The following is a 111431-nucleotide window of genomic DNA, read 5'->3' on the forward strand; positions in this document are numbered from 1 at the left end:
TCCCGGCCGAAGTGCCCGTAGGCGGCCGTGGCGGCGTAGATCGGGCGCAGCAGGTCCAGGTCCCGGATGATGGCGGCCGGGCGCAGGTCGAACACCTCGGAGATGGCCTGCTCGATCCGCCCGGGGTCCACGGTGGCCGTGCCGAAGGTCTCCACGAACAGGCCCACCGGCTCGGCCTTGCCGATGGCGTAGGCCACCTGCACCTCGCAGCGGGCGGCCAGCCCCGCGGCCACCACGTTCTTGGCCACCCAGCGCATGGCGTAGGCCGCCGAGCGGTCCACCTTGGAGGGGTCCTTGCCGGAGAAGGCGCCGCCGCCGTGGCGGGCCATGCCGCCGTAGGTGTCGATGATGATCTTGCGGCCGGTCAGGCCCGCGTCCCCCATCGGGCCGCCGATCTCGAACCGGCCCGTGGGGTTGACCAGCAGCCGGTACCCGTCGGTGTCCAGCTTGACGCCGCTCCGGGCGAGAGCGGTCAGCTCCGGCTCGACGACGAACTCGCGGATGTCCGGGGCCAGCAGCGCGCCGACGTCGATGTCGGAGGCGTGCTGGGAGGAGACCACCACGGTGTCCAGCCGCACCGCCTTGTCCCCGTCGTACTCGACGGTCACCTGCGTCTTGCCGTCCGGGCGCAGGTAGGGGATGGTGCCGTTCTTGCGGACCTCCGACAGCCGGCGCGAGAGCCGGTGGGCCAGGTGGATCGGCAGCGGCATCAGCTCGGGCGTCTCGTCGCAGGCGTAGCCGAACATCAGGCCCTGGTCGCCGGCGCCCTGCCGGTCCAGCTCGTCCTCATCCCCCTCGACGCGGCTCTCGTAGGCGGTGTCCACCCCCTGGGCGATGTCGGGGGACTGCGCCCCGATGGAGACCGACACCCCGCACGAGGCGCCGTCGAAGCCCTTCTTGGAGGAGTCGTAGCCGATGGCGAGGATCTTGTTGCGCACCAGGGTGGGGATGTCGGCGTACGCGGCGGTGGTGACCTCGCCGGCCACATGCACCAGACCGGTGGTGATCAGCGTCTCCACCGCCACCCGGGAGGCGGGATCCTGCTCCAGCAGGGCGTCGAGGATGGTGTCGCTGATCTGGTCGGCGATCTTGTCGGGGTGACCCTCGGTCACGGACTCCGAAGTGAACAGGCGGCGGGACACATCGCTCCCTGGGTTTGCAGCGGCTGCTGGCTGACTTGGTGTGCGGATCCGGTCGTCGGGCTGGCCCGAGCGCGGTCCGCCGTCAGTTTATCCGCAGCTCATCGCGGATCCGCCAGGACGTCTCGCACTCCGACACACGACCAACGTGCCACACGACTCCCGCGAAGGGGAGAGGCCGTGCCCGGCGGGGGCCCGAGGCCCAGGTGGCACGGCCATGCGGACCTCCCGCCTCCGGTCTCACCCGGCGTTCAGCATGTGGACGACCTTGTCCCACACCGTGTCGGCCAGGGCCTCCTTGGGGCCGTGCGGCACGGGTGTCTCGCTGCCGTCGGCGCCCAGGACGACCGCCTCGTTCTCCTCCGCGCCGAAGGTCCTGTCCTCCCCCACCTCGTTGACGACCAGCAGGTCGCATCCCTTGCGGGCGAGCTTGGCCCGTCCGTTGGCCAGGACGTCGTCGGTCTCGGCCGCGAAGCCGACGACCACCTGCCCGGGGCGGGCGGCGGAAAGTTCGGCGAGCTCGGCGAGGACGTCGGGGTTGCGGACCAGGGCGACCGGTTCCGGTTCCCGCCCGTCCCGCTTCTTGATCTTTCCCTGGGCGTATCGGGCGGGCCGGAAGTCGGCCACCGCCGCGGCCATGACCACCGCGTCCGCGTCCTCGGCGGCCTTCAGCACGGCCTCCCGCAGTTGCACGGCGGTACCCACCGGCACCACGTCCGCGCCCGCGGGGTCGGGCAGGGAGGTGTTGGCGGCCACCAGGGTCACCCGCGCGCCGCGCGCCACCGCGGTGCGGGCCAGGGCGTACCCCTGCCGGCCCGAGGAGCGGTTGCCCAGGAAGCGGACCGGGTCCAGTGGTTCGCGGGTGCCGCCCGCGCTGACCACGACGTGCCGGCCGGCCAGGTCGCGCCCGGGCGCGGCGCCGCGGGCCAGGAGCCGGCGGCAGACCTCGAAGATCTCGCCGGGGTCGGGTAGGCGCCCCTTGCCGGTGTCCTTGCCGGTCAGCCGTCCGACCGCGGGCTCGATGACGACCGCGCCGCGGCGGCGCAGGGTGGCCACGTTCTCGGCGGTGGCGGGGTGCTCCCACATCTCGGTGTGCATGGCGGGTGCGAAGACCACCGGGCAGCGGGCGGTGAGCAGGGTGTTGGTCAGCAGGTCGTCGGCGAGGCCGTGGGCGGCCCGGGCGAGGGTGTCGGCGGTGGCGGGCGCGACGACGACCAGATCGGCCTCCTGTCCGATGCGCACGTGCGGGACCTCGTGGACGTCCTCCCACACCCCCGTGGTCACGGGGTTGCCCGACAGCGCCGCCCAGGTGGGCTCGCCGACGAACCTCAGCGCCGAACCGGTCGGTACCACCCGCACGTCGTGGCCGGACTCCGTCAGCCTCCGCAGCAGCTCGCACGCCTTGTAGGCGGCGATGCCGCCGCTGACCCCCAGGACCACCCTGGGCTTGTCGGACCTGTCCATCCCTCGCCTCTCCCCGGCTCGGCGGCCCGTCGGCCGCTCACTCGCTCACTGTCGCGCGTCGGCGGCGGGCACGTCGGGGACGCTTCCGCCGGTACCCATGACACACCACGGGCCCGGCAGCGCGGCTGCCGGGCCCGTGGCGGTGGTGCCGTCGTGCGGCCGGCCGCCATGGGCGGCCGGGGCCTCACTGCGTCGGGTTGTCGACGGCCTCGGAGGTCAGCAGACCCGCGTTGATCTCGCGGAGCGCGATCGACAGCGGCTTCTCGTGGACGTGGGTGTCCACCAGCGGGCCGACGTACTCCAGCAGGCCCTCGCCGAGCTGCGAGTAGTAGGCGTTGATCTGGCGCGCGCGCTTGGCGGCGTAGATCACCAGGCTGTACTTCGAGTCGGTGGCTTCGAGCAGCTCATCGATCGGCGGGTTGATGATGCCCTCGGGCGTGTTGATGGGAGAGGACACGCTCTACCTTCCGCTGCGGTGGATAAGACGGGCAGTGATCCGGCCGGGCCCCGGTACGGGATGCCTCCTGCCGGTGTCCCGGATTCCGGCGGCTGTCCTGCCCGGCCCTCCGGTGACGACTCCGGTGACGATCACGAAACCTTCATCAAGGCTAGCAGCTCGTGGCTGACGTCCTCGACGGAGGTGTTGACCAGGGTCACGTCGAACTCCGACTCGGCGGCCAGTTCGACCCTGGCCGCGGCCAGCCGCCGCTCGATGACCTCGGGGGACTCGGTGCCGCGGCCGGTGAGACGGCGGACCAGCTCCTCCCAGCTGGGCGGGGCCAGGAAGACGAGCTGTGCCTCGGGCATCGACTCGCGGACCAGCCGCGCGCCCTGGAGGTCGATCTCCAGGAGCACCGGCTCTCCCGCCTCCAGCCGCTCCAGCACGGCCCGCCGCGGAGTGCCGTAGCGGTTGCCCGCGAACTCGGCCCACTCCAGCAGCTCGCCGTTGGCGACCAGCTTGTCGAACTCCTCGTCGTCCACGAAGAAGTACTGGACACCGTGCCGCTCGCCGGGGCGCGGTCTGCGGGTGGTGGCGGACACCGAGAGCCAGATCTCCGGATGGACCTTGCGCAGATGAGCGACGACCGTGCTCTTGCCGACCCCGGAGGGGCCGGAGAGCACGGTCAGTCGCGGACGTTCACTCATACGGCGATTATCCCGGTTCCCAGGCAGACCTGGAAACGTCAGGCGGAACCGCCGCCGAACTCACGCTCCAGGGAGGCGATCTGGTTGGATCCCAGGCCGCGCACCCGGCGGCTCTCGGAGATGCCGAGCCGCTCCATGATCTGGCGGGCCCGGACCTTGCCGACGCCGGGCAGGGACTCCAGGAGGGCGGAGACCTTCATCTTGCCGATGACGTCGTTCTCCTGGCCCTGCTTGATGACCTCGTGGAGCGAGGCGCCGGAGTGCTTCAGTCGGTTCTTGACCTCGGCGCGCTCCCGGCGAGCCGCGGCGGCCTTCTCGAGCGCGGCTGCGCGCTGTTCAGGGGTAAGGGGCGGAAGAGCCACGCCTACGTCACCTCGGATGTCGAACTGGTCGGATATTGGTCGGTGAGGAACCTAGTGGCCCCGCACCTGCGGAGCAACGAGCAACACGTCCCCCGGCGCCCCCCGGACCTGCGAGGACCCCGGAATTCGCGGTGCTCTCGTCGGAGACTAGCGGCCCATCGCGCCCGAGTCAGCGAGAACGGGGGAAAAGTCCTGGTCAGACTTGAGCCGACCTGGACATTTCCGGACAAATGGGCGCGACTGAAGGGTTGATTCCGCGGGGTGCCCCGGTTTTTCCGGACCCTCCGGTTCTGCCCCGGCTGATCAGCCCAGGACCTCCCGCAGCGCGTCGGCCTCCCCGGCCGCGGCCTCCCGCAGGGCCCGCGGTGAAGGCCCCCGGCCCAGGACTCCCCGGCTGATGCTCGGCACCACGTTGCGCACCGCACCGCCGAAGACCCTCGGCAGGTCGGCCGCGGTGGCGCCCTGCGCCCCCAGCCCCGGCGCCAGCAGCGGGCCGTTGACCGCCAGGTCCGCGCCGGCCTCCCCCAGCGTCGCCCCGACCACCGCGCCGACCGGGCCGAGCGGATCGGCCCCGGCGTTCTCCCTCGCGATGTGGTCCAGCACCGTCTGGGCGACCGACGCACCGCCCCCGGCGGTGGCCCGCTGCACCTCGGCGCCCTCCGGGTTGGAGGTCAGGGCCAGGACGAAGACGCCCGAACCCGCCGCCCGCGCCGCGTCCAGGGCGGGGCGCAGCGAGCCGAAGCCCAGATAGGGGCTGACGGTGACGGCGTCGGAGAACAGCGGACTGCCCGGATCCAGGTAGGCGGCGGCGTAGGCGGCCATCGTGGAGCCGATGTCGCCGCGCTTGGCGTCGGTGAGCACCAGGGCGCCGGCCGAGCGTGCGTCGGCGATCGCCCTCTCCAGGACGGCGATCCCGCGCGAGCCGAAGCGCTCGAAGAAGGCGGACTGCGGCTTGAGGACGGCGACCCGGTCGGCGAGGGCGTCCACCACCGTGCGGGTGAAGCGCTCCAGGCCCGCCACGTCGTCGTCCAGGCCCCAGGCCGTCAGCAGCGCGGCGTGCGGGTCGATGCCGACGCACAGCGGACCGCGGTCGTCCAGGGCGCGGCGCAGCCGGGCGCCGAACGGCTCCGGGGCGCCTGGGGCCTGCGCGGCCTGGGGGGCTTGGGGAGCCTGCGGGGCTTGGGGAGCGGTCATCGGGGGGTCACCTTCCGGGTGTCGGCGCCGACGGCCTCGGCGAGGGTGGCGTACGGACTCGCGGCCAGGCGCGCGGCCAGGCCCCGGTGGACTCGGCGGCACCACAGCGGTCCCTCGTAGACGAGGGCGCTGTAGCCCTGGACGAGGGTGGCCCCGGCCAGGATGCGCTCCCAGACGTCGTCGGCGGTCCGCACCCCGCCGACGCCGACGAGCGTGACGCGGTCGCCGACGCGGGCGTACAGGCGGCGCAGCACGGCCAGGGAGCGGTCCTTCAGCGGCGCGCCGGACAGCCCGCCCGCGCCGATGGCCTCGATCTCGGCGCGTCCTGTGGCCAGGCCCAGGCCGTCGCGGGCGATGGTGGTGTTGGTGGCGATGATGCCGTCCAGGCCCAGTTCCACGGCGAGGTCGGCGACCGCGTCGACGTCCTCGTCCGCCAGGTCCGGGGCGATCTTGACCAGCAGGGGGACGCGGCGGCCGGGCACCGCCTCGTCGGCGGCGGAGCGCACCGCCGCCAGCAGCGGGCGCAGGTGCTCGGTCGCCTGGAGGTTCCGCAGGCCGGGGGTGTTGGGCGAGGAGACGTTGACGACGAGGTAGTCGGCGTACGGGGCCAGCCGGGAGGCGGAGAGCGCGTAGTCGCCGGCGGCCTCGCTCTCGGGAGTGACCTTGGTCTTGCCGATGTTGACGCCGACCGTGGTGGGGAAGACGGCCCGGCGCCCCGCCAGGCGGGCGGCCACGGCGGCGGAGCCGTCGTTGTTGAAGCCCATGCGGTTGACCAGGGCCCGGTCGGCGACCAGGCGGAACAGCCGGGGCCCCGGGTTGCCGGGCTGGGGGTGGGCGGTGACGGTGCCGATCTCGACGTGGTCGAAGCCGAGCATGGTGAGCCCGTCGACGCCGACCGCGTTCTTGTCGAACCCGGCGGCCAGCCCGAAGGGGCCGCGCATCCGCAGACCGAAGGCCTCGGTGGCCAGGGCGCGCCGCTGTGCCCGGCCGGGGGCCGCGACGGCCGCGACGAGGGCGCGCAGGCCGGGGACGCGGACGGCCGTCCGGATCAGGGCGAACGCCAGGTGGTGCGCCCGCTCGGGGTCCAGGCGCCTGAGGATCAGGTGGAACAGAAGGGGATACATACGGGTCTTCCGTGCGACGGGCCGGTACGGGATCCGGTGGCGGTGCCCGGTGGCGGGGCCCGGTGGCGGGGTGCTGCGGGGCGCTCTCGCGGTGAGGGGGACGCCGCTGCCGGCGTCCCCCTCACCTCCGGTCACTTCCCGCGGGCGGCTGTCAGGTGTTCCGCGTGCTCCTGCAGGGAGCGGACCCCGACCTCCCCTCGCGAGGTGGCCTCGATGCCCTGCACGGCGGCGGCCAGCGCCTGGACCGTGGTCAGGCAGGGCACGGCGCGGGCGACCGCGGCGGTGCGGATGTCGTAGCCGTCCAGGCGGCTCCCGGTGCCGTAGGGGGTGTTGACGATGAGGTCGACCTCGCCGTCGTGGATGAGCTGGACGATGGTCCGCTCCCCGTTCGGCCCCTCGCCCTCGCTCTGCTTGCGCACCACGGTGGCGTCGATGCCGTTGCGGCGCAGCACCTCGGCGGTGCCGGAGGTGGCCAGCAGCTCGAAGCCCATCGCGACCAGCTCACGGGCCGGGAAGATCATCGAGCGCTTGTCGCGGTTGGCCACCGAGACGAAGGCCCGGCCCTTGGTGGGCAGCGCGCCGTACGCGCCCGCCTGCGACTTGGCGTAGGCGGTGCCGAAGACCGAGTCGATGCCCATGACCTCGCCGGTGGAGCGCATCTCCGGGCCGAGCACGGTGTCCACGCCGCGGCCCTGGACGTCGCGGAAGCGGCTCCAGGGCAGCACGGCCTCCTTCACCGAGATCGGCGCGTCCAGCGGCAGGGTGCCGCCGTCGCCGCTCGCCGGCAGCAGGCCCTCGGCCCGCAGTTCGGCGATGGTCGCGCCCAGCGAGATCCGGGCGGCGGCCTTGGCCAGGGGTACGGCGGTGGCCTTGGATGTGAAGGGGACGGTGCGCGAGGCGCGCGGGTTGGCCTCCAGCACGTAGAGGATGTCCCCGGCCAGCGCGAACTGGATGTTGATCAGCCCGCGCACCCCGACGCCGCGCGCGATGGCCTCGGTGGAGGCCCGCAGCCGCTTGACGTCGTAACCGCCCAGGGTGATCGGCGGCAGGGCGCAGGCGGAGTCGCCGGAGTGGATGCCGGCCTCCTCGATGTGCTCCATCACGCCGCCGAGGTAGAGCTCGGTGCCGTCGTAGAGCGCGTCGACGTCGATCTCGATGGCGTCGTCGAGGAAGCGGTCGATCAGCACCGGGTGCTCGGAGATCAGGCCGGCGTGGCGGGTGAGGTAGTCCCCCAGCGAGGCCTCGTCGTAGACGATCTCCATGCCGCGTCCGCCCAGCACGTAGGAGGGGCGGACCATGACCGGGTAGCCGATCCCGGCGGCGATCTCCTTGGCCTCGGCGAAGGAGAAGGCGGTGCCGTACTTGGGCGCGGGCAGCCCGGCCTCGACCAGCACCCGGCCGAAGGAACCGCGGTCCTCGGCGAGGTGGATGGCCTCCGGGGAGGTGCCCACGACGGGGACGCCGTTGTCCTTGAGCGCCTGGGCCAGCCCGAGCGGGGTCTGGCCGCCGAGCTGGACGATGACGCCCGCGACGGGGCCGGCCTGCCGCTCGGCGTGGACGATCTCCAGGACGTCCTCCAGGGTGAGCGGCTCGAAGTACAGCCGGTCGGAGGTGTCGTAGTCGGTGGAGACGGTCTCGGGGTTGCAGTTGACCATCACGGTCTCGAAGCCCGCGTCGCGCAGCGCGAAGGAGGCGTGGACGCAGGAGTAGTCGAACTCGATGCCCTGGCCGATGCGGTTGGGGCCCGAGCCGAGGATGATCACCGCGGGCCTGGTGCGCGGGGCGACCTCGCTCTCCTCGTCGTAGGAGGAGTAGAAGTACGGGGTCCTCGCGGCGAACTCGGCGGCGCAGGTGTCGACCGTCTTGTAGACCGGGCGCACCCCCAGGGTGTGGCGCACCTCGCGGACGACGTCCTCGCGCAGACCCCGGATCGCGGCGATCTGGGCGTCGGAGAAGCCGTACCGCTTGGCCTCGGCCAGCAGTTCGGGATCGAGGCGGCCGGCCTCGGCCAGCTCGTCGGCGATCTCCTTGACCAGGAAGAGCTGGTCGGTGAACCAGGGGTCGATCCTCGTGGCCTCGAAGACCTCCCGCGGGCTCGCGCCGGCCCGGATGGCGGCCATGACGGTGTTGATCCGGCCGTCGGTGGGCCGCCGGGCGGCGGCCAGCAGTTCGTCCTTGTCCCCGAGTCCGGCCACCGGGGTGGCGAAGTCGAACTGGCTGCCCTTCTTCTCCAGCGAGCGCAGCGCCTTGTTCAGCGCCTCGGGGAAGTTGCGGCCGATGGCCATCGCCTCGCCCACCGACTTCATGGTGGTGGTGAGGGTGGAGTCGGCGGCCGGGAACTTCTCGAAGGCGAAGCGCGGGACCTTGACCACCACGTAGTCGAGCGTGGGCTCGAAGGAGGCCGGGGTCTGCTCGGTGATGTCGTTGGGGATCTCGTCGAGGGTGTAGCCCACGGCCAGCTTGGCTGCGATCTTGGCGATCGGGAAGCCGGTGGCCTTGGAGGCCAGCGCCGAGGAGCGCGAGACGCGCGGGTTCATCTCGATGACGATGACCCGGCCGTCTGCGGGGTTGACGGCGAACTGGATGTTGCAGCCGCCGGTGTCGACGCCGACCTCGCGGATGACGGCGATGCCGATGTCGCGCAGGGTCTGGTACTCGCGGTCGGTGAGCGTCATCGCCGGGGCGACGGTGATGGAGTCGCCGGTGTGCACGCCCATCGGGTCGAAGTTCTCGATGGAGCAGACGACCACGACGTTGTCGTTGCGGTCGCGCATCAGCTCCAGCTCGTACTCCTTCCAGCCGAGGATGGACTCCTCCAGGAGCACCTCGGTGGTCGGGGAGAGCGTCAGCCCCTGGCCGGCGATGCGGCGCAGTTCGTCCTCGTCGTGGGCGAAGCCGGAGCCGGCGCCACCCATGGTGAAGGAGGGGCGCACCACGACCGGGTAGCCGCCGAGCTCCTCGACGCCGGCCAGGACCTCCTCCATGGAGTGGCAGATGACCGAGCGGGCGGACTCGCCGTGCCCGATCCTGCCCCGGACCGCCTCCACGACCTCCTTGAACTGGTCGCGGTCCTCGCCCTTGCGGATGGCCTCGACGTTGGCGCCGATCAGCTCCACCCCGTACTTGTCCAGGGTGCCCGCCTCGTGCAGGGAGATGGCGGTGTTGAGCGCGGTCTGGCCGCCCAGGGTGGGCAGCAGGGCGTCGGGGCGCTCCTTGGCGATGATCTTCTCGACGAACTCCGGGGTGATCGGCTCGACGTAGGTGGCGTCGGCGATCTCCGGATCGGTCATGATCGTGGCCGGGTTGGAGTTGACCAGGACCACCCTCAGGCCCTCGGCCTTGAGGACCCGGCACGCCTGGGTGCCGGAGTAGTCGAACTCGGCGGCCTGCCCGATGACGATCGGGCCCGAGCCGATGACCAGGACGCAACGGATATCGGTGCGCTTAGGCACGCTGGCCCTCCATCAGGGAGACGAAGCGGTCGAACAGGTACGCGGCGTCGTGCGGCCCGGCCGCCGCCTCGGGGTGGTACTGGACGCTGAACGCGGGCCGGTCCAGCAGGCGAAGGCCCTCGACCACGCCGTCGTTGAGGCAGACGTGGGAGACCTCGGCGCGCCCGTAGGGGGTGTCGCCGGGGCCGTCGAGGGGGGCGTCCACGGCGAAGCCGTGGTTGTGCGCGGTGACCTCGACCTTGCCGGTCGTACGGTCCTGCACGGGCTGGTTGATGCCGCGGTGGCCGTACTTGAGCTTGTAGGTGCCGAACCCCAGGGCCCGGCCGAGGATCTGGTTGCCGAAGCAGATGCCGAACAGCGGGGTGGAGCGCTCCAGCACCCCTCGCATGAGGGCCACCGGATGGTCTGCGGTGGCGGGGTCGCCGGGGCCGTTGGAGAAGAACACCCCGTCCGGCTCCACCGCGTAGACGTCCTCGATCGTGGCCGTGGCGGGCAGCACGTGGACCTCGATGCCGCGCTCGGCCATCCGGTGCGGGGTCATGCCCTTGATGCCCAGGTCGACGGCCGCGACGGTGAAGCGCCTGGTCCCGATGGCCGGGACGGTGTACGCCTCGGTGGTGGCGACCTCGGCGGACAGGTCGGCGCCGGTCATCTCGGGGGCGGCCTTCACCCTGGCCAGCATCGTGGCCTCGTCGGCGACGGCGTCGCCGGAGAAGATGCCGACCCGCATCGCGCCGCGCTCGCGCAGGTGGCGGGTGAGCGCCCGGGTGTCGACACCGCTGATGCCGACGACGCCCTGGGCGGTCAGCTCCTCGTCCAGGGTGCGCACCGAGCGCCAGTTGGAGGGCACGCGGGCGGGGTCGCGCACCACGTAGCCGGCCACCCAGATCCGCTTCGACTCCGGGTCCTCGTCGTTGACGCCGGTGTTGCCGATGTGCGGGGCGGTCATGACGACCACCTGCCGGTGGTAGGAGGGGTCGGTCAGGGTCTCCTGGTAGCCGGTCATGCCGGTGGAGAACACGGCCTCGCCGAGGGTCTCGCCCATGGCCCCGTAGGCGCGGCCGCGGAAGGTGCGGCCGTCCTCCAGGACGAGTACGGCGGGCACCCTGGAGGCTTTGCGGGCGGAGGTCGTCATCGTGCGCCTTCCTCGTGGTGCGTGGTGGCGGCAGCGTCGGTGGTGCCGTGGGGATCGTCCGCGGCGCCGGTGGCGCCGGGTGCGCCGGCCGTGCCGGAGCCGCCGCCGGACATGGCGCGCAGCTCCTCCAGCCAGGCGGCGTGCTCGGCGGCGCGGTCGGAGCGGAAGCCGGAGTCCAGCAGGCGGTCGCCGTGCTCCCAGGTGATCACCAGCAGGCCGTCCTCGGTGAGGACCTTGCCGGCGATGCCCTTGTCGAGCCGGGCGCCGCGCAGCCTGCCGGCCGGGATGAAGAAGTCGTTCGCTCCGGGCCGCACCACGTGCACACCCTGCTCGGTGAGGGTGAGCTCGGCGCGGCTGCGGGCGCCCAGGCCGTGGGCGACGATCCGCTCCAGCCACTGCCCGGCCGCGGTGGAGCCGTGGTAGCGGCCGGTCATGGTCAGCCTCGGCTCACCGGGGCCGGCGGGCGCCTGGGGCAGTTCGGGGAGGTCGGACTGGAGCACCGAGCGCCACTTCCAGCCCTCCCTCATCAGCCAGTACACCAGGGCGACGACCAGCAGGAGGCCGATCACCCAGGCGATCCGGGGCGCCCAGTCGGTGACCTGCTGCGACTCGGGCGCCGCGGCGTGGCGGATGGCGGTTGGTACCGGTGAGAGGTTCATACGAGCTTTCCGTCCATGACTGTCGCCCTGCCCCGCAGGAACGTGTGTGTGACACGGCCCGGCAGCTCGCGTCCCTGGTAGGGGGTGTTGCGGCTGCGGGAGGCGAAACGTGCGGAATCCACCGTTCCACGGTAGGCCGGATCGACCAGGGTGAGGTTGGCGGGCTCACCAGCCGAGACGGGCCGTCCCTGGCCGGCCAGGCGCCCGATGGCCGCGGGGCGGAAGGACATGCGGTCGGCGACGCCGGCCCAGTCCAGCAGTCCGGTCTCCACCATCGTGTGCTGGACGACGGACAGCGCGGTCTCCAGGCCGACCATGCCCATGGCGGCCGCGCCCCACTCGCAGTCCTTGTCCTCGTGGGGGTGGGGGGCGTGGTCGGTGGCGACGCAGTCGATGGTGCCGTCGGCCAGCGCCTCGCGCAGGGCCCTCACGTCGGCCTCGGTGCGCAGCGGCGGGTTGACCTTGTAGACCGGGTCGTAGGAGCGCACCAGTTCGTCGGTGAGCAGCAGGTGGTGCGGGGTGACCTCGGCGGTGACGTTCCACCCCTTGGACTTGGCCCAGCGCACGATCTCCACCGATCCGGCGGTGGACAGGTGGCAGATGTGCAGCCGGGAACCGACGTGCGCGGCCAGCAGCACGTCGCGGGCGATGATCGACTCCTCGGCGACGGCCGGCCAGCCGCCCAGGCCCAGCTCGGCGGAGACCGTGCCCTCGTTCATCTGTGCGCCCTCGGTCAGGCGGGGTTCCTGGGCGTGCTGGGCGATGACGCCGTCGAAGGCTTTGACGTACTCCAGCGCCCGGCGCATGATCACCGCGTCGTCCACGCACTTGCCGTCGTCGGAGAAGACCCGCACCGAGGCGGCCGACTCGTGCATCGCGCCCAGCTCGGCGAGCTGCTTGCCCTCCAGGCCGACGGTGACGGCGCCGACCGGCTGCACGTCGCAGTAGCCGGACTCCCGCCCCAGCCGCCAGACCTGCTCGACGACGCCGGCGGTGTCGGCGACGGGGAAGGTGTTGGCCATGGCGTGCACGGCGGTGTAACCGCCAAAGGCCGCGGCCCGGGTGCCGGTCAGCACGGTCTCGGAGTCCTCGCGGCCCGGCTCGCGCAGATGCGTGTGCAGGTCCACCAGGCCCGGCAGCAGGATCTGCCCGTCGGCCTCGACCACCTGGGCGCCGTCGGCGTCCAGGCCGGCGCCGACGGCCGCGACGGTCTCGCCGTCGATCAGGACGTCCAGCGCCTGGCCGCCCAGCACCTTCGCGCCGCGGATCAGGGTCTTGCTCATGGGTGTCACTTCTCCTCGGTACGGGCGGTGGTGCCAGTGGTTTCGGCGGTGCCGGCGGTGCCGGTGGTGCCGCTGCCGCCAGCGTGCTCGGAGCCGCCGAGCAGCAGGTACAGGACGGCCATGCGGATCGAGACTCCGTTGGCGACCTGTTCGGTGACGGTGCAGCGGCCGGAGTCGGCGACCTCGGCGGTGATCTCCATGCCCCGGACCATCGGCCCGGGGTGCATCACGACGGAGTGCTCGGGCATCCGCTCCATGCGCTGCACGTCGAGGCCGTAGCGTCGGGAGTACTCGCGCTCGGTGGGGAAGAAGGCGGCGTTCATCCGCTCGCGCTGGACGCGCAGCATCATCACGGCGTCGGACTTCGGCAGCACGGCGTCCAGGTCGTAGGAGACCTCGCAGGGCCAGCCCTCGACGCCGACCGGCAGCAGGGTGGGCGGTGCCACCAGGGTGACCTGGGCGCCCAGGGTGTTCAGCAGGTCGACGTTGGAGCGCGCGACCCGGCTGTGCAGGATGTCGCCGACGATCGTGATCCGCCGGCCGGCCAGGTCCCGGCCGAGTCCGGCGTCCGGGCCGATCAGGCGGCGGCGCATGGTGAACGCGTCGAGCAGCGCCTGGGTGGGGTGCTGGTGGGTGCCGTCGCCGGCGTTGACGACGGCGGCGTCGATCCAGCCGGAGGTGGCCAGGCGGTAGGGGGCTCCGGAGGCCCCGTGCCGGATGACGACGGCGTCCACGCCCATCGCCTCCAGGGTCTGGGCGGTGTCCTTGAGGGACTCGCCCTTGGAGACCGAGGATCCCTTGGCCGCGAAGTTGATGACGTCGGCGGACAGCCGCTTCTCGGCGGCCTCGAACGAGATACGGGTGCGGGTGGAGTCCTCGAAGAAGAGGTTGACGATCGTGCGGCCGCGCAGCGCGGGCAGCTTCTTGATCGGGCGGTCGGCCAGGCGCGCCATCTCCTCGGCGGTGTCGAGGATGCGCACGGCGTCGTCGCGGGTGAGGTCGGCGGCCGAGATCAGGTGACCGGAAGTCCGGGGGTTGCCCCCGGGGAAGAGCGGCATCTGGATGTGCTCCGGTGTGTGGAGGTTTCGAGGCGTGCGGGCGCGCGGACGCGGCCGCGGGGCCGCCGGGCCCGGGAGGACGGGAGCGGCGCAGGGGGTGCGGAGGTGCGGAGGCAGGTCCGGGAAGGGAGTGGAGGGGCGCTACCGCTCGCCGGACGGGGAGGCCCCCGCCTCACGACGCTCGCCCAGGAGCACGCCGTCGCGGCCGTCCTCCTCGGCGAGCCGGACCTTGACCGTCTCCCGCAGCGACGTGGGGAGGTTCTTGCCGACGTAGTCGGCGCGGATCGGCAGTTCGCGGTGGCCGCGGTCGACCAGGACCGCGAGCTGCACGGCGCGGGGCCGGCCGATGTCGCCGAGCGCGTCGAGCGCGGCCCGGATGGTGCGGCCGGAGAAGAGCACGTCGTCGACCAGGACGACCAGGCGCCCGTCGACGCCCTCGGCCGGGATCTCGGTGCGGGCCAGGGTGCGGGCGGGGCGCATCCGCAGATCGTCGCGGTACATGGTGATGTCGAGTGAGCCGACCGGCAGCGGGCGGCCGGTGATCTCCTCCAGCTTGGCCCCCAGCCGCCTGGCCAGGTGCGCGCCGCGGGTGGGGATGCCCAGGAGGACCACGTCGTCGGCGCCCTTGGCGCGCTCGACGATCTCGTGGGCGATGCGGGTGAGGACCCGCGCGATGTCCGGCGCCTCCAGTACGGGGCGGACCGGGGCGGAACCGTTGCCGTCCAGTTCTCCCATGGATGTGTCCACGGTAAACGGACCTCCTTCCCCGCCTCACGGGACGGGCCTTAAAGGACGTCGGATGGTGCGCCGTCAACGGTACCAGCCTGTCCGGGGCTGTTCGGACGGGCTGCCCGGAAGGCTGTCCGGGCGTTCGCTCCGGGCGCCCGCCGGGCCGCCGCGCACCCGGGTGCGCGGGCCCGCGCCTCCCGCGCACCCCCCGGTATGGACCGGCCCGGCTTGACGCCGTACATTACGCTGCGTAACATCACAGTGAGTTACGAAGACGTCCTCCGGGGAGCCATATGTCCAGCGAATACGCCAAACAGCTCGGGGCCAAGCTCCGCGCCATCCGCACCCAGCAGGGGCTCTCCCTCCACGGTGTCGAGGAGAAGTCCCAGGGCCGCTGGAAGGCGGTCGTGGTCGGCTCGTACGAGCGCGGCGACCGTGCCGTGACCGTGCAGCGGCTGGCCGAGCTGGCGGACTTCTACGGCGTCCCGGTGCAGGAGCTGCTGCCGGGCAGTACGCCGGGCGGAGCCGCCGAGCCGCCGCCGAAGCTCGTTCTGGACCTGGAGCGGCTGGCCCACGTGCCTTCCGAGAAGGCGGGCCCGCTGCAGCGGTACGCCGCGACGATCCAGAGCCAGCGCGGCGACTACAACGGCAAGGTGCTGTCGATCCGCCAGGACGACCTGCGCACCCTCGCCGTCATCTACGACCAGTCGCCCTCGGTGCTGACCGAGCAGCTCATCGGCTGGGGTGTGCTGGACGCCGACGCCCGTCGCGCGGTCCAGCACGAGGAGGCCTGAGGCCCCCCCGCGGCACCGGCGCCACCGGGCGGGACCTTCCGTGCGAGGGTTCCGCTCCCGGTGGCGGTCGCGTTCCGCGCCGTTGCCCGGGGGATCCCGGACGGCGAGGGGCCCGGGACACCCGACGGGTGTCCCGGGCCCCTCGCCGCTTCTGGGGACCGTGAGGTCCTTGAGATACGGCCGCCCCGGCCCGAACCGCTCAGACGCGCTTCAGCGTCGGTTTGAGTTCCTTCAGCCGGCCCAGCAGGCCGTTGACGAAGGTCGGGGAGTCGTCGGTGGAGAACTCCTTGGCGAGCTGCACCGCCTCGTCGATCACCACCGCGTCGGGTACCTCGTCCTCCCAGATCAGTTCGTACGCGCCGAGCCGCAGGAGGTTGCGGTCCACCGACGGCATCCGGTCCAGCGTCCAGCCGACGGCGTAGGTGGCGATCAGCTCGTCGATCCGGTCCGCGTGCTCCGCGTACCCCTCGACGAGCTGCATCGTGTACTCACCGACCGGCGGCTGCCGCTCGTCGGTCCGCGCGTGCCGGATCCAGTCCGCCAGCACGGCCGTCACGGCGCTGTCGCGCTGGTCGGCCTCGAACAGGATCTGGAAGGCCCGTTTACGTGCCTTGCTGCGGGCTGCCACGGTTAGCTGTTCACCCGGCCGAGGTACTCGCCGGAGCGGGTGTCGACCTTGATCTTCTCACCGGTGGTGATGAAGAGCGGAACGCCGATCTCGTAGCCGGTCTCCAGCCGGGCGGGCTTGCTGCCGCCGGTGGAGCGGTCGCCCTGGACGCCCGGCTCGGTGTACTCGATGACCAGCTCGACGGCGGCGGGCAGTTCGATGAACAGCGGGTTGCCCTCGTACACGGCGACCGTGCACTCCTGGCCCTCCAGCAGGTAGTTGGCGGCGTCGCCGACGACCTCGGGGGTGATGGGCATCTGGTCGTAGGTCTGGGTGTCCATGAAGACGAAGTCGGCGCCGTCCTTGTAGGAGAACTGCATGCCGCGCCTGTCCACGGTGGCCGTCTCGACCTTGGTGCCGGCGTTGAAGGTCTTGTCGACCACCTTGCCGGAGAGCACGTTCTTGAGCTTGGTGCGGACGAAGGCGCCGCCCTTGCCGGGCTTGACGTGCTGGAACTCGACTACGGACCAGAGCTGGCCCCCGTCGAGCTTGAGCACCATGCCGTTCTTGAGGTCGTTCGTGGTGGCCACGGTCGCGGAATCTCCTGAGACTGCTGCTGCGGAAGACCGAAGGACCACGCCCCCGTGTCACAGGGCGAGCAGTTCCTTGGTCGTGATGGTGAGTAGCTCCGGTCCGCCGTCTGCCTGCGGGCGGACGACGAGCGTGTCGTCGATCCGGACGCCGCCCCGTCCCGGGAGGTGGACCCCCGGTTCGACGGTGACCGGCACACAAGCGTCCAGTTTACCCATGGCCGCGGGCGACAGCCGAGGGTCCTCGCCGATTTCCAGCCCCACGCCGTGCCCGGTGCCCGGTTCCAGGACGTCACCGTACCCGGCCGCCTCCAGCGGATGGCGGGCGGCCCGGTCGACCTCACGGTACTCCGTCCCCGGCAGCAGTGCCTCCCGCCCGGCGCGCTGGGCCGCGAAGACCAGCTCGTACAGCTCGATCTGCCAGTCGGCGGGGGCCGGGCCGATGACGAAGGTGCGGCCGATCTGGCAGCGGTAGCCGCGGTAGCGGGCGCCCAGCCGCACGCTCAGGAAGTCGCCCTCCTCCACCCGCCGGTCCCCGGGCCGGTGGCCGGGCAGGCCGGAGTTGCGGCCGGTGCCGACGCAGGTGGGAAAGGCCGGGCCGTCGGCGCCGTGGTCCATCAGGCGCCTCTCCAGCTCCAGCGCCAGATGGCGTTCGGTGCGGCCCACCAGGATGGACTCCAGCAGCTCGCCGAGTGCGTGGTCGGTGATCTCCGCGGCGACGCGCAGCGCCGCCAGCTCCTCCTCGTCCTTGACCAGGCGCTGCTGCTCCACGGCGCGGCCCAGGCCGGTCAGGCGCAGCCGGGGCGCGGCCGCGGCCAGGGCCCGGTGCCGGGCCACGGTGAGGTCGTGCTCCTCCACCGCCAGCAGGGCCGTTGTGGTCCCGGCAGCCGCCAGTTCGGCGGCGGCGACGGCCGGGTCGGGCGCGTCCCCGGGCAGGACGGTGCAGCGCAGGTCGCCCGTGGTGCACGGCGGCCCGGTGCGTCCGTCGGTGACGGGCGCGGCCGGGCTCAGCAGGGTGTCGCGGCCGTCCGCCCCGAGCAGCAGGACCGCTCCGGGGACGGACCAGCCGGTCAGATAGCGGACGTTGGCGGGCCGGGAGACCAGGGCGGCCTCTCCGCCCGCCGCCGTCCAGCGGTCGCGCAGTCGGCCGCGGCGGGCCACGTACACCTCGGACATGCCCCTGAGCGTACGCAGCGTGACACGCGGTGGCGTCCCGACACGTCCGGACCGCCCGCCGTCCGGACGCCCCTCCGTACCCGCTGCCGGCCCGGCCGTACCCGCTACCAGCTCGGCGGGCTGGTGAGCGCGCGGGCCACGGCCTCGTCCAGCAGCCGTGCGGTGGTGGCCACGTCCTGCCGGGAGTTGTCGATGATCGGCAGCCCGGAGCCGTACCAGCCGGCCATCCGGCCGTGGATGCGGGCGACCTCCTCGTCCGACAGCCGGCGGTTGCCGGTGCGCTCGGCGTTGCGCTCCAGGACGACCTCCAGGCCCGGCAGCAGCACCACCGGGATCAGGCCGGGGCCGACGTGCCGCTTCCAGCCGCCGAGGCCGACGACGGGCCGGTCGGGGAAGACGGCGTCGTCCAGGATGCAGGAGATGCCGTTGGCCAGGAAGTTCCGGGCGGCGAAGCCGCAGGTGCGGCGGGCGAGACGGTACTGCGCCTCGGAGTGCTCGTTCCAGCCGGACTGGGGGTCGGCGAAACCGGAGCGCACCCATTCGCGGACGTCGTCCAGGCTGATGTGCGCGGTGGGCACACGGCGGGTGTCCGCCCAGTACCGGGCGACGGTGGTCTTGCCGGCGCCGGCCGGGCCGATCAGCAGGACGGCGACGGCGGCGGTGTGCACGGCCTCCACCGTGACGGGGCCGGCGGCCGGGTCGGCCGTGTCCGATATCTGCACCGGTGCGCCGGGCGGCAGCCGGAGGTGGCCGGTGGCGTCCGGGGCCTGGGGCGGGGGCGCGGGGGTGGGCGCGGAGGCCGGGGGCGGCCCGGCGGGAGGCGCCGCGGGCGGGGCCGCCGGCGGTGCGGCGGGCGGGGCCGGGCGCGAGGGAGGCGGAGGCGGGGGCGGGGGGACCCGGTGGGGGGCGTTCCAGCCGGGGTGGGCGGCGGACTGCGGGTGCGCGTGGGGGTGTGGCGGGTGTCCCTGCTGGTGTCCCTGTGGGTGTCCTTGCGGGTGTCCTTGCGGGGAGCCCTGGGGGGAGCCCGAGGGCGGGACGGGCCGCTGCGTCCCGTACTGCTGCATCCGGTCCCAACTCCGTTTCCGTCCGGTGTGCCGGCCGGGCGCGGTGGGCCCGGCCGGGCGTCACCTCGTCCGTCCGGCACCGAACGGTACCTTCCCCCGGCCGGCGCCGTGTGAACGGTCGGCGGTTCGAAGTGGTGCCCGCGGCCCGTCCCGGCGCGTCCCGGCCCCTCAGCTGTGCGGCCGGTCGCCCGCCAGGGCGCGCAGGGCCAGCTCGTAGGAGCCGATGCCGAAGCCGGCGATGGTGCCGGAGGCCACGGCCGCCACGACCGAGGTGTGGCGGAACTCCTCGCGGGCGTGGGGGTTGGAGATGTGCACCTCGATCAGCGGAGCGGTGCGCTGGGCGGCGGCGTCGCGCATCCCGTACGAGTAGTGGGTGAACGCGGCGGGGTTGAGGACGACCGGGAGGGACGCGTCGGCGGCCTCGTGGAGCCAGCGGATCATCTCGCCCTCGTCGTTGGTCTCGCGGACCTCGACATCCAGCCCCAGTTCCCCGCCCAGCTCCGTGCACCGCTCGACGAGCCCGGCATAGGAGGTGGAGCCGTAGACGTCCGGCTCACGGGAGCCCAGACGGCCGAGGTTGGGACCGTTGAGGACCAGGACCCTCCGGGGCGCGGCGGCGCTCACGCGGCGATCTCCGCGTGGGCGGCGAGCAGCATCGCCGGGTCCGGCCCCTCCAGCACGGCGGGCCGGGCCAGGCCGTCCAGGACGATGAAGCGCAGCCGGTCGCCGCGGGTCTTCTTGTCGACCTTCATCGTCTCCAGCAGCTTGGGCCACTGGTCGCCCCGGTAGGTGACGGGCAGACCGACGGCGGTGAGGACCGCCCGGTGCCGGTCGGCGGTGGCGTCGTCCAGCCGGCCGGCGATGCGGCCCAGCTCGGCGGCGAAGACCATGCCGACGGCGACGGCCGCGCCGTGCCGCCAGTTGTAGCGCTCGTTCTTCTCGATGGCGTGGGCCAGGGTGTGCCCGTAGTTGAGGATCTCCCGCCGGCCCGACTCCTTCAGATCGGAGGAGACCACCTCGGCCTTGACCCGGATGGAGCGCTCGATCAGCTCGGAGGTGTGCGGGCCCGCGGGGGTGCGGGCGGCCTCGGGATCGGACTCGATCAGGTCCAGGATGACCGGGTCGGCGATGAAGCCCGCCTTGATGATCTCGGCCAGGCCGCTGACGTAGTCGTGCACCGGCAGCGACTCCAGCGCCGCCAGGTCGCACAGCACACCGGCCGGCGGGTGGAAGGCGCCCACCAGGTTCTTGCCCTCAGCGGTGTTGATGCCGGTCTTGCCGCCGACTGCCGCGTCCACCATGCCCAGCACCGTGGTGGGCACCGCGATCCAGCGCACCCCGCGCAGCCAGGTCGCCGCGACGAAGCCCGCCAGGTCGGTGGTCGCTCCCCCGCCGACGCCGACGACGACGTCGGTGCGGGTGAAGCCGGAGGTCCCCAGCGCCTTCCAGCAGTACGCGGCGACCTCGGCGGTCTTGGCCTCCTCGGCGTTGGGCACCTGGATGGCGATGGCCTCGTACCCCTGGCCCGCCAGGTCCTCGCGCAGCACCTCGCCGGTCTCGGTCAGAGCCTCGGGGTGGATCACCGCCACCCGGCGGGCGTCGGGGCCGACCAGGTGCGGCAGTTCGTCCAGGAGCCGCTGTCCGACGAGGACGTCGTAGGGCGCGGTGCCCGCGGTGCCGCCGACGGCGATGCGGGTGGGAGGTGTGGTGGTCATGTGTCCTTCAGCTCGAGTGCGTCCAGGACCGCCTGGGCGGTCTCCTCCGGGTCGCGGCCGGCGGTGTCGACGACCGCGCGGGCCACCTCGGTGTACAGCGGGCGGCGCTGCTCCATCAGGGTGCGCCACTGCTTGCGGGGGTTGACCGCCAGCAGGGGGCGCGGGGCGTCCAGTCCGACGCGTTTGACGGCGTCGGCCAGGGCCACGTCCAGGAAGACCACGGGGAGCCCGGCGAGCAGCTCACGGGTGCCGGCGTCCATGACGGCGCCGCCGCCGAGCGAGAGCACTCCGTCGTGCCCGGCCAGGGCCGCGCGTACCGCCTCCCGCTCCAGCTCGCGGAAGTGCGGCTCCCCGTCGTCGACGAAGATCTCGGCGATGGCCTTGCCCGCCGCCGCCTCGATGTCCGCGTCGGTGTCGCGCAGCGCCACTCCCAGCCTGCGGGCCAGTACGGCGCCCACGGTGGTCTTGCCCGCGCCGGGCGGGCCCACCAGGACCACGGCCGGGCCGGCCTCCCGCGGCCGCCCGGCGCTCACCGGATCTCCAGGTTGTCGAGGAAGCCGGTCACGTTGCGGCGGGTCTCGGCGACCGAGTCGCCGCCGAACTTCTCGGCGACCGCGTCGGCCAGCACCAGCGCGACCATCGCCTCGGCGACGATCCCGGCGGCCGGGACCGCGCACACGTCCGAGCGCTGGTGGTGGGCGCGGGTGGCCTCGCCGGTGGTCACGTCCACGGTGGCCAGCGCCCGCGGCACGGTGGCGATCGGCTTCATCGCCGCCCGCACCCGCAGCACCTCGCCGGTGGACAGCCCGCCCTCGGTGCCGCCCGACCGCCCCGAGGAGCGGCGCACCCCGTCCTCGGTGGGCACGATCTCGTCGTGCGCCCTGGATCCGGGCACCCGGGCCAGCTCGAAACCGTCGCCGACCTCCACGCCCTTGATGGCCTGGATGCCCATCAGCGCTCCGGCCAGCCGGGCGTCCAGCCGGCGGTCCCAGTGCACATGGCTGCCCAGCCCGACCGGCACCCCGTGGGCGACGACCTCGACGACGCCGCCGAGGGTGTCGCCGTCCTTGTGGGCGGCGTCGATCACCTCGACCATCGCCCGGCTCGCCTCCTCATCCAGGCAGCGCACCGGGTCGGCGTCCAGCCGTTCCACGTCCCCGGGCCGCGGCAGCGTGCCGGCCGGGGCCTCGGCGCCGCCCAGCGCGACGACGTGGGAGACGATCTCGATGCCGGCCGTCTGCCTCAGGTACGACCGGGCGACCGTGCCCAGTGCCACGCGGGCGGCCGTCTCCCGTGCCGAGGCCCGCTCCAGGATCGGCCGGGCGTCGCCCACGCCGTACTTCTGCATTCCGGCCAGGTCGGCGTGGCCGGGGCGGGGCCGGGTCAGCGGCGCGTTGCGGGCCAGCTCGGCCAGCTCGGCCTCGTCCACCGGGTCGGCCGCCATGACCTTCTCCCACTTGGGCCACTCGGTGTTGCCGATCATGATCGCGACCGGGGAGCCCAGGGTGAGCCCGTGCCGCACCCCGCCCAGGAAGGTGACCTCGTCCCGCTCGAACTTCATCCGCGCGCCGCGACCGTAGCCCAGCCGCCGTCGCGCCAGCTCGTCCGCCACCATCTCCGTGGTGACCGGCACGCCGTAGGGCAGTCCCTCCAGCGTCGCCACCAGTGCGGGGCCGTGCGACTCCCCCGCGGTCAGCCAGCGCAACCTGCTCAACGGTGCTCCTCAGTCCAGGCCCGTACGTGCTCGGTCCCGATCCTTTCACGATCGCACCGCGGGACCGGCCGTCCGTCCAGCAGGCGGGACGCCCGTCTCGGCTGCCGGGCTCCCGCTCCGGTGTGTCAGGCCGTGCGCGCCGCCAGCGCGGCCTCGCCCGCCGCGCGCATCGCGGCCAGCGGGGCCGGGGAGCGGCCGGTCATCATCTCGACCTGGAGGACCGCCTGGTGGACCAGGAGGTCCAGACCGCCCAGGACCCGCCCGCCGCGCGCGGACCAGGCGGCGGCCAGCGGGGTCGGCCAGGGCTCGTAGAGGACGTCGAAGAGGGTGCCGGGCCGCTCGGGCACAGCACCCGCCAGGGCGTCGGCGGCGCCCGCGGGCGTGGTGGCGATCACCAGTGGCGCGGTCAGCGCCCGTGGCGCGTCCGCCCAGTCGGCGGCCGTCACCGCCACGCCCAGCCGCTCGCCCCAGCCGCGCATCTCCTCGGCCCGCTCCCGGCTGCGGACGTACGCGGTGACCTCTCCGGTGCAGATCCGGGCGAGCGCGGCGAGCGCGGAGGAGGCCGTGGCCCCGGCGCCCAGCACCGCGGCGTGCGGAACGCCGTCCACGCCTCGTTCGCGCAGCGCGGCGATCATGCCGGGGATGTCGGTGTTCTCTCCGAGACGGCGGCCGTCCGCGGTGAAGACCACGGTGTTGACGGCCCCGACCGAGGCCGCGGTGTCGCCGATGTCGTCCAGCAGGGGGATGACGGCCCGCTTGAGCGGCATGGTCAGCGACAGCCCGGCCCACTCCCCGCCGTCCGCGGCGAGCTTCTCCAGGAACGGCGCGATGCCGTCCTCGTCCACCTCGAAGCGGTCGTAGGACCAGCCGGTCAGACCCATCTCCCGGTAGGCGGCCCGGTGGAGCACCGGGGAGAGCGAGTGTGCGATGGGTGACCCCAGGACCGCCGCGCGCCTTCCGGCCGGACTCACTGGCCCTCCCCGTTCTTCTCCTGCTCCGCGTTGTACCTCTCCACGTGCCGGCTGTGCTCCTCGTAGGTGTCGGAGAACACCGTGTTGTCCTCGGTGATCGACACGAAGTAGTACCAGTCCCCCTCGGCCGGCTCCACCGCCGCGTGCAGCGCCTCGGCGCCCGGGCTGTTGATCGGGCCGGGCGGCAGACCCTTCTTGGCGTAGGTGTTGTAGGGGTGGTCGAACTTGGCCATGGCGCTGGGCGAGGGCACGTCCAGCGTGTACTGGTTCTTGGCGTAGTTGTAGGTGGAGTCGAACTGGAGATAGCCGTTGGTCTCGGTGTTGCCCGGCTTCAGCCGGTTGTAGACCACGCGGGAGACCTTCACGAAGTCGTGCTTGTACTTGCCCTCCGCCTGCACCAGGCTGGCGACGGTGAGCACCTGGAGCGGCGACTCCAGCCCGAGCCGCTCCACATGGCCTTCCAGGTCCGCCTTCTCGAACTCCCGGTCGGCCCGCTCCACCATCTTCCTGAGCAGGTCCTCGGGCTCGGTCTTGTCGCCGACCGTGTACTTGGACGGGAAGAGGAAGCCCTCGGGGTTGCCCTCGGCCCACTCGGGCAGGCCCAGGTCGGCCTTCTCGGCGGCCTTCTTCGTGCTGCCCTCCTCCAGGCCGAGCTTCTCGTCGATCAGCGCGTAGATCTCCGAGGCCCGCTTGCCCTCGGCGATGATCAGGGCGTTCTGGCTGGAGGGGTCGAGCATCATCTCGATGGCCGCCGCCGAGGACATCTCCTTGCGGAGCATGTAGACGCCCGGCTGGATGCTCTGCGCCTTGGCGTTGGCCTGGGACGCCTCGACGAACCCCTGCCGGCTCTTGACCACTCCGGCCTTCTCCAGGATGGCGCCCATCCGGGCCAGCGTGCTGCCCTCGGGGATCTCCACCTGGATGTCGCCCTTGCCCTGACCGGAGAAGTCGGGCGCTGCGGCGAAGTGGCTCTGGTAGAAGTCGTAGGCGAAGTAGCCGGCCGTGCCGACGCCGCCGACCAGGACGAGGGCGACGGTCAGACAGGCGACGCCGTTGCGGCCCTTCCGGCCGCCCCTGCCCTTGCCTCTGCGTCCGGACCGGCCGTCGGCCTCGTCGTCGTACTCGTCGTCGCCGCCGTCGCCGTCGTCCGAGAAGAAGGCGTGCTCACCCTGGTCCGGGCCCGGGTCCCAGCCGGTCTCCTCGTCGGGCCCGGGGCCGGGGTCCGGCTCGTCACGGCGCCGTTCCCGCCGGGACCGCGGGGGCTGCTGCCCGTACTCCTCGTGCTGCCCGGGCTGTTCGGGGTGTCCGTGCTGGTCTGGGTGTCCGTGCTGTTCGGGGTACTGCGGGTGGGCGCCCTGGTTTCCGGGGTGACCGCTGTGGTCCGCGTACTGTCCGCCACCGTACGGATCGCCCTGGTGCTGCTCCTGGTGTCGGCCGTAGGGATCGCCCTGCTGCTGGTGCTGCTGGGGGTGGTGCCCGCCGTACGGATCGCCGTACTGCTGCTGGTGCTGGTGACCGTACGGGTCCCCCTGCTGCTGTCCCTGGTGCCGGCCGTAGGGATCGCCCTGCTGCTGGTGCTGCTGGGGGTGGTGCCCGCCGTACGGATCGCCGTACTGCTGCTGGTGACCGTACTGCTGTCCGCCGCCCTGGGTGTCCCAGTCCTGCTGCCCGTAGCCGGGCTGCTGGTGGCCCTGGTGCTGCTGGTGCTGCTGCTGGTGCTGTTGGGGGTGGTACTGCTGCTGTCCGCCGTAGGTGTCCCAGTCGCCGTGCTGGGCCCCCTGCTGGGGTCCGTGGTGGGCTCCGTCGTTCCACCCCTGGTCCCCGTAGAGGGGGTCGTCGGGGTGCCACGGTTCGGAGCCGGTGCCCCGGCCATACTCAGTCATCGATCCCCTAGAGCCGTCGGACGGCAGCCGGTTGCGGTACGCGCGGACGCCGCTGTCCGAACTGCCGTCTCCGGCGTACGGCTCGGTGTTCGAACGGCGCCGTCCGAAGCGGAACGTTACCGTACCGCTATCGGCCGCCCGCCCCGACGCACTCCCCCGGGGCCCGGCCGGACACCCTCTCGGTCTCCAGCGCGCTCTGCAGGATGACCACGGCCGCGGCCTGGTCGATCCGGCTGCGTCCCTTCTTCGAGGAGACGCCCGAGGCGCGCATGGACTGGGCCGCGGTGACGGTGCTCATCCGCTCGTCCACCAGGCGTACCGCCACCGGGGCGACGGCCTCGGCCAGCCCCTGGGCGAAGGCCCGTACCCGGGCCGCGGCCGGGCCCTCGCGCCCGTTGAGGGAGCGGGGGAGCCCGACCACGACCTCCAGCGGCTCGTACTCCGCGACGAGTTCGGCCAGCCGGCGGCGGGCGGCCGGGACGTCGCGCCCCGGCACGGTCTCCACCGGTGTGGCCAGGAGCCCGTCGGGGTCGCAGGAGGCGACCCCGATCCGGGCGTCCCCGACGTCGACGGCCAGCCGCCTGCCGCGCCGCATCAGGCGGCCGCCACCAGGCGCTCGACGGCGGCGACGGCCTCGTCGACGGCCTCGGGGTTCTGGCCACCGCCCTGGGCGACGTCCGGCTTGCCGCCGCCCCCGCCACCGAGGGCCTTGGCGGCGGCGCGGACGAGGTCGCCGGCCTTCAGACCTCGGTCGCGGGCGGCGTCGTTGGCGGCGATGACGGTCAGCGGACGGCCGTTCGCCACCGAGAACAGGGCCACCACGGCCGGGCGTCCGCCCTGGATGCGGCCGCGCACGTCGAGGACGAGCTTGCGCAGGTCGTCGGCGGTCGTGCCGTCGGGGACCCGGGCGCCGACGAACGCGGTCCCGTTGACGTCGCGGGCGGAGGAGGCCAGGCCCGCGGCGGCGGCCAGGACCTTCTCGGCGCGGAAGCGCTCGATCTCCTTCTCGGCGTCCCTCAGCTTGGCGAGCATCCCGGAGATCTTCTCCGGCAGCTCCTCGGGACGGCCCTTGAGCAGGTCGGTGAGCTGGGAGACCACCGTGTGCTCGCGGGCGAGGAAGTTGTAGGCGTCCACGCCGACCAGGGCCTCCACGCGGCGCACGCCGGAGCCGATGGAGGACTCCCCCAGCAGCTTCACCAGACCGAGCTGGGCGGTGTTGTGCACATGGGTGCCGCCGCACAGCTCCTTGGAGAAGTCGCCGATGGTCACCACGCGGACCCGGTCGCCGTACTTCTCGCCGAACTCGGCGATGGCGCCCTGCTTCTTGGCCTCCTCCATGCTCATCACCTCGGCCATGACGTCGAGTTCCCGGGCGAGGACCTCGTTGATCCGCTGCTCGACGTCGGTGAGGACGGCGCCGGGCACGGCGGTCGGCGAGCCGAAGTCGAAGCGGAAACGGCCCGGGGCGTTCTCGGAACCGGCCTGGGCGGCCGTCGGGCCGAGCGCGTCGCGCAGCGCCTGGTGGGTGAGGTGGGTGGCGCTGTGGGCGCGGGCGATGGCCCGGCGGCGCGTGACGTCGATGGCGGCGTACGCCGAGGCTCCGACGGTGACCTCGCCGACCTGGACGGTGCCCTTGTGCACGGTGACGCCGGGAACCGGCTGCTGGACGTCGCGGACCTGGATGACGGCGCCGGAGTCCAGGCGGATGCGGCCGGTGTCGGGCTGCTGTCCGCCGCCCTCGGCGTAGAACGGGGTGCGGTCGAGCACGACCTCCACGTCGTCGCCCTCGGAGGCGGCCGGCGAGGGCAGGCCGTTCACCAGCAGGCCGACGACGGAGGTCTCGCCCTCGGTGTCGGTGTAGCCGGTGAAGACGGTGGCCCCGGCGGTGTCGGCGACCTCGCGGTAGGAGCTGAGGTCGGCGTGGCCGGTCTTCTTGGCCCTGGCGTCGGCCTTGGCGCGCTCCCGCTGCTCCTTCATCAGGCGGCGGAAGCCCTCCTCGTCCACGGACAGGCCCTGTTCGGCGGCCATCTCCAGGGTGAGGTCGATGGGGAAGCCCCAGGTGTCGTGGAGCAGGAAGGCCTTCTCGCCGGGCAGGACGGCCTTGCCCGCGGCCCTGGTCTCGGTGACGGCGGTGTCGAGGATGTTGGTGCCGGCCTTGAGGGTCTTGAGGAAGGCGGCCTCCTCGGCGAGCGCGACGGTCTCGATGCGCTGCCGGTCGGTGAGCAGCTCGGGGTACTGCTCGCCCATGGTGCGCAGCACGGTGTCGACCAGTTCGCCGACGACCGGCCGGTCGGCCCCCAGCAGGCGCATGTTGCGGACGGCGCGGCGCATGATGCGGCGCAGCACGTAGCCGCGGCCCTCGTTGCCGGGGGTGACGCCGTCGCCGATGAGCATCACGGAGGTGCGCATGTGGTCGGCGACCACGCGCAGGGAGACGTCGGTGCCCCCGGCGGCGCCGTAGCGCACGCCGGTCAGCCCGCCGGCCGTGTCGATGACCGCCCGCAGGGTGTCGGTCTCGTACATGTTGCGCACGCCCTGCAGGATCATCGCCAGGCGCTCCAGGCCGAGCCCGGTGTCGATGTTCTTGCTGGGCAGCTCGCCGAGGATCGGGTAGTCCTTGCCCTGGCCCGGTCCGCGCTCGTACTGCATGAAGACCAGGTTCCAGATCTCCACGTAGCGCTCGTCGTTGACGGCCGGGCCGCCCTCGGGGCCGAACTCCGGGCCGCGGTCGTAGTTGATCTCGGAGCAGGGACCGCAGGGGCCGGGCACGCCCATGTCCCAGTAGTTCTCCTCCTTGCCCAGGCGCTGGATCCGCTCGGCGGGGACGCCGACGACGTCGCGCCAGATGCGCTCGGCCTCGTCGTCCTCCTCGTAGACGGTGATCCACAGCTTCTGCGGATCCAGGCCGTAGCCGCCCTTGTCCTGCGGCGTGGTGAGCAGCTCCCAGGCGAGCTTCGCGGCGCCCTCCTTGAAGTAGTCGCCGAAGGAGAAGTTGCCGCACATCTGGAAGAAGGTGCCGTGGCGGGTGGTCTTGCCGACCTCCTCGATGTCCGGGGTGCGCACGCACTTCTGCACGCTGACGGCCCGCTCGTACGGCGGGGTGGCCTCGCCCAGGAAGTACGGTTTGAAGGGCACCATTCCGGCGGGGACCAGCAGCAGCGTCGGGTCGTCCGCGATCAGCGACGCCGACGGCACGACGGTGTGCCCCCGCTCCTCGAAGAAGCGCAGCCAGCGGCGGCGGATTTCAGCCGACTCCATCAGTGGTCCTCATTCCGGTCGTACGGGTGGGTGGCTCCGAGGGCGGGGCGGTGCGGGGCCCGCCCGGCGATCCCCCGGCGTTCTTCCGCCTGGCCGGCGGCCCCGGGGTCGGCGGGGGCCGTCAGTCCCAGTGCGTCGTTCAACTCGATCTCCCGCTGTGCCATTCCGGCGCGGACGTCGAACGCGAAGTCCTTCAGCCGGTGCCCGGCCGCCACGGCCTGGTCCGTCGCTCGTACGGCGAGGCTGTCGGGCGCGAGGCTGCGCAGCTTGCGGTTGACCTTGGTGGTGGCCCAGACGCCGGTGGCGGCGCCGGCACCGAACCAGAAGGCACGGCGGAACACGGTGGGATCAGTCCTTTCCGTCGCGGCGCCGGCCGGTCCCCCGGCGCGCGGCCGGCACGGACCGGCCCACGACCACGGAACGCCTCGACCGCGGCGGGTCGTCCTTGCGGCCGAGGGCGCGGCGCACTCCGTAGCCGAACGCGGCGACCTTCACCAGCGGGCCGCCGAAGGCGGTGGAGACGGTGGAGGAGAGCGCCGAGGCGTTGGCGGTGACCTCCTGGACGTCGGAGGCGATGGCGTCCACCCGGCTGAGCTGGCTCTGTGCCGAGCGGACGGTCTCGGACGCCTCGGTGAGCAGGGGGACCGCACGCTCGGTCACGTCCGTCACCAGTCTGGTCGCCGCCTTGAGCGTCTGCGCGAGCCTCACCAGCACCACGGCGAGGAACGACACCAGGATCGCCCAGAAGACGGCCACCAGGAGGCCGGCCACCTCTCCACCGGACACGCTGCACCGCTTCCCTCGGGTCGTATGGGGGTCGGCCGCCGCGTCCTGCGGTTCGTGGGGGTACCTGCCCACCGATCTCACGGGTGCGACGGCGGATACCGACCTTATCGCGCCGCGGGCCGTCGCCCGTACCGCATTCCCTCCGGCCCGGCGGGCCGGGGGCGGTACGCCGCGGCCCTCCTGCCGCGGGGCGCGTCAGGAGGGCCGGGGACCGGGAGGTCCGAAGTGTCCGCGCCGCCGGAGCCGGGCGGTACGGGCGCGGCAGGTGGCCGGCGGGGATCAGCGGGCGTAGTACTCGACGACGAGCTGCTCGTCGCAGACGACCGGGATCTCCTTGCGGTTCGGGTCGCGGTCCAGGCGGAAGGCCAGCGCCTGGAGGTTGACCTGGAGGTAGCGCGGGGTCTCGCCGTCGGGCGCGTAGCCGCCCTCGCGCGCCACCAGGAAGGGGTGCTTGGTGCGGCTGCGCTCGCGGACGGACACCACGTCGTCCGGGCGGACGCGGAAGGAGGGCTTGTCGACCTTGCGGCCGTTGACCTCGATGTGGCCGTGCACGACCATCTGGCGGGCCTGGTAGACGGTGCGGGCGATCCCCGAGCGCAGGACGAGCGCGTCCAGGCGGCGCTCCAGCTCGACGACCAGGGCCTCGCCCGTCTTGCCCTCGGCCTTGCGGGCGCGGTCGTAGGCGCGGACCATCTGGCGCTCGCTGATGTCGTACTGGGCGCGCAGCCGCTGCTTCTCCAGCAGCCGGACCTTGTAGTCGCTGTTCTGCTTGCGGCCCCGGCCGTGCTCGCCCGGCGGGTACGGGCGCTGCTCGAAGTACTTCACGGCCTTCGGGGTCAGCGCGATGCCGAGCGCACGCGACTTCTTGACCTTGGGACGCGACTGGTTCACGTTGAACGGACCTCCGTGTAATTTAGGTGAGCCTAACCTTAGCGGAGGAGAACGCATGTTTCGACCTGGGAGCCCCCTGCCCCGCACCGGTTCCGCACACGGCGGCGGTGCCGGCGCCGGCACCGCCGCCGGAGCGGAGAGCGTGAGGAGGGGTCAGCCGCGTCCCGGGGCTGAGCCTGACACACGGCGGCCGGGAGCCGCCGAGCGGATGCGTACCCTCGTCGAGTCGAACGCCTCCGCCTCACTGGTCATTCCCGGTACGGACCTGGGCGATCCGCAGTGGCCGGGCCAGGGCTGCTGCGAGGCCCGTGCCGTCACCGGCGAGGGGGACGTGCTCCTGCTGGTCCCGGCCGGCTCCCCGGCCGCCCGGGCCGCGGCCCACGCCCGGGACGGCGATCTGGCCGCCGTGATGGAGATCACGGACGTGGCGCCCGTCGCGGTGCCCCACCGCATCCGCGGCCGGGCCGAGGTGGCGGGCTGGCTCACCCCCGTGACCGGCGGCGAGCGGGCGGCCTGCGCCCGGCTGCTGGCCGAGCGGCATCCCTCGGGGCCCTTCCCGGGCGCCGCGTGGACACCGCTGCGGCTGGAGGTCGGCGAGGGGTGGATCGGCGACCTGCACGGCGAGGGGCACGTCGAACCGGACGAGTTCGCCGCCGCCTCGCCCGACCCCCTGGCACGCCACGAGGCCGAACTCCTGCAGCACCTCGCCGCCGCCCACGACGACCTGCTGCGCGGACTGTGCTCGCTGCTGGGCGAGCGGCGGCGGGCCTGCGGCGCCTGGGAGGCGGTGGTGCCCGTGGCCCTGGACCGCTTCGGACTGCGGGTGCGGTTCCGCGCGGACGGGCAGAGCTTCGACGCCCTCTTCGACTTCCCCCGGCCGGTGCGGAACGCCTCCGGGCTGCGCCACGCGATCCGGGCCCTGTTCGAGGCGGGCTCCGCGCCCTGACCGGGCCGGGCCGGTCAGGGCCAGTCAGGGCCGGTCAGGGCCGGTCAGGGCCGGTCAGGGCCGACGTGGAAACCGCGGACCGGCGGGGCCTCAGGGCCTGTCCGGCGGCGCCCCCTCCTCCCGCGGCTCCTCCCGCAGCCGGGCCCGCACCCGCTCCGCCACCTCGGCGTACCGGGCCTCCGCCCCGTACCGCGTCGGCTCGTAGTAGCGCCTGCCGTGGACGCCGTCCGGGGCGTACTGCTGCGCGGCGATGCCGCCGGGCATGTCGTGCGGGTACCGGTACCCCTCGCCGTGGCCCATCTTCCTCGCGCCCTGGTAGTGGCCGTCGCGCAGATGCCGCGGCACGGGACCGGCCAGGCCCGCCCGTACGTCCGCCAGGGCCGCGTCGATCGCCAGATAGGCGGCGTTGGACTTCGGTGCGAGGGCCAGGGCCACGGTCGCCTGGGCCAGGGTGATCCGCGCCTCGGGGAAGCCGATCATCGCCACCGCCTGGGCCGCGGCCACGGCGGTCTGCAGTGCGGTGGGGTCGGCCAGGCCGATGTCCTCGCTGGCGGAGATCATCAGCCGCCGGGCGATGAACCGCGGGTCCTCCCCCGCCTCGATCATCCGGGCCAGGTAGTGCAGGGCCGCGTCCACGTCCGAGCCGCGGATGGACTTGATCAGGGCGCTGGCCACGTCGTAGTGCTGGTCGCCGTCGCGGTCGTACTTCACCGCGGCCCGGTCGACGGCCTCCTCCAGCGTCGCCAGGGTGATCTCCCGCTCGCCCTTGTCCAGGGCCGCGCCCGCGCCCGCCTCCAGCGCGGTGAGCGCACGGCGCGCGTCGCCGCCGGCTATCCGCAGCAGATGCGCCTCGGCGTCCCCCGGCAGCTCCACCGACCCGCCCAGCCCGCGCTCGTCGGCGACCGCGCGGCGCAGCAGCCCGCGCAGGTCGTCGTCGGTCAGCGGCTCCAGGGTGAGCAGCAGCGAGCGGGACAGCAGCGGGGAGATCACCGAGAAGTACGGGTTCTCCGTCGTCGCGGCGATGAGGGTGACCCAGCGGTTCTCCACCGCCGGCAGCAGCGAGTCCTGCTGCGCCTTGCTGAAGCGGTGGATCTCGTCCAGGAACAGCACGGTGTCCTTGCCGTAGGCGCCCGACGAACGCCGCGCGCCGTCGATGACGGCCCGGACCTCCTTGACCCCGGCGGTGATGGCCGACAGTTCCGTGAACCGCTTGTCGGTGGCCTTGCTGACGACGTGGGCCAGAGTCGTCTTGCCGGTGCCCGGCGGCCCCCACAGGATCACCGACGACGGCCCCGCGGGCCCCTTCCCGCCCTCGCCGACCAGGCGGCGCAGCGGGGAGCCGGGGCGCAGCAGGTGCTGCTGGCCGACGACCTCGTCGAGGGTGCGCGGGCGCATCCGGACCGCCAGGGGGGAGGCTGACGGGTCCTTCTCCTGGCGCTCCTCGGCTGCGGCGGTGAACAGATCCGGTTCCACGGAACGCAACCCTAAGTCACGCCGCCGACAGCCGTGCCGACGACCGTCCCGCCCCCGGGGCGGGACGGCCGGAGGGCCGCCGCACACCGGTGCCGGTGTGCGGCGGCCCTCCGGCCGTCTCACGGTTCAGCTCGTCCAGAAGTTCCACCAGCGGGTCAGGATCAGCATGCCGATGATGCCGATGTGGACCGCCGGGATCACCCAGTGGAACTCCCGCACGCCCTCGCGCAGCCAGGCCGGGGCGGGCAGGAAGCCGTTGTGGATGTTGCGGAAGGTCGTGTACCAGAACATCAGCAGGGTGGCGACCCAGGCCAGGTTGCACCACAGGCACAGCGCGTTGATGTTGTACAGCGACTGGTACATCAGCCAGGTGCAGAAGCCGACGCCGAAGAGCATGCCGGCGTTCATGGTCAGCCAGTACCAGCGGGGGAAGCGCGCCCCGGCCAGCAGGCCCATGCCGACGGCGACGATCATGCCGTAGGTGACCAGGCCGAGCACCGGGTTGGGGAAGCCGAACACCTCGGCCTGCGCGCTGTCCATCACATCGGCGCAGGAGACCACCGGATTCAGGTTGCACGCCGTGTCGAACGCCTCTCCGGCGATCTCGGCCTCCAGCATCCGGTACTTGTCGACCGTGATCACCCACGCGGCGAGCACCCCGGCCAGGCCGGTGATCACCAGCAGCAGGGCGTAGGCGCGGCCCGCGCCCACGGGGCCCCGCGCGGGCGGCCCGTCGCCGTCGCCGCCGGTGCGGGTCGCTTCGTCTCGTGGCGCCGTGGTCGTCGTCATGGTCGAGTCATCCCGTCGTCTCAGGTGGGGTTCTTCATTGTGCACAACGCACAACGAGTCAGGCGAGCTTCCGTCGCAGTTCCGCCACCACACCGTCCAGCGGCACCGGGACCTGCTCGCCGCTGTCGAGGTCCTTCACCTGGACGACCCCCTCGGCCAGGTCCCGCTCCCCGGCCACGACGGCGTACGCCGCCCCCGAGCGGTTGGCCGACTTCATGCCGTTCTTCAGACCGCGGCCGCCGTACGCGAAGTCCGCGGCGATCCCCTGCCTGCGCAGTTCGGTGACCACGCCGAACAGCGCGCGCCGCGCCTCCTCCCCCAGCGGTACGGCGAAGACCTGGGTGCGCGAGGGAGCCGGGAGCTCCACCCCTTCGGCCCGCAGCGCCAGGACCGTGCGGTCCACGCCCAGCGCCCAGCCCACCGAGGGCAGCGGCGGGCCGCCGAGCATCTCCGACAGGCCGTCGTAACGGCCGCCGCCGCCGACGGCGGACTGCGAGCCGAGCCCGTCGTGGACGAACTCGAAGGTGGTGCGGGTGTAGTAGTCCAGGCCGCGCACCAGCTTCTGGTCGTCCTCGAACTCCACCCCGGCCGCCATCAGCAGCCCGCGCACCTGCTCGTGGTACTCCTTGCACGCCTCGCACAGGTGGTCGGGCATCATCGGCGCGCCGGTGAGCTGCTTCTGCACGGCCTCGCGCTTGTCGTCCAGCACGCGCAGCGGGTTGATCTCGACGCGGGCTCGGGTGTCCTCGTCCAGGTCGAGTCCGCGCAGGAAGTCCTGGAGTGCCGCGCGGTAGACCGGGCGGCACTCGCGGTCGCCCAGGGAGTTCAGCAGCAGCCGGAAGTTCCTCAGCCCCAGCGAGCGGTAGGCGTCCACGGCCAGGATGATCAGCTCGGCGTCCAGGGCCGGGTCCTCGGCGCCCAGGGCCTCGGCACCGACCTGGGAGAAGTGCCGGTAGCGGCCGGCCTGGGGGCGCTCGTAACGGTACTGCGAGCCGGAGTACCAGACCTTCACCGGCAGCGCGCCGCGGTGCAGGTTGTGCTCCAGCACCGCGCGGACGACCGGCGCGGTGCCCTCGGGGCGCAGCGCCAGGCGGCTGCCGCCCTTGGTGGTGAGGGTGTACATCTCCTTGGTCACGATGTCGGTGGACTCGCCGACACCGCGGGCGAACAGCTCGACGTTCTCGAAGCCGGGCGTCTCGATGTAGCCGTAGCCGGCGCGCCGCAGCGGCGCGGAGATCGCCTCGCGCACCGCCAGGTAGTCGGCCGACTCCGGGGGGATCAGGTCGTAGGTGCCCCTGGGGGCGGAGAAGGTGCTCACGTCTTCTTCGTCGTCACATTCCTCGTCGCGGGGCGGCGGTGCCGCCTCCCGTTCCGAACGGGCCGCCGGCGGCCACCTCCCGCAGGAACGGGTTGGTGGCGCGTTCGCGGCCGATGGTGGTCTGGGGGCCGTGGCCGGACAGCACCACGGTCGAGTCGTCCAGGGGCAGGCACACACGTGCCAGCGACCGCAGGATCTCGGCGTGGTCACCGCCGGGCAGGTCGGTGCGTCCGATGGAGCCGGCGAACAGCAGGTCGCCCGAGAACAGCACCGGCGGGACGTCGGCCTGCTCGGGCATCCGGAAGGTCACCGACCCCCTGGTATGGCCCGGCGCGTGCGAGACGGTCAGCTCCAGCCCGGCCAGGGACAGCACGGCGCCGTCGGCCAGCTCCTCCACGTCGTCCGGCTCCCCCACGGAGAGCTCGCCCATCAGCGGCTGCCCGATGGAGCGGCCCAGCCACTTCTCGGGGTCGCTCATCATCTCCCGGTCCTCCGGGTGGATCCAGGCGGGCACGTCGTGCGCGCCGCACACCGGGACCACGGAGGCCACGTGGTCGATATGGCCGTGGGTGAGGACGACGGCGACCGGCTTGAGGCGGTGTTTGGCCATGGCCTCCTCGACGCCTTCGGCGGCCTGGTGGCCCGGGTCGATGATCACGCACTCCTCGCCCGCGGCGGGGGCGACCAGATAGCAGTTGGTCCCCCAGGCCCCGGCGGGGAACCCGGCAATGAGCACGATCGTCCTTCGGTCGTCCGGCAGGGGATGCCGCGGCCGTCTCACCGGCCGCCGGCAGCGGTTACAGAGCCTACCGGCGACGGGACGGAGCCTGCGAACCCGTATCCCGTATACCGTACGGCCCAAGCTGTGGCACACGTGTGCGTACGCACGCCTCGTACAGACGCCCCGAAGGATTCGAAGGAGACGATCCGTGGTCAGCAGTGAGCAGCGGCGCAAGCAGCTCGCCCGCGAGAAGTACCTGCGTCAGCAGCAGAGGCGGGCCGAGGCACGGCGCAAGGGGCGGATCCGCAACGCCTCCATCGCGGGCGGCCTGGCCCTGGTCCTGGCCGCCGGCGGCGCCTACGCGGCCGCGGGCGGCCTGGCGGCGGACGACGAGAAGACCGACAAGGCCGCCTCCGAACCCTCCGCCCCGCCCACCAGCAAGGCCCCGGACCCGTGCGAGAAGCCGGCGAAGGGCGAGCCGAGCGAGAAGCACTGGAAGAAGGAGCCGAAGATGTCGATCGACACCTCGGCCACCTACACGATGAAGCTGGAGACCACCTGCGGCGACATCGAGATCGAGATGGACGCCGCCAAGACGCCCCGCACCGTGAACTCCTTCGAGTTCCTGGCCGGTGAGGGCTATCTCGACCACTCCCCGTGCCACCGCCTGGTCAACCAGGGCATCTACGTGCTGCAGTGCGGCGACCCGACCGGCACCGGCACCGGCATGTCGAAGGACGGCAAGGTCCAGCAGCCCGGTTACACCATCCCGGACGAGAACCTCGACGACCCGAAGGTGAAGAAGGGCACCTACCCGGCGGGCACGGTCGCCATGGCCAACCGGTACAACGCCCAGACCGGGGAGAACCGGGACAGCGGCGGCAGCCAGTTCTTCCTGGTCTACCAGGACAGCCAGCTCCCCCCGGACTACACCCCCTTCGGCACCGTCACCGAGGGCATGGACGTGCTGAAGAAGATCGCCGACGCCGGTATGACCCCGGACCCGCAGACGGGCAACACCAAGCCGAACGCGACCGTGGTGATCGACAAGGCGACGGTGCGCAAGAGCTGACCCCCGGCGGCCGGTGCCGCGTCCGCGCCCGGCGGCCGCTCCGGGCGGCCCCGAGCCCGGATTTCGGTCGCCCGGGATGCGGACAGGGCGGGCACCGGTCGCCTATGTTGGGCGTTGTACGGGGTGCCTGCGCCGACGGTCGGGCAAACCCCTCGGCCGGGCCGGTCACATCCGGCCGCCGGCCGTATGACAACTGTGGACGATGCCGGGGAGCGCACGCCTCCCGTCGGCATCATGTGGAGGAGGCGCTGTGAGCAGCGACCCGTGGGGCCGCGTCGATGAGACGGGGACCGTTTACGTGCGTACCGCCGACGGCGAGAAGGCCGTCGGCTCGTGGCAGGCCGGAGCCCCCGAGGAGGCCCTGGCCTACTTCGAGCGCAAGTACGACGGCCTGGTCGTGGAGATCGACCTCCTTGAGCGCCGGGTGAAGACCACCGACCTGTCGGCCAAGGACGCCCTGGCCGCCGTCGGGCACCTGCGGCAGCAGGTCGATCAGGCACACGCGGTGGGCGACCTGGAGGCCCTGGGCAGGCGGCTGGACCAGCTCACCGAGCTGATCGAGACCCGCCGGGAGGAGCGCAGGGCGGCCCGGGCCCGGCAGGCCGAGGAGGCGCGCAAGGCCAAGGAGGCGCTGGTCGCCGAGGCCGAGGAACTCGCCGCCAGCGACCAGTGGCGGGCCGCCGGGGAGCGGCTGCGCGCCCTGGTCGACACCTGGAAGGGCCTGCCCCGGCTGGACCGCAAGTCCGACGACGAGCTGTGGCACCGCTTCTCGCACGCCCGCTCGGCCTTCTCCAAGCGGCGCAAGGCCCACTTCGCGTCGCTGGACGCGCAGCGCGAGGAGGCCCGGCGGCGCAAGGAGAAGCTGGTCGCCGAGGCCGAGGCCCTGTCCGGCTCGACCGACTGGGGCCCGACGGCCGCCCGCTACCGCGAGCTGATGCAGGACTGGAAGGCCGCGGGCCGGGCCCAGCGCGAGCACGAGGACAAGCTGTGGCAGCGCTTCCGCGGCGCCCAGGACGTCTTCTTCGCCGCCCGCGGCGAGGTCTTCGCCGAGCGGGACGCCGAGCAGCGGGAGAATCTGGCCCGCAAGGAGGAGCTGGCCGCCGAGGCTGAGAAGCTGCTCCCGGTCACCGACCTGAAGGCGGCCCGCGTGGCCTTCCGCGCCATCAACGAGCGCTGGGACGCCATCGGCCACGTTCCCCGGGACTCCCGGGCCGGGATCGAGGGCCGGATGCACGCGGTGGAGCGGGCGATCCAGGAGGCCGAGGAGGCCGAGTGGCGCCGCACCAACCCCGAGGCCCGGGCGCGGGCGGAAGGGCTGACCGGCCAGCTCCAGGACGCCGTGGACAAGCTCCGCGCGCAGATCGACAAGGCCCACGCAGCCGGCAACACCGCCAAGGCCCAGAAGCTGGAGCGGGAGCTCGAGGGCCGTCAGGCCCTGCTGGACCAGGCCCTCAAGGGGCTGCGGGAGTTCAGCGGCTGAGGAAGCGGCCCGCGCACGGGGACGGCCCCGGCACCTTCACTTCCGAAGGTGCCGGGGCCGTCCCCGTGCGCGGGCCGGGCTACGACCGGCGGGCCGAGGTGACGCGGTAGACGTCGTAGACGCCCTCCACCCCGCGTACCGCCTTCAGCACGTGTCCCAGGTGCTTGGGGTCGCCCATCTCGAAGGTGAAGCGGGAGATGGCCACCCGGTCCCGGGAGGTCTGGACGGCCGCGGAGAGGATGTTGACGTGCTGGTCGGACAGCACGCGGGTGACGTCCGACAGCAGCCGGGAGCGGTCCAGCGCCTCGACCTGGATGGCGACCAGGAAGACCGAGGACTGGGTCGGCGCCCACTCGACCTCCAGCATCCGCTCCGGCTCACGCGAGAGCGAGTCGACGTTGACGCAGTCCGCGCGGTGGACGGAGACCCCGTTGCCGCGGGTGACGAACCCGAGGATCGGGTCGCCGGGCACGGGGGTACAGCAGCGGGCCAGCTTGACCCACACGTCCTCCACGCCCTTGACGATCACACCCGGGTCCGTGCTGGAGCGCCGCTTGGTGCGCCGGCGCATGGGCGGGGCGGTCTCGGCGATGTCCTCGTTGGCGGCCTCCTCGCCGCCGATGGCCTGGATCAGCTTCTGGACGACGTTCTGCGCGGAGACATGGCCCTCGCCGATGGCGGCGTAGAGCGCCGAGATGTCGGGGTAGCGCATCTCATGGGCCTGGGTGACCAGGGAGTCGCCGGTGAGGATGCGCTGGATCGGCAGGTTCTGCTTGCGCATGGCCCGCACGATGGCGTCCTTGCCCTGCTCGATGGCCTCCTCGCGGCGCTCCTTGGAGAACCAGGCACGGATCTTGTTGCGGGCGCGCGGGGACTTGACGAAGCTCAGCCAGTCGCGGGAGGGACCGGCGCCGGGCGACTTGGAGGTGAAGACCTCCACCAGATCACCGTTGTCCAAAGTGGACTCCAGCGGCACCAGGCGGCCGTTGACACGGGCGCCGATGGTGCGGTGGCCGACCTCGGTGTGGACGGCGTAGGCGAAGTCCACGGGGGTGGCGCCCGCCGGGAGCGCTATGACGTCGCCCTTGGGCGTGAAGACGAAGACCTCGTTGCGCGAGAGGTCGAAGCGCAGCGACTCCAGGAACTCGCCCGGGTCCTCGGTCTCCTTCTGCCAGTCCAGCAGCTGCCGCAGCCACGCCATGTCGTTGACGGCGTCGCCCTTCTTCGCGGGCGCGTCGGTGCGGATCTTGGAGGCGCCGGCGACGGCCTCCTGCTTGTACTTCCAGTGCGCGGCGATGCCGTACTCGGCGCGGCGGTGCATGTCGTAGGTGCGGATCTGCAGCTCGACCGGTTTGCCGCCGGGCCCGATGACCGTCGTGTGCAGCGACTGGTACATGTTGAACTTGGGCATCGCGATGTAGTCCTTGAACCGCCCCGGCACCGGGTTCCACCGGGCGTGGACGGTCCCCAGCGCCGCGTAGCAGTCGCGGACGGTGTCGACCAGGACGCGGATGCCCACCAGGTCGTAGATCTCGGCGAAGTCGCGGCCCCGCACGATCATCTTCTGGTAGACGCTGTAGTAGTGCTTGGGGCGGCCGGTGACGGTCGCCTTGATGCGGGCGCCGCGCAGGTCGGCCTGGACCTCGTCGATGACGGTCGCCAGATACTCGTCGCGCTTGGGCGCGCGCTCGGCGACCAGGCGGACGATCTCGTCGTACATCTTGGGGTAGAGGATCGCGAAGGCGAGGTCCTCCAGCTCCCACTTGATGGTGTTCATGCCCAGGCGGTGGGCGAGCGGGGCGTAGATCTCCAGCGTCTCGCGGGCCTTCTGCTCCTGCTTCTCCCGCTTGAGGTAGCGCATGGTGCGCATGTTGTGCAGGCGGTCGGCGAGCTTGATGACCAGCACCCGCGGATCCTTGGCCATGGCGACGACCATCTTGCGGACCGTCTCGGCCTGGGCCGCCTCGCCGAACTTCACCTTGTCCAGCTTGGTGACGCCGTCCACCAGCAGGGCCACCTGGTCGCCGAAGTCGCGGCGCAGGGTGTCCAGGCCGTACTCGGTGTCCTCGACCGTGTCGTGCAGCAGGCCCGCCATCAGGGTGGCCGGGTCCATTCCCAGCTCGGCGAGGATGGTGGTGACGGCCAGCGGATGGGTGATGTACGGATCGCCGCTCTTGCGCTTCTGCCCGCGGTGCCACCGCTCGGCGACCTGGTAGGCGCGCTCGATCTGCCGCAGCGTGGCGGTGTCGGCCTTGGGGTCGTTGCCCCGGACGATCCGCAGCAGCGGCTCCAGCACCGGGTTGTAGGGACTGGAGCGCTGGACGCCCAGGCGGGCCAGGCGGGCGCGGACGCGGTTGGAGGAGCCCGAGCGCCCGGAGACGCCCGAGACGGCGCGGGTGGCCGAGGCCTTCTCGCGGGAGGCCGCGTCGTCGCGCCTGCCGCCCGCCGGCGCGGCGGTGGACGGCGACGGTTTCGGAGTACCGCCGCGTTTCCCGGCCGCGGTGGCGCCCGCAGTGGAGGGCTTCGCCGGCCTGCCGGCGTCCTGCTGCTGCGCTGCGGTGAGCGGCTTGGCCTCGTCTGGCAAGGGCAACTCCTCGGTGGGCCCCTCCTCGCCGGCAGCGGCGTGCGGAGGGCGGTTCCGGCCGGGAACAGGCCGGACTGCCATGGTATCCACCCCCGCCCCGGAACGAACCGGGCGCCGGTGCGGGGCGGCGCCGGGTGTCGGGGCGGGCGCCGGATGTCTTCGAGGGTGTCACAGGCCGCGGGCCCGACGCGACGGAGGGGACGGCCCGGAGTGCTCCGGGCCGTCCCCTCCGCGAAATCGGTGCCTCGGTGGCACCGGCTGCTCTCAGACGGTGATCACCACGTCCAGCGGAGCGCCCTCCAGCGCGGCCTCCAGCCTGGTCCGGCCGGGCAGGAAGCCCAGCTCCATCAGGACCGCGACCCCGGCGACCTGCGCCCCGGAGCGGCGGATCAGGCGCAGCGACGCCTCGGCGGTGCCGCCGGTGGCCAGCACGTCGTCGATCACCAGCACCCGGTCCTCGGGGCTGAGGTCCTCGGCGTGGATCTCGATCTCGGCGCTGCCGTACTCCAGCTCGTACGCCTGCGCCAGGGTGGCGCCGGGCAGCTTGCCCGCCTTGCGCACGGGGATGAAGCCGACGCCCGCCCGTACCGCCGCCGGGGCGGCCAGGATGAAGCCGCGTGCCTCCAGGCCCACCACCTTGGTGGCGCCGCGCTCGCGGGCGAGGCCGGCCAGCGCGTCGGTGAGGGCGGTGAAGGCCTCGGGGTCGGCCAGGAGCGGGGTGATGTCCTTGAACAGCACTCCCGGCTTGGGGTAGTCGGGCACGTCGCGGATCCTGCTGAGCAGCAGGCCGCGCAGCGACTCGAAGTCGGCGGTGACGGAGATCATCGGATCAACGCCGCCTTCCGGAGGGGCGCCCGCGGCTGCCGGACTCCGGCGAGCGGGGCCCGCCGACGGATCCGGCCGCCGCGGCGGTGGGCTCCGCGGACGGACGCGCACCGGCGCCCGCGCTCCCGCCCGCCTCCCCGGCGTCCTCCGCCCCGTCGCCGCCCTTGGCCCGCTTGGCCAGCGTCCGCCGGTCGTGGGCCTTGATCTCCGGCGAGCGGAGCTTGAGGTCCACCACGATCGGGGTGGCGATGAAGATGGAGGAGAACGTACCGGCGGTGAGGCCGATGAACAGCGACAGCGAGATGTCCTTGAGCATGCCGCCGCCGAGCAGGCCGGTGCCGATGAACAGCAGTCCGGCCACCGGCAGCAGGGCGACCACCGAGGTGTTGACGGAGCGGACCACGGTGGCGTTGATGCCGAGGTTGGCCAGCTCGCCGTAGGTGTGGCGGTTCTGCTTGAGCAGGCCCCGGGTCTTCTCCTTGACCTTGTCGAAGACCACCACCGTGTCGTACAGCGAGTAGCTGAGGATCGTCAGGATGCCGACCACCGTGCCCGGGGTCACCTCGAAGCCGACGATGGCGTAGACGCCGATGGTGACCACCAGGTCGTGCATCAGGGCGCCCATGGCGCCCACCGCCATCCGCCACTCGAAGGCGATGGCCAGGTAGACGCTGACCAGGATCAGGAAGACGACCAGACCCTGGATCGCCTTGCTGCTCATCTGGTCGCCCCAGCTGGGACCCACCAGCTCGGTGTCCAGCTGCTGGGTCTTGAGGCCGAGCTCCTCGGCGAGGGCCGCGCGGGTCTTCTCCGACTGCTCGTTGTCCAGCCCGGTGACCTGGATGCGCAGCGCGCCGCTGCCCAGCTCCTGGATGCGGGGCTCGGTCCCGGAGACCTCCTGGGCGGTCTCGCGTGCGTCCTCGACCGACATCTGGGTGGGCGGGGTGGTGAAGACGGCGCCGCCCTGGAACTCGATGCCCATGTACAGGCCGCGGGCCCCCAGGCCCACCAGGGAGATCAGCATCAGCAGCAGCGTGACGCCGTACCAGAGCTTCCGCTTTCCGACGAAGTCGTAGCTGGCCTCGCCGCGGTACAGCTTGCCGCCGAGGTTGCCGAATCGCGACATCTCAGGCCTCCTTCGGTTCGGCGGGGGCGGCGACCGCGGCGCGGCGGCCCCGGTACAGCGGCGGGGTGACTCCGAGCCGCTTCGGGTCGAGTCCGGACCACGGATGGCCGCTGGTGAAGAACTTCCGGCCGGCCATGATCGACATCATCGGCTTGGTGAGCAGGAAGACGATGGCCAGGTCCAGCGCCGTCGTCAGGCCGAGCACGAAGGCGAAGCCCTGGACGGAACCGATCGAGACGATGAACAGCACGATCGCGGCGATGATCGAGACCACGTCGGAGACCAGGATGGTCCGGCGGGCGCTGGGCCAGGCCCGCTCGAAGGCGGCCCGGACGGAGCGGCCCTCGCGGATCTCGTCGCGGATCCTCTCGAAGTAGACGATGAAGGAGTCCGTGGTGATGCCGATGGCCACGATGGCGCCGCAGATCGCCGGCAGGCTCAGCGCGAAGCCGATGGCCGGGCCGAGCAGGGTCATGACGACGTAGGTGAGGATGGCCGCGGCCACCAGGCTGGAGATCGCCACCAGCGCCAGCACCCGGTAGTAGAAGACCAGGTAGACGATGACCAGCGCCAGGCCGATGGCTCCAGCGATCAGGCCCGCCTTGAGCTGCTCGGAGCCGAGCGTGGGCGAGATGGTGGTCACGTTGCTCTCCTCGAAGGAGAGCGGCAGGGCGCCGTAGGAGAGGATGTTGGCCAGTTCCTCGGCGGACTGCTGGTTGAAGCTGCCGGAGATCTCGGCGCTGCCGCCGCCGAGCCGCTCGGAGACGCGGGGGGCGGAGACGACCTCGCCGTCCAGCACGATCGCGAACTGGTTGCGCGGCTCGGCCTGGGTGGAGAGCTCCTCGGTGATGTCGGCGAACTTCTCGGCGCCGTCGGAGTCGAACTCCATGGTGACGATCCAGCCCTGGGCCCGCTGGTCGTCGAAGAGGGCGGCGGCGTCGGTGACGTCGGTGCCGGGGACGGCGACGGGGCCGAGCCCGTACTTGTACAGCCCGCTCTCGTCGCAGGAGGCGACGGACTCGGAGTTCTCCGCCTGGGCGGCGGCCCGGCCGGCCTCGGAGCGGCCCTCGGCGGTGGTGCAGTCCAGCGCGTCGAGCTTCTTCTGCAGATCGGCCGGGACACCGGCGTCCGGCGCGGGGGCCGGCTGCGAGGGCTCGGGGGCTGCGGGCTCGGGGGCTGCGGACTCGTCGGTCTTCTCGTCCCCGGACGCCGAGGCCGAGGGTGTGGGCGACTGGGAGCCGTCGGCCAGCAGGTCCTCGGTGATGGCCCGGCCCTGGGTGGAGGCCTCGGGCGAGGGGGTCGCGGAGGAGTCGCCGGACTTCTCGCCGTCCGTCGCCTCCTCGGCCTTCTCGGCGTCCTGTGCCTTCTCGTCCTTCTCGCCGGCGTCACCGGACGGGCTCACCGAGGGGTCCGGCTGGGGCGGGGCTCCGGACGCTACGGTCAGGACCGGGCGGAACGCGAGCTGAGCGGTGGTGCCGACCTGCTCGCGGGCCTGCTTCTCGTCGGTACCCCGCGGGATGTTGATGACGATGTTCTCGGCACCCTGCGTCCGCACCTCGGCCTCGGCGACGCCCAGACCGTTGACCCGCCGCTCGATGATGGAGACGGCGGTGTTCATGTTGGTCTCGTTGATCGCCTCCTCCTTGCCGGGCTGGGCCTTGGCCGTGAGCGTGATGCTCGTGCCGCCGGCGAGGTCGATGCCCAGGCGGGGCGTGGTGTGCCCGGAGAGGAACATGCCTCCGGTGAGCGCCACCATCGCCACCAGGATGAGCGCCAGGGAGCGCCACGGCCGTCCCTGGGTGCCCGGTGATCTGCGACCTTTCTTCGGTGCTGCCACCTTCTCGTATCTCCCTGTCCAACCGCCCGCGCTCGAATGGTCGCCGCGCGGCGCGCGAAGTGGTCGTAAGGACGTGCGGCGCCGCCGGGCCCGTCGGGGCCGGCGGCGGGGCGACTCACCTGGAGTCGGTGTCGCCCTTCCGATTGGCGTCCCCGGTCTCCGCGTCGTCGGCGGAGGAGTCCGTCTTGCTCAGGTCCGTCTTGTCCGCGCCGCCGTCGGAGACCAGCGAGGAGGCGTCGTCCGGGACGACGGGGGCGTCCGCGTCGTGGTCCGGCTCGCCGTTGACGATGCGCTCGTACTCGTCGGCCTCCAGCACCGCGCCGACGGCGTTCTTGGCGTAGACCGCCTGCACGCCCGGCGCGACCTCCAGGAGGACCGTGTCGGAGTGGACCTCCTTCACCAACGCGTACATGCCACCGATCGTACGGATGCCGGTGCCTGGCTCCATCCGGTCGCGCATCTGCACGGCCTGCTGCTGCTTCTTCTTGGCCGAGCGCGTCATCAGGAGCATGGCCCCGATGAGGATGATGAAGGGGAGGAGAAGTCCAATATCCACGGCGGAAGGTTTCCTTCACACGACCGCTGGGAAGCGGCCTGGTATTCGGGGGTGGTCGTGCCCTCCGGGACGGAGGGCGTCGGCGGAGTCTAAGCGAGCCCGCGCCTGGGGAACAACGTCAAGCATCGCACTGAGGTTCCGCGAAGGGCGAGTTCGCACGCCGTCACGATCCGAAGAGACCGGGTTGGCCGGGCCCTCCCGGAGCGGACGCCGGCGGCTGCCGGGGCGGGGTGAGTCCCATGTGCTCCCACGCGGCGGGAGTGGCGATCCGGCCCCGGGGGGTGCGGGCCAGCAGCCCCTCCCGGACGAGGAACGGCTCGGCGACCTCCTCCACCGTCTCGCGCTCCTCCCCCACCGCGACGGCCAGCGTGGACAGACCGACCGGGCCACCGCCGAACAGCCTGAGCAGGGCGTCCAGCACTCCCCGGTCCAGTCGGTCCAGGCCGCGGTCGTCCACCTCGTAGACCGCCAGGGCCTGGCCGGCGATCTCCCTGGTGATCAGGCCGTCGGCCCTGACCTGGGCGTAGTCGCGCACCCGGCGCAGCAGCCGGTTGGCGATACGGGGGGTGCCGCGGGAGCGGCCGGCGATCTCGGCGGCGCCCTCGGCGTCTATCTCCACGTCCAGCAGCCGGGCGGAGCGGTGGATGACCTGCTCCAGCTCGGCCGGCTCGTAGAACTCCATGTGGGCGGTGAAGCCGAAACGGTCGCGCAGCGGCGGCGGCAGCAGACCGGCCCGTGTGGTGGCGCCGACCAGGGTGAAGGGCGGCAGCTCCAGGGGAATGGCGGTGGCGCCGGGGCCCTTGCCGACGATGACGTCGACGCGGAAGTCCTCCATCGCCATGTAGAGCATCTCCTCGGCGGGCCGCGACATGCGGTGGATCTCGTCGAGAAAGAGGACCTCTCCTTCCGTGAGGGAGGACAGGATCGCGGCCAGGTCCCCGGCGTGCTGGATGGCCGGGCCGGAGGTGATGCGGATGGGGGCGCCCATCTCCGCCGCGATGATCATGGACAGGGTGGTCTTGCCCAGGCCGGGGGCGCCGGAGAGCAGTACATGGTCGGCGGTGCCGCCGCGGGCGCGAGCGGCGCGCAGCACCAGGTCGAGCTGCTCGCGCACTTTGGACTGCCCGACGAACTCCGCCAGGTCCTTGGGGCGCAGTGCGGCCTCGACGGCGGTGTCCTCGCCGTCGGCGGTGGCTCCGACCAGGCGCTCGGCGCTTTCGCCGGCGTGGCCGGGGTGGCCGGGGTGGCCAGCGTGGTCGTCCCGGGTCATGACGGCCTCCCCGGGCTGCCGGCCGCAGCACTGGCCGCCGGGGCGGTGGCGAGGACGGTGGCCGGGGCGGGGATCCGGTCCGTGGTACGGGGGCGGGGCGGGGAGTGCGGCGTCATCGTCGGTCTCTCGTCGGTCCGTCGCCGGTCCCCGCCGCGGCGGCGGGGACCGGCGTCTCAGCGTGCGCGGTTGAGGGTCTGCAGGGCGGCGCGGAGGAGCTGGGGCACCGGCGGCCGGCCGCCCTCGGCCAGCACCGCCTCGGCCTGCGGGGTGACTGCGGCGACCGCGTCCTCGGCCTCGCGGGGTGCGTAGCCCAGGCCCACCAGGGCGGCGTGCAGCTGCTCCCGCCAGCCGGGCTCGCCCGCGGCGGGGCCGGGGCCCCGTCCGGCCGCGGCGGTCCCGGCGCCCAGCGGCTCGCCGAGCCTGTCCTTCAACTCCAGCAGCAGCTTCTGCGCCCCCTTCTTCCCGATGCCCGGCACGGCGGTGAGTGCCTTCTCGTCCCCGGTGGAGACCGCCAGCCGCAGCGCGTCGGGGCTGTGGACGGCGAGCATGGCCTGGGCCAGCCTCGGGCCGACGCCACTGGCGGTCTGGAGCAGTTCGAAGACCTGCCGCTCGTCGTCGTCGGCGAAGCCGTAGAGCGTCAGGGAGTCCTCGCGGACCACCAGCGAGGTGGCCAGCCTGGTGTGCTCACCGACACGCAGATCGGCGAGGGTGGCGGGGGTGCAGTGGAGGGCCATGCCCACCCCGCCGACCTCGATCACGGCGGTGTCCGGGGAGAGGGCGGCGACCGGTCCGGATACGAAGGCGATCATCGGCTGTCCTCCGGAGTGCGCTGGGTCGGCCGGGTGGACGCGGCCCGGGCGGCGCGGGCCTGCCGGCGGTGGATCTGCTGGTGCCCGGCCTGCTGGAGCCTGGCCTGCCGGAGCCGGTCCTGGGCGGGCGCGCGCCAGATGTGGCAGATGGCCAGTGCCAGTGCGTCGGCGGCGTCGGCGGGCCTGGGCGGGGCGTCCAGCCGCAGCAGTCTGGTGACCATCGCGCCGACCTGGGCCTTGTCCGCCCGGCCGGTGCCGGTGACGGCGGCCTTGACCTCGCTGGGGGTGTGCAGGGCGACCGGGAGGCCGCGCCGGGCCGCGCAGAGCATGGCGACCGCGCTGGCCTGCGCGGTGCCCATCACGGTGCGGACGTTGTGCTGGCTGAACACGCGCTCCACGGCGACGACGTCGGGACGGTACTCCTCCAGCCACTCCTCCATGCCGCGCTCGACGAGCACCAGCCGCTCGGGCACCTCCGCGTCGGCGGGGGTCCGCACGACGCCGACCCCGCCCATCCGCAGCGGCCGGCCGGCCGTCCCCTCCACCACGCCGATGCCGCAGCGGGTCAGCCCCGGGTCCACGCCGAGCACGCGCACCGCGGCCCCCTTCCGTCCACTGGTCGTTCGATCACCTGTTCCCGCAGGCTATCGGCTGCCACCGACAACGCCGGAGGGCGACACGGAAGAGGACCGGCGCCGGGCCCCGCGCCGGACCCGGACCGGCTCCGGTCCGGGCGCCCGGGAGGTGAGGTCAGGCCTCGACCTTGGCCATGACGTCGTCGGACACGTCGAAGTTGGCGAAGACGTTCTGCACGTCGTCGCTGTCCTCCAGCGCGTCGATCAGCTTGAAGATCTTGCGGGCGCCCTCCTCGTCCAGCTCCACCTGCATGGTGGGGACGAAGTTCGCGTCCGCCGAGTCGTAGTCGACGCCCGCCTTCTGCAGCGCGGTGCGCACCTCGACCAGATCACTCGCCTCGCTGATGACCTCGAAGGACTCGCCGAGGTCGTTGACCTCCTCGGCGCCCGCCTCCAGAACGGCGGCCAGCACATCGTCCTCGGTCAGGTCGCCCTTGGGGACGATCACGACGCCCTTGCGGTTGAACAGGTACGACACCGATCCGGGGTCGGCCATGGAGCCGCCGTTGCGGGTCATGGCGACGCGCACGTCGGAGGCCGCGCGGTTGCGGTTGTCGGTGAGGCACTCGATCAGGACCGCGACGCCGTTGGGGCCGTAGCCCTCGTACATGATCGTCTGGTAGTCGGCGCCGCCCGCCTCCAGGCCCGCGCCCCGCTTGACCGCACGGTCGATGTTGTTGTTGGGGACGGAGCTCTTCTTCGCCTTCTGGATGGCGTCGTAGAGGGTGGGGTTGCCGTCGGGGTCGGCGCCGCCCATCCGGGCCGCGACCTCGATGTTCTTGATCAGCTTGGCGAAGAGCTTGCCGCGCTTGGCATCGATCACGGCCTTCTTGTGCTTGGTGGTTGCCCACTTGGAGTGGCCGGACACAGCCTCGCTCCTTCATGTCGCCAACAGGGGAATCAACGGGCCGATACTACAGCCGGTGACACCGGCGGATCACCGTGCTGCCGAGCGCACCATCGCGGTGAAGAGCCGGTGCACGCGGTGGTCCCCGGTGAGTTCGGGGTGGAAGGCGGTGGCCAGCAGGGAGCCCTGCCGCACGGCGACGGGGTGGCCGTCGAAGACCGCCAGCACCTCCACGTCCGCACCGGTGGACTCCACCCAGGGCGCGCGGATGAAGACGCCCTCGACCGGTCCGCCCCCGACCCCGGCGACGTCGACGGACGCCTCGAACGACTCGTTCTGCCGCCCGAAGGCGTTGCGGCGCACGATCATGTCGATCCCGCCGACCGTCTCCTGGCCGGACCGGGGGTCGAGGATCTTGTCGGCGAGCATGATCATGCCCGCGCAGGACCCGTAGGCGGGCATGCCCGAGCGGACCCGCTCGCGCAGCGGCTCCATCAGGCCGAAGGCGGTGGCCAGCTTGGAGATGGTGGTGGACTCGCCACCGGGGATCACCAGGCCGTCGACCCCGGCCAGCTCCTCGGGGCGGCGGACGGTACGGGCCGCGGCGCCGGCCGCCTCCAGCGCGGCGAGGTGTTCGCGGACGTCGCCCTGGAGGGCGAGGACTCCGATGGCGGGGGTGGTCACGGGGCGCACCTCTTCGGGGACGTACGGAAACGGCGTGGGACACGGGCGGGCGGGGCGGGACGGCCGGGGGCGGCCCGCGGTCCGCGGGCCGCCCGGCGCGATGGGCGCTGTGGGGGGGCGCGGTGCGCCCCGCGGGTCACCAGCCGCGGCCGGCGAACCTCTCGGCCTCGGTCAGGGTGTCGCAGTTGATGCCGACCATGGCCTCTCCCAGGCCGCGGGAGGCGTCCGCGACGACCTTGGGGTCGTCGTAGAAGGTGGTGGCCTTCACGATGGCGGCGGCGCGCTTGACCGGGTCGCCGGACTTGAAGATGCCCGAGCCGACGAAGACGCCCTCGGCGCCGAGCTGGCGCATCAGCGCGGCGTCGGCCGGGGTGGCCACACCGCCGGCGGAGAACAGCACGACCGGCAGCTTGCCCAGCTCGGCGACCTCGCGGACCAGCTCGTAGGGGGCGCGCAGCTCCTTGGCGGCGGCGTACAGCTCGTTGTTGTCGTAGCCGCGCAGGCGGGCGATCTCGTTCTTGATCTGGCGCAGGTGGCGGACGGCCTCGACGACGTTGCCGGTGCCGGCCTCGCCCTTGGAGCGGATCATGGCCGCGCCCTCGGCGATCCGGCGCAGGGCCTCGCCCAGGTTGGTGGCGCCGCAGACGAAGGGCGTGGTGAAGGCCCACTTGTCGCTGTGGTTGACCTCGTCGGCCGGGGTGAGGACCTCGGACTCGTCGATGTAGTCCACGCCGAGCGCCTGGAGCACCTGGGCCTCGACGAAGTGGCCGATGCGGGACTTGGCCATCACCGGGATGGAGACGGCGTCGATGATCCCCTCGATCATGTCCGGGTCGGACATGCGGGCCACACCGCCGTCCTTGCGGATGTCGGCGGGCACCCTTTCCAGGGCCATGACCGCGACGGCGCCGGCGTCCTCGGCGATCTTCGCCTGCTCCGGCGTGACCACGTCCATGATCACACCGCCCTTGAGCTGCTCGGCCATGCCGCGCTTGACGCGCGCGGTGCCGGTCTCGGGGGTCGGTGCGGAGGCGGTCTCGGGCGTGCTGGAAGGCGTGGTGGACAAGGTGTGACCTCACTCGGCGACGGTGACAGTGGCTAGGACGGGCCGGGACCGGCCGGGACGGTGAACGGCGGCGGACGGCACCGGCCGGAGAACGGCCCGGACTGCCGGCGCGAACGGGCGCGGCAGCCGTACGGTGAACCCATCGTAGGCCAGTTCGATTCCCCGGCGATCCCACCGCCCGGTCCAGTTCACGGTGATCCCTGCTACAGGACCCGATGAAACGGGACAACCGGCCCCCGTGAAAGGGCCAATCGGAAGTCAGTGGCCTTCCCCCAGCGAGCCCGTCCGGTCCGCCAGAACCGCCGGCGGCTCGTCGTCCATCTCGAAGGCCAGCGGAAAGGGGGCGTGCCCGGCCAGCCGGAACCAGCGCACCTTGCGATGGCGGCGCAGTGCGCGGGCGGCCCGCACCGCGTCGTTGTGGAAACGCCGCGCCATCGGCACCCGGCGCACCGAGGCGGCCAGTTCCTCGGCGGTCGCCTCGCCCCCGGGCGCCGCCCGTACCGCCTCCAGTTGCGCGCCCTCGGCGAACACCGCGCGCAGGGCCTGGCTGAGCTCGCTCTCGGCGACCTCCCGCTGCTCCTCCTCGGCCTGCCGGGCGTCGTGGGCGGCCTGGTACAGGACGATGGAGGCGGCCGGATCCAGCACCCCCGCGGTGGCCAGTTCCTGCGCAACGGAGGCACGCCGCAGCAGCTGCGCGTCCAGGGCGGCGCGGGCCGCGTCGATCCGGGCGTGCAGCCGGTCCAGGCGTCCGGCGGTCCAGCTCAGGTAGACGGCGACGAGCAGCAGCGCCGCCGCGATCCAGACGATCGTGGTGGTCACGGTCGGAAGGTTCCCCTCGGTTCAGTCGCGGGCCAGGCCCAGCCGGGCCCGCAGCCCCACCCGCTCGTCCGGCGCGACCGAGGCGGCGCCGTCGGTGACGGTCTCGTAGACGGACAGGACGTCCGCTCCGACGGTGGACCAGTCGAAGCGGCGTACGTGGCGGCCGCCGCGCTCGCGCAGCGCCGCGCGGCGGCGCGGGTCGCCCAGCAGGCGCACCGCGGCGGCGGCCAGCGCGCCGGCGTCCTCGTTGGCGTACAGCTCGCCGGCCTCTCCCCCGTCGAGCACCTGGGCGAAGGCGTCCAGATCGCTGGCGAGCACCGGGGCCCCGGCCGACATCGCCTCCACCAGGATGATGCCGAATGACTCACCGCCGGTGTTGGGGGCGATGTACAGGTCCACGCTGCGCAGCAGCCGTGCCTTGTCCTCGTCGCTGACCATGCCCAGGAACTCCACGCGGTCGCGCAGCTCGCGCGGCAGGTCGGCGACGGCCTCCTCCTCGTCACCGCGCCCGGCCACCAGCAGGCGGGTGCCGGGGCGCTCGGCGAGGATGCGCGGCAGCGCTCTCATCAGCACCGGCAGGCCTTTGCGGGGCTCGTCGATGCGCCCGATGAAGCCGATGGTGTTCCCGCCGTCGCGGCCCTGCCACTCGGCCTTGGGCTCGGCGTCCGCGAAGAAACCCACGTCCACGCCGTTGGGGATGACGACCGCGTCCCCGCCCAGGTGCTCGACCAGGGTGCGGCGGGCGTACTCGCTGACCGCGATCCGCGCGCTGATCTTCTCCAGCGCGGGCTGCAGGATCGGATAGGCGGCGATCATCGCCCGCGAGCGCGGGTTGGAGGTGTGGAAGGTGGCCACGATCGGCCCCTGCGCCGCCCAGCAGGCGAGCAGGGAGAGCGAGGGCGTGGCGGGCTCGTGGATGTGCAGCACGTCGAAGGCGCCCTCGTGCACCCAGCGGCGCACCCTCGCAGCCGACAGGAAGCCGAAGTTCAGCCGGGCGACCGAGCCGTTGTACGGGACGGGGACGGCCCGCCCGGCCGGCACGACGTACGGCGGCAGGGGGGTCTCCTCCTCGGCCGGGGCGAGGACGGACACCTCGTGCCCGAGACCGGTGAGGTGCTGGGCCAGGTCCCGGATGTGGAACTGGACGCCGCCGGGGACGTCCCAGGAGTAGGGGCAGACGATGCCGATCCTCACCGCTTCCCCGCCTCCCCGCCGGCCGGGCCGGGGCCGGCCGGCCCCGGTTCCGTCCCGGCTCCGGTCTCCGTCCCGGCTCCGGTCTCCGTCCCGGTCGGCGGTGCGATGTCCGCCGACCACAGTCTCTGCAGCATGTGCCAGTCCTCGGGGTGCTCGGCGATGCCCGCCGCGAAGCCGTCCGCCACCGCCTGGGTCATGGCGGCGGCCTTCTCCCTGCGGGTGCCTTCGGCGGGCGCCTGGACCGGCGGCAGGACGCGCCCCTTCATCACGGGCGTCTCGTCGAACCACAGGTACGCCGGCAGCAGTACGGCCCCGGTCTGCATCGCCAGCATGGCGGGACCGGCGGGCATCCGGGCAGGCTCCCCGAAGAAGTCGACCTCGACGCCGGAGGAGGACAGGTCCCGGTCGGCCACCAGTGCCACCAGCCCGCCCGCGCGCAGCCGCCGGGCCAGGGTGCCGAAGGCCGCGCCGCCGGTGTGCGGCAGCACCTCCATGCCCAGGCCCTCGCGGTAGGCGACGAAGCGGTCGTACAGGGTCTCGGGCCTGAGGCGCTCGGCGACGGTGGTGAACGGGATGCCCAGGCCGGTGGTGAGGTAGGCGCCGGCCAGGTCCCAGTTGCCCATGTGCGGCAGCGCCAGGATCACACCGCGGCCGGAGCCGAGCGTGTCGGTGAGCCGGTGCAGGTCGGTGACCTCGACTCCGTCGCGGATGCGCGCCGCGTCCCACACCGGCAGCCGGAAGGACTCCATCCAGTAGCGCAGGTACGAGCGCATGCCCGCGCGGGACAGCTCGGCCAGCCGCTCGGGGCCCGCGCCGGGGACCACCCGGGCGTAGTTGGCCTCCAGGCGCAGCACCCCCTGGCCCCGGCGTCGCCAGGCGGCGTCGGCGATGGTGCGGCCCAGGACCGCGGCCGCGGGTTCGGGGAGGCGCTTGACCGCGCCCCAGCCCAGCCCGTACAGGGCGTCGGTCATCCGCTCCCTCATGAGCTGCCGCCTCCCTGCTCGGTCGCGGCGGCCCCGTCGCGTCCCGGCCCCGTGGCCTTCCCCCCGGCGGAGGCGGCGCCTCCCCCGGCCCGGCCGGCGTCGGCCTCGGCGGCCTCCCGCCGGACCGTCACCATCCGCTGCAGGATCGTCACCAGGCTGCCCACGGCCACCGCCCACAGGGCGACGGGCAGCAGGATCCCGATGTAGGGGACGCCGAAGGTGGTCTCGAATCCGGCGAGCCCGGCGCACACCAGGGTGATCACCAGCCGCTCGGCGCGCTCGACCAGGCCGTTGACGTTCACCGGCAGGCCGATGCTCTCGCCGCGCGCCTTGGTGTACGACACGACCTGGCCACTGGCCAGGCAGAAGATGGCCACCGCGCACAGCACCGGGTCGCCGCCCCCGCCCGCGTACCACAGCGCGATGCCGCCGAAGACGGCCGCGTCGGCGACGCGGTCGAGGGTGGAGTCGAGAAAGGCGCCCCAGCGGCTGGAGCGGCCCGACTGCCGCGCCATGGTGCCGTCGACCAGGTCGGAGAAGACGAACAGGGTGATGACGACGGTGCCCCAGAAGAACTCGCCGCGGGGGAAGAAGGCCAGCGCCCCCGCCATGACTCCACCGGTGCCGATGAGCGTGACCGTGTCGGGGCTGACCCCCAGCCGGAGGAGCAGAGCGGCGAACGGTGTGAGAACACGCGTGAAGAACGCACGCGCGTACTTGTTCAGCATGGCCTTCCCGGAGGTCGAGGTGGGCCGGCGGCCGGGGGGCCGTCGGCGCGCCCATCGTAGCCAGCCGCCCCCCGAGCACCGCCGGTGCGTCACGGCGCCCGCGACCGCGGCCGCGCGAGGGTGGGCGAGGACGGGCGAAGAGTCCGCTTTCTTCCCCATGGGCAGGTTTCGTCACTGAAGATTCCCTTCTCCCGAGTGCTCCTGGTGGCGGTTAATGCCACGTATGGACGGACTCCGGTAGCGGTGGAAAGCTCGAAGGAGCACCTGTGGTGCGATCCGGCACACCACCATCCGACCCAGCCGCGCGGACCGGGAGGCGGAGGACATGGGCGACAGGACGAGTACGCGCACTGGGGCCGCGGGAAGGGCGCCGGTGGCCGACCGGCCCGGCTCCATACGGAACGTGGTGCTGGTCGGCCACAGCGGCGCGGGGAAGACGACACTGGTCGAGGCGCTCGCCCAGACCTCGGGCGCGCTGCTCCGGGCGGGCCGGGTCGAGGACGGCACCACCGTCTCCGACCACGACGGGATCGAGCACCGGCAGCAGCGCTCGGTCCAGCTCTCCCTGGTCCCCGTGGAGTGGGACGGCGTCAAGGTCAACCTCCTGGACACCCCCGGCTACGCCGACTTCACCGGGGAACTGCGGGCCGGTCTGCGGGCGGCGGACGCGGCCCTCTTCGTCGTCTCGGCCGCCGACGGCGTGGACGGGTCGACCCGGCTGGTGTGGGAGGAGTGCGCCGCGGTCGGGATGCCGCGCGCCATCGTCGTCACCCATCTGGAGGCGTCGCGCGCCGACTTCGGGGAGATGACCGACATCTGCCGGCGGGTCTTCGGCGGCGACGACCCCGACGCCGTGCTCCCGCTGTACCTGCCCCTGCACGGGGATCCGCCGGAAGGGCGGTCCGACGGGCACGCGCCGGTCGCCGGGCTGATCGGGCTGCTGTCGCAAGGGATCCGCGACTACTCCGGCGGCGAGCGGGCCGAGCGCGACCCGGATCCCGAGCACCTTCCGCTGATCGCCGGCGCCCGGGCCCGGCTGATCGAGGGCATCATCGCCGAGAGCGAGGACGAGACTCTGATGGACCGCTACCTCGGTGGCGCGGACGTCGAGGTGGAGACGCTGGTGCGGGACCTGGAGAAGGCCGTCGCCCGCGGTGTGTTCCACCCCGTCCTGGCCGCGGCCCCCGCCGCGGAGGGGGCCCGGCAGGGCCTGGGCACGGTGGAGCTGCTGGAGCTGGTCACCCGCGGCTTCCCCACCCCTGAGGAACGCGAGGTCCCCCCGGTCACCGCCCCCGACGGCCGGCCCCGGCCCCCGCTGGAGTGCGACCCCGAGGGTCCGCTGGCCGCCGAGGTGATCAGGACCTCCTCCGACCCCTATGTCGGGCGGATGTCCCTGGTGCGGGTCTTCTCCGGCACCCTGCGCCCGGACGCCCCCGTGCACGTGTGCGGCCACGGCCTGACCGACCGCGAGGGCGCCCCCACCGGGCAGCCCCATGACGCGGACGAGCGCGTCGGCGCCCTGACCAGCCCCTTCGGCGGGCAGCAGCGGCATCTGCCGAAGGCCGTGGCGGGCGATCTGGCCTGTGTCGCCAAACTCTCCCGCGCCGAGACCGGCGACACCCTGTCGGACAGGGGCGACCCGCTGGTGATGGAGCCGTGGGTGATGCCCGACCCGCTGCTGCCGGTGGCCGTCGAGGCGCACGCCAGGAGCGACGAGGACAGGCTCTCCCAGGGGCTGGCCCGGCTGACCGCCGAGGATCCCACCCTGCGCCTGGAGCAGAACCCCGACACCCGTCAGCTGGTGCTGTGGTGCATGGGCGAGGCCCACCGGGACGTGGCCCTGGAGCGGCTGCGCACCCGCTACGGCGTACGGGTCGACGCCGTGCCCCACCGGGTGGCTCTGCGCGAGACCTTCGCCGAACGGGCCGCCGCGCGCGGCCGGCACGTCAAGCAGTCCGGCGGCCACGGCCAGTACGCCGTCTGCGAGATCACCGTGGAGCCGCTGCCGGCCGGCTCGGGCATCGAGTTCGCCGACGAGGTGGTGGGAGGCGCGGTGCCGCGTCAGTTCATCCCTTCGGTGGAGAAGGGCGTGCGGGCCCAGGCCGCGCGCGGGGTGGCCACCGGTCACCCGCTGGTGGACGTGCGCGTCACCCTCGTCGACGGCAAGGCGCACTCGGTGGACTCCTCCGACGCCGCCTTCCAGACGGCGGGCGCCCTGGCCCTGCGCGAGGCCGCCGCCGGCGCGCGGATCCACCTGCTGGAGCCGGTCGACGAGGTGCGGGTGACGGTCGCCGACGAGTACGTGGGCGCGGTGATGAGCGATCTGTCGGGGCGGCGCGGCCGGGTGGTGGGCACCGAACAGGTCCCCGGCGGCAGCACCCTGGTGCGCGCGGAGGTCCCCCAGTCGGAGATCGGCCGCTACGCGGTGGATCTGCGCTCCCTCTCGCACGGCACGGGCCGCTTCTCCCGCTCCTTCCTCCGGCACGAACCGGTGCCGCGGCAGGTCGCGGAGCGGATCCGCGGGCAGGCCGAAAGCCGCGTGGCGTGACCCCCCGGTGACGGTACGCTGAGCGCTGCGGCGTCGGGCGCGGCACGGGCGGGCACCAACAGGTGTGCGGCGGGCCGTGGTTGGGAACGGTCGGTACGAGCCTGACGTCGGACGGCGCGAGCGGAGTGGGGGCACCATTGGCGGGCTTCGATGACGTCGAGGGCGGCGCGTACGACTTCAGTCCCGGCGCGCAGGTCCCGTTGACCGGCGCGGGCGGCGGGCAGACCGCCCCCACCCAGGCGCTGGCCTCGGCCGCCTACCGCGACGGCCCGGTGACGGACCTGCTCGCGGCGAACGAGGGCGCCAAGGTCTCCGCGCCCCGCTTCTCGCTGTTCGAGCCGAATCTGGGCGAGGCGTTCTCCCGCGCGGTCCAGTCGCGGATGCTCGGCGGTGCGCGCAAGGCGATGATCCAGTCCTTCGGCTGCGAGCCTCAGGTCGTGGTCGAGCACTGCCTGGCGGCCAACCGCATCCGCCGGGAGCGCGACGCCCGGCTGACGGCGGTGATGGTGCTCTTCGGGGTGCTCTTCCTGCCCGGTGTCCTGCTCTGGCTCGGGGGCTTCCAGCTGCGCCGGACGCTGGCGGGCTCGCAGGACCGCCGGGCCGGGGCGCTGGGCATGGGTGTGCTCGTGGCGCTCGGCGTGCTGGCGGCGGTCTTCGTGCTGAGGCTGCCGTTCACCGGTTTCTGGGCGATCTACCTGCGTGTGATGCTGGTCGCCCCGGTCGTGGGCTGGCTGCTGGCCAAGCAGATCTGCGAGCGCTACGCCAAGGACCTGCGCTCCCGCTGGGAGGGCCTGCTGTCGGGCGGCGGCGTCGGCGCCAAGATCCCCGAGGCGGTGCCGCACGCCCCCGGCGACGCCGGCGCGGAGAGCATCAGGCTGAATCTGGCCAAGCTGGCGGCCGAGCAGCGCAGCAACGTGGTCTTCTACGCCGGCCCCAAGGGAATACTCGGCATGGGCCCGCGCTGGGGCAGCTGGCAGCTGGCCGAGGAGCTGGTACCGGCCTCCCCCGGCACCGAGATCAACCCCTTCCGCAGCTGGGACGTGGCGCGCGCGATCCACGACCAGCTGCGGATGCTGGAGCGCACCCCGCTGCACACCGGCGGTTTCCCCAAGCCCTCCGTCCGGCACTGGGTGGTCGTCCATGTCGGGGAGGGCGCCTCGGAGGTCTCCCGGCCCGACGGCCAGAACGTCGAGGCGTACAGCGTCAAGGAGTTCGAGGTCCAGCGGATCTGCAACGAGCAGCAGTTCGACAGCGGCAACCGCCACTACCTCGGCGTCCAGTTCGTGCTGTGGGACGGCCAGCTCGTGCTCAACCTGCTGATCAGCGTCACCGTGCTGCACCACACCCTGCGCATCGAGGTCACCGGCCACGCGCTCGGCCCGGTCAGCTCGGTGTTCTTCTCCAAGCCGTCGCCGAGGAAGAAGACCGTCTCCAAGACCGTCCGCTTCTGGGAGACCAAGGACATCGAACTGCCGCTGATCCAACCCGGCGAGGTGGTGCGGCTGGCGGTGCGCGCCCCGCTGACGTGGTTCCCGCCGGTGCTGGACTTCCTGGGCGGCAAGCTGAGCCTTCCCGAGCCCTTCGGGCTGCGGCACGTGTGGGCCGACAAGCCCTGGCGTCACCGCTTCATGGCCGACGACGCCCTGCGCGCGGCCACCCCGGTGCTGCGGGTGGTGCACGCGGCGGCCCTGAAGGTGCTCAAGGAGAACAACGTGGACATCGAGAAGTTCAACGCCCGTTCCCTGAACCTCAGCGGCCAGGTGCAGTCGGCCGAGCCGGGCAACGCGGACGTGTACAACGCCTGATCGACCCGCCCGCGCCCCCGAGGGGCGCGGGCGGCGGCCCGGGCTCAGGCCCCGGCGGGCCACTTCCCGGCCAGCATGCGCCGGGTGTCGGCCAGCAGCTGCGGCAGCACCTTGGTGTGGCCCACCACCGGCATGAAGTTGGTGTCGCCTCCCCAGCGCGGCACGATGTGCTGGTGGAGGTGGGCGGCGATCCCGGCGCCCGCGACCTCGCCCTGGTTCATGCCGATGTTGAACCCCTGCGCCCCGGAGGCCGCGCGCAGCGCCTTCATGGCCCGCTTGGTGTAGTCGCCCAGTTCCACCGTCTCCTGATCGGTGAGGTCGGTGTAGTCGGCGACGTGCCGGAAGGGCACCACCATCAGATGGCCGCCGTTGTACGGATAGAGGTTGAGCACCGCGTACACCAGCTCGCCGCGGGCGATCACCAGCCCGTCCTCGTCGGACTTGGCCGGGATCGTGCAGAACGGGCAGCCGTCACCGGCGCCCGGGCCGCTCGGCTTGTTCTCCCCCTGGATGTAGGCCATCCGGTGGGGCGTCCACAGGCGCTGGAAGGCGTCCGGCGACCCCACTCCGATCTGCTGCTCCGGCTCGCTGCTCATGCGGGCCAGCATAGGACTTCACCGGTCCGCGGCGGGCCGGTGGGGCCGGATGACGACACAGGGCGTGCCTGCGGGGCGGCGGCGCCCCACAGGCACGCCCTGCGTGCGGTGCTCAGACCTGGACGCGGTCCTCGACGGCCTTGGCGATCTCCGCGATCGCCTCGTCGACCGGCACTCCGTTCTTCTGCGAGCCGTCGCGGTAGCGGAAGCTGACCGCGCCCGCCGCCATGTCGTCGTCACCGGCGATGACCATGAACGGCACCTTGCTCTTCTGCGCGTTCCTGATCTTCTTCTGCATCCGGTCCGAGGAGGAGTCCACCTCCACCCGCAGCCCCTTCGCCTTCGCCCGGGCCGCGAACTCCTCCAGGTAGGGCACATGGGTGTCGCCGATCGGGATGCCGACCGCCTGGACCGGGGCCAGCCAGGCCGGGAAGGCGCCCGCGTAGTGCTCCAGCAGCACGGCGAAGAACCGCTCGATGGAGCCGAACAGCGCGCGGTGGATCATCACCGGCCGCTGCCGGGAGCCGTCGGGGGCGGTGTACTCCAGGTCGAAGAGCTCGGGGAGGTTGAAGTCGACCTGGATGGTCGACATCTGCCAGGTCCGGCCGATGGCGTCACGTGCCTGCACCGAGATCTTCGGCCCGTAGAAGGCGGCGCCGCCCGGGTCCATGACCAGATCCAGGCCCTGCTTCCCGGCGGCCCGGCGCAGGATCTCGGTGGCCTCCTCCCAGTTCTCGTCCGTCCCGACGAACTTCTCCGGGTCCTTGGTGGACAGCTCCAGGTAGAAGTCCTCCAGGCCGTAGTCGCGCAGCAGGTTCAGCACGAAGGTCAGCAGCGAGTCGAGCTCGTCCGCCATCTGCTCCCTGGTGCAGTAGATGTGCGCGTCGTCCTGGGTGAAGCCCCGCGCCCGGGTCAGGCCGTGGACGACGCCCGACTTCTCGTAGCGGTACACGGTGCCGAACTCGAACAGCCGCAGCGGCAGTTCGCGGTAGGAGCGCCCCCGCGCGTCGAAGATCAGATTGTGCATGGGGCAGTTCATGGGCTTGAGGTAGTAGTCCACGCCCTCGTCGAGCTGCATGGGCGGGTACATGCCGTCGGCGTACCAGTCCAGGTGGCCCGACTTCTCGAACAGCTTCCCCTTGGTGGCGTGCGGGGTGTAGACGAACTCGTAGCCCGCCTCCTCGTGCCGCCTGCGCGAGTAGTCCTCCATGGTGCGGCGGACGATGCCGCCCCTGGGATGGAAGACCGCCAGACCGGAGCCGATCTCCTCCGGAATGGAGAACAGGTCCAGCTCCGCGCCGAGCCTGCGGTGGTCGCGCTTCTCGGCCTCGGCCAGGAACTCCAGGTACGCCTTCAGCTCGTCCTTCGACGGCCAGGCGGTGCCGTAGATCCGCTGGAGCTGCGGGTTCTTCTCGCTGCCCCGCCAGTACGCGGCGGCCGACCGCATCAGCCTGAACGCCGGGATGGTGCGGGTGGTGGGCAGGTGCGGACCGCGGCACAGGTCCTTCCAGCACAGCTCGCCGGTCTTGGCGTCGAGGTTGTCGTAGATGGTCAGCTCACCGGCGCCGACCTCGGCCGACGCGCCCTCGGCGGCCTCGGCCGCGTTGCCCTTGAGCCCGATCAGCTCCAGCTTGTACGGCTCGCCGGCCAGTTCCTCGCGGGCCGCCTCGTCGTCGGTCACGCGGCGGGAGAAGCGCTGGCCGCGCTTGACGATCTCCTGCATCCGCTTCTCGATGCGCTTGAGGTCGTCCGGGGTGAACGGCTCGGCGACGTCGAAGTCGTAGTAGAAGCCGTCCTTGACCGGCGGGCCGATGCCGAGCTTGGCCTCGGGGAAGAGGTCCTGCACGGCCTGGGCCATGACGTGCGCGGTGGAGTGCCGCAGGATGTTCAGCCCGTCCTCGGAGGAGATCCCCACGGGCTCGACCTCGTCGCCGTCGGCGACGGCGTACGCCAGGTCCTTCAGCTGCCCGCCGACGCGGGCGGCGACGACCGAGCGGTCGCCGGCGAAGAGATCGGCGGCCGTGGTGCCCGTGGTCACCACGCGTTCTTCCCGCTCGGAATCGCGTTGGATGATCACACGGACGTCCGTCACCGGTCTCTCCTGACTGCTGTCGTCTCGGGTCTCCCCGTCTCGGGATCGGCCCGAGGCGCGGACGATCGCCGCGCAACGTGAATCGTACCGAGCCGGACGCCCCCGCCGCGAAACGGTTACGGCACGGTCCAGGGACGCCGGGGTTGGCCGCGAGCGGGGTGAGGTATCAAGACGGGCGACGGGCGTACGCGCCGCCGTGTGCGCCCGCCCGCCGGGACGGTCCCGGTCTCGACACGGAGGGGAAGCAGAACATGACGGTGTGGTACGAGGGACCGCTCGCCGCATTCGACACCGAGACCACGGGGGTGGACCCGGAGCGGGACCGGATCGTCTCGGCCGCGCTGGTGGTGCAGGACGCGCCGGGGGCCGAGGTGCGCGCCGTGCGCTGGCTGGTGGACCCGGGGGTGCCGGTGCCCGAGGGGGCGGCGGCGGTGCACGGCCTGACCGGGGAGCATCTGCGCGAGCACGGCCGCCGCCCGGCGGACGCGGTCGGGGAGATCGTGCGGGCCCTGGCGGAGCGCGCGTCCGGGGGGCTGCCGCTGGTGGTGATGAACGCGCCGTTCGATCTGACGCTGCTGGACCGGGAGCTGCGGCGGCATCACGGCACCTCGCTGACCGATGCCGTCGCCTCCCCCGCGCTGTGCGTGCTGGACCCGCGGGTGCTGGACAAGCATCTGGACCGCTACCGCAAGGGCCGCCGCACCCTGGCCGCGCTGTGCGAGCACTACGGCGTGGAACTGGCCGAGGCCCATGACGCGGCCGCCGACGCCGCGGCGGCGCTCGAGGTCGTACGGGAGGTGGGGCGACGCCACGCGCGGCGGCTGTCCTCGTTGTCGCCGGCCGAGCTGCACACCCTGCAGTCGGTCTGGCACGCGGCCCAGGCACGCGGGCTGCAGGCGTGGTTCGCCCGCAACGGATCCGACGAGACGGTCGATCCGGCGTGGCCGCTGCGGACGGAGATCCCGGCCGCGGTCTGAGAACGGCCCGGGGCTGTTCCGGATCGCTTCGGGAAGGCGGCCGGGAACACGGGCGCGAAACGCGGGAGGCCGGTTCTGTCGGACGGAACCGGCCTCCCGGGCGGTGGGCGATACTGGGTTCGAACCAGTGACCTCTTCGGTGTGAACGAAGCGCTCTCCCACTGAGCTAATCGCCCCTGCGGTGCCCTGCGGCACGACGAGAACCATACAGGGATCGCGGGTGTTCATCCAAACTCCTTCCGGCTCCCTCCCACCGGACGGCCTCGCGCACCCGCGGCCACCACCGGGGGTACTGCCCGGCCCACCGCATCCCCCTCCCCCCACACCGGGCCCGGTGGTACTCATACGGCCCTGAGTACCACCGCGCATGCCCGCCCGCCCTCGCACGCGTCACACTCCGCTCATGCCGAACCTCCCGCCGCCCGCCTACTGCCCCGGCTGTTCCCTGCCGCTCGCCCCCGGCGCTCCGGGGGCCGTCTGCCCACGGTGCGCGCTGCCGCTCACCGGTCCGGTGCCGCAGCGGGTGCTGGAGATCGACGCGGAGCTGTGGCGGCTGGAGGCCCGGCGCACCGGACTGCTCGCCACGCGCCAGGAGTTGCTGGCCGGGCTGCGCGCTTCCGGTCCCGGGGGCCGCGGCCGGGCGGACGCCGCTCCGGTCCCCCCGTTCCCCCCGGTCGCCCCGCCGGCCGCGCGGAACGTGCTGCTGGCCCTCGGCGGGGCGCTGCTGGCGGTCGCGGTGACCGCCTTCACGCTGGTGAGCTGGGGCCGGCTGGGCATCGGAGGGCGCTCCGCGGTACTGGGCGCGCTGACGCTGCTGGCGCTCGGCGTGCCCGTGGCACTGCTCCGCCGCAAACTGACCGCGACGGCCGAGGCGGTGGCGTCGCTGGGACTGGTCCTGCTGCTGCTCGACGCCTACGCGCTGCACCGGGTGGCGCTGCCGGAGGCCGGCGGCGTCGGCTACGCGGCGGTGGCGGCGGCGGTGACCGCCGCGCTCTGGGCGGGGTACGGGGCGGCGCTGCCGCGGCTGCGCGGCCCGCTGCCCGTCGCCCTGTGCCTGGCCCAACTCCCGCTGCCGCTGTGGGTTCTGAGCGCGGACGGCGGCCCGTACGCGCTCTCCTGGGCGCTGCTGGCCACGGCGGCCGGCGACGCGGCGGTGGCGCTGTGGTGTGCCGGGCGGCGCGCCGGGCGCGGACGGCGGGCGGTGGTGGTGACGGCGCTCGCCGCGGGCTGTGCGCTGGGGGCTCCGGGGCTGCTGACCTCCGCCGTGCTGGCCCTGACGGCGGCGGGGTGGGCCGAGTCGGCGCACGCCGCGGCGCTGCTCGCGGCGGCCGCGGCGGTGCTGCTGTACGCGGCCCGCCGTCTCGCCCGTGGTGCCGGCCGCGCGGATACGGCGGCCCCCGCGGCAGTGGCACCGGCCGCCGTGGTGCCGGCGGCCGTGGTGCCGGCGGCCGTGGTGCCGGCGGCGGTGGCTGGACTGGCCGTGCTGGTCGCCGGCGGCGGCGCGCTGTGGAGGGTGGGGGCGCTGCCGGAGCCGGGGTGGCCGGTGTTGGGCTTCCTGCTGTGCGCGCTGGCGCTGGGTGCGGTCCCGGTGGGGGAACGGTCCGTGGCGGCGGGGCTGCGGCTGGCGGCCGCCGCGGTGTGCGCCGGCGCGGCGCTGTGGGCGCTGCCCGCCGTGGCACGGCTGGTGCTGGGGCCGTTGGGCTGGGTGTTCAGGGTGTGGGACGGTGCGCCGCGGGGCGCCCGGGCCGCGGTCGCTCCGGGGCTGGGCTGGCCGTACGGGATGGCGCTGCCGGTGGTGCTGGGCACGCTGGCGGCGGCGTCGGCCGCGGTGGGCCGGGGCCTGGGGGCGGGGGCGCGGGTGCCGCGGGCATGGCGTGTGAGGGCCCGCGGGGGCTCGCTGGTGGCGGCGGGCGCGGCGGCGGCCGTGCTGCCGGTGGTGCTGGACCTGCCGTACCGGGTGGCCGTGGTGCTGCTGGTGGCGCTGGTGGTGCTGCTGCTGGCGGTCCCGGTGGGCCCGTCCCTGACGGGCGCGGCCGGGGCGTCTGCGGTGACCGCCCTGGCGGCGGCGGTGGTGGTGGCGGCCGTGGCGGTGAGCGGCTGGTCCCTGGCGGAACCGGCGATGACGGTGGCCGTCCTGGGCGCGCTGGCCGCCGCCTTCGCCGGTGCCGCGGTGGTCGCGCGTGCCGACGCGGCGGTGGGTCCGGTGGCGGCCGTGGCGGCGGTTGGGTGGTCGGGCGCGTTCGCGGCCGCCGTGCCCCTGGCCCTGGACGTACCGCCGCACCGGACGGCGTTCGCGGTGCTGGGCGTCGCGGTCGCCACGGTGCCCCTGGCGGCCCGGCTGCGGGTGCGTCCGGCCGGGGTGCCGGTGGAGTGCGCCGGGTACGCCGTCGCCGCCGCGGCCGTCGCGCTGACGGTCGCGGAGCCCGTCGCGCTCTCCCTGGCCCTGGCCCTGTGCGGGGTGGCCGCGGGGGGCGTGGCGCTGCGCGCGGAGCGCCGGCCGGTCGCGGCGTACGCGGGGGGCGCGCTGCTGGTGCTGGCCTGGTGGGTGCGGCTGGGGAGCTGGGAGGTGACCTCGCCGGAGGCGTACACCCTGCCGGTCACCGTCCCGGCGCTGGCCGTCGGCCATCTGCACCGGATCCGCCCGGAGGTCTCCTCCTGGGCGGCGTACGGTCCCGGGCTGGCGACGACGCTGGTGCCGAGCCTGGTGGCGGTCTGGGTGGACGCGCACTGGCCGCGCCCGCTGCTGCTGGGCGCCGCCGCGCTGGTCCTGACCGTGCTGGGCGCACGGTCGCGGCTGAAGGCCCCGCTGCTGATGGGCGGGTGCACCGCCGCGCTGGTCGCCGTGCACGAACTGGCCCCCCATGTCGTCCAGGTGGCCGGGCTCCTGCCCCGCTGGGTGCCGCCGGCCGCCGCGGGCGTGCTGCTCCTGCTCGTCGGCGCGACCTACGAGCGGCGGCTGCGGGAGGCCCGGCGGCTGCGCCGCGCGGTGGGCCGGATGCGCTGACCGGCGCGCCGTACCGGGACACGGAAGGCCGGGAGGGGCGGACGGGAGCCTGGACCGTCCGCCCCGGTCCGGTACGGCCTCATCCCCGGGGGCGGAGCCGACCAGGGCCAGACGCCCGGGGCCGTGCCGCCGCGGCCGGACGGATGACCGGCCCGGGGACTCGGTCAGGTGCGGCCGTGCCGCCGCTCGGCGGCGACCGCGCAGGCGGCCAGGCAACCGAGCGCCGGGGCGGCCAGGGGCGGCAGCATCCAGGCGGCGACGGCGACCACGGCCAGCCCTCCGGCCAGCAGCAGCGAGCCGCCCGGTTCGGTGCGCAGGGTGCGCCGGGCCGCGGCCCGGCCGGTACGGGCCCAGTCGTCGCCGGGCCGCCAGGCGGCGGCGGTGCGCAGCCCGGCCACCACCACGGCCACCGCGGCCACCGCCGCGGTGGCGCCGACCGCGGCCACCGCGGGGCCACCGGGCAGCAGCCCGGAGGAGACCACCCGCAGATCGAAGGCGAGCAGCGCCAGGGCGGCCCACCACAGCAGCGAGAACCGCCAGCCGGTGCGTACGGCGGCCGCCCACTCGGCGGCGAACTCCCGCCATCCGGCCCGCTCGGCGTCCAGGTGGCGCCGCAGATGCCCGCAGGCGGCGGCGAACGCGGGCAGTGCCGTCACCAGCGCGAGCGCGGCGAGCAGCAGCCACACCCCGGCCAGCAGACACTCGGCGAAGAGCGCGAACCGGACGGCGAGGGGCCTCCGGTCCGCGCCGGCGGCGGTGTCCGAAGAGGTGCCCGTGGCGGTGTCCGTGGCGGTGTCCGCAAAAGCCCGCGCCGCGGCGCTCGTCCCGCTCATCCCTTGAGCCCCGAGGTGGCCGCGCCCTCGACGAGGTGGCGCTGGAAGGCGAGAAAGAACAGCAGCACCGGCAGCAGGGCCGCGACCGACATGGCGATCATGCCGCCGTAGTCGGCGAGGCTGTCCTGGTCCATGAACATCTTCAGACCGAGCGAGACGGTGTACTTGTCGGGCTCGTTGAGGTAGATCAGCGGCCCGAGGAAGTCGTTCCAGGCCCAGATGAAGCTGAAGATGGCACTGGTGATCAGCGCCGGGCGGCACAGCGGCAGCACGATCGTCCAGTAGATCCGCCAGTGGCCGCAGCCGTCGATGCGGGCCGCCTCGTCCAGTTCCCCGGGGAGGTTGCGCATGAACTGCACCATCAGGAAGACGAAGAAGGCGTCCACCGCGAGGAACTTGCCCAGCAGCAGCGGCACATAGGTGTTGACCAGTTCCATCTTCTGGAACAGCACGTACTGCGGCACCAGCAGCACGTGGACCGGCAGCAGCAGGGTGCCGATCATCAGCGCGAACAGCACGTTGCGGCCCGCGAAGCGGATCCGGGCGAAGGCGTACGCGGCCAGGGAGCAGGAGATCAGCACACCGGCCACCGAACCCAGCGCGACCAGCAGCGAGTTCACGAAGAACGTCTCGATGCCGATGCCCGCGATCCCGTCGGCGAGCCGCTCGTAGTTGTCGGTGATCGGGTCGGTGGGCAGCAACTCCAGGCTGCCCACGATCTCGTCGCCCGGTTTGAGGGAGCCGCCCAGCACCCAGACGACCGGGTAGAGCACCACGGCCAGGAGGGCCAGCGCCCCCAGGTGCCACAGGAGCGACCGCGCCCTGCGGCGTGCCGAGGCGTTGGCCCCGCTGCGCGAGGGGCGGGCGGGACGGACGGGACGGACGGGACGGACGGTGCCGGTGGGCGCGCTCATCGGCCCCCCTCCTCGTAGTGCACCCAGCGGCGCTGGGACCAGAACAGCACGGCGGTCACCACGGCGATCCCGGCGAGCAGCATCCAGGCCATCGCGGAGGCGTAGCCCATGCGCAGGTTGGAGAAGCCCTGCTCGTACAGGTACCAGGTGTAGACGAGCAGCGAGTCGCCGGGGCCGCCCGCGCGCCCGCCGGGTCCGGCGATCACGAGCGCGGAGGTGAAGATCTGGAAGGAGTGGATGATCTCCAGCAGCAGGTTGAAGAAGAGCACCGGGGAGATCATCGGCAGGGTGATGGAGCGAAACCGCCGCCAGGCGCCGGCGCCGTCCACCTCCGCCGCCTCGTACAGCTCGCGCGGCACCTGCTTGAGGCCGGCCAGGAAGATCACCATCGGCGCGCCGAACTGCCAGGCCGACAGGGCGATCAGGGTGGGTATCGACCAGTCCGGGTCGCCGACCCAGCCGCCGCCGTCCCAGCCGAACAGGCTCAGGGAGCGGTCGACGACCGCGTCGTCCTGGAACAGTGCCCGCCAGACGATGCCGATGCTCACGCTCGCCCCGATCAGCGAGGGGGCGTAGAACGCCGAGCGGTAGAAGCCCTGCCCCTTGCGGGGCCGGACCAGCAGCATCGCCACGCCGAGCGCGACCGCGAGCTTGAGCGGGGTGGCGACCAGCACGAACACGGCCGTGACCCGCACCGACGTCCACCAGCGGTCGTCGGAGAACATCTCGGAGAAGTTCTCCAGGCCCACCCAGCGGGGCGAGTCGAAGAGGTTGTAGTCGGTGAAGGCCAGATAGAGGGAGACGAGCATCGGCCCCAGCGTCAGCAGCAGGATGCCGACGCACCACGGGGAGAGGAACAGGTAGCCGGCCAGGGTCTCCCGGCGGGCCCGCCGCCGCGCGGTGGCGGCGGGCCGGGAGGCGGGGGCGGAGGGAGCGGGGCGGCGGGGGCTCCCCGCCGCCCGCTCCTCCTCCGTCCCGGCCGGTGCGGGGGTTTCGGTACGCATCACGGGACGTTCTCCCCGGGTCAGGAGCCGAGGGCGGTCTTGGCCTCGTCGAAGAACTGGGACACCGCTTCGTCGACGGACACGGAGCCCTGCGCCATCGAGCGGTAGATGCTCAGGAAGGCGGCCTCGACGGTGTCGGTCCCGGCCGGGTGGGGCGTGATCGGTTCCAGGTAGTCGGTGACGCTCTCCTCGTATTCGGCGATCTTGGCGTCGGGCCCCTCGGGCTCGTAGGCCTCGAACTGCGCGTTGGTCGGCAGCACCCCGCGGTTGTAGCCCATGATCTTCCCGACCTCGGGGTCGTTGACCATGAAGTCGATGAACTCGGCGACCTCCTCCGGATGCCCGGTCCGGGCGGAGGCGCTGAGCATCAGCGAGGAGAGGTACTGCGCGGTGCGCTCGCCGTCCACGGTCGGGATCGGCGCCAGGGCGAGTTCCCTGTCCGTCTCGGAGGCGTAGCGCGCCAGGAAGTTGTCCCAGGTGAACTCGGCGGCCGACAGACCGGCGCTGACCTCGGACTTGGGCAGGACCTGTGCGGCCTGCTTGGCCGGGACGAGCAGCCCGTCGTCGAGCTTGGCGCGGTGGTCGCCCCACCACTTCCTCAGGTCGGCCTCGGTGAAGCCGAGCCCGTCCTCGGTGAAGAACGCCTTGCCCTGCTGGCGCAGGTAGAGGTCGTACAGGTACATCACGCCGCCGTTGCTGCTGGCGCCCCAGAACTCCTCTCCGGGCTCGCTGATCTTCTCCACGGCCGCGTCGAAGTCCTTCCACGTCCAGCCGTGCTCGGGGGTGACGCCGGCCTCCTCGAACGCCTTGACGTCGTAGACGAGGGTGAAGGTGTTGGCCCCCACCGGCACGCCCAGCAGCTTCCCGTCGATCTCGCCGGCCCTGCCGAGCCCCTGACGGAAGTCGTCCAGGTTCAGATTGCCCGCCTTCACCTGGGCGTTGAGGTCCAGCAGCAGGTTCTTCTGTCCGTACTTGCGCAGGAAGGCATAGGAGTTCTGGAAGACGTCCGGCGGATTGCCGCCCGCGGCCTGGGTGTTGAACTTCGTCCAGAAGTCGCCGTACTCCTGGAAGTCGGTCTTGACCTCGATGCCGGGATTCTCCTTCTCGAACAGGTCTATGGTCCTGTTGATCAGGTCGGCCCGGTCCTGCGCACCCCACCAGGAGTAGCGGATGGTCACCTTGCCGTCCGCACCTGTGTCACCGCCGCCGCATCCGGAGGCGAGCAGCCCCAGCGCGGCCAGACCGGCCCCCATGGCCCGCAGACCCGTGACCCTGCTCCGTCGAGAACTCATCGAAACGCCCCTCCCGGGCGGGTTCGTCCCGCCACCCCGGTTGTTTGAAACGTTTTAGGCAAGCGCTTGCCGGGCCAACTTAGGGACGCGAGGCAGGGGCGTCAACGGTTCGGACGGAATTCACCGCCGGGCATCCGGAGCGTGTGCGGGCCGACACGAAGAGGCCGGGGTCCCGGCAGGCTCCAAGCCTGCCGGGACCCCGGCCTTCGGTGGGCGATACTGGGATCGAACCAGTGACCTCTTCGGTGTGAACGAAGCGCTCTCCCGCTGAGCTAATCGCCCGGGTGCGGCGACAACATTACCGCATGTCAGCGACTGCTCGTGACCCCCTCGCGCACCCCGGAGGGGCCTCGCCGGCTCAGCCCGCGACGTCCCACGGCATCGCCAGCCCGTACCGGGCCAGATACAGACCCACCAGGACCGCGGCGACGGCCGCACCGAGCGCCGTGAGCGTCATGTTGCGGCGCCGCACCTTCGGGTCGAGCGCACGCCTGGCCGCCTCGGACACCTTCCGCCGCGTCCACCGCAGGACGATCTGGGCCCAGACGAACTCCGTCGCCCAGACCGCCAGCCCCGTGAAGATCACCAGCCAGCCCGGCCCCGGCAGCGCCAGCATCAGCACTCCGGCGAACACGATGGCGAGCCCGACCAGGAAGACCCCCACCTGCCAGCTCAGATGGAGCGCCCGGGACGCCTTGATGAAGTGCGGCGCCCGTGAACCGAGGGCCCGTTCCTTACTCTCGGTTTCCACCTGCCCCAGATTACCCGAGGCCTCCACACCGTTCGCCCGAACAGACCACCGGCCAAATCCCCATTCCTCCATCTGAATGATGTGAAGGGAAACAAAAGGGGCAGAGGGGTTTACACCCCTCCCGTAGGTGGCATGTCGATTTCGCCGACGTGCGAATCCCCGAGCGCACACTGAGCGAAAGGCCCTGGCGCTTATGAACACCACGGTCAGCTGCGAGCTGCACCTGCGCCTCGTTGTATCGAGCGAGTCCTCCCTGCCTGTACCCGCGGGCCTGCGGTATGACACGGCCGATCCCTACGCCGTGCACGCCACCTTCCACACCGGCGCCGAGGAGACCGTCGAGTGGGTCTTCGCCCGCGACCTCCTCGCCGAAGGCCTGCACCGTCCCACAGGCACCGGCGACGTCCGTGTCTGGCCGTCCCGCAGCCACGGTCAGGGCGTCGTCTGCATCGCTCTCAGCTCGCCGGAGGGCGAGGCGCTGCTGGAGGCCCCCGCGCGGGCCCTGGAATCCTTCCTCAAGCGAACGGACGCCGCCGTCCCCCCCGGCACCGAGCACCGGCACTTCGACCTCGACACCGAGCTCTCCCACATCCTCGCGGAGAGCTGACAGACGCCGGCACCCCGCTGCCGTCCGACTCGGGGCGACGGCTCGGGGCCCGGCCCTCACCACCCAGCGACGGCGACGCCGCCGCCACGTACCCACCGTGGCGGCGGCGTCGCCGTTTCCGGGAGGGGCTAGAGTCTCACCGCAGCAAGGCCCGCAGGGCTGCCGACGAGAAACCGGCCAGGGAGCGACGACCGTGCTGATCAACCACGACACCCGGTGCGCTCTCGACACCGTTGTCGACCTCCTGAACACCGCGCCCGACGAACACACCCCCGACACGCTCACCGACACCGGTGCGCTGCGCGCCTTCGTCGAACGCAACGCCGTCAGCGACGTGGGCGCCCTGGACGAGACGGACCTGGCCGCCGTACGGGACGTGCGCGATCAGTTCGGGCGGGTCTTCGAGGCCTCCGACGCGCACCGCGCGGCCGAGCTGGTGAACACGCTGGTGGCCGCCGCCGGCACCACGCCCCGGCTCACCGACCACGACGGCTACGACTGGCACATCCACTACTTCGCCCCCGGCGCCTCCCTCGCCGACCACCTCGCCGCGGACGGCGGCATGGCGCTGGCCTTCCTGGTCGTCGCCGGGGAGCGCGAGCGGCTGCGCCGCTGCGCCGCCCCCGACTGCCGCCGCGCCTTCGTCGACCTGTCCCGCAACCGCTCGCGCCGCTACTGCGACAGCCGCACCTGCGGCAACCGTCTGCACGTGGCCGCCTACCGGGCGCGGCAGCGCGAGGCCTCCGGGAACTGACCGGCCCCACAGGCGGCGGTCAGAGCAGGAAAAGGTCGTGCACCGCCGCCAGGAGGACCAGCGCGCCGATGACGGTCAGGAAGAGCATCAGCGGCGGCTGGGACAGGGCGAACAGGCAGCCGCGGGGCTCGGGCAGTTCGGCGGGGAGGCCGCCCGGCCGGACGCCGGAGCCGGTCCCGCGCGGGGAGCCGGGAGCACGGTCCTCGGGTGTTTCGGTGGTGTCGCGCATCTCGCCGCGATGATGGCGCAGACCGGAGCGCCGCACGGTTCAACACACCATCGCGCGGGCACGGTTCACCGGATTCAGATGCCGTGTTTCTTCAGAATCGCTTCGATGTCCGAGAAGTCGTCCGCGTCGGTCGCCCCCGCCGCGGGCCGCTCCTCACGGCCCCCGCCTCCCCCGGCGCCCTCGCCTTTGAGGGCCGGCCGGGAGGCGCCGGACTCCGCCGCGCGGCGCGCGCCGCGCCCGGACCCGGTACCGCCCTCGCGGGCACGCGTACGCCTCCCGGCGGCGCGGCCCACCACATAGAGGACGAAGGCCGCGGCGAGCACCCCGAAGCCGGCCCAGACCGTGGGCTTGAACACCAGGTCCGAGGCCCAGGCCGCCACCGCCCCTCCGATCTCGCCGAACATTCCCAGCAGGCCGGACATCGCCAGCCCGACGGGCACCAGGGACAGGGCCGCTATGCGGGTGGCCGCGGCGAAGCGGCGGCGGTAGGCCGTCAGGAAGGCGACGGCCAGTCCCGCCGCGGAGAGCGCCGCGCAGACGGTCGTGGTCAGCATGTATCCATCGTGCCGCTCCTCACCCCGGATGTGCCACGTTCCGCCCCGCGATATCGGGGGGATTCCCGGGCCCTCTCCTCCTTTGGGCCCCCTCGCGCACCTCCCGCTCTCCTCCCGGAGCCGGGCTGGGAGACTTGTCCGCATGAACGACACCCGCCCCGCCCGCCCCGTCCTGGACGTCTGGTGCGAGCTGCAGTGCCCGGACTGCGACCGGGCCATGGCCGACCTGCGCGCGCTGCGCGAGCGGTACGGCGACGCCCTGGAGATCCGGCTGCGCCACTTCCCCCTGGACAAGCACCGTCACTCCTACGCCGCCGCCCAGGCCGCCGAGGAGGCGTACGCGCAGGGCCGCGGCGACGAGTACGCCGGGGCGGTCCTGGCCCGTGCCGGGGAGTTGGGAAAGCGTGGCGAGGAGCTGCTGCTGGAGGTGGCCCGGGAGCTGGGCCTGGACGCCGAGGAGATGGACACCGCCCTGATCGACGGGCGGCATCTGCTGGTCGTCGACGCCGACCAGGCCGAGGGCCGGGCGATCGGGGTCACCGGCACCCCGACCTATGTGATCGGCGGTGAGCGGCTGGACGGCGGGAAGAGCCAGGAGGGCCTGCGCGAGCGGATCGAGGAGATCGCCGACCGGCTGCTGGCCTGAGCCGGAGAGGGAACCGGGCGGTACGGCTAGAGCAGCGGCTTGTGCAGATGGTGGGCGGTCGGCCGGTGGCCGAGCGACTGGTACAGCCGCAGGGCCGCGGTGTTGTCCGTGAAGACGTTCAGCCCCAGCGTGCGCACCCCGGCCGCCAGGCACTCGCGCTCGGCGGCGAGCATCAGCGTCCGGCCGTGGCCCCGGCCGCGGTGTGCCGGGGCCACCTCGACGTCGAAGACCCAGGCGCCGGATCCGCGCGCACGGGCCGTCGCCAGCCAGAGCGTGCCGACGTCCGCTCCCCCGTGGACGAGGACCCGCAGGGCGGTGCCGGTGGTGTCCGGTCCGCCGGGCAGCAGCTCGGCGTGGTCCGCCCCGGCCCTGAGGCGGGCCCGCCCGGGGTCCATGCCCCAGCCGGTCCAGAGGCGGACGTAGGCCTCCCGGCGGCTCTCCAGCCACGCCGGGTACTCGTCCGCCTCCAGGGGGCGCACCGTGCTGCCACCGGGCAACACGGGCGCCCCGGACAGTTCCTTGGCCATGCTCCGGCTGCGCTCGGTGTAGCCCAGGGCCGCGGCCAGCCGCAGGGCGTGGCCGGCGTCCGCCGGGACGCTCGCCTCGATCCGGCGGCAGCCCCAGCCGCGCAGCACCTCCTCGGCCGCGAGCGCGGCGACGGTGGCCCGGCCCCGGCGGCGGTCGGGTCCGTGGACGGCGAGCTCCTCGACGCGGCCGGCCGACGGGCCGAAGCGTTCGTCCGTGGCCAGCCGCAGACGGCCGACGGGGCGGCCGTTGACGCAGATGTCGTACGAGCGGGAGCGGGCGCCGTCCGCGGCGCGCCGCTCGGGTCCGGTGGGGCGCAGGGTGGTGGTCATCGCCTGGGTTCTACCCACCGCGGCGCCCCGCTGTCACCCGGGTTCGGGGAGGACCGGGGGATCCGGAGGTACCGGGGGTGCGTCCGCCGGCTCACGGGTCGATGTCGGCCGCCGATCGCTCGGCGAAGATCCGCATCGCCTTGGCCGTGACCGGCCCGGGCGCGGAGGGCAGTTCGCGTCCGTCGATCCGGTGGACGGCCTGGACGTCGCGCAGGGTGGAGGTGAGGAAGACCTCCTCGGCCCGCTCCAGGACGTCCATCGGCAGGTCGGTCTCCCGCGCCCCCGTCCACTCGGCCACCAGTGCGCGGGTGATCCCGGCGAGACAGCCGGAGGCGAGCGGCGGGGTGTGCGTCTCGCCGTCGAGGACGACGAAGACGTTGGAGCCGGTGCCCTCGCACAGCTGCCCGACGGTGTTGCCGAACAGGGCCTCCGAGGCGCCCTGCCGGCGGGCGTGGGCCAGCGCGACGACGTTCTCGGCGTACGAGGTGGTCTTCAGGCCGGCCAGCGCGCCGCGCTCGTTGCGGACCCAGGGGACGGTGACGGCGGCGGTGGTGTCGGGACGGGGCTTGGCCTCTCCGAGGGCGACGACCAGGGTGGGGCCGGCGTCGCCGCGGTCGGAGCCGAGGGGGGAGAGCCCGCCGGTGTAGGTGATCCGCAGCCTGCCCAGCGGCACGGGGTTGGCCTCCACCACGGCGGCGCAGGCGCGGCGCACCTCGTCCCGGTCCGGCTCGGGCAGGCCCAGGCCGCGGGCGGAGGCGGCCAGCCGCTCCAGGTGGCGGGTGAGGGCGAAGGTGCGTCCGCCGACGGCCTTGACCGTCTCGAAGACCCCGTCGCCGACGGTCAGTCCGTGGTCGAGCACGGACACCCGCGCGGCGTCGGCGTCCCGCAGTTCTCCGTCCACCCAGATCAGCGTCATGCCCCAGCTCCTCCGGTCCCGCCTGTCGTGCCCGCCGCGCCGGTGGTCCGGATCGCGCCGCTCGCAGGAGACGTCCTCGCGTACTCCCCCGACGCTACCGTGAGCAGCCGCTCCGCCTTGAGCTCGGTCTCCTCCCACTCCCGCTCCGGGTCCGATCCCCAGGTGATCCCGGCGCCGGTGCCGAAGCACAGCGCCGGGCCGCCGGGCGCGGCGCGGTCGATCCAGAAGGTGCGGATGCCCACCGCCAGTTCACCGGTGCCGCGGTCGGCGTCCACCCAGCCGATGCCGCCGCAGTACGGGCCCCGCGCGGCGGTCTCCAGGGAGCGGATGACGCGCAGGGCGCTGGACTTGGGGGCGCCGGTGACCGATCCGGGCGGGAAGGTGTGCTCCAGCAGTTCGGCCCAGCCGGCCCCGGGCGCCAGTTCGCCGCGGACGGTGGAGACCAGGTGGACGAGTCCGGGGTGCGGCTCGACGGCGCACAGGGCGGGGACGGTGACCGATCCGGTGGCGCTGACGCGGCCGAGGTCGTTGCGGACCAGGTCCACGATCATCACGTTCTCGGCGTGGTCCTTGTCCAGCAGGTCGGCGGCCGTGCGTCCGGTGCCCTTGATGGGGCGGGACTCCACGGTGCGTCCGCGGCGGGCGAGGTACAGCTCGGGCGAGGCCGTGGCGATCTCGACCCCGTGGGCGGGGAGGCGGACGGTGCCGGCGTGGGGAGCCGGGTTGCCGCGCGCCAGGAGCGCGGTCAGTTCGTCGGGGTCGGCGGCGGCCGGGTCCGGCAGCGGCGCGGTGAGCACACGGCAGAGGTTGGCCTGGTAGACCTCGCCGGCCGCTATGTGCTCGCGTATGCGCCGCACGCCCGCGGTGTAGGCGGCGCGGTCCAGGGACGACGTCCAGGCGCCGGCGCCCGGTCCGCGCCAGCGTCCCGGCCGGGGGCGGGGCACGGGGGCGGGCCGCACATCACCGAAGCGGGCGCAGACCAGGTGCCCCTCGAAGGAGGCGACCACCGCCCACCAGCCCGTGGAGTCCAGGGCGGTGGGGTCGCTGGTGACGTCGCGCAGGTCGGTCGCGACAAGGCCGCCGAAGCGGGCTACAGGGGCCGGATCGTGCACGCGGCGAGTCTATGGCGGGCACGCTGGGGAAACGGAATTTGAGCTGGCCCGGGAATCCGCTAGAGTTCATGTCGTCACCGAGCGCGGCAGCGGGAGGTGGCGGCAGCTCCCGAGCAGCGCCCCGGGAGAGGCACTGCGGACGTAGCTCAGTTGGTAGAGCACCACCTTGCCAAGGTGGATGTCGCGAGTTCGAGTCTCGTCGTCCGCTCGATGGGGGCCTTGCGGCCCCCGCGCTGGTGGAGTGGCCGAGAGGCGAGGCAACGGCCTGCAAAGCCGTCTACACGGGTTCAAATCCCGTCTCCACCTCGGACGATTAGCTCAGCGGGAGAGCGCTTCCCTGACACGGAAGAGGTCACTGGTTCAATCCCAGTATCGTCCACTGAGGGCCCCTCGGGGTCCTTGTCCCGCGCGATTAGCTCAGCGGGAGAGCGCTTCCCTGACACGGAAGAGGTCACTGGTTCAATCCCAGTATCGCGCACGCGGCACACCGCACTGCGGACGATTAGCTCAGCGGGAGAGCGCTTCCCTGACACGGAAGAGGTCACTGGTTCAATCCCAGTATCGTCCACACCCCGAAGGGCCGGAGCCTGTTGCTCCGGCCCTTCGTCATGTTCCGGATCCCCCTGGGGCCGGAGCGCGGTCAGGAGGAGAACAGCATCCGGCTGAAGCTCTTGTGGCGGCCGTGATGACCGTGGTGGCCGTGGTGCTGGGCGCCCCAGGCGGGAGGAGGAGCCGGGTAGGACTGGGCGGGAGGAGCCGGGTAGGACTGGGCGGCCGGGCCCGGCGGGGGCGGCGCCGGCTGCGACCACTGCGACTCGAGGCGGGTGAGCGCCTCCAGCTCCCCGTAGTCGAGGAAGACCCCCCGGCAGCCGCCGCACTGCTCGATCTGGACTCCGCTGCGGTTGTAGGTCTGCATGTGCGCTCGGCACTTGGGGCACTGCATCGTGTCTCGCCTCCGTGGCGGTAGGGACTGTGTGGTTGTACAGACGCGCCGCGGGGCGTTCCGGATGCGTCCGCGTACCGGTCGGATCGGTGGGGCGGGCCGTCCGGGCGCGACCAGCGTAGGGCTCGTGGGCTCCTTCAGGACCCCGCGATGCGGGAACAGGCGTCGACCAGGGCACGGTCGGTCTCGTCCGGTGCGCGGCCCTCGGCCTCGGCCCTGACCAGTGCGCGGGCCGCCAGTTGGACGGTCAGCGCCCGCGCGGGCGTGTCCAGCCGGGGCCAGGGGTCGAAGGGACGGCCGTCCGCGCCGCCGGGGAGCGCGGGGCCGCCCGCGGCCCGGTAGGCGCCCAGGAAGCGGCCGAAGTCCGCGGAGGCCAGCAGTCCGGTGGCGAACCAGGCGGCGGGCCGGGCCAGGTCCCAGGCCGGGTCGCCCAGGCCCAGGTCATCCACGTCGATGAGGTGCCAGGGGCCGTCGGGCGCCGGGTGCCGGACGAGTTGGCCCAGGTGGAGGTCGCCGTGGCACAGGGAGTCCGCGCGCGGCGGCGGCGCCTCGTCGCGCGTCCACGCGGGCAGGCCGGCCCAGGCCGCCTCGACGGCCCGTACCGCGGCGGTGCGGCGGGCCGTGCGGCGCAGGGACTCCAGGGCACGGGCGGCCTTGGCGGGGCCGCGCATCGGCGGGAGCGGTCCGGGCAGCGCGGCGGGCGGTACGGCGTGCAGGCGGGCGAGCAGCGCCCCGACCGCCTCCCAGGGGGCGGCCTCGGGTGCGCCGGGGTCCACGGGGGTGCCGTAGGGCCACAGGCTCACCGGGCGGCCGTCGGGCAGGGTGTCCAGAAGCCGCCTCCCCGGCCCCGTCCCCGTCTCCGGGGGCCCGGTCCACGGGCCTTCGGCGGCGGGCAGCGGCGCGAGCAGGACGTGACTCAGCAGCGGATGGGCGGCGATGTCCAGCCGGAGCGCGAGCCGCCCGGGGTCGTCGCCGGGGGCGTGCGCCTTGGCCACGACACTCCCGCCGCGTACGACGGTGGCGTCGGCCCGCTCGGCCAGCACCACGGGCCGGCCGGCGCCGTCGGCGGCCGCGAGCCGGGCGGAGGCCGCCCGGTGGGCGAGATGTGCGATGAGCGGTGCGTGCGCCACGGTGTCCTCGGCCCCTCCCGGGCCCGCGGACGCGGGCCGTGCGGCGGATCGTACGGCCCAAGGCGGCGCGATGCCCGGGCAGTTCCCCAACTGCCCGGGCCTCACGCCGTCCGCCGTACCCCCGTCCCCACGGGGTTGGGTGACCGGATCTCCCGGCTCGGGCCGCTCTCCCGAGCCCGGGCCCTGTGTCAGAGCCCCAGCAGTCCGGCCACGGACGACGCCTGTGTGATCACCGCTTCCGCCCCGCCGAAGACGACGGCCAGCAGGACGGCCAGCGGAAGGACCATGACGGCGGCCACCAGCGGGTGGCGGCGACCGCCCGGCCGGGTGCCGGGAGCGGCGAGGTCCGCCAGGCGCCCCTGCGTCCGGGACGCCGGGCGCTGTGCTGTGTGCGCCATGGTTCCGCTCCTGTCGTGGTACGGGGCGGCGGGCGTCTGGCCTCGGGGGACGAGTGCTGCACCCGCCGCTTGAGAACAACACTAGAAGTGAGGGGCGCCCTCGGCGTCATGCCCGCGTACCGAACCAGGGCCTCCCGCAGGATGACTCCTCTCCACCCCGGGTACTCCCCAGGGTGGAGAGGCGCCCTCCGGGGCCCGGGACTTCCCGGAGGGGAAGGGCTTGCCGGAGGGGAGGGGCGCGGGCCCGCGCCGCCGGTCAGCGCGCCGGCTCCTGCGCGGCGTCCTCCCGCGGCACCGGGTGCTCGACCAGGGCCAGCACCCGGTTGGCCATGAAGCGCGCGGTGCGCACCACCGTGCCGCTGCGGGTGATCTCGCTCACCTCCACCACTCCCCTGCGCACCTGCGTCTCCACCCGCCGGCCCGCACGCGTGGCCGCCATCTCATAGGTACGGGTGGTGTCTCCGGCGTCCACCACGATCTCCACCCAGTCGCCCTTCATCGTGCGATCCCCCTTCCGGGAAGGCCTGTCGGACGCCCCCTGAGCAGGGTTTCTCCCGCCCCTGACTGCCGCGCGCCCACTCCTCCAGTCTCCCACCGGGCACTGACAACCGGGGTGTTCCGCATGCGCGGCCTGTCGGCGGGAGGGGGCCGCAGTCCGTAAGCTGTGGCACGTCAGAGGGACCGGGCAGTGCGGGGCCGCCCCACCGGGGCGGGACGGGCTCCCGGCCGGAGGTAGGGGAAGGACATGGCGATGATGCGGCTCCGGCGCGAGGACCCGCGAGTCGTCGGCTCGTTCAGGCTCCACCGGCGGCTGGGCGCGGGCGGCATGGGCGTGGTGTACCTCGGCTCCGACCGGCGCGGGCAGCGGGTGGCGCTGAAGGTGATCCGGCCGGATCTCGCGGAGGATCCCGAGTTCCGCTCGCGCTTCGCGCGCGAGGTGTCGGCCGCCCGCCGGATCCGCGGCGGGTGCACGGCCCGGCTGGTGGCGGCGGATCTGGAGGCGGACCGCCCGTGGTTCGCCACCCAGTACGTACCGGGCCCGTCGCTGCACGACAAGGTGAACGAGGAGGGCCCGCTGCCCGCCGCGCAGGTCGCCTCGATCGGCGCGGCGCTGGCCGAGGGGCTGGTGGCGGTGCACGAGGCCGGTGTGGTGCACCGGGACCTGAAGCCGTCGAACATCCTGCTGTCGCCCAAGGGCCCGCGCATCATCGACTTCGGCATCGCCTGGGCGACCGGCGCCAGCACCCTCACGCACGTCGGCACGGCGGTGGGCTCCCCGGGCTTCCTGGCGCCCGAGCAGGTGCGGGGCGCGGCGGTGACCCCGGCGACGGACGTGTTCTCGCTGGGCGCGACGCTGGCGTACGCGGCGACCGCGGACTCGCCTTTCGGGCAGGGCAGTTCGGAGGTGATGCTGTACCGGGTGGTGCACGAGGAGCCCCAGCTGCACGGTGTGCACGCGGCGTTGGCGCCGCTGGTGCGGGCGTGCCTGGCGAAGGATCCGGAGGACCGGCCCAGCACGCTGCAGCTGTCGCTGCGGTTGCGGGAGATCGCCGCCCGGGAGGCGCGCGGGCTGCCGGAGGGCGCGGCCACGGGGGCGGCCGTACGCCCGGCACGGCCGACCGGGAAGCGGGCCGAGCAGTACCTGCGGCAGCGCACCTCGCGCGACGGCGACCGCCCCTCGGGCGGCCGCGGCTCCCGGGGGGCCTCCGGTCGCGCGGACCCCGCCGACCGGGACGGGACGGGCACGTCCCGGGCCCCGGCACCTCGCACACCGGTCCGGAACACCGTCCGGCCGTCCGCCGGCGGGCGGACGGGCGGCACGGCGGGAGGGGCGTCTGGAGGGGCGTCTGGAGGGGCGTCGGCACGGCGTCCGGTGCGCACCGCGGGCGGCGCCCGGCCGGGACCTCGGCGGCCGGCGAACCCCCGTCTGCTGCGCCAGCGCCTGGTCGTGTTCGTGACGGTGACGCTGCTGGTGGCGCTCGGCATCGCGGCGGCACAGGGCTGTCAGGGGCCGGCGCGGGGGCTGGGACGTCCCGCGGGTCCGGCTGTCGGCGCCGGGGACGCGGACACGGCTGCCGGCGCGACCGGGGCCGGGGGGCCGGGCTCCGCCGGTCCGGTGGCGCGCCCGGCTCGCTGACGCCTGCTCACTTCCGGTGCCTACAGCGCGCCGAGTGCGGACAGGACGGTCAGGCACAGCGGGAGGGTCGCCGCGAAGGCGCCGCCCGCGTGCAGCGCGGCTTCGGGGAGGGCACTGCCCGCGGCGCCGGAGAGGATGCCCGCGACCAGGGCGACGAGGGCGGAGAACAGGACGGCGACCAGGACCCACAGGGCTCTGACCACCGGGGGGTGGGAGACGGGCTGGGTGCTCATCGGTCGTCTTCCTTCCCTTCGGGAGGACGGCCGGGGCGAGCACGGACAGCCCCGACCCGACCGCCCTCTGGATGGGGCAAAGTCGAGATCTGCACCCCCAGTACAGATCTGCGTTTCATCGACGTGAGCGGGCCGGGCGGCGGTTGGCCCGCCGTCGGCCGCGCCGACCGAGTACTGGCGCGCTCACTTTATCACCCAGTGTCACCAAATGCCCGCTTTGGCGGACAGGAGGCACACGGACGGACTCACCCCGCGGCGGGGCCGGTCGCGTAGAAGGCCACGGCCGCGGCCGCGGCGACGTTGAGGGAGTCGACGCCCGCGCTCATGGGGATCCGCACGGTCACGTCGGCGGCCGCGACCGTGGACGGGCGCAGGCCGTCCCCCTCCGAGCCGAGGATCAGGGCGGTCCTGGGGTGCCGGCGGGCCGCGAACTCGCCGAGGCCGACCGCGTTCCCGTCCAGGGCGAGCGCCGCCGTGACGTACCCCGCCTCCCGCAGCACCCCCACGTCCCCGGGCCAGGACTCCAGCCTGGTCCACGGCACCTGGAGGACCGCGCCCATGGAGACCTTGACCGAACGCCGGTAGAGGGGGTCGGCGCAGTCCGGTGAGAGCAGCACCGCGTCCACGCCCAGCGCCGCCGCGCTGCGGAACAGGGCGCCGATGTTGGTGTGGTCGTTCACGGCCTCCAGCACCGCCACCCGGCGCGCGCCGGCCAGCAGGTCCGCCGGGCCCGGAAGGGGCTTTCGGCGCATCGAGGCCAGGGCCCCGCGGTGCACGTGGTAGCCCGTCACCCGCTCGGCCACCTCCGGGCCGACGCTGTAGACGGGCGCCCGGGCCGCGGCGACCACGTCGCGCATCGCCTCGGCCCACTTGGGCGTCAGCAGCATCGACCGCATCTCGTAGCCTGCCGCGAGGGCGCGCCGGATGACCTTCTCGCCCTCGGCGATGAACAGGCCCTCCGCCGGTTCGCGTACGCGCCGCAGCCGGACGTCGGTCAGGCCGGTGTAGTCGCCCAGGCGCGGATCGCCGGGGTCCTCGACGGTGACCGGGCCCCGGACGTCCCCGCTCCCGCCTTCGGCCCTCCGCTCCGTCACCGGCCGGCCCCGGCCCGGTTCACGCCGACCACCTCGCCGACGACGATCACCGCGGGCGGGCGTACGCCCTCCTCCTCGACCGTGCGCGCCGCGGTCGCCAGGGTGGCGTCCACCCGGCGCTGGCCGGCCATGGTGCCCTCCTGGACCACGGCGACGGGCGTGTCCGGGGCCCGCCCGTGCTCGACGAGGGCCTCGGCGATGGCGCCGATGCGCTCCACCGCCATCAGCATCACCAGGGTGCCGCGCAGCTTCGCCAGGGCCGCCCAGTCCACCAGCGAACGCGGGTCACCGGGGGCGACATGGCCGCTGACGACGGTGAACTCGTGGGCCACCCCGCGGTGTGTGACCGGAATGCCCGCGGCGCCGGGCACGCTGACGGAACTGGAGATGCCGGGCACCACCGTGACCGGGATCCCGGCCTCGGCCAGCGCCTGCGCCTCCTCCATGCCGCGGCCGAAGACATAGGGGTCGCCGCCCTTGAGGCGTACGACGAACCTCCCGGCCCCGGCGTGCTCCACGAGGGCCGCGTTGATGGCCTCCTGGGCCATCGCCCGGCCGTAGGGGATCTTGGCGGCGTCGATCACCTCGACGTGCGGCGGCAGTTCGTCCAGCAGGTCGCGCGGGCCGAGCCGGTCGGCGATCACCACGTCCGCCTCGGCCAGCAGCCGGCGGCCGCGCACCGTGATCAGGTCCGGGTCGCCCGGGCCTCCGCCGACCAGGGCGACACCGGCCCTGCGGGCACGGTGCCGGGGGGCGGTCAGGGTGCCGTCGCGCAGCCCCTCGACCACGGCGTCGCGCACGGCGGCCGAGCGGCGCGGATCGCGTCCGGTGAGGACCGCGACGGTGACGCCCTCGCTGCGTCCGGTGGCCGGGGTCCAGGCGGTGGCGGCGTCGGCGTCGTCGCTGCGGACGCACCACACCCGGCGCTCCTCGGCCTCGGCGGAGGCGGCCTCGTTCGCCCCGGCGTCGTCGGTGGCGACGACCGCGTACCAGGCGCCGTCCAGATCGCCCGGGCGGTAGGCGCGGCGCTCCCAGCGCAGCTCGCCCGCCTCGGCCATGGCCTCCACCGAGGGGGTGGCCGAGGGCGCGATCACCAGGACGTCGGCGCCCGCGGCCAGCAGCGCGGGCAGCCGCCGCTGGGCGACGGTCCCGCCGCCGAGGACGACCACACGGCGCCCGGTCAGACGCAGGCCCACGGGGTAGGCGGGGTGCGCGAAGTGGTCGGACATGGCGGTGCGGCTCCTCAAAGGATCGCGGGCCGCTGCGACGGTGGAGCGGCGAAGACGGGACTGGCTGCGGAGGGCAGCGGGTGCGGGCAGCGTACGACGCGGCGGCCCGGACCCGCTGTGCCGCAGGTCACCGGAGGGGATCCGGGGCCTTCCGGTGGCCTGCGGGCGGTACGGCGGCGGGGCGCGTCAGTTCTTCTCGGTGACGCCCGCCGAGTCGAAGGTGGCGACCTCGTGCATGGCCCGGGCCGCGCTCTGCACCACCGGCAGGGCCAGCAGGGCGCCCGTCCCCTCGCCGAGCCTCAGGTCGAGGTCGATCAGGGGGCGCAGGCCCAGCTTGGTCAGTGCCGCGACATGGCCGGGCTCCGCGCTGCGGTGACCCGCGATGCAGGCCGCCAGCGCCTCGGGGGCGATGGCCCGCGCGACCAGGGCCGCCGCCCCCGCGCTCACCCCGTCGAGGACGACGGGGGTGCGCAGCGAGGCGCCGCCGAGGATCAGCCCGGTCAGCGCGGCGTGCTCCAGCCCGCCGACCGCCGCCAGGACGCCGAGGGGGTCGGCCGCGTCGGGCCGGTGCAGCTCCAGGGCGCGGCGGACCACCTCGACCTTGCGGGCGTGCATCTCGTCGCTGACGCCGGTGCCGCGACCGGTGACCTCGGCCGGGTCGGCGCCGGTGAAGACCGCGATCAGCGCGGCGGAGGCGGTGGTGTTGGCGATGCCCATCTCACCGGTCAGCAGCGCCTTGTTGCCCGCCGCCACCAGATCGCGGGCGGTCTCGATGCCCACCTCGACCGCGCGCAGCACCTCCTCGCGGGTGAGCGCGGGCCCGGCGGTGAAGTCCGCCGTGCCCGGCCGCACCTTGCGCGGCAGCAGACCGGGCGCGGACGGCAGGTCGGCCGCCACGCCCACGTCCACCACACAGACCTCGGCGCCCACCTGGTTCGCGAAGGCGTTGCAGACCGCGCCGCCGCCCAGGAAGTTGGCGACCATCTGCGCCGTGACCTCCTGCGGCCAGGCGGTGACGCCCTGGGCGTGCACCCCGTGGTCCCCGGCGAAGACGGCGACGGCCGCGGGCTCGGGGATCGGCGGGGGGCACTGCCGGGCCAGGCCGCTGAGCTGTGCGGAGATGATCTCCAGCATGCCGAGCGCGCCGGACGGCTTGGTCATCCGCTTCTGGCGCTCCCACGCCTCGCCGAGCGCCTTGGCGTCCAGCGGGCGGATGCCCGCCAGGGTCTCGGTGAGCAGGTCGTGCGGCTCCTCCGCACCGGGCAGGACCCGGCGGCCGTAGGACTCCTCGTGGACGACCCAGGACAGCGGGCGGCGCCTGGACCAGCCCGCCTGCACCAGCTCGGGCTCGTCCGGGAAGGCGTCCACGTACCCGATGCAGAGATAGGCGACGACCTCCAGGTGCTCGGGCAGGCCGAGGACCCGGACCATCTCGCGCTCGTCGAAGAAGCTGACCCAGCCCACGCCCAGGCCCTCCGCGCGGGCCGCGAGCCAGAGGTTCTCCACCGCCAGGGCCGAGGAGTAGGGCGCCATCTTCGGCTGGGTGTGGCGGCCGAGGGTGTGGCGGCCGCCGCGGGTGGGATCGGCGGTGACGACGATGTTGACCGGGGTGTCGAGGATCGCCTCGACCTTCAGCTCCTTGAACTGCTTGGCGCGGGCCCGGGGCAGCGACCGGGCGTACGCGTCGCGCTGGCGCATGGCCAGCTCGTGCATCGTCCTGCGGGTCTCCTCGGAGCGGATGAGGACGAAGTCCCACGGCTGGGAGTGGCCGACGCTGGGAGCGGTGTGGGCCGCCTCCAGGACGCGCAACAGCACGTCGTCGGGGATCGGGTCGGAGCGGAAGCCGTTGCGGATGTCCCGCCTCTCGCGCATGAGGCGGTGCAGCGTCTCGCGTTCGGCCTCGTCGTAGCCCGGGGCGGCGGGGGCGGCGGGGGCGGGGGCGGCGCCGGTCTCAGCGTCCTCCGCGGCTCCATCGGTCTCGTCGGCGGCAGCCGCTCCGGCGGTGCCGGCCGCGTCCGGCGTCTCGGTCCCGGGCTCCTGCTCGGCGACGGGTACGGCCGGCCCGCCGTCGGCGGGCGGCTGTGCGTCGTCCTGTCGAGGGGACTCGGCGGTGACCGCCACGGCCTCCATCACCTGTGGTCCGGCGCCGGGCACCGCGGCCACGGCGAGCTGCTGCTCGGGGGCCGGCGCGGGGGCCTCGTCCGCCGGCGCCGGAACGGGCTCCGGAGCCGGGGCCTCGGCCCCGGCGGACACGGGCTCGGAGGGGGCGGACTCGGAGGGGGCGGACTCGGAGGGGGCGGACTCGGAGGGGGCCTGGACGGACGCGGGTTCGGCCGCCGCGGGTTCGGCCGCCGCGGGTTCGGCCGCCGCGGGTTCGGGGGCGGGCGCCTCGGCCACCTCCGCGGGAGCGGCTTCGGCGGGAGCGGCTTCGGCAGGGGCGGGGCCGACAGGAGCCGCCTCGGCCGAAGCGCTCGCCGGGGCCTCCGCCGCGACGGGCTCCCCGGCGTTCTCCGGGCCTTCCGGGGTCTTCGGCGCCCCGGGCACGGACTCCGGCCCGGCGGCGGGCCGGGGCTGCTCCGGTTCCGCGTCCTGTGTCTCGTGGACGGTCTGCGGGCCGGGACCGGCCACGGCGGGTTCGGGCGCTACGGGTTCGGCGACAGGGGCCGCGGCCGCGGACGGCTCGACCGCCTCGGGCGCGGGCTCCGGCTCCGGCTCCGGGGCAGGGGCAGGGGCAGGGGCGGAAACTTCGTCCGCCGGCGCCGGAACGGGCTCCTGGGAGAGTTGCGGCTCGGCCTCCTCCGCCTCGGGCGCGGACTCAGCCTCGGGCGCGGGCTCCGGCTCCGGGGCGGGAGCGGGGGCCTGGGCCTTTGCGGTCGGCGCCTCACCGGTCTCCGGGACGGGAGGCATCGCGGCGAGGTCCGGGCCGGGCAGCGGCTCGGCCGGCCATCCGGCCGCCGGCTGCACGGGAGCGGGCCCGGGTTCCGCCGCCGGGGCCGGCGCCGGAGGCTGTGGCGCCCAGGCACCGGGCTGCACCGGGTCGGACGGAAGCGTGCCGGGCTGCGCGGCAGGAGCGGGCGCGACGGCCTCGGGTGCGGCCGCCTCGGGTGCGACGGCCTCGGGTGCCTCCGGAGAGGGAGCGGCCTGCGCCGCGGGCTCCTCGTGGGCGACGTCGAAGTACTCGGGCCCCGTGGTCGGCGGTCCCGGCTGCCGTACGGGCACGCCCTGCGGGGGCGTGGGCGCCGGAGCCACCGGGGCGCTGCTGCGGTCGGCGAGCGTGCGCACCACGCCGGACTGCTCGGGCACGGGCGGCCCCAGGTGCGGCGGCCGGGGAGGCGTCGCGGCGGCCTGGGGCGCCTGCCCGTGGGCCGTCTGCGCGGGCGGTACGGGGCGCTGCCCGTAGCCGTCCGACTCGCGCGGGCCGGGCACGGAGGCGGGCGCGGACGCCTGAGGCTGCGCGGACGCCGCCTCGCCCCATCCGTGGGAGCCGGGCAGCAGCAGATCGTCCTCGTAGCCCGACGCCACACCTTCGACCGGGCCCGCGAAGGTGTACGTGCCGGGTGCCGGTGTACCCGGCTGCTCCGGCTGTCCGCCTGCGTTCTCCGGCTGCCCCTCGCCCGGGACCCGGCCGGTGTCAGTCATGCGTACCCCTCGCCCATCGGTAGTGCTCCTTCCAGCCCCAGCGGGCGCCCGCCGTGCCCCCGCCTGAACCATCCGGACATCGACAGACAAAGTGTCAATACCGGCTGGCGGCACAACGGTCCATCAGCCTACCCGCCGCCGCACTCCCCGGGGGGCGGGGGTGGACGACTGACCCCGGTTGGTCCGGTTCGTCTCGGACGAGATCACATCCGGCTGCCGGACAGCAGGAAGACGACCGCGCGTTCGCGTTCCGTCCACTCCCGGGTGTCCAGTTCCAGGGACTGGAGCAGGGCGCACTCCACGGCGTATCCGCCGTCCGCCAGCACCCGCCCGACGGCCTCGGCCTCGTCGCGGGTGGAGGCGTGTGTGACGATCCTCTCGGGTCTGCGGTCGGCGCAGGCGGCGACCGTACGCACCCCTCCCCCGCCGACGCGCACCACGTCGGGTTCGGGCAGTGCCTCCAGCACCAGGGGCGCGATGCCGTGCACGACCTGGAGCTGGACGCCGAAGTGCCGTGCGGCGGCGGACATCCGCGCGCAGGCGGCCGCGTCGCGCTCGACCGCGAGGACCGCGGCGCCGAAGCGGGCGGCCTCCACGGCGACGGCTCCGCTGCCCGCGCCGATGTCCCACAGCAGGTCGCCGGGCCTGGGGCCGAGCCGGGCGAGCTGGGCGGCGCGCAGTTGCGCGAAATCCGCGGTCCCCGCCGCGGCGGCCCGGACGTCCTGTCCGGTGTACTCGGCGGCCGGCAGGGCCCAGCCCCGCACGGCGGGCGGGTAGTTCGGATCGCGGCCGGCCAGCCATCCGCCCTGGCCGGCCGCGCCGGGCCCGGCCGCGGTCGCCGAACCGCCCACCACGATCACGACGTTGGGGTCGCGCCAGACGTGGTCGGCGACCTTGTCGGAGGTCAGTACGGTGACCCGCTCGCGGTCGGTGCCCAGTGCCTCGCAGATGAAGAAGGTGCGGTGCACCCCCTCCAGCAGCAGGGCCAGTTCGGCGGGCCCGGCGCCGGGCGAGGTGAGGACGGCGACCTTGGTGTGGGCGCGGCAGACGTTGACGGCGCGGCGCAGGGTGCGGGCGTGGGCGACGACGATCTGGGCGTCGTCCCAGGGCATCCCCGCACGGGCGAAGGCCGCGGCGACGGACGAGACGGCGGGTACGACCTCGACCTCCAGGCCGTACTCGGGTGCGCGCAGGGTGCGGACGACGCCGAAGAAGCCCGGGTCGCCGTCGGCGAGGACCACCGCGGTGCCGCGGTGCCCGGCGATACGGCGGGCAGCCAGCGCCGCACTGCCCAGCCGGATGCGCTCGGCCCCGGGCGGGACCTCGGGGAGGGCGAGATGGTGGGCGGCGCCGGCGACGAGGGTGGCGGCTCCGAGGGCGGCGCGGGCGGCCTCGGTCAGCGGCGAGCCGTCCCACCCGATCACGGTGACACGGTCGGCCATCGTCGGCTCTCTCCTGGCGCGTCGCGGGGCGGGGACGGAAGGTGGTGCGGGGATGTGCGCGGGTGCGGGGTGCGGTGCCGGTGGGGCGGCGGGGTCGCCGCAGTGAGGTTACCGCGCCCGGCGCGGGGGGCCGGCCGGGGCTTCACGGCTCGGGCTTCACGGCTCGGGCTTCACGGCTCGGGCTTCACGGCCCCGGGGTTCCGGGCCGTCAGCGCCAGTCGGGGTAGGCGGAGTAGCTTCCGGCCTCGGGGTAGGCGGAGTAGCCGCCGGCGTCGGCCGCCCCGCCCGGCCCGTCCTCCAGGTCCTCCGGCAGCAGGCTCCACACGATCAGGTCGGTGCGGATGTCGGTCCAGCTCCCGTCCTCGGTGCGGGTCCGGGCTATCCAGGCGTTGCGCAGCACGCCCTCGCTGACGCAGCCCACCTTCTGCGCGACCTGCTGGGAGGCGGTGTTGCCGGCCGGGGTGCGGATCTCCAGCCGTTCGAACTTCCGGTCCTGGAACAGCCACTGGACGGCGGCGAGCAGCGACTCGGCGGCGTACCCCTCGCCCCGTGCCCAGGGGGCGGTCACATACGCGGCCTCGGCGGACAGCACCCGCCAGTCGGTCTTGCGCAGATGGACGGCGCCGACCAGGCGCTGGGTGAGGAACTCGGTGACGGCGAAGACGATGCCGCGCCCCTCGGTCCGCTCCGCGGGCGCCCCCCGCGCGATCCACTCCCGGGCGTGCTCCTCGGTGTAGGGGGCGGGTACGGAGGTCCAGGCGGTGACCAGTTCGTCGTTCATCATCTCGGTGAACGCCGGGGCGTCCTCGGTCTCGAGGGGACGCAGCACGAGCCGTTCCGTGCTGATCGAGATCTCCGGGAAGATGGATGTCATGCGCCGCTCCAGCCTGACGGGGTCGAGTGCACAGCATGCAGCATCACCCCGGCGGCGTGCAGCGCGGGCCCCGGCGGTGGGCCGTGCCCCTGGAAACCCCCGCCGGGGCCCGGCCCACCGCCGTACCGGTGTCAGGAGGCGTCGGAGGCGGCCACCACCGAGCCCCGGTACTCCTTCTCGATGAAGCCGGCGACCTCCTCGGAGGCCAGCAGGCCGGCCAGCTTCCTCACCCGCGGGTCGTCCTCGTTGCCCTCCTTGACGACGAGGAGGTTGACGTAGGGGTTGCCCTCGGCCTCTTCCAGGGCCAGGGCGTCCTCGGCGGGCTCCAGACCGGCCTCGATGGCGTAGTTGCCGTTGACGACGGCGGCGTCCACGTCTTCGAGGGAGCGGGGCAGAGCGGCCGCCTCCAGCTCCTTGAACTCCAGTCCCCTGGCGTCGGCGATGTCGGCCAGGGTGGCGTCCTGCCCGGCGCCGTCCTTCAGCTCGATCAGGCCGTGGTCGTCCAGGAGCCTCAGGGCGCGGCCCTCGTTGGTGGTGTCGTTGGGCACCGCGACGGTGTCGCCCGCGCCGAGTTCGGAGGCCTTCTTCAGGGTGGAGGAGTACAGGCCCAGCGGTTCCAGGTGGACGCCCGTCACGGGCACCAGGTGGGTGCCCTGCTTGGCGTTGACGTCGTCCAGGTAGGGCTTGTGCTGGAAGTAGTTGGCGTCGACCTCGCCGTTCTCGGTGGCGGTGTTGGGCAGGACGTAGTCGGTGAACTCCCTGATCTCCAGATCCAGTCCGGCCTCCTCGGCCAGGTTGTCCCTGACGAAGCCGAGGATGTCGGCGTGCGGGGTCGGGGAGGCGGCGACGGTCAGCGGCGCGTCGGCGCCTTCGGAACCGCCGGAGGCGGCGGGGTCGGAGTCGGTGCCGCAGGCGGTCAGCGACAGGGCCAGCGCGGCGGTGGCCAGGGCGGCGCCGGGCCTGGTGCGGGCGGACCTGGTGATGGCGGACCTGGTGATGGCGGACCTGGTGATGGCGGACTTGGTGATGGTGCGCACGAAGAGTGCCTCTTTCCGTTGTGCGTTCTCCGGGCTCCGGGGTGCCGGGGCTCCGGTCGGTGCCGGACAAGGGGTCCGGCTTCCATGGGTGGGGGGTGGGTCGAGGGTGGTTCAGGTGGTGCGCTCGCGGCGGGAGAGCAGGCGCACCGCGCCGTCGCCCAGGAGCTGCACGGCGGTGACGAGGGCGAGCAGCACGACGACGGTGGCGAACATGAAGCCGGTCTCGAAGCGCTGGTAGCCGTAGGTGATGGCCTTGCTGCCCAGACCTTCGGCGCCCACCGCGCCGGCCATCGCGGAGTAGCCGACGAGGGTGATGACGGTGGTGGTCAGGCCGGCCACGAGGGAGGGCAGGGCCTGTGGCAGCAGCGCCTTGAGGACGACCGTGCCGGTGCCGCCGCCCATGGACAGGACGGCCTCGACCAGTCCGTGGTCCACCTCGCGCACGGCCGTCTCCACCAGGCGGGCGAAGAAGGGGATGGCACCGATGGACAGCGGCACCACGGCGGCCGTCGGGCCGATGGAGGTGCCGACGACCACGCGGGTGAAGGGGATAAGGGCGACGACGAGGATGATGAAGGGCAGGGAGCGCCCGACGTTGACCACGGTGCCGACCGCCTTGTTGACCGCCCTGTTCGCCAGCAGCCCGCCGCGGTCGGTGAGCACCAGCAGCACGCCCAGCGGCAGGCCGCCCAGGACGGTGACGAGGGTGGACCAGCCGACCATGTAGAGGGTGTCGACGGTGCCCTGGAGCAGGATGGGCTGCATCTCCGGCCAGGTCATCGGGGCTTCTCCACGGTCTCGAAGGTCTCGGGTGTCCCGGGGGTCCGGGCGGCTCCGGGGGTACGGGCGGCTCCGGCCGCCCCGGGGAACTCGACGGTCAGTCCCCGCTCGCGCAGGAAGCCGATCGGCACGGCGTTGTCCTCGCGGCGGCCGGGCAGCTCGATCCGCATCCGGCCCACCTGGCGGCCGCCGATGGTGTCCATGGCGGCGCCGAGGATCGACACGTCGATGCCGTGGGCGCGCGAGAGCCGGGAGATCAGCGGCCGTCCGGTGCTCTCGCCGTGGAAGGTGACGTCCACGACGGTGCGCTCCCGGACCGCCCCGTTTCCGGCCTCCGCCTCCCCGGCCTCCGCTTCCCCCGCCGGGGACGCTCCCCCGAGGGGGAACAGCTCGCGGGCCAGCTCCGAGCCCGGGGTGGCCAGCAGCCCGGAGACGGTGCCGGACTCGACGACCTTCCCGTCCCGCATCAGCGCGGCCGAGTCGCAGACGGTCTTGACGACGTCCATCTCGTGCGTGATGAGCAGGACGGTCAGGCCGAGCCGCCGGTTGAGGTCGCGCAGCAGGGCCAGGATGGAGCGGGTGGTCTCCGGGTCGAGGGCGGAGGTCGCCTCGTCCGACAGCAGCACCCTGGGATCGCCCGCCAGCGCCCGGGCGATGCCGACGCGCTGCTTCTGGCCGCCGGAGAGCTGTGCGGGCCAGGAGCGGGCGTGGTCGGCGAGGCCGACCAGGCCGAGCAGTTCCCGGGCCTTGCGGGCGCGCTCGCGGCCGGGGACGCCGAGGATCTCCAGCGGCAGTTCGACGTTGCCCTGGACGGTCCGGGAGGACAGCAGGTTGAAGTGCTGGAAGACCATGCCGATGCGGCTGCGGGCCCGGCGCAGTTCGGCGCCGGCCCGCGGTCCGCGCCCGGCCAGGGCGGTGAGGTCCCGGCCGTCGACGACGACCGTGCCGGAGGTGGGGCGCTCCAGCAGGTTGACGCAGCGGATGAGGGAGGACTTCCCCGCGCCGCTGCGGCCGACGACGCCGAAGACCTCGCCCTCGCGGACATGGAGGTCGACGCCGTCGAGCGCTGTCACGTCGCGGCCTCGGGAGCGGTAGACCTTGGTGAGTCCCGTGGTGGTGATCACTGGGTGTCCATGACTGTCGAGTGCGCGGCGCGGGGGTGCGGCGCCGGGCACGGGATGTTCCTGACGAAGGGGGTGGGAGTCCGCGGTCCGGGCCACGCCTGGTGCGGGCGGACGGCGGGCGAGCGCGGGGCCGGGCACATCCGGCGCCCTCACGGCGGACTGCCGGGAGGCGGAAGGCTCAGGTCTCGCTTCGGGGCGCGAGGCGGCTCAGGCGGGGGCCCTCAGCGGTCACACATTCGACACATGCGGCGAGCACCGGGCGTCGTGGTCGCCTCGGTCGCACGGATGCGGCAGCTCGTCGCGGTCATGCGGATGAGTAAAGCAGACCCCTGCCCGCTACACGTAAAAAACGGACGCCCATGTCCGGATATTGGACAGCCGAGTGTGCGACGGCCGGCCCGTCCACCCTCGCCGAGAAGTCGCCGCACCCGCTTCCACCTGCGTGGACGCCGTTCGCGAGCTGTACGGAAAGCTGCCCGGTATGTGGTCAACGCCACGGTGGGCGAGGACTTCCGGAGGGGCCGTTTCGTCCGCGATGACGGGCTCGAATACAGTGCCGACATGCTCACCCCGCTGACGGTCGCGGTCGCCGTGGCCGCGCTCGCCCTGGCCGCCTGGTGCGGCTTCGCGGCCTACCGGGACCAGCCGACCAAGGACTGGCACTTCGCCGGCATGGCCGTGGTGACCGTGCTCGCCCTGGTGCAGCTGGCCGTCGGCGTCGTACAGCTGGCGCGCGGCGAGAAGCCGGACGGCGGCACGGTGGTCTTCGTCTCCTATCTGCTCGGCGTGGCGGCCTGCGTGCCCGCGGTCGGCTTCATGTCGCTGGCCGAGCGCACCCGCTGGGGCTCGGCGACGGTCGCCGCGGGCGCGGTGGTGATGGCCGTGCTCCAGGTGCGGCTGTACGACGTGTGGGGAGGCGGGCATGGCTGAGCCCTCGGGAGCCCCGGCGCGGCCGGGTCTGAACCGCGGGCCGGGCCGGCTGCTGGTCACGTTGTACGCGGTCTTCGCGATCGGCGCGACCTCCCGCTCGGTCTACCAGCTCTCCACCCGCTTCGACGAGGCGCCGCTGGCGTACGTCCTGTCGGCGGTTGCCGCGGCCGTCTACGTGGTGATCACCGTCGCCCTGGTCCGCGGCGGCAGGGGCGCCCGCCGGGTGGCGCTGGTGTGCTGCGCGGCCGAGCTGGCCGGGGTGCTGACGGTCGGCACCTGGACGGTGCTGGACCCGTCGGCATTCCCCGACGCGACCGTCTGGTCGGACTACGGCCTGGGATATCTGCTGCTCCCGCTGGTTCTGCCGGTGATCGGCCTGCTGTGGCTGCGCCGCTCGCCCGCCGGGGCCGGCGCGGCCTGACCGGCCCCGGCATACGTACGGCCGCCCCGGTGGAACCCCCACCGGGGCGGCCGTACGCGCACGGGACGCGCAATGCGTACGGGGCGCGGTCAGGCGCTGGCGGCATACCTCCGGGAGACGTCCCCGCCCGTCGGCGAGGGCTCCGGCGCCTTCTCCAGGGTCACCATGTCCAGCCGGGAGGAGACCCGCTCGGTGGCCACCGGGGTGTAGCCGAGCCTGCGGTAGAGGCGGATGCCGCTCTCGCTGCGGTGGCCGGTGGACAGCCGGTAGCGCCGGGCGGACCGCTCCCGCGCCAGCCGCTCCTCGACCGCGGACAGCAGCCTCCCGCCGAGCCCGTGCCGCTGCATGCGGGGGTGGACGATCAGCTTGCCGATCACGGCCGTGCCGTCGTCCTCGACGCGGCCGCGTACCGAGCCGACGACCTCCGCGCCGAGCCGGGCCACGAGCACGCAACCGCGGGCCAGTTCGGCGCGGAGGCCGTCGAGGGTCTGGGTGAGCGGCTCGATGCCGTAGTCGCCGTACAGCGCGGCCTCGGACTGGTAGCACAGGTACTGCAGTTTGAGGATCTGCTCGGCGTCTTCGTCCGTCGCCGCCGAGATGGTCACGCTCGTTCCCATGTGCGCACGTCTCCCCATGTCTCGTCATGTCCGGGCGCGCGCGTCGAACGAGGGTCGCGCGCCCGAACTGTCTGCCCTGATGACGCCGGTGGTTCACCGCACCTTTCCCCTGGTTCGGGGGGCGCAACCTCCGTCGTGAGCATTCTGCGCGGGCAATCGATGCAAGGGGAACGAATCGGTCCGGGACCGCCCTGTGAGATTCCCAACTCGCGGGCCTCTTCCCCGCGGCGGGGTCCCCGGCGGGAGGGCCGTCCCGCGTCGCGGCCGCCGTGCGGGCCGCGGCGCGAAACGGTCGCGCGGGCCGGGCCGGCCGGAGCTGACGGCCGGCCCGGGCCGGCCGTCAGCTCCGGCGGAAGTCCTCGGCGGCCAGCAGGGCGGTGTCCGGCTGGTCGGTGAAGATGCCGTCGATGCCCGTTCCGAAGTACGCCCGCAGGGCGCCGAAGGCGTCCCCGTAGGCGTCCGGGTCGGTGCCGCGGCGGAATTCCGCGGGCAGGAACCGGTTCTCGTTGCGCATGGTGTACGGGTGGAGCAGCAGCCCGCGGGCATGGGCGTCGCGCACCAGGGTGGTGGGCTCGCCCAGCCGCCCGTCCGCCCGCCGGGGGACGACGAGGTCGAGCACCGGGCCGACGCCCTGGGCGAAGCCGGAGATCCACTCCAGTCCCCCGGGAGTGACGAGGTCCGCCACGGTACGCGGGTCGCCGGCCTGTTCGAAGTCCCAGGGACGGGAGTCGGCGGTCCACAGCAGCACCATGCGCGGAGTCCTCACCAGCCGGCTCATCCGCTCCATGCTGGTCGGCTCGAAGGACTGCAGGAACGTGGGGGAGTTCGCGCGGTCCCGCCCGTACCGGCGCAGCAGCTTCGCCAGCCGCTCCTCCAGGCCCAGGCCCAGTGCGCGGAAGTGGCTGGGGTGCTTGGTCTCGACGTGAAGCCAGACCGGGCGTCCGCGCCGGCGGCCCTCGCGCTCGGCCCAGCGCAGCACCTCCTCGAAGGACGGGACCGTCCAGCGGCCGTCGTAGAGGGTGTTGTCGGGGCGGGTGCCGGGGATGCGCTCGGTGGCGCGCAGCGTCCTGAGCTCGGCGAGGGTGAAGTCCTCGGTGAACCAGCCGGTGATCTCGGTTCCGTCCACCGTCTTGGTGGCCTTGCGGTCGGCGAACTCCGGGTGGTCGGCCACGTCCGTGGTGCCGGTGATGTCGTTCTCGTGACGGCAGACCAGATGGCCGTCCCGGGTGGGCACGAGATCCTGCTCGATGACGTCGGCGCCCATGTCGAGGGCGAGTTGGTAGGCCCCCAGAGTGTGCTCGGGCCGGTAGCCGCTGGCACCGCGATGGGCGATGACGGCGGGCGCCGGCAGGGCCGCGCGCCCCCGGCCCGCGCCTCTCCCCCGGCCGCCGTCGGCCGCGGCCGCCGCGGCGGCCGGTCCCAGCGCCGCCGCGCCCGCGCCCAGCACCGCCGCGCCCAGCACGGTCCTGCGGTCCGGCCTCTGCGCCTGTCCCATGGGCACTCCTCTCCCCTTCACACGCCTGTGACTGTCCCGCACCCGGCAGGCAACGGAACCCGCGCATGGTAGGTGCGCGTCACTTCACTGCGGGAGACCGCGCACGAAACGAGGCGTGAACGGCTGACAAATCGCGCCGTCACGGGGTATCCGTGGGACGAACCCGGCGCGCACCCGCCGGTGACCGGCGAGTACCGTACTGATCTGCGCGGGTGCGCGCGCCGACCATCACGACCGGAGGGCACGTTGTCCCGTTTCCTGCTCATCAAGGCGCTGCTCGGCCCGCTCCTGCGCGTGCTGTTCCGTCCGCAGGTCGAGGGAGCGGAGCGGATTCCCGGCAACGGCCCGGTGATCCTGGCCGGCAACCACCTGACCTTCATCGACTCGATGATCCTCCCCCTCGTCGTCGACCGGCAGGTCTTCTTCATCGGCAAGGACGAGTACGTCACCGGGAAGAGCCTCAAGGGCCGTCTGATGGCGTGGTTCTTCACCGGCGTCGGCATGATCCCGGTGGACCGCGACGGCGGGCGCGGCGGTGTCGCGGCGCTGATGACCGGCCGCCGGGTGCTGGAGGAGGGCAACGTCTTCGGCATCTACCCGGAGGGCACCCGCTCCCCCGACGGCCGCCTGTACCGGGGCCGCACCGGCATCGCCCGGCTGACGCTGATGACCGGCGCGCCGGTCGTCCCGTTCGCGATGATCGGCACCGACCGTGTGCAGCCGGGCGGCAGCGGGCTGCCCCGGGTCGGACCGGGACGCCGGGTCACCGTCCGCTTCGGTGAGCCGCTGGACTTCTCGCGCTACGACGGCATGGACCGCGACCGCTATGTGCTGCGGGCCGTGACCGACGAGGTGATGAGCCATGTGATGCGCCTGTCGGGCCAGGAGTACGTGGACGTGTACGCCACCAAGGCCAAGGCTGCCTGAAGCGCCGTCCGGCCCCCGGGGCCCGGTACCGCCCGCGGGCGGTACCGGGCCCCGTCCTCTCTCCGCCGGCGGGCGACTCACCGGGCGGACGGCTCACCGGGGCGGGCGCCCGCGCGGCCCGGCCGGCGCGGCGGCTCCTTCGGGAACACCGTGCGCGAGGACCAGCTTGAGCAGCAGCACCACGGGCAGCCAGGCCATTCCACCGGGTGCGGTGACCAGCGGCGCGACCATGGCCCCCAGGCCGACGGCCCCCAGCGCCACCGGGCGCCGGAGGGATTCGCGGACCCGGGCCACCAGTACGGCGCCGGCCAGCGCCCAGAGGTACCACAGGGGGCCCCACCACCAGGGCCCGCCGTCGAAGGCGAGGCCGGCCGCGACCGGCTGGACGTGCGCGGCGGTGAAGCCCACCGGATGGTGCAGGAAGCGCCCCACCGTCCCCGTTCCCAAAGGCGGCGGCGAGTGGTAGAAGCGCTTGGCCGTGTCCAGCCCGTTGGCCACCACGCCCCCCGCCAGGTCCCACACGAGCAGCAGGCCCAGCACCCACTGCCACCAGGTCCAGCCCTCGTCCCGGCCGTACACCGCGAGGACCGCGCACCCGGCCGCCGCCACGGCGTGGGCCAGACCCTTCTGCGCGGGTGTCGCGCCCGTGCCGAAGAGCCAGTCCGGTCTGCCGGTCCTCCCGGGCTCCCGCACCTTCTCCGCTCCTTCTCGTCGCCACCGCCTCGCCACCACCTCGCCACCGCCGCGGATGAGCGGCGCGGCCCACGGTGCCCCGGACGGGTGTCCGGGCGGACGGTCACTCCCGCGGGTGACCGCGTCCTCTTTGGCACACCCGGGTTCACTCCTTCCGGCGGCATGCCCGGGCCCGGGACCGTCCATGCTTCCCAGGACGACGGCAGACCCGGAGGAACACGTGCCGCGCTCTTCGACGAACCACCGCCGGACAGCACCGCGCAAAGCCGCCCTCCCGCCCGGCGGCGCCGCGCGGGAGGGCCGGCCGGACTGCGTGGAGGGCGCGGGCGCCGGCCCGGGAGAGGCGCGAGGGGCGCGAGGAGGGGAGGCGGCGGGTGCTCCGCCGCCCCGCGCCCCGTCGCCGCCGTTCCGGCGGCATGTGTGTGGACTGCCCGGTGCCTCCGGCAGACGCTGTCCGGGCGGACGTCCCGCTCAGCGCCGAGCACGGGCCGGTGGCGCCGGGCGTGCCGCTGGTGGTCGCCCTGGGACACGAGCGCTGCGGAGCGGTGGCCGCGGCGCTGGAGTCGCGTACGGCGGGCACCCGGCCGCCGGCCCGTCCGGCCGTGGCCACCGCCCGTTGGCGGCGGTCCGGTTGGCGGCGGTCCGGCGGATGGTCAGCCCACGGCGCCCGGACGGGTCTGCCCGGCCCATTCCCGCTGCCGGGCCAGGTCCTCCTTGACCTCCGCGAGCTGGACGGCGACGGCGGACGGCGCGGTGCCGCCCCGTCCGTCGCGGGAGGCCAGGGCACCGGGAACGCTCAGCACGGTGCGGACCTCGGGGGTCAGGTGGGGCGAGATCCTCGCGAACTGCTCGTCGGTCAGTTCGTCCAGCTCGATCCCGGCGGCCTCGCAGACCTTGACGCATTCCCCCGCGATCTCGTGCGCGTCCCGGAACGGCACACCCCGCTTCACCAGCCACTCGGCCACGTCGGTGGCCAGCGAGAAGCCGGCCGGGGCCAGCTCGGCCATCCGCTCGCGGTTGACGGTGAGGGTGGCCATCATCCCGGTGAACGCCGGCAGCAGGATCTCCAGCTGGTCGCAGGAGTCGAAGACCGGCTCCTTGTCCTCCTGCAGGTCGCGGTTGTACGCCAGCGGCAGCGCCTTGAGGGTGGCCAGCAGCCCCGTGAGGTTGCCGATGAGCCGGCCGGACTTGCCGCGCGCCAGCTCGGCGATGTCCGGGTTCTTCTTCTGCGGCATGATCGACGAGCCGGTGGAGAAGGCGTCGTGGAGGGTGACGAAGGAGAACTCCTTGGTGTTCCAGATGATCACCTCCTCCGCGATCCGGGAGAGGTCCACGCCGATCATCGCGGTGATGAAGGCGAACTCGGCTACGAAGTCGCGCGAGGCGGTGCCGTCGATGGAGTTGGCGGCCGAGCCGTGCTCGAAGCCGAGGTCGGCGGCGACCGCGCGGGGGTCCAGGCCGAGCGAGGAACCGGCCAGCGCCCCCGATCCGTAGGGCGAGACGGCGGTGCGCGCGTCCCACTGCCTCAGCCGCTCGGCGTCCCGGGACAGCGCCTGGACGTGGGCGAGGACATGGTGGGCGAAGAGGACCGGCTGGGCGTGCTGGAGGTGGGTGCGGCCGGGCATCGCCACATCCGGGTGCGCCTCGGCCAGGGCCACCAGGGCCTCGTTCAGATCGGCGAGCAGACCGCCGATGATCCGGGCGTGGTCGCGCAGGTACATCCGGAACAGTGTGGCGACCTGGTCGTTGCGGGAGCGCCCGGCGCGCAGCTTGCCGCCGAGCTCGGGGCCGAGGCGCTCCAGCAGTCCGCGCTCCAGGGCGGTGTGCACGTCCTCGTCGGCGACGGTGCCGGTGAAGGTGCCGTCGGCGACGTCGGCGGCCAGCCGGTCGAGGCCGGCGAGCATCTTCTCCAGCTCGTCGGCGGTCAGCAGGCCGGCCCGGTGGAGCACCCGGGCGTGGGCGCGCGACCCGGCGATGTCGTAGGGGGCCAGCCGCCAGTCGAAGTGGACGGAGGCCGAGAGGGCGGCCAGCGCCTCGGCCGGCCCGTCGGCGAACCGGCCGCCCCACAGCCGTACGTCGCCGCCTGCGGCGGGGGGCGGGGTCTGGGGGGCGTTGGTCATCGGTGCTCCTCGTGCGCTTACCGGTCGTGCTGGGCGTGCCGGGCGGTATCGGGCGGCATCGGACTGCCGGGCCCGGCTGGGACGGGAAGGCGCCCGCCTCCCCCACCACAGGGCGGAGGAGGCGGGCGGTGTGCGGTGTGCGGTGTGCGGCTGCCGCGGGGGCAGGTTACTGCGCGAGGTCCCGCTTGGCGGCGATCTTGCTGCTCATGCCGAAGATCTCGATGAAGCCCCTGGACATCGACTGGTCGAAGGTGTCGCCGGTGTCGTAGGTGGCCAGGTTGAAGTCGTACAGCGACGTGTGGGAGCGCCGGCCGGTGACGGTGGCCCGGCCGCCGTGCAGGGTCATCCGGATGTCGCCTGACACATGCTCGTTGGCCTCCTCGACGAAGCCGTCCAGGGCGCGCTTGAGCGGGGAGAACCACAGGCCGTCGTAGACCAGTTCGCTCCAGCGCTGCTCGACCTGCCGCTTGTAGCGGGCCAGTTCGCGCTCGACGGTGACGTTCTCCAGCTCCTGGTGGGCGGTGATCAGCGCGATGGCGCCCGGCGCCTCGTAGACCTCGCGGGACTTGATGCCCACCAGACGGTCCTCGACCATGTCGATCCGGCCCACGCCCTGGGCCCCGGCCCGCTCGTTGAGCTGCTGGATGGCCTGCAGGACGGTGACGGGCCTGCCGTCGAGGGCCACGGGGACGCCCTTGTCGAAGGTGATGACCACCTCGTCGGCCTCGCGTGCGGCGGCCGGGTTCCGGGTGTAGTCGTAGACGTCCTCGGTCGGCGCGTTCCAGATGTCCTCCAGGAAGCCGGTCTCCACGGCCCGCCCGAAGACGTTCTGGTCGATGGAGTAGGGCGACTTCTTGGTGGTGGCGATCGGCAGGCCCTTGTCCTCGGCGAAGGCGATCGCCTTGTCGCGCGTCATGGCGTAGTCCCGCACCGGCGCGATGCACTTCAGCTCGGGGGCCAGGGAGGAGATGCCGGCCTCGAAGCGTACCTGGTCGTTGCCCTTTCCGGTGCAGCCGTGGGCGACGGTGGTGGCGCCGTGCTTCCTGGCGGCGGCCACCAGGTGCTTGACGATGGTCGGCCGGGAGAGGGCGGAGACCAGCGGGTAGCGGTCCATGTAGAGCGCGTTCGCCTTGATCGCGGGGAGGCAGTACTCCTCGGCGAACTCGTCCTTGGCGTCGGCGACCTCGGCCTCGACGGCGCCGCAGGCGAGCGCGCGCTTGCGGATGACGTCCAGGTCCTCTCCGCCCTGGCCGACGTCCACGGCGACGGCGATGACCTCGGCGCCCGTCTCCTCGGCGATCCAGCCGATGCAGACGGAAGTGTCCAGGCCACCGGAGTAGGCGAGTACGACGCGCTCGGTCACGGGGGGCTCCTTACGATGCATACGGTGACTGGTATAAGTATGCACTCCTCCGCATGGTTCGTCAAAGAGCGGTCACCCATCAGGAAAATCGCAGGTAGACCGCCTTCCGGTGATCGGCGGCGCACCGCATGCGTCAGTCGGGGACGCCCCGGGCGGTCTCCCGCAGCACCTCGGCCAGTACGGCCGCGTGGCTGCGTTCCGAGTCCCTGGTGGCCGTCAGCAGCGTCAGCGTCCCCTCCCCGGCCGACTCCCGCAGCCGCTCCACCGCCTCGTGCCGCCCCGCCTCCTCCAGCTCGGCACGGTAGCGCCCGGCGAACTCCGCGTACCGCTCCGGGTCGTGGCCGTACCAGCGGCGCAGCCCGTCCGACGGGGCGGCGTCCTTGCACCACTCGTCCAGTTCCGCCGCGTCCCGGCTCAGACCGCGCGGCCAGATCCGGTCCACCAGCACCCGCCGGCCGTCCCCGGGGCCGGCCTCCTCGTACACACGGCGCACCCGCACCTCGGGGCCCCCGCTCCCGCGCCGGCTCCTGTCCCCGCCTGTTCCCCTGCCTTCGGCCATGTGTCCAGCCTGCGCCGGAAACACCGAGCGCGCACGCGCACACGGCGGCATGATGCCCGTGTGGGAAAGACATACGAACGCATCGACGGACGGCTGCGGGACTTCATCGAGGCCCAGCCCGTCTTCTTCACCGCCACCGCGCCGCTGTCCGGCGACGGCACCGTCAACCTCTCCCCCAAGGGGCTGAGGGGTTCCTTCGCCGTCCTCGACGAGCGCACCGTCGCCTATCTCGACTTCGCCGGCTCCAACGCCGAGACCGTCGCCCATCTGCGGGAGAACGGCCGGATCACCCTGATGTGGTGCGCCTTCACCGGCCCGCCGAACATCGTGCGCGTCCACGGCCGAGGAGAGCCCGTCTTCCGCGACGACCCGCGCTGGGGAGAGCTGATCGCCCGCTTCCCCGGCATCGACCACTCCCGGCACGGCCTGCGCGCGATCATCGTGGTCACCGCCGAGCTGATCCGCGACACCTGCGGCTACGCCGTGCCGCTGATGACCTACGACAGTGACCGCCCCCTGCACGGCTCGCGCTTCGCGCGCGAGACGGACGAGTCACTGGACGCGTACTTCCACAAGAAGGAGCATGTCGCCACCAGCATCGACGGCCTCCCGGGGCTGCCGCTCCCCCTGCCGCCCACACCCGCCTGAACACCCGCCCGCCTGGCGGAACGTCCTTGCGGCCGGAGCCCCGGAAGGGGTTCCATCGGGCGGTGCGAACCGAACACATCAGCAGTGCCGCGCCGGTGATCACCCGTCTGCCGGCCACCGGGATCCCCGCCGCGGCCCGGGATCTGGCCGCCCTGCTCCGCGACGCCGTCGAGGGCGGCTCCTCGATCGGCTTCCTCGCCCCGCTCGACCCCGCCGAGGCGACGGCCTGGTGGGAAGGGCTGGCGCCCGAGGTCGCCGACGGCGGGACGGCGGTGTGGGTCGCCCGGAGCGGCGGCCGGATCCTGGGGACGGTGCAGCTGAGGTTCTGCGGTATGCCCAACGGCCGCCACCGTGCGGAGATGGCCAAGCTGATCGTGCACCGGGACGCCCGGGGCCGGGGGCTGGGCCGGCGGCTGCTGGCGACGGCCGAACGGGAGGCCGCCGCCTCGGGGGTCCGCCTGCTGGTGCTGGACACCCAGACCGGCAGCCCGGCCGAGCACCTCTACCGCTCGGCCGGCTGGACCGAGGCCGGCACGATCCCCGACTACGCCGCCGACACCGAGGGCGTGCTCCGGCCCACGACCCTCTTCCACAAGAAACCGCTCTGAGCAGGCGGGCGGCGGGCGCCGCCGGTGTGACGGCGGACTCGGTCATGGCGGCCACCGGGAGCGGCGGGACCGCCGCGACCACCCCCCTCACCGACACCGGCAAGCGACCCCTCGAGGAGTCCCCATGTTCAGCACCCCTCTCGGCGACGGTGCACAGCTGTGCCCCCTGGAGCCGTGGCAGGCGCCGGAGCTGGCCGCCTGCACCGACCGGGTGCGTGAGCATCTGACGCCCTGGCTGCCGTGGGCGCACACCGTCACCGACACCGCCTCGGCCCGGGCCTTCCTCCAGCGGTACGCGGACATGCAGGCCGCGGACGAGGGCCGGATCTGCGGCATCCGGCGGGGCGGCGAACTGGTGGGCGGCATGCTCTTCCGGAGGTTCAGCGCCTCCGAGGGCTCCTGCGAGCTGGGGGCCTGGCTGGCGCCCGAGGCCCAGGGACGCGGACTGGTCACCACCGCCGCCCGGCACATGATCGACTGGGCGGTCGGGGAGCGCGGTCTGACACGGGTGGAGTGGATGGTCTCCCCCGACAACGGCCCCAGCATCGCGGTGGCCGGGCGGCTGGGCATGACGCACGAGGGCACCCTGCGCAGCGTGTTCCCCATGGGCGGCCGCCGCCACGACCTCCAGGTCTGGGCTGTGCTGGCCCACGAGTGGCAGGCCGCCGACGGGAACGGCGCGCACGGCTGACGGGGGGCAACGGCGCCTGAGGCCGGGGCCCGGCCGGGCTCCGGGCCTCAGGCGCCGTTGCCCTGGTGGGAGTTCTTCTGCGCCAGCCGCAGCAGGTGGTCGGCCAGGGCCTGCCCGCCGGTGGGGTGACGGCTGATCAGCAGCAGGGTGTCGTCGCCGGCGATGGTGCCGATGATGTCGTGCACCTCCGCCTGGTCGATGGCCGAGGCGAGGAACTGGGCGGCGCCGGGCGGGGTGCGCAGCACCACCAGATTGGCCGACGCCTCGGCGGAGATCAGCAGCTCGCCCGCCAGCCGCGCCATCCTCGCCTCGCTCGCGGACTCCCCCAGCGGGGCCCGGGGCGTGCGGTCGCCGCCCTCGCCGGGGACGGCGTAGATCAGCTCGCCCCCGGTGTTGCGGATCTTCACCGCGCCCAGCTCGTCCAGATCCCGGCTGAGGGTCGCCTGGGTGACGCTCAGCCCGTCGTCGGCGAGCAGCTTGGCGAGCTGACTCTGGGACCGGACCGGCTCGCGGTTCAGGATCTCCACGATCCGGCGGTGCCGGGCCGTACGCGTGTGGGGTACGGCCGGGCCGCCGTGGTTGCCGCCCTGCGCCTGCGCCTCGGTCATCTTCTCGTCAGTCTCCGGCTCGTCGGGGCCCGCCGGCGGCGTCGAGGACGGCGGGGAGGGACCGGACCAGCGCGTCCGCCTCGGCTTCGCCGATGATCAGCGGCGGGGCCAGCCGGACGACGTCCGGGGCGCACGCGTTCACCAGGAAGCCCGCGTCCTGGGCAGCCTGCTGCACCTGGGGTGCGACGGGTTCGGTCAGTACGATACCCAGCAGCAGCCCGGCGCCGCGGACGTGGTCGACCAGCGGGTGCCCCAGCGCCCGGACACCGTCGCGCAGCCGGCCGCCGATCCGCTCGACGTGGCCGAGGAGGCCCTCGGAGGCGATGGTGTCCAGAACGGCGAGCGCCGCCGCGCAGGAGACCGGGTTGCCGCCGAAGGTGGAGCCGTGGTGTCCGGGGCCCAGCAGCTCGGCGGCCTCGCCGAAGGCGACCGTGGCGCCGATGGGCAGTCCGGTTCCCAGCCCCTTGGCGAGGGTGACGACGTCGGGCCGCACCCCCTGCGCCTGGCAGGCGAACCAGTGCCCGGTGCGGCCGATGCCCGTCTGGACCTCGTCGAGCACCAGCAGGGTGCCGGTGGCGGCGGTGATCTCGCGGGCCGCGGCCAGATAGCCCTCGGGCGGGACGACGACGCCGTTCTCGCCCTGGATCGGTTCGACGATCACCAGGGCGGTCTCCTCGGTGACGGCCGCCCGCAGCGCGTCGGCGTCGCCGTAGGGGACATGGGTGACCTCGCCGGGCAGCGGGAGGAAGGGGTCGCGTTTGGCGGGCTGGCCGGTCAGCGCGAGGGCGCCCATGGTGCGGCCGTGGAAGCCGCCTTCGGTGGCGACCATGTGCCTCCGGCCGGTCCGGCGGCCGATCTTGAACGCCGCCTCGACGGCCTCCGCACCGGAGTTGGAGAAGTAGACGCGCCCGGTGCGGCCGAAGAGCCGGAGCAGCCGTTCGGCCAGGGCGACCGGGGGTTCGGCGACGAAGAGGTTGGAGACGTGGCCGAGGGTGGCGATCTGCCCGGAGACCGCGCGGACGACCGCCGGGTGGGCGGTGCCGAGCGAGTTGACGGCGATTCCGCCGACGAAGTCCAGGTACTCCCTGCCGTCGGCGTCCCACAGCCGGGCGCCCTCGCCGTGGGTGATCGGGATGCGGGGGGTGCCGTAGTTGTCCATCAGCGAGCCCTGCCAGCGCCGGGTGAGACCGGCGTTGCCGGGCGCGGGGGCGGCGGGTGCGGCGGCGGTGGCGGCGCCCGTGGTGGTGGCGGTGTCGTTCATGCCCGCTTCTCCTTCTCCGGCGCGGCGCCGTCCGGTACGACCATGGTTCCGATCCCCTCGTCGGTGAAGATCTCCAGCAGGATGGAGTGCTGGACGCGCCCGTCGATGACCCGGGCGGTGTTGACGCCGTTGCGCACGGCGTACAGGCAGCCCTCCATCTTGGGCACCATGCCGCTGGCCAGGTCCGGCAGCAGCCTCTCCAGCTCGCTCGCGGTCAGCCGGCTGATCACGTCGTCGCTGTTGGGCCAGTCCTCGTAGAGTCCCTCGACGTCGGTGAGCACCATCAGCGTCTCGGCGCCGAGCGCCGCCGCGAGGGCCGCGGCGGCGGTGTCGGCGTTGATGTTGTAGACGTGCCCGTCGTCGGCGCTGCGGGCGATGGAGGAGATCACCGGGATACGGCCGTCGTCCAGCAGGGCCTGGACGGCTCCCGCGTCCACCTCGGTGATCTCGCCGACGCGGCCGATGTCCACCTTCTCGCCGTCGATGTGCGCGTAGCGCTTGGTGGCGGTCAGGGTGTGCGCGTCCTCGCCGGTCATGCCGACGGCGAGCGGGCCGTGCCGGTTGAGCAGGCCGACCAGTTCGCGCTGCACCTGGCCGGCCAGCACCATCCGCACGACGTCCATCGCCTCGTCGGTGGTGACCCGCAGCCCGGCCTTGAACTCGCTGACCAGGCCGAGCCGGTCCAGGTGGGCGCTGATCTGCGGACCGCCGCCGTGGACGACGACGGGCTTGAGACCCGCGTGCCGCAGGAAGACCACGTCCTGGGCGAACGCGGCCTTCAGCTCCTCGTCCACCATGGCGTTGCCACCGAACTTGACGACCACGGTCTTCCCGTGGTGGCGGGTCAGCCAGGGCAGCGCCTCGATGAGGATCTGGGCCTTGGGCAGGGCGGTGTGCCTACGTGTGCTCATGACGAATAAGCGCTGTTCTCGTGGACGTAGTCGGCGGTGAGGTCGTTGGTCCAGATGACGGCGGACTTCTCGCCCGCCGCCAGGTCGGCGGTGATGCGGACCTCGCGGTAGCGCATGTCCACCAGTTCGCGGTCCTCGCCCACCGACCCGTCGCGGCAGACCCACACGCCGTTGATGGCGACGTTCAGCCGGTCGGGCTCGAAGGCGGCGGAGGTGGTGCCGATGGCGGACAGGACCCGGCCCCAGTTGGGGTCCTCGCCGTGGACGGCGCACTTGAGGAGGTTGTTGCGGGCGATGGAACGGCCCACCTCGACGGCGTCGTCCTCGCTGGCGGCGTTCACCACCTCGATCCGGATGTCCTTGGAGGCCCCCTCGGCGTCCCGGATCAGCTGCTGCGCCAGGTCGTCACAGACGGCCCGCACGGCCTCGGCGAACTCCTTCGCCTCCGGGGCGACCCCCGAGGCTCCGGAGGCCAGCAGCAGCACGGTGTCGTTGGTGGACATGCAGCCGTCGGAGTCGACGCGGTCGAAGGTGGTGCGGGTGGCCTCGCGCAGCGCGGCGTCCAGCCCGGGGGTGTCCACGTCGGCGTCGGTGGTGAGGACCACCAGCATCGTCGCCAGCCCGGGGGCGAGCATGCCCGCGCCCTTGGCCATGCCGCCCACGACCCAGCCGGAGGAACCCTCGGCGACGGCGGTCTTGTGCACGGTGTCGGTGGTCTTGATGGCGATGGCGGCCCTGTCGCCGCCGTGCGGGGAGAGCGCCTCGGCGGCCTTCCCGATCCCCGGCAGCAGCCGGTCCATCGGCAGCCGGACGCCGATCAGGCCGGTGGAGCAGACGGCGACCTCGCCGGCGCTGTGACCGAGTACCTCGGCGGTCCTCTCGGCGGTGGCGTGGGTGTCCTGGAAGCCGAGCGGGCCGGTACAGGCGTTGGCGCCGCCGGAGTTGAGGACGACGGCCGAGACCTGTCCGCCCCTGAGGACCTGCTCGGACCAGAGCACGGGCGCGGCCTTGACGCGGTTGGAGGTGAACACACCGGCCGCGGCCAGGCGCGGCCCGTTGTTGACGACCAGAGCCAGGTCGGGGTTGCCGTTCTCCTTGATCCCGGCGGCGATCCCCGCCGCGGTGAATCCCTTCGCAGCGGTCACACTCATGGTGTTCTTCCGCTCCCTTCTCCGCCCGCGCGGCACAGCGCGGGCATCGTCGTCGACAGCCGGTCGGCAGCCGCGCGTGCGCCCCCGGCCGGCACCGGCAGGCGCCTCCGGCTCACGGAGCGACCCCGGTCACGGGCAGGCCGGTCTCCTCGGGAAGGCCGAGGGCGATGTTCATGCTCTGCACCGCGCCGCCCGCGGTGCCCTTGGTGAGGTTGTCGATGGCGCTGACGACGACCACGCGGTCGGCCGCCTCGTCGTACGCGACCTGGACCAGCGCACTGTTGGAGCCGTACACGGCGGCGGTGGACGGCCACTGCCCCTCGGGCAGCAGATGGACGAACGGCTCGGCGGCCAGCGCCTTGTCGTACACCTCACGCAGCCGGTCGGCGGTCAGGCCCGGCCGGGCCCTGGCGGTGCAGGTGGCCAGGATGCCCCGGGACATCGGGGCGAGGGTGGGGGTGAAGGAGACGGTGACCGGCTCGTCCGCGACGGCCGAGAGGTTCTGCGCCATCTCGGGGGTGTGCCGGTGGACACCGCCGACGCCGTAGGGGCTCATCGAGCCCATCACCTCACTGCCCAGCAGATGGGGCTTGGGCGCCTTGCCCGCACCCGAGGTGCCGGTGGCCGCGACCACCACCACGTCGGACTCGACCAGACCGGCCCCGAAGGCCGGGAAGAGCGCGAGCGTCACGGCCGTCGGATAGCAGCCGGGGACCGCGACGCGCCGGGACCCCGTCAGCGCGTCGCGTGCCCCCGGCAACTCGGGGAGGCCGTACGGCCAGGTGCCGGCGTGCGGCGTGCCGTAGAAGCGCTCCCAGTCTCCTGGGTCCCTCAGCCGGAAGTCGGCCCCGCAGTCGATGACCAGCGCCTCGTCCCCGAGCCGCTCGGCGACGGCCGCGGACTGGCCGTGCGGCAGGGCGAGGAACACCACGTCGTGGCCGGTCAGCGCCTCCACCGTGGTGACCTCCAGGACACGGTCGGCAAGCGGCGGCAGGTGCGGCTGGAGTGCGCCCAGGCGCTGCCCGGCGTTGGAGTTGCCCGTCAGCGCCCCGATCTCGACCTCGGGGTGCCCGGTCAGCAGGCGCAGGATCTCGCCCCCCGCGTAGCCGCTCGCTCCCGCCACTGCCGCTCGCACTGCCATGGAATCCTCCTCATCGACAGCATGACTATACGCAGTGCGGCAGTTTTATGCAATGAGTGCACAAGACGGCACGGCGGCGCCGGGGGCCGGAAAGGCGGGGCGGGGAAGACGACCGGCCCGCCGACCGGTCGGGGGACCGGAAAGGCGGGCCGGACAGGGCCGCGGCTGCGGCCGCGGCGGTGAGCGCCGCGTCACACGGACGCCGCGCGGTGGCGGCAGGGGGCGGGGGTCAGGGGCTGGGGCGGTCGCCCTGCTCCGCCTTCCGCTCCTTCAGGCGTACCGCCTCCTTGCGGACCTCGGCCTGAGTGGCGCGCTCCTTCCGCAGCCACTCGGGGTTCTCCGCCTTGAGCGCCTCGATCTGCGCGGTGGTCAGGGGCTCGGTGATCCCGCCGCGCGCGAGTCCCGAGTTGGAGACACCCAGCTTCGCCGCCACCACCGGGCGGGGATGCGGTCCGTTGCGCCGCAGTTCCCGCAGCCACTCGGGCGGGTCGGTCTGCAGCGCGTTCAGTTCCGCGCGCGAGACGACGCCCTCCCGGAACTCGGCGGGGGTGGCCTCGAGGTACACACCCAGTTTCTTCGCCGCGGTGGCGGGCTTCATCGTCTGGGCGGTCTGCTGCGACTTCATGGGGTCCAGGGTATCGAGCGCCCACGGCTCCTCCCGCCACCCGGTTCCCCGGCCGCCCGGTAGCCTGGCTCGGTGAACGGCTCGGAAGCACCCCCCTCGTTCCGGCTCGCGTACGTCCCGGGAGTGACACCCACCAAGTGGGTGCGGATCTGGAACGAGCGTCTGCCCGGCATCCCGCTCGACCTCGTCCAGGTGCCCGCCGCCGAGGCGTCCGGTGTACTGCGCGACGGCGGCGCCGACGCGGGTTTCCTGCGCCTGCCCACCGACCGGACGGACCTCAGCGCCATCCCCCTCTACACCGAGACCACGGTGGTCGTGGTCCCCAGGGACCACCTCGTGACGGCGGCCGAGGAGGTGTCCGCCGGGGAACTGGCCGACGAGATCGTGCTGCACCCCCTCGACGACACCCTGGACTGGGAGCGCCCGCCGGGGCGGCCCGCCCTCGAGCGCCCCGCCACCACGGCGGACGCGATCGAGCTGGTGGCGGCGGGGGTGGGGCTGCTCGTCGTACCGCAGTCGCTCGCCCGGCTGCACCACCGCAGGGACCTCACCTACCGGCCCGTCACGGACACCCCCCAGTCGCGCGTCGCGCTGTCGTGGCGCGAGGACCGGACCACCGATCTCGTGGAGGACTTCATCGGGATCGTCCGGGGGCGGACCGTCAACAGCACCCGGGGCCGGCGCCCCGCCGCCGAGGAGGCCGGGCCGGGCAGGCCGGACAAGCAGAGCAAGCAGGGCAAGGCGAAGCCGCAGCGCTCGGACGGGGGCGGAGCGCGGCGGAAGTCCGCGGCAGGCGGGCAGACCGGCCGGGCCGGACGGCGCGGCTCCGGCGGCGCCAAGGGCTCCGGGGGCGGCCGGCGCGGCAGGCCCCGCCGCAGGTCGTAGCGTCCCGGAGCATCCCCGCCGCGCCTCCGCGGCGCCTCCGCGGCGCCTCCGCGGCCTCCGCGGCCTCCGGGACGAGCCGGAACTCCGGGCTTGTGGTTGACGCTGCGTAAACCCCTAGCGTCGTCAGCACCGACCAGATCACCGAGGACCGGAGGCGGCAGGCGATGGAATGGCCCATTCAGGAGATCGCCCGCTCGGCCGGGACCACCAGCCGCACCCTGCGCCACTACGACGCCGTGGGGCTGCTGCGTCCCAGCCGGGTCGGGCACGGCGGAATCCGCTACTACGACGAGCACGCGCTGGTGCGGCTCCAGCGGATCCTGCTGCTGCGCGAACTCGGCCTGGGGCTGGCCGCCATCTCCGAGGCGCTCGACGGGCAGCGGGACGCGGCCGCCGCGCTGCACACCCATCTGGAACTGCTCGAGCGGGAGCGGGAGCGCCTGGGCCGGCAGATCGAGTCGGTACAAAAGACGCTGACCAGGATCAAAGGAGGCGAGCCCCTGATGCCCGATGAGGCTCTCGACGGTTTCGACCACACCAGGTACAAGGACGAGGTGATCGAACGCTGGGGCCGCGACGCCTTCGAGCGTGGCGACCGCTGGTGGCGCTCGCTGACGGAGGACGACAGGAAGTCCCTCCAGCAGCGCCAGACCGACATCTCCACCGACTACGCCCGCGCCCACCGGGCCGGTCTCGCGCCGGACAGTGAGGAGGTGCTCGCGATCACCCGGCGGCACTACGAGTGGGTGTCCGCCGGCTGGCAGGGCAGGCGCCCCGGTGCGGAGCAGTTCGCCGGGCTCGGGCAGATGTACGTCGACGACCCCCGCTTCACCGCCGCCTACGACCGGTACGGCGAGGGCACGGCGGCCTTCGTCCGGGACGCCATGGCCGCCTACGCCGAGTGCGAGCTGTAGCGCTCTCCGAAGCCGGCACGGCCAGGCGCCGCGGAAGTGCGGCGGAGGTGCGGCAGGGGGTACGGCCGGAAACACCGCGCCCCGCCGCACGTCAGTGGTCCATGGCCAGTGTCCAGTCCCCCGCCCACCCGGCCAGGGTGACCGACGACAGCGGCCGGACGTCCACACGCCAGTAGGTGTGCGGCGGCGCCTTCAGCGCGTACACCGCGGCCGCGCGCAGCACCGTCGGTTCGACGACCGCGGCGATCAGGGTGTCGTCCTCGCCGCCCGGCCGGGTGTCCAGCCAGTCGCCCACCCGCAGGATGAAGGAGAGCAGCGACTCGCCGCCGTGCGGGGTGGCGTGGGGGTCGGCGAGCCAGGCGTCCACGGCCCGCGGCTCGACCGCGGCGACCTCCCTGAGGGTGCGCCCGCGCCACCGGCCCATGTCGCACTCACGCAGCGCGGGCTGGGCCAGCGGCCGTATCCCCAGGACGTCCCCGGTCTCGCGGCAGCGCATGGTCGGCGAGCAGTAGCGCAGTTCGGCGCCCGCCAGATGCCCGTACGCCGGGACGGCCCGCTCGGCCTCCCGCCACCCGGCGGCGTCCAGGGGGCGGTCGTCCTCGAAGCGCACGTCCAGCAGGGATGAGCTGCGGGCGGCGGCGAGCAGCGTGATCCGCAGATGCATTACCGGATGGTAGAACCGTGAACCGGATTGTTCGACGGTCGGGCACGGACTGTTTTCGGACGTATGCCCGGATCACTCGGGGATCAGCGCCATCAGCCGCCCGGGGTCCGCCGGCGGACGGAAGCCGAACCCATCGTAGAGGCCGTGCGCGTCCTCGGTGGCCAGCAGCACCCGTCCGAGCCCGTACGGCTCGAGCTCCGCGAGCGCGGCTTTCACCAGCGCCTTCCCCAAACCCCGGCCGCGGGCGGCGGGGGCGACGTAGACGTCGCACAGCCAGGCGAAGGTGGCCCGGTCGGTGACCACCCGCGCATAGCCGAGCTGCTCGCCGGTGACGCTGTCGTACGCCCCGAGGTTGAGCGAGCCCGCGATGGCCCTGTCCTGTTTGCCGCGGCTGCGGCCGAGCGCCCAGTAGGCGTCGGTGGACAGCCAGTGGTGGACGCGGGCGGCGTCGAGGCGGGCGGGGTCGGTGGAGATCTCGTACGGGGTGCTCATGGCGGGAGAGCCTGGCAGCCGGGGCGCGGTCCGTCGACCGGTTTTGCCCCTACCCCGCTTTCCCCGGCCTTCCCGCTTTCCCCGGCCTTCCCACCTCCCCGGTCTCCCCGGTCTCCCCGCCGTCCCCTCCGCTTCCGCGCTCGCGGGCGCCCGGCCGCCCTCCACCCCTAGAATCGGGGTCAAAAGGATTTTCTTCCCGA

General features: G+C 73.4%; 106 protein-coding genes and 7 tRNA genes. 25 read left to right on the forward strand and 88 right to left on the reverse strand.

Going from position 1 to position 111431, the window contains the following annotated elements; translation table 11 throughout:
• The 13 genes from metK to pyrR all read right to left on the reverse strand — a co-directional run.
• Positions 1 to 1142 (reverse strand): methionine adenosyltransferase (gene metK, locus CUT83_RS19180; protein ID WP_101257101.1); only part of this gene is annotated, 1142 nt, incomplete at its 3' end.
• A gap of 237 nt (positions 1143 to 1379) precedes the next feature.
• Complete coding sequence (coaBC, locus tag CUT83_RS19185; RefSeq protein ID WP_101257102.1) at positions 1380 to 2603, reverse strand: bifunctional phosphopantothenoylcysteine decarboxylase/phosphopantothenate--cysteine ligase CoaBC; 1224 nt, start codon at positions 2601 to 2603, stop codon at positions 1380 to 1382.
• 184 nt (positions 2604 to 2787) lie between these two features.
• Entirely contained in the window at positions 2788 to 3060 is a 273-nt protein-coding gene (rpoZ, locus tag CUT83_RS19190; RefSeq protein ID WP_093850766.1) for a DNA-directed RNA polymerase subunit omega, read from the reverse strand.
• A gap of 131 nt (positions 3061 to 3191) precedes the next feature.
• Positions 3192 to 3749, reverse strand: coding sequence for a guanylate kinase (gene gmk / locus CUT83_RS19195; RefSeq protein ID WP_101257103.1), 558 nt, complete (start codon positions 3747 to 3749; stop codon positions 3192 to 3194).
• Between the two features lie 38 nt (positions 3750 to 3787).
• A complete protein-coding gene (locus tag CUT83_RS19200) occupies positions 3788 to 4111 on the reverse strand; it encodes an integration host factor (RefSeq protein ID WP_093656674.1) in 324 nt (107 codons plus the stop codon).
• 303 nt (positions 4112 to 4414) lie between these two features.
• Positions 4415 to 5305: an orotidine-5'-phosphate decarboxylase gene (gene pyrF, locus CUT83_RS19205; protein WP_101257104.1), complete on the reverse strand. Its 891-nt coding sequence runs from the start codon at positions 5303 to 5305 to the stop codon at positions 4415 to 4417.
• Positions 5302 to 6429, reverse strand: a complete 1128-nt coding sequence (locus CUT83_RS19210; protein ID WP_101257224.1) for a quinone-dependent dihydroorotate dehydrogenase — start codon at positions 6427 to 6429, stop codon at positions 5302 to 5304. The genes pyrF and CUT83_RS19210 overlap by 4 nt, the downstream gene beginning before the upstream one ends.
• Positions 6430 to 6560: 131 nt before the next feature.
• Positions 6561 to 9881, reverse strand: coding sequence for a carbamoyl-phosphate synthase large subunit (carB, locus tag CUT83_RS19215; RefSeq protein WP_101257105.1), 3321 nt, complete (start codon positions 9879 to 9881; stop codon positions 6561 to 6563).
• Positions 9874 to 11016 carry a glutamine-hydrolyzing carbamoyl-phosphate synthase small subunit gene (gene carA, locus CUT83_RS19220; RefSeq protein WP_101257106.1) on the reverse strand — a complete coding sequence of 381 codons (1143 nt, stop codon included), beginning with the start codon at positions 11014 to 11016 and terminating at the stop codon, positions 9874 to 9876. The genes carB and carA overlap by 8 nt, the downstream gene beginning before the upstream one ends.
• Positions 11013 to 11675: a PH-like domain-containing protein gene (locus CUT83_RS19225; protein ID WP_101257107.1), complete on the reverse strand. Its 663-nt coding sequence runs from the start codon at positions 11673 to 11675 to the stop codon at positions 11013 to 11015. The genes carA and CUT83_RS19225 overlap by 4 nt, the downstream gene beginning before the upstream one ends.
• Positions 11672 to 12958, reverse strand: a complete 1287-nt coding sequence (locus tag CUT83_RS19230) for a dihydroorotase (protein ID WP_101257108.1) — start codon at positions 12956 to 12958, stop codon at positions 11672 to 11674. Before CUT83_RS19230 ends, CUT83_RS19225 begins: the two co-directional genes overlap by 4 nt.
• 5 nt (positions 12959 to 12963) lie before the next feature.
• Entirely contained in the window at positions 12964 to 14016 is a 1053-nt protein-coding gene (locus CUT83_RS19235; RefSeq protein WP_101257109.1) for an aspartate carbamoyltransferase catalytic subunit, read from the reverse strand.
• 141 nt (positions 14017 to 14157) lie between these two features.
• Positions 14158 to 14751 carry a bifunctional pyr operon transcriptional regulator/uracil phosphoribosyltransferase PyrR gene (gene pyrR / locus CUT83_RS19240; RefSeq protein ID WP_101257110.1) on the reverse strand — a complete coding sequence of 198 codons (594 nt, stop codon included), beginning with the start codon at positions 14749 to 14751 and terminating at the stop codon, positions 14158 to 14160.
• Positions 14752 to 15038: 287 nt separating this feature from the next.
• On the opposite strand from pyrR, the gene bldD reads away from it, so the two are divergent.
• Positions 15039 to 15539 carry a transcriptional regulator BldD gene (bldD, locus tag CUT83_RS19245; protein ID WP_093850776.1) on the forward strand — a complete coding sequence of 167 codons (501 nt, stop codon included), beginning with the start codon at positions 15039 to 15041 and terminating at the stop codon, positions 15537 to 15539.
• A 199-nt stretch (positions 15540 to 15738) separates the two neighbouring features.
• Here the strand turns inward: bldD and nusB are convergent, their stop codons facing one another.
• From nusB to rpsD, 15 genes are all read right to left on the reverse strand, one after another.
• Complete coding sequence (gene nusB / locus CUT83_RS19250; protein ID WP_101257111.1) at positions 15739 to 16167, reverse strand: transcription antitermination factor NusB; 429 nt, start codon at positions 16165 to 16167, stop codon at positions 15739 to 15741.
• 2 nt (positions 16168 to 16169) lie between these two features.
• The gene (gene efp, locus CUT83_RS19255) at positions 16170 to 16736 is read right to left on the reverse strand and encodes an elongation factor P (RefSeq protein ID WP_093850778.1); all 567 of its coding nucleotides are present in this window, start codon (positions 16734 to 16736) and stop codon (positions 16170 to 16172) included.
• A gap of 57 nt (positions 16737 to 16793) precedes the next feature.
• Positions 16794 to 17912 carry a M24 family metallopeptidase gene (locus CUT83_RS19260; RefSeq protein WP_101257112.1) on the reverse strand — a complete coding sequence of 373 codons (1119 nt, stop codon included), beginning with the start codon at positions 17910 to 17912 and terminating at the stop codon, positions 16794 to 16796.
• Between the two features lie 104 nt (positions 17913 to 18016).
• On the reverse strand, positions 18017 to 18976 hold the full coding sequence (locus tag CUT83_RS19265) for an AAA family ATPase (protein ID WP_101257113.1): 960 nt from the start codon (positions 18974 to 18976) through the stop codon (positions 18017 to 18019).
• Positions 18977 to 19144: 168 nt separating this feature from the next.
• Positions 19145 to 19600, reverse strand: a complete 456-nt coding sequence (gene aroQ / locus CUT83_RS19270; protein WP_101257114.1) for a type II 3-dehydroquinate dehydratase — start codon at positions 19598 to 19600, stop codon at positions 19145 to 19147.
• On the reverse strand, positions 19597 to 20691 hold the full coding sequence (gene aroB, locus CUT83_RS19275) for a 3-dehydroquinate synthase (RefSeq protein ID WP_101257115.1): 1095 nt from the start codon (positions 20689 to 20691) through the stop codon (positions 19597 to 19599). Before aroB ends, aroQ begins: the two co-directional genes overlap by 4 nt.
• Positions 20688 to 21224 carry a shikimate kinase gene (locus tag CUT83_RS19280; protein ID WP_101257116.1) on the reverse strand — a complete coding sequence of 179 codons (537 nt, stop codon included), beginning with the start codon at positions 21222 to 21224 and terminating at the stop codon, positions 20688 to 20690. Before CUT83_RS19280 ends, aroB begins: the two co-directional genes overlap by 4 nt.
• Entirely contained in the window at positions 21221 to 22405 is a 1185-nt protein-coding gene (gene aroC, locus CUT83_RS19285; RefSeq protein ID WP_101257117.1) for a chorismate synthase, read from the reverse strand. Before aroC ends, CUT83_RS19280 begins: the two co-directional genes overlap by 4 nt.
• 125 nt (positions 22406 to 22530) lie before the next feature.
• On the reverse strand, positions 22531 to 23376 hold the full coding sequence (locus tag CUT83_RS19290; RefSeq protein WP_101257118.1) for a shikimate dehydrogenase: 846 nt from the start codon (positions 23374 to 23376) through the stop codon (positions 22531 to 22533).
• The gene (gene mltG, locus CUT83_RS19295; RefSeq protein ID WP_101257119.1) at positions 23373 to 25259 is read right to left on the reverse strand and encodes an endolytic transglycosylase MltG; all 1887 of its coding nucleotides are present in this window, start codon (positions 25257 to 25259) and stop codon (positions 23373 to 23375) included. The genes CUT83_RS19290 and mltG overlap by 4 nt, the downstream gene beginning before the upstream one ends.
• Positions 25260 to 25386: 127 nt before the next feature.
• The gene (gene ruvX, locus CUT83_RS19300; protein ID WP_101257120.1) at positions 25387 to 25854 is read right to left on the reverse strand and encodes a Holliday junction resolvase RuvX; all 468 of its coding nucleotides are present in this window, start codon (positions 25852 to 25854) and stop codon (positions 25387 to 25389) included.
• Positions 25854 to 28517: an alanine--tRNA ligase gene (gene alaS / locus CUT83_RS19305; RefSeq protein ID WP_101257121.1), complete on the reverse strand. Its 2664-nt coding sequence runs from the start codon at positions 28515 to 28517 to the stop codon at positions 25854 to 25856. Before alaS ends, ruvX begins: the two co-directional genes overlap by 1 nt.
• Positions 28517 to 28858 carry a DUF6167 family protein gene (locus CUT83_RS19310; protein WP_101257122.1) on the reverse strand — a complete coding sequence of 114 codons (342 nt, stop codon included), beginning with the start codon at positions 28856 to 28858 and terminating at the stop codon, positions 28517 to 28519. Before CUT83_RS19310 ends, alaS begins: the two co-directional genes overlap by 1 nt.
• Before the next feature lie 7 nt (positions 28859 to 28865).
• A complete protein-coding gene (locus CUT83_RS19315; protein ID WP_101257123.1) occupies positions 28866 to 29303 on the reverse strand; it encodes a DUF948 domain-containing protein in 438 nt (145 codons plus the stop codon).
• Between the two features lie 279 nt (positions 29304 to 29582).
• On the reverse strand, positions 29583 to 30194 hold the full coding sequence (gene rpsD, locus CUT83_RS19320) for a 30S ribosomal protein S4 (protein ID WP_241524809.1): 612 nt from the start codon (positions 30192 to 30194) through the stop codon (positions 29583 to 29585).
• Positions 30195 to 30402: 208 nt separating this feature from the next.
• Here rpsD and CUT83_RS19325 point away from each other — a divergent pair, with 208 nt between their 5' ends.
• On the forward strand, positions 30403 to 31140 hold the full coding sequence (locus tag CUT83_RS19325; RefSeq protein ID WP_240957902.1) for a DUF2470 domain-containing protein: 738 nt from the start codon (positions 30403 to 30405) through the stop codon (positions 31138 to 31140).
• Between the two features lie 90 nt (positions 31141 to 31230).
• Here CUT83_RS19325 and CUT83_RS19330 read toward each other — a convergent pair whose 3' ends face one another.
• From CUT83_RS19330 to CUT83_RS19345, 4 genes are all read right to left on the reverse strand, one after another.
• A complete protein-coding gene (locus CUT83_RS19330) occupies positions 31231 to 32613 on the reverse strand; it encodes a replication-associated recombination protein A (protein WP_101257125.1) in 1383 nt (460 codons plus the stop codon).
• 126 nt (positions 32614 to 32739) lie between these two features.
• Positions 32740 to 33402 carry a vitamin K epoxide reductase family protein gene (locus CUT83_RS19335; protein ID WP_101257126.1) on the reverse strand — a complete coding sequence of 221 codons (663 nt, stop codon included), beginning with the start codon at positions 33400 to 33402 and terminating at the stop codon, positions 32740 to 32742.
• Positions 33403 to 33460: 58 nt separating this feature from the next.
• The gene (gene hisS, locus CUT83_RS19340; RefSeq protein ID WP_101257127.1) at positions 33461 to 34720 is read right to left on the reverse strand and encodes a histidine--tRNA ligase; all 1260 of its coding nucleotides are present in this window, start codon (positions 34718 to 34720) and stop codon (positions 33461 to 33463) included.
• A 13-nt stretch (positions 34721 to 34733) separates the two neighbouring features.
• Positions 34734 to 35456, reverse strand: a complete 723-nt coding sequence (locus CUT83_RS19345) for an MBL fold metallo-hydrolase (protein ID WP_101257128.1) — start codon at positions 35454 to 35456, stop codon at positions 34734 to 34736.
• A 193-nt stretch (positions 35457 to 35649) separates the two neighbouring features.
• Here CUT83_RS19345 and CUT83_RS19350 point away from each other — a divergent pair, with 193 nt between their 5' ends.
• Positions 35650 to 36513 (forward strand): peptidylprolyl isomerase, encoded by an 864-nt coding sequence (locus CUT83_RS19350; RefSeq protein ID WP_101257129.1) that lies wholly within the window; start codon positions 35650 to 35652, stop codon positions 36511 to 36513.
• A 250-nt stretch (positions 36514 to 36763) separates the two neighbouring features.
• Entirely contained in the window at positions 36764 to 37993 is a 1230-nt protein-coding gene (locus CUT83_RS19355; protein ID WP_101257130.1) for a DUF349 domain-containing protein, read from the forward strand.
• A 79-nt stretch (positions 37994 to 38072) separates the two neighbouring features.
• On the opposite strand, the gene CUT83_RS19360 is transcribed toward CUT83_RS19355, so the two are convergent.
• The 15 genes from CUT83_RS19360 to pgsA form a co-directional block, all read right to left on the reverse strand.
• Positions 38073 to 40577, reverse strand: a complete 2505-nt coding sequence (locus CUT83_RS19360) for a RelA/SpoT family protein (protein WP_101257131.1) — start codon at positions 40575 to 40577, stop codon at positions 38073 to 38075.
• A gap of 264 nt (positions 40578 to 40841) precedes the next feature.
• Positions 40842 to 41402, reverse strand: a complete 561-nt coding sequence (locus CUT83_RS19365; protein WP_101257132.1) for an adenine phosphoribosyltransferase — start codon at positions 41400 to 41402, stop codon at positions 40842 to 40844.
• Between the two features lie 4 nt (positions 41403 to 41406).
• On the reverse strand, positions 41407 to 42528 hold the full coding sequence (gene secF, locus CUT83_RS19370; protein ID WP_101257133.1) for a protein translocase subunit SecF: 1122 nt from the start codon (positions 42526 to 42528) through the stop codon (positions 41407 to 41409).
• A 1-nt stretch (position 42529) separates the two neighbouring features.
• Entirely contained in the window at positions 42530 to 44365 is a 1836-nt protein-coding gene (secD, locus tag CUT83_RS19375; protein WP_101257134.1) for a protein translocase subunit SecD, read from the reverse strand.
• 115 nt (positions 44366 to 44480) lie between these two features.
• Positions 44481 to 44921 carry a preprotein translocase subunit YajC gene (yajC, locus tag CUT83_RS19380; RefSeq protein WP_101257135.1) on the reverse strand — a complete coding sequence of 147 codons (441 nt, stop codon included), beginning with the start codon at positions 44919 to 44921 and terminating at the stop codon, positions 44481 to 44483.
• 163 nt (positions 44922 to 45084) lie between these two features.
• The gene (ruvB, locus tag CUT83_RS19385; RefSeq protein WP_101257136.1) at positions 45085 to 46191 is read right to left on the reverse strand and encodes a Holliday junction branch migration DNA helicase RuvB; all 1107 of its coding nucleotides are present in this window, start codon (positions 46189 to 46191) and stop codon (positions 45085 to 45087) included.
• A 173-nt stretch (positions 46192 to 46364) separates the two neighbouring features.
• Positions 46365 to 47000: a Holliday junction branch migration protein RuvA gene (ruvA, locus tag CUT83_RS19390; RefSeq protein WP_101257137.1), complete on the reverse strand. Its 636-nt coding sequence runs from the start codon at positions 46998 to 47000 to the stop codon at positions 46365 to 46367.
• A complete protein-coding gene (ruvC, locus tag CUT83_RS19395) occupies positions 46997 to 47596 on the reverse strand; it encodes a crossover junction endodeoxyribonuclease RuvC (RefSeq protein WP_101257138.1) in 600 nt (199 codons plus the stop codon). The genes ruvA and ruvC overlap by 4 nt, the downstream gene beginning before the upstream one ends.
• Before the next feature lie 154 nt (positions 47597 to 47750).
• Complete coding sequence (locus CUT83_RS19400; protein ID WP_101257139.1) at positions 47751 to 48503, reverse strand: YebC/PmpR family DNA-binding transcriptional regulator; 753 nt, start codon at positions 48501 to 48503, stop codon at positions 47751 to 47753.
• 69 nt (positions 48504 to 48572) lie between these two features.
• Complete coding sequence (gene pdxT / locus CUT83_RS19405; protein ID WP_101257140.1) at positions 48573 to 49166, reverse strand: pyridoxal 5'-phosphate synthase glutaminase subunit PdxT; 594 nt, start codon at positions 49164 to 49166, stop codon at positions 48573 to 48575.
• Between the two features lie 136 nt (positions 49167 to 49302).
• Positions 49303 to 50232 (reverse strand): pyridoxal 5'-phosphate synthase lyase subunit PdxS, encoded by a 930-nt coding sequence (gene pdxS, locus CUT83_RS19410; protein ID WP_093850808.1) that lies wholly within the window; start codon positions 50230 to 50232, stop codon positions 49303 to 49305.
• A gap of 258 nt (positions 50233 to 50490) precedes the next feature.
• A complete protein-coding gene (locus CUT83_RS19415) occupies positions 50491 to 51051 on the reverse strand; it encodes a LemA family protein (protein WP_101257141.1) in 561 nt (186 codons plus the stop codon).
• A 21-nt stretch (positions 51052 to 51072) separates the two neighbouring features.
• The gene (locus CUT83_RS19420; protein ID WP_101257226.1) at positions 51073 to 52245 is read right to left on the reverse strand and encodes a glycosyltransferase family 4 protein; all 1173 of its coding nucleotides are present in this window, start codon (positions 52243 to 52245) and stop codon (positions 51073 to 51075) included.
• Entirely contained in the window at positions 52242 to 53228 is a 987-nt protein-coding gene (locus tag CUT83_RS19425) for a phosphatidylinositol mannoside acyltransferase (RefSeq protein ID WP_101257142.1), read from the reverse strand. Before CUT83_RS19425 ends, CUT83_RS19420 begins: the two co-directional genes overlap by 4 nt.
• The gene (gene pgsA, locus CUT83_RS19430) at positions 53225 to 53956 is read right to left on the reverse strand and encodes a phosphatidylinositol phosphate synthase (RefSeq protein ID WP_101257143.1); all 732 of its coding nucleotides are present in this window, start codon (positions 53954 to 53956) and stop codon (positions 53225 to 53227) included. The genes CUT83_RS19425 and pgsA overlap by 4 nt, the downstream gene beginning before the upstream one ends.
• 325 nt (positions 53957 to 54281) lie before the next feature.
• On the opposite strand from pgsA, the gene CUT83_RS19435 reads away from it, so the two are divergent.
• Both CUT83_RS19435 and CUT83_RS19440 read left to right on the forward strand, forming a co-directional pair.
• Positions 54282 to 56504 carry an elongation factor G-like protein EF-G2 gene (locus CUT83_RS19435; protein ID WP_101257144.1) on the forward strand — a complete coding sequence of 741 codons (2223 nt, stop codon included), beginning with the start codon at positions 54282 to 54284 and terminating at the stop codon, positions 56502 to 56504.
• A 137-nt stretch (positions 56505 to 56641) separates the two neighbouring features.
• A complete protein-coding gene (locus CUT83_RS19440; RefSeq protein ID WP_101257145.1) occupies positions 56642 to 58309 on the forward strand; it encodes an AbeC-like domain-containing protein in 1668 nt (555 codons plus the stop codon).
• Between the two features lie 44 nt (positions 58310 to 58353).
• Here the strand turns inward: CUT83_RS19440 and CUT83_RS19445 are convergent, their stop codons facing one another.
• On the reverse strand, positions 58354 to 58917 hold the full coding sequence (locus CUT83_RS19445; RefSeq protein WP_101257146.1) for an HIT family protein: 564 nt from the start codon (positions 58915 to 58917) through the stop codon (positions 58354 to 58356).
• Between the two features lie 100 nt (positions 58918 to 59017).
• Positions 59018 to 60997 carry a threonine--tRNA ligase gene (gene thrS / locus CUT83_RS19450; RefSeq protein WP_101257147.1) on the reverse strand — a complete coding sequence of 660 codons (1980 nt, stop codon included), beginning with the start codon at positions 60995 to 60997 and terminating at the stop codon, positions 59018 to 59020.
• Between the two features lie 251 nt (positions 60998 to 61248).
• Here thrS and CUT83_RS19455 point away from each other — a divergent pair, with 251 nt between their 5' ends.
• The gene (locus CUT83_RS19455; RefSeq protein ID WP_101257148.1) at positions 61249 to 61974 is read left to right on the forward strand and encodes an exonuclease domain-containing protein; all 726 of its coding nucleotides are present in this window, start codon (positions 61249 to 61251) and stop codon (positions 61972 to 61974) included.
• A 104-nt stretch (positions 61975 to 62078) separates the two neighbouring features.
• Here the strand turns inward: CUT83_RS19455 and CUT83_RS19460 are convergent.
• Positions 62079 to 62150, reverse strand: a tRNA-Val gene (locus CUT83_RS19460).
• Positions 62151 to 62377: 227 nt separating this feature from the next.
• On the opposite strand from CUT83_RS19460, the gene CUT83_RS19465 reads away from it, so the two are divergent.
• Positions 62378 to 64978, forward strand: coding sequence for an SCO7613 C-terminal domain-containing membrane protein (locus tag CUT83_RS19465; protein WP_241524810.1), 2601 nt, complete (start codon positions 62378 to 62380; stop codon positions 64976 to 64978).
• 164 nt (positions 64979 to 65142) lie between these two features.
• Here the strand turns inward: CUT83_RS19465 and CUT83_RS19470 are convergent, their stop codons facing one another.
• The 6 genes from CUT83_RS19470 to CUT83_RS19495 form a co-directional block, all read right to left on the reverse strand.
• On the reverse strand, positions 65143 to 65811 hold the full coding sequence (locus tag CUT83_RS19470; protein ID WP_241524811.1) for a hypothetical protein: 669 nt from the start codon (positions 65809 to 65811) through the stop codon (positions 65143 to 65145).
• A complete protein-coding gene (locus CUT83_RS19475; RefSeq protein ID WP_101257149.1) occupies positions 65808 to 66725 on the reverse strand; it encodes a carbohydrate ABC transporter permease in 918 nt (305 codons plus the stop codon). The genes CUT83_RS19470 and CUT83_RS19475 overlap by 4 nt, the downstream gene beginning before the upstream one ends.
• Positions 66722 to 67729, reverse strand: coding sequence for a carbohydrate ABC transporter permease (locus CUT83_RS19480; RefSeq protein WP_101257150.1), 1008 nt, complete (start codon positions 67727 to 67729; stop codon positions 66722 to 66724). The genes CUT83_RS19475 and CUT83_RS19480 overlap by 4 nt, the downstream gene beginning before the upstream one ends.
• A 20-nt stretch (positions 67730 to 67749) precedes the next feature.
• Positions 67750 to 69021, reverse strand: a complete 1272-nt coding sequence (locus tag CUT83_RS19485; RefSeq protein WP_101257151.1) for an ABC transporter substrate-binding protein — start codon at positions 69019 to 69021, stop codon at positions 67750 to 67752.
• A gap of 210 nt (positions 69022 to 69231) precedes the next feature.
• Positions 69232 to 69303, reverse strand: a tRNA-Val gene (locus tag CUT83_RS19490).
• 76 nt (positions 69304 to 69379) lie between these two features.
• A complete protein-coding gene (locus CUT83_RS19495; protein WP_101257152.1) occupies positions 69380 to 69844 on the reverse strand; it encodes a TIGR02611 family protein in 465 nt (154 codons plus the stop codon).
• A 121-nt stretch (positions 69845 to 69965) separates the two neighbouring features.
• Here CUT83_RS19495 and CUT83_RS19500 point away from each other — a divergent pair, with 121 nt between their 5' ends.
• Both CUT83_RS19500 and CUT83_RS19505 read left to right on the forward strand, forming a co-directional pair.
• Positions 69966 to 70379, forward strand: coding sequence for an SsgA family sporulation/cell division regulator (locus CUT83_RS19500; RefSeq protein WP_003959770.1), 414 nt, complete (start codon positions 69966 to 69968; stop codon positions 70377 to 70379).
• A gap of 193 nt (positions 70380 to 70572) precedes the next feature.
• Positions 70573 to 71133: a CGNR zinc finger domain-containing protein gene (locus tag CUT83_RS19505; RefSeq protein WP_101257153.1), complete on the forward strand. Its 561-nt coding sequence runs from the start codon at positions 70573 to 70575 to the stop codon at positions 71131 to 71133.
• 19 nt (positions 71134 to 71152) lie between these two features.
• Here the strand turns inward: CUT83_RS19505 and CUT83_RS19510 are convergent, their stop codons facing one another.
• Positions 71153 to 71398, reverse strand: a complete 246-nt coding sequence (locus CUT83_RS19510; RefSeq protein WP_101257154.1) for a hypothetical protein — start codon at positions 71396 to 71398, stop codon at positions 71153 to 71155.
• A 38-nt stretch (positions 71399 to 71436) separates the two neighbouring features.
• A complete protein-coding gene (locus CUT83_RS19515) occupies positions 71437 to 71916 on the reverse strand; it encodes a hypothetical protein (protein WP_101257155.1) in 480 nt (159 codons plus the stop codon).
• Between the two features lie 142 nt (positions 71917 to 72058).
• Between CUT83_RS19515 and CUT83_RS19520 the strand changes: the two genes are divergently transcribed.
• Entirely contained in the window at positions 72059 to 72562 is a 504-nt protein-coding gene (locus CUT83_RS19520; RefSeq protein WP_101257156.1) for a DsbA family protein, read from the forward strand.
• Between the two features lie 26 nt (positions 72563 to 72588).
• On the opposite strand, the gene CUT83_RS19525 is transcribed toward CUT83_RS19520, so the two are convergent.
• From CUT83_RS19525 to CUT83_RS19535, 3 genes are all read right to left on the reverse strand, one after another.
• Positions 72589 to 73419, reverse strand: a complete 831-nt coding sequence (locus CUT83_RS19525) for a GNAT family N-acetyltransferase (RefSeq protein ID WP_101257157.1) — start codon at positions 73417 to 73419, stop codon at positions 72589 to 72591.
• A 91-nt stretch (positions 73420 to 73510) separates the two neighbouring features.
• Positions 73511 to 74335, reverse strand: coding sequence for an aminotransferase class IV (locus CUT83_RS19530; protein ID WP_101257158.1), 825 nt, complete (start codon positions 74333 to 74335; stop codon positions 73511 to 73513).
• On the reverse strand, positions 74332 to 75447 hold the full coding sequence (locus CUT83_RS19535; RefSeq protein ID WP_101257159.1) for a chorismate-binding protein: 1116 nt from the start codon (positions 75445 to 75447) through the stop codon (positions 74332 to 74334). Before CUT83_RS19535 ends, CUT83_RS19530 begins: the two co-directional genes overlap by 4 nt.
• Before the next feature lie 135 nt (positions 75448 to 75582).
• Between CUT83_RS19535 and CUT83_RS19540 the strand changes: the two genes are divergently transcribed.
• The 5 genes from CUT83_RS19540 (at position 75583) to CUT83_RS19560 (ending at position 76015) form a co-directional block, all read left to right on the forward strand.
• A tRNA-Gly gene (locus CUT83_RS19540) sits at positions 75583 to 75655 on the forward strand.
• A 27-nt stretch (positions 75656 to 75682) separates the two neighbouring features.
• Positions 75683 to 75753 (forward strand) — tRNA-Cys (locus tag CUT83_RS19545).
• A gap of 1 nt (position 75754) precedes the next feature.
• Positions 75755 to 75826 (forward strand) — tRNA-Val (locus CUT83_RS19550).
• A gap of 27 nt (positions 75827 to 75853) precedes the next feature.
• Positions 75854 to 75925 (forward strand) — tRNA-Val (locus CUT83_RS19555).
• Between the two features lie 18 nt (positions 75926 to 75943).
• A tRNA-Val gene (locus CUT83_RS19560) sits at positions 75944 to 76015 on the forward strand.
• A 72-nt stretch (positions 76016 to 76087) separates the two neighbouring features.
• Here the strand turns inward: CUT83_RS19560 and CUT83_RS19565 are convergent.
• The 4 genes from CUT83_RS19565 to CUT83_RS19580 all read right to left on the reverse strand — a co-directional run bounded on the left by CUT83_RS19565 (position 76088) and on the right by CUT83_RS19580 (position 78417).
• The gene (locus CUT83_RS19565; protein ID WP_101257160.1) at positions 76088 to 76390 is read right to left on the reverse strand and encodes a TFIIB-type zinc ribbon-containing protein; all 303 of its coding nucleotides are present in this window, start codon (positions 76388 to 76390) and stop codon (positions 76088 to 76090) included.
• Between the two features lie 137 nt (positions 76391 to 76527).
• Positions 76528 to 77520 carry a phosphotransferase family protein gene (locus tag CUT83_RS19570; RefSeq protein ID WP_240957901.1) on the reverse strand — a complete coding sequence of 331 codons (993 nt, stop codon included), beginning with the start codon at positions 77518 to 77520 and terminating at the stop codon, positions 76528 to 76530.
• 188 nt (positions 77521 to 77708) lie between these two features.
• Positions 77709 to 77918, reverse strand: a complete 210-nt coding sequence (locus CUT83_RS19575) for a hypothetical protein (RefSeq protein WP_101257161.1) — start codon at positions 77916 to 77918, stop codon at positions 77709 to 77711.
• Positions 77919 to 78174: 256 nt separating this feature from the next.
• Positions 78175 to 78417: a DUF8836 family protein gene (locus tag CUT83_RS19580; RefSeq protein WP_093850830.1), complete on the reverse strand. Its 243-nt coding sequence runs from the start codon at positions 78415 to 78417 to the stop codon at positions 78175 to 78177.
• 246 nt (positions 78418 to 78663) lie between these two features.
• Between CUT83_RS19580 and CUT83_RS19585 the strand changes: the two genes are divergently transcribed.
• Positions 78664 to 80055, forward strand: coding sequence for a serine/threonine-protein kinase (locus tag CUT83_RS19585; protein WP_101257162.1), 1392 nt, complete (start codon positions 78664 to 78666; stop codon positions 80053 to 80055).
• Positions 80056 to 80075: 20 nt separating this feature from the next.
• On the opposite strand, the gene CUT83_RS19590 is transcribed toward CUT83_RS19585, so the two are convergent.
• The 9 genes from CUT83_RS19590 to CUT83_RS19630 all read right to left on the reverse strand — a co-directional run bounded on the left by CUT83_RS19590 (position 80076) and on the right by CUT83_RS19630 (position 91507).
• Positions 80076 to 80288: a hypothetical protein gene (locus tag CUT83_RS19590; protein WP_101257163.1), complete on the reverse strand. Its 213-nt coding sequence runs from the start codon at positions 80286 to 80288 to the stop codon at positions 80076 to 80078.
• A gap of 245 nt (positions 80289 to 80533) precedes the next feature.
• Positions 80534 to 81382 carry a TrmH family RNA methyltransferase gene (locus CUT83_RS19595; RefSeq protein ID WP_101257164.1) on the reverse strand — a complete coding sequence of 283 codons (849 nt, stop codon included), beginning with the start codon at positions 81380 to 81382 and terminating at the stop codon, positions 80534 to 80536.
• On the reverse strand, positions 81379 to 82611 hold the full coding sequence (cobA, locus tag CUT83_RS19600) for a uroporphyrinogen-III C-methyltransferase (protein ID WP_101257165.1): 1233 nt from the start codon (positions 82609 to 82611) through the stop codon (positions 81379 to 81381). Before cobA ends, CUT83_RS19595 begins: the two co-directional genes overlap by 4 nt.
• 186 nt (positions 82612 to 82797) lie before the next feature.
• The gene (cobT, locus tag CUT83_RS19605; RefSeq protein WP_101257166.1) at positions 82798 to 86250 is read right to left on the reverse strand and encodes a nicotinate-nucleotide--dimethylbenzimidazole phosphoribosyltransferase; all 3453 of its coding nucleotides are present in this window, start codon (positions 86248 to 86250) and stop codon (positions 82798 to 82800) included.
• A gap of 203 nt (positions 86251 to 86453) precedes the next feature.
• Complete coding sequence (cbiE, locus tag CUT83_RS19610; protein ID WP_101257167.1) at positions 86454 to 87692, reverse strand: precorrin-6y C5,15-methyltransferase (decarboxylating) subunit CbiE; 1239 nt, start codon at positions 87690 to 87692, stop codon at positions 86454 to 86456.
• Between the two features lie 208 nt (positions 87693 to 87900).
• On the reverse strand, positions 87901 to 88566 hold the full coding sequence (locus CUT83_RS19615) for a GNAT family N-acetyltransferase (RefSeq protein ID WP_101257168.1): 666 nt from the start codon (positions 88564 to 88566) through the stop codon (positions 87901 to 87903).
• A gap of 131 nt (positions 88567 to 88697) precedes the next feature.
• Positions 88698 to 89549 carry a MetQ/NlpA family ABC transporter substrate-binding protein gene (locus CUT83_RS19620; RefSeq protein WP_101257230.1) on the reverse strand — a complete coding sequence of 284 codons (852 nt, stop codon included), beginning with the start codon at positions 89547 to 89549 and terminating at the stop codon, positions 88698 to 88700.
• A gap of 165 nt (positions 89550 to 89714) precedes the next feature.
• Complete coding sequence (locus tag CUT83_RS19625; protein ID WP_101257169.1) at positions 89715 to 90383, reverse strand: methionine ABC transporter permease; 669 nt, start codon at positions 90381 to 90383, stop codon at positions 89715 to 89717.
• A complete protein-coding gene (locus tag CUT83_RS19630) occupies positions 90380 to 91507 on the reverse strand; it encodes a methionine ABC transporter ATP-binding protein (protein WP_101257170.1) in 1128 nt (375 codons plus the stop codon). Before CUT83_RS19630 ends, CUT83_RS19625 begins: the two co-directional genes overlap by 4 nt.
• A gap of 561 nt (positions 91508 to 92068) precedes the next feature.
• Here CUT83_RS19630 and CUT83_RS19635 point away from each other — a divergent pair.
• Entirely contained in the window at positions 92069 to 92437 is a 369-nt protein-coding gene (locus CUT83_RS19635) for a hypothetical protein (RefSeq protein WP_101257231.1), read from the forward strand.
• Positions 92430 to 92858, forward strand: coding sequence for a hypothetical protein (locus tag CUT83_RS19640; RefSeq protein ID WP_101257171.1), 429 nt, complete (start codon positions 92430 to 92432; stop codon positions 92856 to 92858). Before CUT83_RS19635 ends, CUT83_RS19640 begins: the two co-directional genes overlap by 8 nt.
• A gap of 89 nt (positions 92859 to 92947) precedes the next feature.
• On the opposite strand, the gene CUT83_RS19645 is transcribed toward CUT83_RS19640, so the two are convergent.
• Together CUT83_RS19645 and CUT83_RS19650 are read right to left on the reverse strand one after the other, a co-directional pair.
• Positions 92948 to 93475, reverse strand: coding sequence for a GNAT family N-acetyltransferase (locus CUT83_RS19645; protein ID WP_101257172.1), 528 nt, complete (start codon positions 93473 to 93475; stop codon positions 92948 to 92950).
• A gap of 340 nt (positions 93476 to 93815) precedes the next feature.
• The gene (locus CUT83_RS19650; protein ID WP_101257173.1) at positions 93816 to 94970 is read right to left on the reverse strand and encodes a glycerophosphodiester phosphodiesterase; all 1155 of its coding nucleotides are present in this window, start codon (positions 94968 to 94970) and stop codon (positions 93816 to 93818) included.
• A 246-nt stretch (positions 94971 to 95216) separates the two neighbouring features.
• Between CUT83_RS19650 and CUT83_RS19655 the strand changes: the two genes are divergently transcribed.
• Positions 95217 to 95897, forward strand: coding sequence for a lysophospholipid acyltransferase family protein (locus CUT83_RS19655; protein WP_101257174.1), 681 nt, complete (start codon positions 95217 to 95219; stop codon positions 95895 to 95897).
• Between the two features lie 93 nt (positions 95898 to 95990).
• Here the strand turns inward: CUT83_RS19655 and CUT83_RS19660 are convergent, their stop codons facing one another.
• The 4 genes from CUT83_RS19660 to CUT83_RS19680 all read right to left on the reverse strand — a co-directional run bounded on the left by CUT83_RS19660 (position 95991) and on the right by CUT83_RS19680 (position 100632).
• Positions 95991 to 96590, reverse strand: coding sequence for a hypothetical protein (locus tag CUT83_RS19660; protein ID WP_101257175.1), 600 nt, complete (start codon positions 96588 to 96590; stop codon positions 95991 to 95993).
• A gap of 653 nt (positions 96591 to 97243) precedes the next feature.
• The gene (argH, locus tag CUT83_RS19670; RefSeq protein ID WP_101257176.1) at positions 97244 to 98710 is read right to left on the reverse strand and encodes an argininosuccinate lyase; all 1467 of its coding nucleotides are present in this window, start codon (positions 98708 to 98710) and stop codon (positions 97244 to 97246) included.
• Positions 98711 to 98876: 166 nt separating this feature from the next.
• Positions 98877 to 100073 (reverse strand): argininosuccinate synthase, encoded by a 1197-nt coding sequence (locus tag CUT83_RS19675; RefSeq protein WP_101257177.1) that lies wholly within the window; start codon positions 100071 to 100073, stop codon positions 98877 to 98879.
• Positions 100074 to 100206: 133 nt separating this feature from the next.
• Positions 100207 to 100632 (reverse strand): DUF488 domain-containing protein, encoded by a 426-nt coding sequence (locus CUT83_RS19680; protein ID WP_101257178.1) that lies wholly within the window; start codon positions 100630 to 100632, stop codon positions 100207 to 100209.
• A 60-nt stretch (positions 100633 to 100692) separates the two neighbouring features.
• Between CUT83_RS19680 and CUT83_RS19685 the strand changes: the two genes are divergently transcribed.
• The 3 genes from CUT83_RS19685 (at position 100693) to CUT83_RS19695 (ending at position 102579) form a co-directional block, all read left to right on the forward strand.
• A complete protein-coding gene (locus tag CUT83_RS19685; protein ID WP_101257179.1) occupies positions 100693 to 101280 on the forward strand; it encodes a pyridoxamine 5'-phosphate oxidase family protein in 588 nt (195 codons plus the stop codon).
• Positions 101281 to 101375: 95 nt separating this feature from the next.
• Complete coding sequence (locus tag CUT83_RS19690) at positions 101376 to 101888, forward strand: GNAT family N-acetyltransferase (protein WP_101257232.1); 513 nt, start codon at positions 101376 to 101378, stop codon at positions 101886 to 101888.
• Between the two features lie 124 nt (positions 101889 to 102012).
• Positions 102013 to 102579 (forward strand): GNAT family N-acetyltransferase, encoded by a 567-nt coding sequence (locus CUT83_RS19695; RefSeq protein ID WP_101257180.1) that lies wholly within the window; start codon positions 102013 to 102015, stop codon positions 102577 to 102579.
• Positions 102580 to 102626: 47 nt separating this feature from the next.
• Here CUT83_RS19695 and CUT83_RS19700 read toward each other — a convergent pair whose 3' ends face one another.
• The 6 genes from CUT83_RS19700 to CUT83_RS19725 form a co-directional block, all read right to left on the reverse strand.
• The gene (locus tag CUT83_RS19700) at positions 102627 to 103187 is read right to left on the reverse strand and encodes an arginine repressor (RefSeq protein WP_093850851.1); all 561 of its coding nucleotides are present in this window, start codon (positions 103185 to 103187) and stop codon (positions 102627 to 102629) included.
• Between the two features lie 7 nt (positions 103188 to 103194).
• Positions 103195 to 104448, reverse strand: a complete 1254-nt coding sequence (locus CUT83_RS19705) for an acetylornithine transaminase (protein ID WP_101257181.1) — start codon at positions 104446 to 104448, stop codon at positions 103195 to 103197.
• Complete coding sequence (argB, locus tag CUT83_RS19710; RefSeq protein WP_093850853.1) at positions 104445 to 105359, reverse strand: acetylglutamate kinase; 915 nt, start codon at positions 105357 to 105359, stop codon at positions 104445 to 104447. The genes CUT83_RS19705 and argB overlap by 4 nt, the downstream gene beginning before the upstream one ends.
• Positions 105356 to 106510, reverse strand: a complete 1155-nt coding sequence (argJ, locus tag CUT83_RS19715) for a bifunctional glutamate N-acetyltransferase/amino-acid acetyltransferase ArgJ (RefSeq protein WP_101257182.1) — start codon at positions 106508 to 106510, stop codon at positions 105356 to 105358. The genes argB and argJ overlap by 4 nt, the downstream gene beginning before the upstream one ends.
• A gap of 112 nt (positions 106511 to 106622) precedes the next feature.
• Positions 106623 to 107651: an N-acetyl-gamma-glutamyl-phosphate reductase gene (argC, locus tag CUT83_RS19720; RefSeq protein ID WP_101257183.1), complete on the reverse strand. Its 1029-nt coding sequence runs from the start codon at positions 107649 to 107651 to the stop codon at positions 106623 to 106625.
• A 229-nt stretch (positions 107652 to 107880) separates the two neighbouring features.
• On the reverse strand, positions 107881 to 108276 hold the full coding sequence (locus CUT83_RS19725) for a DUF5997 family protein (RefSeq protein WP_101257184.1): 396 nt from the start codon (positions 108274 to 108276) through the stop codon (positions 107881 to 107883).
• 72 nt (positions 108277 to 108348) lie between these two features.
• Here CUT83_RS19725 and CUT83_RS19730 point away from each other — a divergent pair, with 72 nt between their 5' ends.
• A complete protein-coding gene (locus CUT83_RS19730; protein ID WP_101257185.1) occupies positions 108349 to 109161 on the forward strand; it encodes a LysR family transcriptional regulator substrate-binding protein in 813 nt (270 codons plus the stop codon).
• 164 nt (positions 109162 to 109325) lie between these two features.
• Positions 109326 to 110075 carry a MerR family transcriptional regulator gene (locus CUT83_RS19735; protein WP_101257186.1) on the forward strand — a complete coding sequence of 250 codons (750 nt, stop codon included), beginning with the start codon at positions 109326 to 109328 and terminating at the stop codon, positions 110073 to 110075.
• Positions 110076 to 110166: 91 nt separating this feature from the next.
• On the opposite strand, the gene CUT83_RS19740 is transcribed toward CUT83_RS19735, so the two are convergent.
• Together CUT83_RS19740 and CUT83_RS19745 are read right to left on the reverse strand one after the other, a co-directional pair.
• A complete protein-coding gene (locus tag CUT83_RS19740) occupies positions 110167 to 110739 on the reverse strand; it encodes a histidine phosphatase family protein (protein ID WP_101257187.1) in 573 nt (190 codons plus the stop codon).
• A 72-nt stretch (positions 110740 to 110811) separates the two neighbouring features.
• Complete coding sequence (locus tag CUT83_RS19745) at positions 110812 to 111231, reverse strand: GNAT family N-acetyltransferase (protein ID WP_173915111.1); 420 nt, start codon at positions 111229 to 111231, stop codon at positions 110812 to 110814.
• Between the last annotated feature and the right edge of the window lie 200 nt (positions 111232 to 111431).

Origin of the sequence: Streptomyces barkulensis (assembly GCF_002843305.1) — a bacterium.
Taxonomy (GTDB): domain Bacteria; phylum Actinomycetota; class Actinomycetes; order Streptomycetales; family Streptomycetaceae; genus Streptomyces; species Streptomyces barkulensis.

Coding starts and splice junctions, on each gene's coding strand:
- coaBC (WP_101257102.1), bottom strand. CDS start 2,603: ATGGACAGGTCCGACAAGCCCAGGGTGGTCCTGGGGGTCAGCGGCGGC.
- gmk (WP_101257103.1), bottom strand. CDS start 3,749: ATGAGTGAACGTCCGCGACTGACCGTGCTCTCCGGCCCCTCCGGGGTC.
- pyrF (WP_101257104.1), bottom strand. CDS start 5,305: ATGACCGCTCCCCAAGCCCCGCAGGCTCCCCAAGCCCCCCAGGCCGCG.
- CUT83_RS19210 (WP_101257224.1), bottom strand. CDS start 6,429: ATGTATCCCCTTCTGTTCCACCTGATCCTCAGGCGCCTGGACCCCGAG.
- carA (WP_101257106.1), bottom strand. CDS start 11,016: ATGACGACCTCCGCCCGCAAAGCCTCCAGGGTGCCCGCCGTACTCGTC.
- CUT83_RS19225 (WP_101257107.1), bottom strand. CDS start 11,675: ATGAACCTCTCACCGGTACCAACCGCCATCCGCCACGCCGCGGCGCCC.
- CUT83_RS19230 (WP_101257108.1), bottom strand. CDS start 12,958: ATGAGCAAGACCCTGATCCGCGGCGCGAAGGTGCTGGGCGGCCAGGCG.
- CUT83_RS19235 (WP_101257109.1), bottom strand. CDS start 14,016: ATGCCGCTCTTCCCCGGGGGCAACCCCCGGACTTCCGGTCACCTGATC.
- pyrR (WP_101257110.1), bottom strand. CDS start 14,751: ATGGGAGAACTGGACGGCAACGGTTCCGCCCCGGTCCGCCCCGTACTG.
- bldD (WP_093850776.1), top strand. CDS start 15,039: ATGTCCAGCGAATACGCCAAACAGCTCGGGGCCAAGCTCCGCGCCATC.
- CUT83_RS19260 (WP_101257112.1), bottom strand. CDS start 17,912: ATGTCCGAGGTGTACGTGGCCCGCCGCGGCCGACTGCGCGACCGCTGG.
- CUT83_RS19265 (WP_101257113.1), bottom strand. CDS start 18,976: ATGCAGCAGTACGGGACGCAGCGGCCCGTCCCGCCCTCGGGCTCCCCC.
- aroB (WP_101257115.1), bottom strand. CDS start 20,691: ATGACCACCACACCTCCCACCCGCATCGCCGTCGGCGGCACCGCGGGC.
- mltG (WP_101257119.1), bottom strand. CDS start 25,259: ATGACTGAGTATGGCCGGGGCACCGGCTCCGAACCGTGGCACCCCGAC.
- ruvX (WP_101257120.1), bottom strand. CDS start 25,854: ATGCGGCGCGGCAGGCGGCTGGCCGTCGACGTCGGGGACGCCCGGATC.
- alaS (WP_101257121.1), bottom strand. CDS start 28,517: ATGGAGTCGGCTGAAATCCGCCGCCGCTGGCTGCGCTTCTTCGAGGAG.
- CUT83_RS19325 (WP_240957902.1), top strand. CDS start 30,403: ATGCGTACCCTCGTCGAGTCGAACGCCTCCGCCTCACTGGTCATTCCC.
- CUT83_RS19335 (WP_101257126.1), bottom strand. CDS start 33,402: ATGACGACGACCACGGCGCCACGAGACGAAGCGACCCGCACCGGCGGC.
- CUT83_RS19365 (WP_101257132.1), bottom strand. CDS start 41,402: ATGATCTCCGTCACCGCCGACTTCGAGTCGCTGCGCGGCCTGCTGCTC.
- secF (WP_101257133.1), bottom strand. CDS start 42,528: ATGTCGCGATTCGGCAACCTCGGCGGCAAGCTGTACCGCGGCGAGGCC.
- ruvB (WP_101257136.1), bottom strand. CDS start 46,191: ATGACCCGGGACGACCACGCTGGCCACCCCGGCCACCCCGGCCACGCC.
- ruvA (WP_101257137.1), bottom strand. CDS start 47,000: ATGATCGCCTTCGTATCCGGACCGGTCGCCGCCCTCTCCCCGGACACC.
- CUT83_RS19425 (WP_101257142.1), bottom strand. CDS start 53,228: ATGAGGGAGCGGATGACCGACGCCCTGTACGGGCTGGGCTGGGGCGCG.
- pgsA (WP_101257143.1), bottom strand. CDS start 53,956: ATGCTGAACAAGTACGCGCGTGCGTTCTTCACGCGTGTTCTCACACCG.
- CUT83_RS19435 (WP_101257144.1), top strand. CDS start 54,282: ATGGGCGACAGGACGAGTACGCGCACTGGGGCCGCGGGAAGGGCGCCG.
- CUT83_RS19445 (WP_101257146.1), bottom strand. CDS start 58,917: ATGCTGGCCCGCATGAGCAGCGAGCCGGAGCAGCAGATCGGAGTGGGG.
- CUT83_RS19455 (WP_101257148.1), top strand. CDS start 61,249: ATGACGGTGTGGTACGAGGGACCGCTCGCCGCATTCGACACCGAGACC.
- CUT83_RS19465 (WP_241524810.1), top strand. CDS start 62,378: ATGCCGAACCTCCCGCCGCCCGCCTACTGCCCCGGCTGTTCCCTGCCG.
- CUT83_RS19470 (WP_241524811.1), bottom strand. CDS start 65,811: ATGAGCGGGACGAGCGCCGCGGCGCGGGCTTTTGCGGACACCGCCACG.
- CUT83_RS19475 (WP_101257149.1), bottom strand. CDS start 66,725: ATGAGCGCGCCCACCGGCACCGTCCGTCCCGTCCGTCCCGTCCGTCCC.
- CUT83_RS19480 (WP_101257150.1), bottom strand. CDS start 67,729: ATGCGTACCGAAACCCCCGCACCGGCCGGGACGGAGGAGGAGCGGGCG.
- CUT83_RS19485 (WP_101257151.1), bottom strand. CDS start 69,021: ATGAGTTCTCGACGGAGCAGGGTCACGGGTCTGCGGGCCATGGGGGCC.
- CUT83_RS19495 (WP_101257152.1), bottom strand. CDS start 69,844: ATGGAGGAATGGGGATTTGGCCGGTGGTCTGTTCGGGCGAACGGTGTG.
- CUT83_RS19500 (WP_003959770.1), top strand. CDS start 69,966: ATGAACACCACGGTCAGCTGCGAGCTGCACCTGCGCCTCGTTGTATCG.
- CUT83_RS19515 (WP_101257155.1), bottom strand. CDS start 71,916: ATGCTGACCACGACCGTCTGCGCGGCGCTCTCCGCGGCGGGACTGGCC.
- CUT83_RS19520 (WP_101257156.1), top strand. CDS start 72,059: ATGAACGACACCCGCCCCGCCCGCCCCGTCCTGGACGTCTGGTGCGAG.
- CUT83_RS19525 (WP_101257157.1), bottom strand. CDS start 73,419: ATGACCACCACCCTGCGCCCCACCGGACCCGAGCGGCGCGCCGCGGAC.
- CUT83_RS19530 (WP_101257158.1), bottom strand. CDS start 74,335: ATGACGCTGATCTGGGTGGACGGAGAACTGCGGGACGCCGACGCCGCG.
- CUT83_RS19565 (WP_101257160.1), bottom strand. CDS start 76,390: ATGCAGTGCCCCAAGTGCCGAGCGCACATGCAGACCTACAACCGCAGC.
- CUT83_RS19575 (WP_101257161.1), bottom strand. CDS start 77,918: ATGGCGCACACAGCACAGCGCCCGGCGTCCCGGACGCAGGGGCGCCTG.
- CUT83_RS19580 (WP_093850830.1), bottom strand. CDS start 78,417: ATGAAGGGCGACTGGGTGGAGATCGTGGTGGACGCCGGAGACACCACC.
- CUT83_RS19585 (WP_101257162.1), top strand. CDS start 78,664: ATGGCGATGATGCGGCTCCGGCGCGAGGACCCGCGAGTCGTCGGCTCG.
- CUT83_RS19590 (WP_101257163.1), bottom strand. CDS start 80,288: ATGAGCACCCAGCCCGTCTCCCACCCCCCGGTGGTCAGAGCCCTGTGG.
- cobA (WP_101257165.1), bottom strand. CDS start 82,611: ATGTCCGACCACTTCGCGCACCCCGCCTACCCCGTGGGCCTGCGTCTG.
- cobT (WP_101257166.1), bottom strand. CDS start 86,250: ATGACTGACACCGGCCGGGTCCCGGGCGAGGGGCAGCCGGAGAACGCA.
- cbiE (WP_101257167.1), bottom strand. CDS start 87,692: ATGGCCGACCGTGTCACCGTGATCGGGTGGGACGGCTCGCCGCTGACC.
- CUT83_RS19615 (WP_101257168.1), bottom strand. CDS start 88,566: ATGACATCCATCTTCCCGGAGATCTCGATCAGCACGGAACGGCTCGTG.
- CUT83_RS19625 (WP_101257169.1), bottom strand. CDS start 90,383: ATGACCTGGCCGGAGATGCAGCCCATCCTGCTCCAGGGCACCGTCGAC.
- CUT83_RS19635 (WP_101257231.1), top strand. CDS start 92,069: ATGCTCACCCCGCTGACGGTCGCGGTCGCCGTGGCCGCGCTCGCCCTG.
- CUT83_RS19640 (WP_101257171.1), top strand. CDS start 92,430: ATGGCTGAGCCCTCGGGAGCCCCGGCGCGGCCGGGTCTGAACCGCGGG.
- CUT83_RS19645 (WP_101257172.1), bottom strand. CDS start 93,475: ATGGGAACGAGCGTGACCATCTCGGCGGCGACGGACGAAGACGCCGAG.
- CUT83_RS19650 (WP_101257173.1), bottom strand. CDS start 94,970: ATGGGACAGGCGCAGAGGCCGGACCGCAGGACCGTGCTGGGCGCGGCG.
- argH (WP_101257176.1), bottom strand. CDS start 98,710: ATGACCAACGCCCCCCAGACCCCGCCCCCCGCCGCAGGCGGCGACGTA.
- CUT83_RS19680 (WP_101257178.1), bottom strand. CDS start 100,632: ATGGCCGAAGGCAGGGGAACAGGCGGGGACAGGAGCCGGCGCGGGAGC.
- CUT83_RS19695 (WP_101257180.1), top strand. CDS start 102,013: ATGTTCAGCACCCCTCTCGGCGACGGTGCACAGCTGTGCCCCCTGGAG.
- CUT83_RS19700 (WP_093850851.1), bottom strand. CDS start 103,187: ATGACCGAGGCGCAGGCGCAGGGCGGCAACCACGGCGGCCCGGCCGTA.
- CUT83_RS19705 (WP_101257181.1), bottom strand. CDS start 104,448: ATGAACGACACCGCCACCACCACGGGCGCCGCCACCGCCGCCGCACCC.
- argB (WP_093850853.1), bottom strand. CDS start 105,359: ATGAGCACACGTAGGCACACCGCCCTGCCCAAGGCCCAGATCCTCATC.
- argJ (WP_101257182.1), bottom strand. CDS start 106,510: ATGAGTGTGACCGCTGCGAAGGGATTCACCGCGGCGGGGATCGCCGCC.
- argC (WP_101257183.1), bottom strand. CDS start 107,651: ATGGCAGTGCGAGCGGCAGTGGCGGGAGCGAGCGGCTACGCGGGGGGC.
- CUT83_RS19725 (WP_101257184.1), bottom strand. CDS start 108,276: ATGAAGTCGCAGCAGACCGCCCAGACGATGAAGCCCGCCACCGCGGCG.
- CUT83_RS19735 (WP_101257186.1), top strand. CDS start 109,326: ATGGAATGGCCCATTCAGGAGATCGCCCGCTCGGCCGGGACCACCAGC.
- CUT83_RS19740 (WP_101257187.1), bottom strand. CDS start 110,739: ATGCATCTGCGGATCACGCTGCTCGCCGCCGCCCGCAGCTCATCCCTG.
- CUT83_RS19745 (WP_173915111.1), bottom strand. CDS start 111,231: ATGAGCACCCCGTACGAGATCTCCACCGACCCCGCCCGCCTCGACGCC.